The following is a 115,343-nucleotide window of genomic DNA, read 5'->3' as shown; positions in this document are numbered from 1 at the left end:
GGGATTATCCTGACCAACCTGCCGCACTGGTCGCTGTTTGTGATTATGATGGTCGCCATCGTCATTGCGTGGCTGATGATTTTGCGTGGGATGAACGTGAAGGCGTGGTGCGAGTCACCCAAGGTAGCGTAGCAACTTGTAGGCCGGGTAAGCCGTAGCCGCCACCCGGCAATAAAGCATCAGTGGTGCAACATTTCTTCTACCACCTGCTCTTTGTACATCTCATTCGGATAATAGGTCGGCCAGTTATCCATCTCTTTCAGCAGCGCCTCGTGGGAGGTGTTGCCCATAAAAATATGGAAGTGCGAGGATGCTTTCGGCCCGATGGTATGGTCGCTGAACTGCACAAACTTCGGCGCCGTACTGCTGGCATCCTGACACTCAAACAGATAGCGAACGCCTTTTTTGCCTGACGCATAGGTCAGAATTTTGTAGCCGCTGTAATTATAATGGCAACGGCTAACCGCTTTGCCCTTGTGGAACTCCATCACGTTATTTTCAATGCCAATGGCATCCACGTCCGTCGCATAGCCTTTACGATAATAGGCTTTCACCTCGTCGAAGGTTTTGCTTTTATCCTTCTGCGCTTTCTGTTTGAAGACCGGATCCAGCGATCCATCCAGCAGGAAAGGATAAACGGACTGCCAGGTACCGTCCCAGTCAGACAGCGCTCTGTCCTTCACGTCTTTATCCTCAAACACGCCGTTCGCCGCTTTCTGCTCCGCTTCGGTCATCTGATGACCGTGCGAGTGCGCTAACAGCTGGCCGCTGACCAGCAGCGCCCCCAGAGTCATGATCCATTTACCAGCATGTGCAGCCAAAATAACCCCCTCATTCCGTTTTATAAGAATGAGAATGTTATATTATAACATTTCAAATCGCAACCAGCCCGCGAACGCCCTCCTGCGCCATGTTTTCCCCCCGTCCACGCTGGATAATGGTGCCGCGTGACATCAGGAGATAGCTGTCGGCCAGCTCGGCGGCAAAGTCGTAAAACTGCTCGACCAGCAGGATCGCCATATCGCCTCTGTTCGCCAGCGTGCGGATCACCTGGCCAATCTCTTTTATCACCGAAGGCTGAATGCCTTCCGTCGGTTCATCCAGAATCAGCAGCTGCGGGCGGCTTGCCAGCGCACGGCCAATCGCCAGTTGCTGCTGTTGTCCGCCGGAGAGATCGCCTCCGCGGCGGTGCTTCATCTCTTTGAGCACCGGGAAAAGCTGCCAGATCTCCTCCGGTACCTGCTTCGCCTCGCGGGCGGAAAAGCGCGACAGCCCCAGCAGAAGATTTTCTTCCACGGTCAGGCGCGGAAAAATCTCGCGTCCCTGCGGGACATACGCCACGCCAGACTGTACCCGCTGGTGCGGTTTGCTGTGGGTGATCGTCTTACCCTGCCAGATGACCTCCCCGGTTTTCGCCGGGATCAGCCCCATCAGACACTTCAGCAACGTCGTTTTCCCGACGCCGTTGCGCCCCAGCAGGCAGGTGACTTCTCCGGTGGCGGCCTCAAAACTGACGCCGCGCAGGATATGGCTGCCACCGTAATACTGATTCAGTTCGTTAACCTGTAACATCTTCTCTCCTTAGCGCCCCAGATAGACCTCAATCACCTGCTCGTTGGCCTGCACCTCGCGAAGCGAGCCTTCGGCCAGCACGCGTCCCTGATGCAATACCGTCACGTGGTCGGCAATGGTTTCGACAAAGCCCATGTCGTGCTCCACCACCATCAGGGAGTGCTTACCCGCCAGGGTTTTGAACAACTCGGCGGTGTATTCCGTCTCTGCGTCGGTCATCCCGGCAGCGGGTTCGTCCAGCAGCAACAGATGCGGATCCTGGACCAGCAGCATACCTATCTCCAGAAACTGCTTTTGCCCGTGCGACAGCAGCCCGGCGCGGCGATCGCGTTCGTTGCCAAGACGCAGTAAAACCAGCATCTCATCAATGCGATCGCGTTGCTCACCGTTGAGTTTTGCCCGCAGGCTCGCCCAGACGGATTTATCGGTTTTCATGGCGATCTCAAGGTTTTCCCAAACCGTCAGCGCCTCAAAGACCGTGGGTTTCTGGAACTTTCGTCCAATCCCCTGACGGGCAATAGCCGCAGGCTCCAGAGCGGTCAGGTCGATCGATTGATCGTAAATAGCCCTCCCGCTTTTTGGTCGCGTTTTGCCGGTGATCACATCCATCAACGTGGTTTTACCGGCTCCGTTGGGGCCAATCACGCAGCGCAACTCGCCCACGCCGATATTCAGCGAGAGATCGGTCAGCGCCTGGAAACCGTCGAAATTGACGTTAATGGCCTCAAGCTGAAGCACCGGATCCGTCTGGTCACGGTAGCGGTCGCCGGGCAACTGGCGGGTAAATAATCCTTCCGTTGGCTGCATTATTTCTCTCCCTTACGAAACAGACCGTAGACACCGCGTGGTAAGAACAGCGTGACGGCGATAAAAATCAGCCCCAGGAACAGCTGCCAGTACTCCGGCATGGCGACGGTGAAAAAGCTCTTCGCCCCGTTCACCAGCGCCGCGCCAATCACCGGCCCCACCAGCGTGCCGCGCCCGCCCAGCGCCACCCAAATGGCGGCTTCTATCGAGTTCGTCGGTGACATTTCACCGGGGTTGATAATGCCCACCTGCGGGACATAGAGCGCCCCCGCCAGGCCACACAGCACCGCGGACAGCGTCCAGACCAGCAGTTTGAACCCGCGCGGGTCGTAACCACAGAACGTCAGACGGTTTTCTGCGTCACGAACGGCGGTCAGGATTCGGCCAAATTTGCTTTTTGCCAGCGCAAATCCCGTCCCCAACGCCAGGAGCAGCAACAGTACGGTCGCCAGAAACAGTGCAATACGCGTGGAGGTTTCCGTCACCGAAAATCCGAGCAGCGTGGTAAAGCCGGTGAAGCCGTTATTGCCGCCAAAACCGGTCTCGTTGCGAAAGAACAGCAACATCCCGGCATAGGTCAGCGCCTGGGTCATAATCGAGAAATAGACCCCTTTGATCTTCGAGCGGAAGGCAAACCAGCCAAACACCAGCGCCAGCAGCCCCGGCACCATGACAATCAGCACCAGCGCCCAGGCGAAGTGTTGGGTGCCCCACCAGAACCACGGCAGCTCACTCCAGGAGAGAAATGACATAAACGCGGGCAGACCGTCACCCGCCGCCTGGCGCATCAGATACATGCCCATCGCATAACCGCCGAGTGCGAAAAAGATACCGTGCCCAAGAGACAGCATACCGGCATAGCCCCACACCAGATCGAGCGCCACCGCAACGGTGGCATAGCAGAGGATCTTACCCGTCAGCGTCAGCATCCAGGTCGATAACGCCAGCGGATGCGTTGCAGGCAGTAAGGCGAAAAACGGTAATATCAGCAGACACGCCACCAGCAGGCTGCCTGCGATCTGCGTTGTGCGTGGCGCTTTGCGCGCCAGCGTTAAGGTAAGCGGCTGGCTCATCAGTCAATAACCCTCCCTTTCAGCGCAAATAACCCCTGAGGACGCTTCTGAATAAACAGCACGATCGCCACCAGAATCACGATCTTGCCCAGCACCGCGCCCATCTGTGGTTCAAGGATTTTATTGAAAATGCCCAGACCAAAGGCCGCGGCCACGCTCCCTGCCAGCTGGCCCACGCCACCGAGCACCACCACCAGGAACGAGTCGATGATGTATCCCTGGCCCAGCTCCGGTCCGACGTTACCCAACTGCGATAATGCCACGCCGCCTAACCCGGCAATGCCGGAGCCCAGCCCGAATGCGAGCATATCGACACGCCCTGTCGGCACCCCACAGCAGGCAGCCATGCTGCGGTTTTGCGTCACCGCGCGCACGTTTAGCCCCAGACGGGTTTTATTCAGAATCAGCCAGGTAAAGAACAGTACCAGCAGCACAAAACCCAGCACCACAATACGGTTCCACGGCAGCGTCAGGTTGGCGAAAACCTGTACCCCGCCGGAAAGCCATGCCGGGTTCGCCACCTCCAGGTTCTGGGCGCCAAACGTCATGCGCACCAGCTGGATAAGCATCAGGCTGATGCCCCACGTTGCCAGCAGCGTTTCCAGCGGACGACCGTACAGATGACGGATCACGGTGCGCTCCAGCACCATTCCGATTGCCGCCGTCAGGCAGAACGCGACCGGTAAGGCGATAACCGGATAGAGCGCCAGCCACTGTGGCGCGAGGCTGGTCATGGCCTGCTGCACCATCCAGGTGGCATACGCGCCCAGCATCAGCATTTCACCGTGCGCCATATTGATGACGCCCAGCAGGCCGTAGGTGATAGCCAGCCCCAGCGCAGCCAGCAGCAGCACCGAACCGAGGGAAAGCCCCATAAACGCCTGACCCAGCAGATCGCCCCACATCAGGCGGTGCGTTATCTGGTTAAGGCTCTCTTCGGCAGCGGCGCGAACGCCGGCGTCCGGCTCGGTCTGCGCCTGGGTATACGGGGTGAGTCGGGACACCACGTCCGGATCGTCGGACTGGCCTAACAGTTCAGCAGCGTGGCGACGCACCTCCGCCTGCGGGCTTGCCAGCTGGAGATTCGCCACCGCCAGCAGCAGCGTCTGACGCGCTACCGCATCCGTTTCACGGTTTACCCGATTTTCCAGAAAAGCGAGCATCGCAGGTTGCGCATCTCGCTGCAGTTGACGGGCCGCCGCCCGCCTTTCCGTGACACTGTCACTTACGAGCTGATGCGTAGCGATAGCCGTGGCAGCAAGTACGCGCAGTCGGTTCGTCAGCCGTACCGCTTTGGTCTGCCCTTCAGTCGCCTTTGCTTCACCGAGGGGAACCATTCCGCCATTACGCTGCGCAAAAGCGTGCTTTTGGCTGTCGGTATACAGGTTTTCCTTTTGCAACGCCTGAAGCAGCGGCAGCCTGGCGGCATCCGGCGCGGCGGCCCACTGCGTCAGTAATTCCGCCTGCTGGGTGCGGCTGGCAGCAACGAAACGATCGGCATCCGATGCCTGCGCCATCCCTGGCAGCAGTCCGGTAAGCCATATAAGAGCGACGATCGTGCGCATGACGTTCATGGCTTGTCTCCCTGAGGTGATGGCTTAGTTGCTGGCGGTTTTCATCGGCTGGTCGGGCTTTTTGTCATTCCCGGCGATGAACGGACTCCACGGTTGTGCGCGGACCGGCTGTTCCGTCTGCCACACCACGTTGAACTGGCCGTTGCCTTCAATTTCACCGATCATGACCGGCTTATGCAGATGATGGTTGGTGGCATCCATGCTGAGCGTAAAGCCGGAAGGCGCTTTAAACGATTGGCCGGCCATTGCGGCACGCACTTTATCTACGTCGGTCGTGCCCGCTTTTTCCACCGCCTGCGCCCACATATGGATCCCTACGTAAGTGGCTTCCATTGGGTCGTTGGTGACGACAGTGTCGGCATTCGGCAGTTTGTGTGCTTTCGCATAGGCTTTGTAATCCGCCACGAAGGCCTGGTTAGTGGGGTTGTCCACGGACTCAAAATAGTTCCACGCCGCCAGGTTACCCACCAGCGGTTTGGTGTCGATACCGCGCAGCTCTTCCTCACCGACGGAGAACGCCACTACCGGCACGTCGGTTGCTTTCAGCCCCTGGTTTGCCAGCTCTTTATAGAACGGCACGTTGGAATCGCCATTGATGGTCGAGACTACGGCAGTTTTGCCGCCTGCGGAGAATTTCTTGATGTTGGCGACAATCGTCTGGTAGTCGCTATGACCAAATGGGGTGTAAACCTCTTCGATGTCCTTATCCTCAACACCTTTCGAATGCAGGAACGCACGCAGGATCTTGTTGGTGGTGCGCGGGTAGACGTAGTCGGTGCCCAAGAGGAAGAAGCGTTTCGCCGCGCCGCCGTCTTCGCTCATCAGGTATTCCACCGCCGGGATGGCCTGCTGGTTCGGTGCGGCACCGGTATAAAAGACGTTGGGTGACATTTCTTCACCCTCATACTGCACCGGATAGAACAGCAGGCCGTTCAGCTCCTCAAAGACAGGCAGCACCGATTTACGCGAAACGGAGGTCCAGCAGCCAAACACCACCGCGACTTTATCCTGGCTCAGCAGCTGACGCGCTTTCTCGGCAAACAGCGGCCAGTTTGAAGCGGGATCCACCACCACCGGCTCCAGTTTTTTCCCCAGTACGCCCCCTTTGGCGTTGATCTCGTCAATGGTCATCAGCGCGACATCTTTCAGCGGGGTTTCGGAGATGGCCATCGTGCCGGACAAAGAATGCATGATCCCCACTTTGATGGTATCGGCCGCCTGCACACCAAAACTCATTCCCATCGCCACGACGGACGCGGATAACGCAAAGGCTTTTAATAAGGTACGACGCTGCATATTTTCACTCCTGAAAAAGAACGCTGTGCAAAAACGTCCGTTACGGCATGGACGCGGAAAAAAAATGTGTCAGCGAAGCAGGAGCAAAAAGGATGCCAGAATGAACATTGCGCTATGGCGGGGGATTGAACGCGGGATGTAAAGAGAACGACTCAGAATGGCACAGCGCTGCACTTTTATAATGCAGCGCTGGGGCGGTGTTTTTACCAGACTTCACTGGCGATCTGTGTCACCAGACGGACTTTGTCCCACTGCTGAGTTTCACTCAGGCTGTTGCCCTCTTCGGTCGAGGCAAAGCCGCACTGCGGGCTGAGGCAGATCTGCTCTTTGGCCACGTATTTTGCCGCCTCTTCCAGACGGGCTTTAACCCCTTCCGGGTTCTCCAGCTCTCCGTTTTTGGTGGTTATCAGACCCAGCACCACCTGCTGCTTGCCCGGGCGAATAAAGCGCAGTGGCGCAAAATCACCGCTGCGGTCGTTATCATATTCCAGGAAGAAGGCATCTACGTTCACCGTACCGAACAGCACTTCCGCCACCGGCTCGTATCCCCCTTCCGAAATCCAGGTTGAACGGAAGTTGCCGCGGCAGACATGCAGCCCGATGGTCAGATCGTCCGGTTTACCTTCCAGCGCCTTGTTCAGCACGCGGGCGTAGATCTGCGCCAGCTCATCGGCATCATCGCCGCGCTCGCGGATCTGACGACGCTGATCGTCCGAACAGAGGTAGGCCCAGACGGTGTCGTCAAGTTGCAGGTAACGGCAGCCTGCATCATAGAAGGCCCGGATAGCGTCGCGCCAGGTGGTCGCCAGATCGTCAAAATAGACGTTCAGGTCCGGGTAAACCGTCGCGTCGATATCTTTGCGGCCGCCGCGGAAATGAAGGACGCTTGGGCTGGGAATGGTCATCTTCGGCTGCGCATTACCGCTGATGCTTTTCAGATAGCGGAAATCGTCCAGCATCGGATGATCGCCAAAGCCCAGCTTGCCGGTGACGCGCACGCCGTGGGCTTTGGTCTGTACCCCGTTGAACTGAATACCCTGCTGCGAATCGTAACGCTCAACCCCCTGCAGGCCATCGAAGAAATCGAAGTGCCACCAGGCACGGCGAAATTCACCGTCGGTCACCACATGCAGACCGCACGCACACTGCTGCTCGACGACGTGGCGAATGGCATCGTCCTCCACCGCGCGAAGCTGTGCGGCATCTATCTCACCGCTGGCGAACTTCAGGCGGGCCTGTTTAATGGCATCTGGACGTAAAAAACTGCCTACTACATCGGCGCGGTATGGGGCGTGCTGTCGTTGCATGGAAATCTCCTCTGTCTGACGGTAATAATTGCCGGCAGTGATAATTCATTATTTGAATCTTTAGACTTCTGGATGTCTAAATGTCCAAAAAAGATGTCATACCTCACCGGCTCCGGCAAACGAGAAAATTTCACGGGTGTTGAAAAAAATTCATCTTCACAGGGCGGAAACGGATCCCTGACTGGCAAACGCGTAGCGTTCATCTTCCCAGCCAGTGATCCCGCCCAGCATGATTTTGACCGGCAACCCGAGTCGCGCCAGCTTCAGCGCAGCCCTGTCCGCGCCGTTACAGTGCGGCCCCGCGCAGTAAACGACAAACAGCGTGCCGTCCGGCCACCGGGCCATGCGTTCAGCAGTAATCTGGCTCCACGGCATGTGCAGTGCGCCGGGGACATGACGACGGGCGAATTGTTCCGCACTCCCTACCACATGCAGCAGCACGAAGTCCTGCTCATGACTGGCGATGGCATGATGCACATCGGCACAGTCGGTTTCGACACTCAGGCGACGCAGAAAATGGGTAACGGCTTCCTGCGGCTCGGCAGCCGGAAATTCAGTAACATAGCTCATGATCCTTCCTCATCTTTGGCGTTTGTGTTAACACTACTCTATCCACAAATTCAGCCCATGAATGCGCTTGCTTATGCCAGAAAACAGCAAAAAGATGACAAACTTAAGACAGGTTTCCCGCCCTCAGGTGGTGGTGCTGGCGTATGACGGCCTCTGTACCTTTGAGTTTGGCGTGGCGGTTGAGATTTTTGGCCTGCCACGTCCTGAGCTGGGCGACGCCTGGTATCGCTTTGCTGTGGCAGGTGTGGATAGCGGAGAATTGCGGGCGACGGGCGGGATCCGCATGGTGACTGATGGTGATTTGAGCCTGCTTGAGTCTGCGGATCTGATCGTGGTTCCCGGCTGGCGGGGGCTGGACGCGCCGGTTCCCAGGGCCCTGTGCGACGCATTGAGTGAGGCCAGCGCTCGTGGATGCCAGCTGCTGTCCATCTGCTCGGGTGTGTTTGTGCTGGCCGCAACGGGACTGTTGAACGGGCGCAAAGCCACAACCCACTGGCGCTACATTGAGGCGCTTAAAGCCCGCTACCCTGACATCGACGTGGTTGAAGACGTACTCTATCAGGACGAGGGGGATATTCTGACTTCTGCTGGTAGCGCGGCGGGCATCGATCTCTGTCTGCACGTCGTCCGCCGGGATTATGGCATGGAAACCGCCAACAGCGTGGCGCGTCGGCTGGTTATTCCTCCCCACCGGGATGGTTCGCAGCCGCAACAGCTGAGCCGCCCGGTGGCACAGCTACGGGAGAGCCAGCGTCTGGGACAGCTGTTTGATTTCCTGCACAACCATCTCGTTGAACCGCACAGCGTCGACTCGCTGGCGCGTCGGGTGGGCATGAGCCAGCGTACCTTCCTTCGTCGCTTCGAGGCGGCAACGGGAACGACACCGTCGCGCTGGCTGATCAATGAGCGTCTGTTGAGAGCAAAAGATTACTTGGAAAGCAGTCGGTTGAGCATCGACAGCATCGCTGAACAGACCGGTTTTGGACAGGCGGCGACGTTGCGCCACCACTTTCGTCAGCAATTTGCCCTTTCGCCGGCCCAGTACCGCAAGCAATTTTCGCGTCCAGGTCCTGCCCGCTGAGGGATCCCCACAACATAATACCGACACAGACGCCCCTCTCCCTGAGGGAGAGGGCTGGGATGAGGGGCACATACGCGAAATGGCAAAAAAAAACCGCCATTATCTGGCGGTAAATGCTTGCATGGATAGATTTGTATTTTGGTCTCTACGTCCCCGACGCTCCATGGTCGGGCTGCGGATCCCTTACAAACTAACACTGATTAACTTAACGAAAGCTAAACAGCTCTATTAACTCGCCTTCGTGTTGATTTGCAAATAACGCATCAGACCCTGTTCGGCGCTCTGTTTTGCTTCATCATTAATCGCTTCGAGATAAAACGAACGCGAAACACCATAGGGGGCTTTTTCAGAAGGATACACCGCAAACTGGAATACTTTTCCTCTTGCCTGATGCAGGCAATCTAATTCCCAGCGCTGATCGTCTACTTGTTTGCTATTGCAGGCTACACGCCCGTAATCGCTGGTTAAATATGAACCAACACGGGTTTCTGCGGACTGAATATATTCTGGTTCGTCATTCCCGATATAGCGAACCCCTGCCGTAGCACCCACAGCAGCCACGAGGAGCGCAAACGCGATTATTTTTTTCATTTATTAAGACTCATTCCTTAGCCAGAGAATCCCTATTATATAGGATTATCCCTAATTCAAACGCCTGTTTATGGTCCAGAAGTGGTAGTTGACAGTGCTTTAGGCGCATTTAGGATATTTCTTAAAAACAATTCTGAGCCAACACTATTTGACATTTTCTTTGCCGTACTTTGAATTATTGAATAATAACACTAAGAAATAATCGCCATGATTATCCCCGCAACGTCACTCAGCGGTGAAACCATGATTAAAAAAGGGTTATCTCTCGTCATGCTTATTTGTGCGCTGTTTTCAGGGCAGCTTATGGCCGGGCACAAAGGGCATGAATATGTATGGGTAAAGAATGTGGGGCATCAGCTGCGGCACGAGGCCGACAGCGATGAATTACGCAGCGCAGCGGAAGAGTCAGCGGAGGGTTTGCGCGAACACCACCTGTGGCAGAAATCGCGCAAACCGGAGACGCACGTAAGGTAGTTAGCTCCCCTTACGTTTTGGCAGGGTTTTCATCAGATCGTCAGGACTGACGGAAGCGACAATGCTGCCCGGCTGCGGCATTTTGAAAATATGGTTTTTCATCTTGCCAATAACATGCATTTCGCAGGGACGGCAGTCAAACTTCAGGGTAAGGACTTCATCACCGTTGACCAGCTGCATGGGCGTCGCTTTCCAGCTCTTAATATTGCCTTTTGCCTGTTTCGGGCACAGATTGAAGGCGAAGCGGAGACAGTGCTTGGTGATCATCACCGGCACGTCACCCTTCTCTTCATGCGCTTCATAGGCCGCGTCGATCAGCTGCACACCGTGGCGATGATAGAATTCACGCGCCTTATGGTTGTAGACGTTCGCCAGGAAAGATAAATGCGTGTCCGGGTATACCGGGGCCGGAACAACTTCCGCTTTACGGCTACCGCGTGGATACTGGGCCAGACGCGCTTCATCCAGCAGCTCTGCCGTTTCACGGCGGAACTGGTTAAGCAGGCTGTTCGGCACAAACAGCGCGTCCGGCAGGTTAACCTCGATAGCGCGCGCGTAGTAAATCGTCTGCCCCAGCTTCGCCACGCCATCCTTCAGGCTGTTAAGCGCTTTTTCCGCGTTGTTTGCCACCTCGAACAGGCCATCCAGCGTATGCGTCACGCTGATACCGTCTTCACAGGTCATGGTCAGAATCAGCTGTTCTTCCCAGCCGCCAAGCTCGATATCCACCGCGATACGACGCTCGCTGGAGGTTTTCAGCAGCGCCTGCTGCCAGTTATGATCGAGGTTACGGTTAAGTGGCGCGTTCGGACGCGCCTTGTAGAGATCGGCAGGCATTTCATTCGGCCATACGCGATAGCGATTTTCACCGGTTTTTTCGACCGTATTAGCCCTGAAACCCACCACTTCACGCTTAATCATCACGTTCAGGCCATCGCCATTCGCCAGCGGCTCCGTCACTTCAACATCAAGATGATCTTTCGCCACCTTCAGCACTTCACCGACCGGTAAACCGATGAACTTCGGTGAGTCGAACGCGCCGATATCGCCTTTACGGGCATTCACGAAATAGTCCGTGCTGCCGCGGTGGAAAGTTTTGTCCGTCGACGGAATAAAGAAATGCTCGGTACGACCTGCCGACGCGCGCGCCAGATCGCCGCGGTCTTCGATGATGGCGTCCAGCATCTGACGGTAGTGCGCGGTGATATTCTTCACGTAGCTCATGTCTTTATAACGCCCTTCAATCTTGAAGGAACGGACGCCCGCATCAATCAGCGCGCCCAGGTTGGCGGTCTGATCGTTATCCTTCATGGAGAGGAGGTGTTTTTCGAACGCCACTACGCGGCCCTGATCGTCTTTCAGGGTATACGGCAGACGGCAGGCCTGCGAACAGTCGCCACGGTTGGCGCTGCGGCCCGTCTGGGCGTGGGAAATGTTGCACTGACCGGAATAGGCCACGCACAGCGCGCCGTGGATAAAGAACTCGATCGTCGCGTCTGTCGCCTGGTGGATATCACGGATCTGATTCAGGTTCAGCTCACGGGCCAGAACGATCTGCGAAAAGCCGACGTCGGAGAGGAACTTCGCCTTCTCCACCGTGCGGATATCACACTGGGTACTGGCGTGCAGTTCAATCGGCGGAATATCCAGTTCCAGAACCCCCATGTCCTGAACAATCAGGGCATCGACGCCGGTCTGATAGAGATCGCCGATCAGTCGTTGCGCAGGCTCCAGCTCATCATCATGAAGAATGGTGTTCAGGGTCACGAACACTTTCGCCCCGAAACGGTGGGCGAACGGCACCAGGTCGGCAATATCGCGCAGGCTGTTGCTGGCGTTATGGCGGGCACCAAAGCCAGGGCCGCCAATGTAGACGGCGTCCGCGCCGTGAAGGATCGCTTCGCGGGCAATGGCGGCGTCACGGGCCGGGCTTAAAAGTTCAAGATGATGGGATTGCAGGCGCATACTTCGTCGTTATCCGTTATGGTCAAAATGGCGGCTATTGTAGTCAGAAGTCTACGACAGCGAAACAGTTTTGCGTAGCCTCAGCGGGGATAATGGATCAGAGAGTGAAAATGCACCGGCCGGTCGCTGCTGTTGCGGTAGGCATGCGGTTTATCACCGGCAAAACGGACGCCCGAGTCGGCATAAACCGTCTGCCATTCGCCGTCGATTTTCATCTCCAGTTCTCCGCTAATGACCACCACATGTTCAATCACGCCCGCCTCATGGGGCGTGGATTCGCTCAGGGCACCCGCCGCCAGCGTAATAGAGAAATGATCGAACCTCAGGGTCTCATCCCACGGAAAGAGCGGTTTGACGACCATCGCCTGCTGCTGGGGATCAAACACAGCCTGCCTGTCTGCCTCTGGCGTGATGAACGCGGAAAACGGAACGTTCAGCCCGGTGGCGATTTTCCACAGGGTCGATACCGTCGGGCTGGATTCATTGCGCTCAATTTGGCCGAGCATCGCTTTCGACACGCCGGCCTCGTCCGCCAGCTTTGACAGGCTCCAGCCGCGGGCCTGACGCAGTGTTTTCAGTGTTGCTGCAAGATGTTGTGTGATGTCCATGTTCCCTCCTGGTGCCGATGATCATACCACTTGTACGCTATAACGCACAGTGCTACCGTAATACGGACGTTATAACGCACAACGGAGTTGCCATGCGCCCTTCCTCTCATCTTATTCCAGTCACACTGGCTGGATTTGTCGCCGTCCTGGTGGGTTATGCCAGTTCGGCCGCCATTATCTGGCAAGCCGCCGCCGCGGCAGGTGCCAGCGCGCAGCAAATCGCGGGCTGGATGACCGCGCTGGGGATTGGGATGGGAGTCAGCACGCTGGCGCTCTCCTGGTGGTTTAAAGCGCCGGTACTGACGGCCTGGTCAACCCCCGGAGCCGCCCTGCTCGCCACCAGCCTGCAAGGGGTGACGCTGTCTGAAACCATCGGTGTGTTTATCTTCGCTAACGCGCTTATTTTACTCTGCGGTATAACGGGGCTTTTCGCTCGTCTGATGACGCTGATCCCCCATTCGCTCGCGGCCGCCATGCTGGCAGGCGTGCTTCTGCAGTTTGGCCTGCACGCGTTTGCACATCTTGACGGCCACTTTCTGCTGTGCGGTAGCATGATTGCCGCGTGGCTGCTGGCAAAAGCTCTGGCGCCGCGCTATGCCATCGTGGTTACGCTGCTGGCAGGTGGTCTCGTGGCATGGATAAGTGGTGACGTTGCCACCGATAAAGTCAGCCTCTCCGTTGTGATGCCTGAGTTTATTGCCCCCGACTTTACTTTTACCAGCCTGGTGAGTATCGGTTTGCCCTTCTTCCTGGTGACCATGGCCTCACAGAATGCGCCGGGCTTCGCCACGATGAAAGCCTCCGGCTACTCGCTGGCGGTCTCACCGCTCATCATCATTACCGGTGGCCTGGCGCTGCTGCTTTCCCCCTTTGGCGTCTTCTCCATCTGCATCGCGGCCATTACCGCCGCCATCTGTCAAAGCGCTGATGCCCATCCGGATACGACTAAACGCTGGCTGGCGGCCATTGCAGCCGGTGGGTTTTATCTGCTGGCTGGAGTTTTCGGCGGGTCTATTACCGGGATCATGGCTGCACTGCCGCTGAGCTGGATCCAGACCCTGGCGGGGCTGGCGTTGCTTGGAACCCTCAGCGGGAGTTTATTTCAGGCCCTGAATCATGAAGCCGAACGTGACGCAGCCATCGTCACGTTTCTGATGACCGCGAGCGGCGTCACCCTTCTGGGCATCGGTTCGGCATTCTGGGGGCTGGTGCTGGGCGGGATATGCTATGCCCTGTTTTCACGCGCTCGCCGCGCGCAGCTGGGACGGCGTAATACCCATCACGCTGCGGAAACGGTTACTGAAGTGGCTGGCGGAGTTAAATCCGCAGGCCAGCGCGATGTCCGTTAGTGGCATTGCGCTATGCTGCACCAGGTTTTTTGCTTTTTCCATGCGTCGCTGCATCACGTACTGATGCGGTGCCAGCCCCGTCGACTGGCGGAACATGCGGGCAAAATGGTATTCGCTGAGGGCTGCCTGCGCCGCCAGCTCGGCCAGGGTTAACGGCTGGCCAAGATGCTCTTCTATGAAGGCCAGCACGTTGCGCAGAACGAAAGGCGATAACCCGCCGGTGACGACCGGCAGCTTCCACTGAACGTTGGAGTAGTTTTGCAGCAGATGGGTCATCAGCAACGTGGATGCTGTACTCAGGGTGAGCTGATTGGCCTGCTGCTGCCAGTCGCAGCCAAGTAAAAACTGGCGATACAGCGCGGTGATCTTCGGGTCACTGCCAAAAATGCGTTCGTCCAGCGTCAGCGACAGCGGCCGCTTATCCCAGATTTTTTCGCCCACGTCGCGCAGGTGTTCATCGGTGCAGTAGAGATGGACAAACGACAGGTCATCACGGATATCCCACGTCGATTCACTCTCTTTCGGCATCAGGCAGAAACGGTCCGGTCCCCCGCCGTTCTTCCAGCCGCCCGGCGTTTTTTGATAGCTCTCATAACCGTCGGCCACGTACAGGCTCAGGGTGTGATGATTGCTTTTAACCGTTATCGTATCGTGCTTGTTGTACCACGCCGCCAGTTGAATACCCGAGTTCAGCGAGACCGTCTCCCGCAGGACGGCATTCTGCTGACTAAGCGTTTCAAAGGTATCGTAAGCGTGAGACATAACCGTTAGCGCGTGAGTGATCGAACTGTCAGTCTAAGAATTGTTGTTCCCCGTTGCCAGTCCCCCGGAGAGAAAAAAGCGCAAGATTTTGCAAGTCTGCCGCAAGCCGGTGAAAGCCCACGGCGCATTTCAGCGCCATACTGCGGGCTTTCGTGGTTTGAGAAGAGAAATGATATGAACGCATTATTATACGGACTGGTCGTGGTCATCTGGGGAACCACCTGGATTGCCATTTTCCTGCAGCAAGGTCCCGTGGCGGCCCCGGTGTCGATTTTCTGGCGTTTCGCCGTGGCCAGCGCCACGATGATGGTGGTGTTACTTGCCCTGCGTCGACTGCGTAAGCTGGCGCTACGGGATCACCTTTTTTGCATGCTTCAGGGATGCTGCGTTTTCTGCTTTAACTTCTGGTGCTTTTATACCGCGGCCGCGCACATCAATACCGGGCTGGAATCCGTCATCTTCTCCATGGCGGTGCTCTATAACGCCATTAATAGCTTTATTTTCTTTGGTCAGCGCCCGCCCGCGCGTTTCTGGACGGCGGCGGCATTGGGTCTGGTCGGGATTATTACCCTTTTCTGGGACGATCTGCTTGCCAGCGGCTGGAGCGTATCGCTTCTGACGGGCATTGGCCTTTCTGCGCTTGGAACCTATGGTTTCTCGCTGGGCAACATGATCAGCATGCGCCATCAGCGCAGAGGCCTGGAAACCATGACCACCAACGCCTGGGCGATGCTTTACGGTACGCTGGTGATGGGCTGCATTGCCCTCTTCAGAGGGGACAGCTTTACCCCGGAATGGACGGTGAGCTACATCGGCGCACTGCTCTATCTGGCTCTGTTTGGTTCGGTGATTGCTTTCGGCGCTTACTTCACGCTGGTCGGGCGTATTGGCCCCGGGAAAGCGGCGTACAGCACGCTACTCTTCCCGCTGGTGGCGCTCTCCATCTCAACGGTGTATGAGGGCTACGTCTGGCATCTCAACGGTATCGTCGGTTTACTGCTGATTCTGGGTGGGAATATGGTGATGTTCACTAAACCCGAAACCTGGTTCAGGCGCTTACGAACAGCATAAAAAAACGGCCTGCGCAGAGCAGGCCGTTTTACATTATTTCGTGGTTTTTTTCACATCAAACATGGTGGCATCCGTCGCCATATCATCCACAACCTGCTTCAGCGTCGCAAAGGTCATTGGCGTATTTTCATTGCTCAGCTCTTTACCTTCGCCCTTACGAACAACCTTCATCACCGGTTTGTTGGTGGCTGCATCAATCAGTTCACCTTCAAAGTAGAGATGGGTATCCATGGTGCGATGGCCGGTTGCCATCTGCGTCCCCGCCACCACCAGCGCGACAGGCACCACTTCGTAGAACTGCAGGCCTTCTTTCTGCGAACTCACCCCTGTAATGGCACCCCGGAAAATCAGGCTATGTTTACCTGGTGTCGCCACTATAGGCTTACGAGTACCAATAGCCGTTTTCATTTTGGTATTGGTGTAGTTCAGCAGCTCATCAAGGGTTTTCTGCCCAATCTGAGTGGTCGGTTTAGGCGTAGGGTAATAGGTAATCGGCGTCCAGATAATACTGTCGTAATTCGCTTCGTTATAATTAGGATCGACCCAGCGCAGCGTCGGTTTGCCCGTCGCAGATGTCGTCTGTTGCAAGCCGGAGTAATCTTTTAAAAAGCCTGAATATTGTTCGGGGGCGGCGACTTTTGAAGAACAGCCTGCCAGAGCCAATAAACCAGTAAGCACTGCAACTTTAAAAAAAGTTTGAGTACGCATGATAGTTTTCCATGTTATCTGCAAGTATGCATTTGAAGTTATAGCAAAAGTCAGGCGGGTTTGTTGTGACAAAAAATGATGTAAGTAGCACAAATTGCAAAAAGAAGGCCCGGCTTCATACCGGGCAGCGAAAAATTACGGATTGATATCCACCTGCCAGAAGATATGTTTGCCAAACGGATCGATTTCGTAGCCTTTCACCTCCTTGCGCACCGGCTCGAAAATCGTTGAGTGGGCAATCATGACCGCCGGCATCTGGTCATGCATCATCTGCTGGGCCTCTTGATACAGCGCCACACGTTTATCGCGATCGGTTATCGATTTTGCTTCGGCGATGAGGTTATCAAACGGTTTATAGCACCATTTCGCCGAATTGGAGCCGCCATTTGCCGACGTACAGGTAAACAGCGGACCAAAGAAGTTGTCAGGATCGCCCGTTGCGGTCGTCCAGCCCATCAGCGCAGCCTGATGCTCCCCGCCCTTCACCCGCTTGAGGTATTCTCCCCATTCGTAAGTGACAATGTGGGTTTGTACGCCGATTTTCGCCCAGTCAGCCTGAATCATCTCGGCCATACGTTTCGCATTCGGGTTATAGGGCCGCTGCACCGGCATCGCCCACAGGTCAATACTCACGCCGTTAGCAAGACCCGCCTCTTTCAGCAACGCTTTTGCTTTTTCAGGATCGTACGCGTAATCCTTTAGCTCGCTGTTGGCGCTCCAGACGCCGGGCGGCAACAGATTTTTCGCGACGGTTCCGGTGCCGTGGAACACCGCGTCGATAATGGCGGGCTTATTGATGGCCATCGCCAGCGCCCGGCGGACGTTCACATTATCCAGCGGCGGTTTTTGCGTATTAAACGCCAGGAAACCGGTATTCAACCCGGCTTTGCTCATCAGGTTAATATTTTTATTGGCTTTCATGCGCGGCAGGTCCGCCGGGTTCGGGAACGGCATTACCTGACACTCGTTCTTTTCAATTTTGGCAAAACGTACGGAGGCATCCGGCGTGATGGTAAACACCAGCCGGTCCAGCTTTGATTTGCCCTGCCAGTAGTCGGCAAACGCCGTGAACAGGATGCGGGAATCTTTTTGATACTGCGCCAGCTTAAACGGCCCGGTGCCGATCGGCTCCATATCCACCTTCTCCGGCGTGCCTGCTTTCAGCATCGCATCGGCATACTCGGCAGAGAGAATCGAGGCAAAATACCAGGCCAGATCGGCGACAAACGGCGCTTCCGGGTGTGCCAGGGTAAAGCGCACGGTGTGGTCATCGACTTTATCAATGGCGGTTATCAGGCTGCCAAACTCCAGGCTTTCAAAGTTGGAGTAGCTGCCGTTAGAGACGTTGTGATAAGGATGATTGACGTCTTTCTGGCGCATAAACGAGAAGATCACGTCATCGGCGTTAAAATCCCGGGTCGGCGTGAAGGATTTATTGCTCTGAAATTTCACGCCCTGGCGCAGATGGAAGGTGTAAACCTTACCGTCATCGCTCACCTCCCAGCGCTCTGCCAGGCTCGGCACCAGTTCTGTGGTGCCGGGTTTGAAATCGACCAGCCGGTTATAGACCGGTACGGCGCTGGCATCCACGCTGGTGCCTGAGGTATATAACTGAGGATTAAAATTTTCCGGTGACCCTTCGGAGCAATACACCAGCGTTTTCGCGGCAACGGAGGAACTGACCGTAAGCGCAGCAAGTGCCAGCATTAATGTTGTGCGTTTGCTTGTCATCATTTATTCCTGTCTTTTTAATTCGACGGCTAATTAATTCTTTTGCCATTTCATAAATAACATTAAAGTGATGTGGCAAACACCCGAAAAATAAATAAGGAAGAAAACACTATGGGCACGCCGCTTTCCAGACAATTAACACATCGTTTTTTCCGCTATCTCGCCATTACCAGTCAGAGCGATCCCAGCGTCAAAACCTTACCCTCAACACCGGGGCAGCACGAGATGGCACGAGAGCTGGCGCAGGAGCTGGCACAGCTGGGTTTAGACGACATTGTGATCGACGAATTCGCCACGGTAACGGCGGTTAAAAAAGGTAATGTACCCGGCGGACCGCGCATTGGATTTATTACTCACATTGATACCGTGGACGTGGGATTATCGCCGGATATTCATCCACAAATATTAACGTTTACCGGTGAAGATCTCTGTCTGAATAAAGAGAAAGGGATCTGGCTACGGGTAAGTGAGCATCCGGAAATTCTGTCTTACCCGAATGAAGAGATTATTTTCAGCGACGGTACCAGCGTATTAGGCGCAGATAATAAAGCAGCGGTGACCGTGGTCATGACCGTGCTGGAAAACCTGACCGCTGAGCATAAACATGGCGACATTGTGGTCGCGTTTGTCCCCGACGAAGAGACTGGCCTTAAGGGGGCAAAAGCGTTAGATCTGAAACGCTTCGATGTCGACTTTGCCTGGACCATCGACTGCTGCGAGCTGGGGGAGATTGTCTATGAGAATTTTAATGCGGCAGCCGCTGAGATCCGCTTTACCGGCGTAACGGCGCACCCGATGTCTGCTAAAGGGGTGCTGGTAAACCCGTTATTAATGGCGACCGACTTTATCAACCAGTTTGACCGCCAGCAAACGCCAGAGTGCACGGAGGGCCGTGAAGGCTACATCTGGTTTAACGGCATTCAGGCCGGGCAGAACGAGGCCGTTCTGAAGGCCAATATTCGGGACTTTGACAAGGACAACTTTGCTTCCCGCAAGCAGCAGATTGCTGATGTCGCCGCCCGGATCGCCGCCCGGTATCCGACGGCAAAAGTGGACTATCGCATTGAAGAGACTTACAGCAATATCAGCAATGCGATTGGCGAAGACAGGCGTGCCATCGATCTAATGTTTGCGGCGATGGAATCACTGGGTATCACCCCAAAACCGACGCCGATGCGCGGCGGTACAGACGGCGCAGCGCTCTCGGCAAAAGGGTTGCTCACCCCGAACTTCTTCACCGGCGCACATAACTTCCATTCGAAGTTTGAATTCTTGCCGCTGTCGTCGTTCGAGGCGTCTTACCACACTGCCCTGCAACTCTGCCTGCTGGCCGCGCGTTAAGCAGGCTTGCGCGCCAGCATCGTAGCAAAGCGCAGCTTGATGCGGTTGCCGTGTTCATCGGTGCGGTGCAGTTCGCCAACCTCTTCGTTGTATTTGAGCAACTCCCAGCCTTCATAGTAGTTGCTCAGTTCACCGCTTTTAAACGCAAACGGGAAGCCGACGGTGCACGGATAATCCGCCGCGTCCATCGCGGCAACGATCAGGTTATAACCGCCAGGTTTGGTGCAACGCTGCATATTGGCGATAAGACCCGGAATGGTTTTTGCCTCCAGGAACATCAGCACCACGGTAGACAGAATAAAGTCATACTCGCCGTCAATGCTCAGGTTGTTGAGATCCTTGATGGCCGAGTGAAGATTCTCAATGCCTTCTGCCGCTTTGATGCGCTCGATATTATCGATGCTCATCGGATTTTTATCCCAGGCAGTGACCTCGTACCCGTTGGCCGCCAGATAAAGGCTGTTACGGCCATTGCCACAGCCCAGATCCAGGGTTTTACCCGGTTTCACGATCCCCGCGCTGTACACCACCTCTGAGTGTGTACGGGTTAAACCATATTTCTCTGTGAAGTAATTTTCATCGACGGACATTATTTTTCCTCAGATTGCATAAGCAGTGCTTTTTCAGTGCGCAGCAGAAGTTTGCCCTGAAGCAGTAGAATAAAAGTACGGACCAACAGGATCCCAATGATGACGTTGGTGAAGATAAAAAGCGGTACGGCAATCACGTGGAAAAAGCCCGACGGGCTGCTGTGCCCCAGATGCAGCCCGGTGGTTGCCAGTGCGGATATACCAAAGGAGAAACTCCAGAAAGAAGCATTAAACGGCTGGGATATGTACCAGGGCAACAGACGCAGCATAAACAGCAGTTGCAACAGGCCATAACCGAACAACATTTTGGCAAAGGTGTCGGCTTCACCGCCGTTAACGCTAAACCAGGCGCTACAGGCCACCAGCGCGGGCGCAAGCTGAATCCCCAAAGAGGTGCGCTGCGCGGTTGGAAGTTCTCCGGCACTGCGAAGGCGCTGAAGTATAACCGGCTCCAGGCTGAGCCAGGAGAAGACACCCGCCCCCAGGAACACGAAACCGGCGTCGTTAAACCCCAGGGCGCCGCACGCCATGGCGCTAATAAAATTATTCGCCACGGTTGGCAAATATAAACCCGGCGTCGTGGCTTCTTGCGGATGGTTGCCGCGCCAGAGTCCCGCGCTTTGCCAGGCGGAATAAGACAGCTGTGTCACCACCCCCACGCCAAAAAGCACGACTGAAATCGGGCGGCACCAGGGCACAAAACCGATGGCGACCAGCATCGTCGTCGCCGGAAAAAGGCTGACAAAGCTACTCATCACCGGATGCCTCATCTCTGCCAGCACGCTGCGCGGGAAACGGATCGCGCGGATGATAAAGGCCACCGTCAGCAAAAACCAGCACGTAACGGCAAGGGCCACCAGCGCATCACCCGGCCACCGTGTCACCGGCCAGAGCGTGCTGGCGTATCGCCAGGCGAAACCCATGCCAATGATGCCAAGCACCATGCCAAAATACCCAGCGGGCAAGTTAAGCACTTTCTGTGGGGGATTGAGTTTATCCATTAATTTTAATTTTTAAAATGTATTTTAAATGCCATTTTAAGGGGTTTCCGCAACGGAAGCCAGCACAACGAAAAACCAAAAGTTTGCTACGTTTAGTGAAGACGCTTATCAGGGATCACACGATGAAAAAGTATCGGCTCAGCGATGAAACCCGCCTCTGGCAATGGAAAAGCGGCGAAACAACCCACACGACAACCTTACGGCAGATCATCGCCACGGCAGATTTTAACGATGTCACGGCCGGTACGAAAGGTGGCTGGATTGATGACGCGCGCGCCCTGTCACAGAATGGGGATTGCTGGATCTATGACGAGAACAGCGTGGTGTTCGCCGGTGCTACCGTGTCGGATCACGCGCGCCTGACCCTGCCCTGTACCGTCAGCCATGACGCCCGCATCAGCGGTCACTGCTGGCTGGACAGCGCCGAAGTCAGTCACGGCGCGCGGATAAGTGACAACGTCACCATTCAGCACTCCTGCGTGCGGGGTGAGTGCCACATCTTCGGCGACGCGCGCATCCTGCATAACAGCGTCATCATCGCCGCCAAAGGACTGACGCCGGACCACGACCAGATCCTGCAAATCTATGACAAAGCGACGGTAAGCCGGTCGCGCGTTGTGCATCAGGCACAGATCTACGGCGAAGCGATGGTGAACAATGCGTTTATTGAACACCGCGCTGAGGTATTCGACAGTGCGATCCTCGAAGGGAACGATCTCAATAACGTCTGGGTGTGCGACTGCGCAAAGGTATATGGTCACGCCCGTCTGATTGCCGGTTTCGACGACGACGCCATCCCCACCGTGCGCTACAGTTCGCAGGTGGCGGAAAATGCCGTCGTGGAAGGCAACTGCGTCATTAAGCACCACGTCCTGATCGGCGGTCAGGCATGGCTGCGCGGGGGGCCGATCATGCTTGACGATAAAGTGGTGATTCAGGGACGCGCCCGGATCAGCGGCGATGTGTTGATCGAGCATCGGGTTGAAATCACCGACGATGCGGTCATTGAAGCCTTTTCGGGTGAGAGCATTCACCTGCGTGGCGAAAAGGTGATTAACGGCGACCAGCGCATCACCCGCACACCGCTGCTGGGGGCGTTATAGGGTAAAAATTTTTCCGTAGATGTTCACATCGTCAAAGCGGCCATTCAGGTATTCCGCTTCCCGCAGGCACCCTTCCAGCGTAAAACCGTTGCGCCGGGCAACGTTGTTGCTGCTCTGATTCGCCACCCGGCACTTAATCACAAAACGGCGGATCTCGCCGCGCTCAGCGTAATAGCGCATAAACGCCTGCAATGACTGAGAGAGGATCCCCTTCCCCTGGTGCGCCTCGTCCAGCCAGTAACCGATATAACCCGCTTTGTTGGCAGGCTCTATCGAATTAAACGACAGCACGCCGACCAGCGCATCATCCCGCCAGATCAAAAACATTTTGGCGTAGCCGCGCTGGTGCAGCATCTGGTTACTTAGCACATTGCGGCGGGTATCCTCTTCCGCGCCCACGTGCTGCGCCCAGTCAAAGGCAGTTTGCAGCCAGGTTTTGTTTTTGACGACGAGGTGATGGAGATCGGCGGTATAGCGCTCTTCGACGGCGCGAAGCTCGATATTCTGGGTAACGGGGATAATTTCTGCAGACATGGTGCCCCTCAATTGCCGGGTGGCGCTAACGCTTACCCGGCCTACTCTGGACGCATTTGTAGGCCGGGTAAGCGTTAGCGCCACCCGGCACAATCCCACAAGGATTAACGCATTATCCGGTCATCAACGTAGTGACGTTTATCCGGCGCTGGCGGGAAATACTGATACAGCCAGGTTTCACTGATGGCATCCCCCTGACAGCGCAGGAACAGGCGCATATCTACCGGCTCGGTCGAATCCGAGGTTGGGTACCAGTCAAACAGAATGCGATAACCGTCAAACGGTTCTACGTACAGGATCTCAACCTGCTTCGCCTCACCGCTGGAGAGAGTAATCACCGGCTCGATGCCTTTTGGCGCAGCGGCCTTCAGGTCGCCACCGACAAAGTCGATAGCAAAGCGGCGCGCCCACACTTTCGGGTAATTTTCACCCGGCGCCCAGCCTTCCGGGAAACCGCCCATGCCGGTGCGGGTGGCGAAAACATTAGCCAGCGGGGAACGCACCGGCGGCATTGCGCTCCAGTACAGGCGATATTTAAAGTCCAGCTCGTCGCCCGCTTTCACCGTTTTCTCCGGCTGCCAGAAGCAGACCACGTTATCCAGCGTTTCACCGGTGGTCGGGATCTCCATCAGACCAACCGCGCCTTTACCCCAGTCGTTGCGCGGTTCTACCCACAGGCTTGGACGCTTGTTATACCAGCCCATCACGTCCTGATAGTGCGAGAAATCACGATCCAGCTGCAGCAGGCCGAACCCTTTCGGATTTTTGTCCATATAGGCGTTGAACTGCAGCTTCTGCGGGTTGTTCAGCGGACGGCAGATCCACTCTCCGTTGCCGCGCCACATCGCCAGACGGTCTGAGTCATGGATTTGTGGGTGAATGGTGTCGCACATGCGTCGTTCGTTATTGCCGCAGCTGAACATACTGGTCATCGGCGCGATGCCGAGCTGTTTAATGTCTTTACGCGCATAGAGGTGGTTTTCCACCTCCATGATCACCTGGCTCTTCTCGCAGTGGATCACGAACTTATAGGCACCGGTGATGCTCGGGCTGTCCAGCAGCGTATAGACGGTAAACGTGGTGTCACCTGGCTTAACGGTTTCAAACCAGAATGAGGTGAAGTCCGGGAACTCTTCCGGCGTGTCAGTAAAGGTGTCTACCGCCAGACCGCGCGCGGAAAGGCCGTACTGGTAGGTATCGTCAACCGCACGGAAATAGCTTGCGCCGAGGAAAGAGACGATATCGCGACGCGCCAGTTCCGGCGCCTTAAAGGCGCGGAAGCCTGCAAAGCCAAGATCGCTTTGCCCTTCCAGCTGTTTGGTATCCACACCGGTTTCACCGTAGCTGAACAACTCTGGTCGGAAGTGGATCTCACGCGCCATAGAGGTCGACTGGTCCAGCGAGAACATCCGCACGCGGCGGCGGAACCCCATTCCCATATGGAAGAACTGCACGTCCAGCTGACGTCCTTCAATGTTGTTCCACAGAGACTGCTTCTCATCGTAGCGGATGGCGTTGTACGCCTGCGGCGTCATGGTGGCCAGCGTGTCCGGCAGCGGACGTGGCGCACCACCCCACGGGGTTTTCGCCAGGTCATGCGCCATGGATTGCAGTACGGAGAAGTCAAAACGACGGCTCTGACCGTCAGCGATGTCAGAGTCAGCAGCGTATGCCGCTTTGGAAAACAGGGAAGCAAGGCCAGAGGTGCCGCTCAGGGCTGCCACTGCCAGCGAGCCTTTTAGAAAACGTCTGCGATTCATGCCTGGAAAAACGTCCTTATGGTCGTGTGAATGTGTTTCGCGCTCGGCGAAATGACGGCAAGAAAGAACGCACAGCCTAAACAAAAATGGTTAAGAATCCAATTGTTGGCCGATGATTATCTGAACAAAGTGAGAAATATTTTCTGTCGACCAGAACGGCCCGAAAGTGGTGTAAAGAAAGCCTGGAAAATGTGTAGAAAAATGCCCCGACGCGACATCGATCGCCGGGGCTAATGAGGCGGTTATTTTACGCTGACATCGATACCCGGAAAGTACTTATCAGCGAGTTTAGCGATCGTGCCGTCGGCACGCACTTTATCAATCGCGGCATCAAGCTGCTTTTTGGTGGCCTCGTCACCTTTACGCAACCCAAAACCGATCCCACTCCCGAGGATAGTGTCGTCAGACACCGGTTTGCCGATGAAGCCAAACCCTTTCCCCTGCGGCTTGCTGAGGAAACCCGCCTGCCCGGCCGCGGACATCACCAGCGAGGCGTCGATACGGCCATTAAGCAGGTCGCCCCAGGCCATATTCTGATCTTTATAAGACACCACGGTGACACCCTGCTTTTCCCAGTGCTCTTTCGCATAGGTTTCCTGAATTGAGCCCTGCAGCACGCCAATGGTTTTCCCCTTCAGCCCTTCTGGGGTCGCTTCTACCGCCGTACCGGCCTTGCCGACCAGCTGCGACGGAATGCGGTAAATCGGCTGGGTAAAATCAATGCTCTTGCGGCGCTGCTCGGTGATATTCATCGCCGAATTAATGGCGTCGAATTTCTTCGCCACCAGGCCCGGGATCAGCGCGTCAAACGAGGTTTCCACCCAGCTGCACTTCAGCGCTGCCGCTTTGCAAATGGCATTCCCCAGCTCAACGTCAAACCCTTCCAGTTCGCCTGAGGCATTACGGCTTTCAAACGGCGGATATTCCGCTTCCAGACCATAACGCAGCTCGGTCGCCGCGAAGGACGAAAAGGTACACAGCAATCCCATGCCGACGACTAACGCGCGTAATTTCATCTTATACTCCTCAGCGTGATTTAACCCGACACAGGGCCTGGGCACCTGCCCGTAACGTCGCCTCATCTTTCGCAAAAGAGAGACGAATCAATTTATTATCCGTACCGTCCGCATAAAACGCCGACAGCGGAATGGTGGCAACGCCGTACTCCACGATCAGCCGTTTCACCAGCTCGCTGTCGCGCTCATCGCTGAACGCGCTGTAATCCGCCAGCATGAAGAACGACCCGGCGCTCGGTAGCAGGGTAAACGGCGAATCGGCCAGCAGACCGTGCAGCAGATCGCGCTTACGCTGGTAAAACGCCGACAGCGACAGCCAGGTTTGCGGATCGACCATATGCTCCGCAAAGGCGTGCTGCATTGGCGTATCGGCAGAGAACATTAAAAATTGATGGACTTTACAAATCTCATCCATCAGTACCGCCGGGGCGACACAATACCCTACGCGCCAGCCGGTGACGTGATAGGTTTTTCCGAAAGATGAAATAATCACGCTGCGCTCCGCCAGCTGCGGGTGCGTGGCCATTCCATGATGCGGTTCACCGTCAAAAACCACGTGTTCGTACACTTCGTCAGACAAAATAATGATGTCGGTCTGGCGCGTCAGCGCCGCCAGCTGTTGCAGGTCATTGGCACAGAAGACCTGACCGCTCGGGTTGTGCGGCGTGTTAATGATGATCATGCGCGTGCGCGGGGTGATCGCGGCACGCACCTCATCCCAGTTGACGGCAAAATCCGGCACCGTGAGTTTGATAGCAATCGGGGTAGCCCCCTGCAGACGGACAATCGGCGCGTAGCTGTCAAAGGACGGTTCAAAGTAGATCACCTCATCACCGGGGTGCACGAGACCGCTTATCGCTGAATAGAGCCCTTCGCTGGCGCTGGCGGTCACCAGCACCTCGCTGGCAGGGTCATACTGCGTGCCGTAGAGCGTGGCAATTTTATCGGCAATGCGTTCTTTCAGCGGCTGCAGGCCGGTCATCGCCGCGTACTGGTTATGCCCTGACGCCATCGCTCGGGTGACGCCTGCAATCAGTTTCGGGTCACAGGAAAAATTCGGTGCGCCCTGAGAAAGGTTAATGGCGTTATGCTGTGCCGAAAGCTGGCCGATAACGGTAAAAATGGTGGTCCCCACATCTGGCAGTTTGGAGCGCGTTTGTACCGGCGTTCGTAAAGTCATCCTCTTTCCCTTCTCATGGACATTGCATAACTATTCAAACAACAAGTGCGTTGCCGGGACAATCGAATTGTTGTCATAATAGCCATGAGAAAAATGCATAGCTGAGGTGTTTCAATGTCTCGCCGTTCGCTCCCCCTTAACGCCATCGACGCATTTTTAGTCACCGCGCGTCATCTGAATCTTACCCATGCCGCCGCAGAGCTGTGTCTGACCCAGGGGGCCGTGAGCCGTAAGATCGCCTCCCTTGAGGCGTGGTTTGGCTTTCCGCTGTTTGAGCGCCACGCCCGCGGGCTGCGCCTCTCACCGCAGGGCAGCGCCCTGCTTCCGGAGCTGCAATCCACTTTCGAACAGCTGCTGACCGTGGCCGACCAGGCCCGTAGCCAGCATACCGTGATCCGGCTTAAGGCCCCCACCTGCGCCATGCGCTGGCTGGTACCGCGCCTGCTGGAGGTGGAGCACGCGCATCCGGATCTGCAGATCGCGCTGACGACCACCACCGATCATAACGTCAATTTCAAAACCGAATCTTACGACGCGGCCATTGTGTTTGGCACGCATATGAGCGCAGGCGATCTGCTGTTCGAAGAGGCGCTCACGCCGGTCATCAGCCCGTTGCGGGCAGGTACAGCGCTGGGTTCACTGACGTTCCTTCACCCGACGCGGGATAAGACCGACTGGTCACTGTGGCTGGCGAAGCAGGAAGGTCCCGGGTTTGTTATGCACAAAAATCAACACTTCGATACGATGGATCTCGCCATTACCGCCGCCATTCAGGGGCTGGGCGTCGCCATTGCCGACGAAACGCTGGTGGCAGAAGATGTGGGTGCCGGAAGGCTGATGCGGCCCTATGAGACAAGCGTAAAAACCGGCGCGAGCTACCGGCTGGTGCTGCGCGAAACGCCTGACGAAGAAAATGGTCTGGCGGCGTTTCGCGCCTGTTTACTTAATCGAGGCTGACGTGGTGCTTCATCACCCGTTTAAAGAGGCTCATGCGCGCGCGCATAAAGCGGTTTTCAAGCCGGAAACCTGCATGTTTATTCACACCGATACGTAGCAGCACGTCCCGTCCTTTGCGGCACGCGGGCCAGTGCGTCGGCCCCGACAGGCTATCATGCGTTCCGGCATCGCGCGCAAAGCTTACCCAGTAATCGGCTACCCTGGCAGCAAACTGTAAATCCCGTTCGTTGACATACTGACGTGAAGGCTCCACCTGGCCGAGGGTATCGAACACGTAGGGCACTTCATTGCCATGCCACGCGCCGTTGATATAAGTGGCATGCTCCGCTTCAGCGACATAGTCAAACCAGTAACGCCAGCAAAGCCCGCCGACACGCTGCTGCGCCTGCATCACGACATAGCCCATGGTGGTAAACGCCATATCGCGACACACCTGTCTGCCCAGCTCTTCGTCGCCTTTCACACCCGGATAAAGCAGCTTGATGAGCCCCAGCCCAAAACGGCGCTCCCGGCGAAGTTTCTGGATTTGCCCGGCGAGATCGATGCCAAACACCGCCATGACGCTGGCTTCATCGCTGTTAGAACCTATCATCACCGGCACAGGGTGCTGGCGGGCAGCGAAAAAAACATCCAGCATGGCCTCCGGCAGGACGCAATCCCCGACGATCGGCGCCGGGGCGATGTTGAGTGGCGCGGTCAGCGGCCAGAATGACTCAGGCGGGATCGCGCGCAGCTGCTCTGCCGTCGCGTTTTCCAGTCCAAAATGGGCGGCCAGTGCTTCCCCTTTTTGCAGTGCCAGCTGGCGCGGCGTGTCGGGCAAGGTATATCCACTCTGGACTATCGCCTTATGGAACAGCCCTTCCGCCAGCGGCGAGGCTAGCAACGACAGCACGCTGCGGGCGCCAGCGGACTCACCAAACAGGGTCACGTTATGCGGATCGCCCCCAAACGCGGTGATATTCTCCCGCACCCATTCAAGCGCGGCAATCTGATCAAGCAGAGCAAAATTATGCACTACCCGCTCTTCTTCCCCCTCCAGCGCGGGATGGGCGAAAAAGCCGAGATGGCCGAGACGGTAGTTAATCGTGACCACAACCACGCCGCGCGCGGCCAGCGATTTGCCGTGATACGGTGGCAAGCCACCGGCACCAATCGTAAACCCGCCCCCGTGCAGCCAGACCATCACCGGAAGCGATCCCGGGCGGTCGACGGGGGACCAGACATTCAGATAGAGACAGTCTTCAGAGAACTGGCCGGGATCGCCCCCGCCCAGCTCCTGACAATATTCGCTGCTTTGCCAGCTTGAGGCCGAAAATGCAGTGGCATCGCGAACGCCATCCCAGCGTTCTGGTGGACGCGGTGAGCGCCAGCGCCAGTCACCCACTGGCGGTGCAGCATAGGGAATACCGCACCAGCGGTGGACATTTTCATCGGTTAAACCAGTCAGTGCGCCCTGGCGCGTTTCAACCACAGGGGCGGAAGGATTTTGCATAACGACCTTATTTTTTCCATCACACCCCTGCAGAGTAACGGTTTCAGAGCAAACCGCAACGCTGTTTGCTGCGCGTTTCAGCCTCCTCATAGAGGGAGAATTCGTCATACACCGGGCAGCCGAGCGCGGCTTCAAACGCGTCGCGGCTGGCATTACCGTGACTGCGCGCCTGAGTTTCATTCCCGAGATTGGACTGGAAAATCCCGGCGGCGCTGACCGGAAGAAAATCTTCGTAGGTAATCGGCTGGGCAACGACCCACCCGCGCTCAATCAGCGGCTGCGGATCGTCGCCGGGACGGAACGCATGACGATGGGCTTCCCCGGCGGGCGTCAGACGGTAGCGGAAATAAGCCAGTTCCTGGCGGCGCATTAACAGCTCGCTGTCCGGGAAGGCGCTGAAAATCTCACGCAAATGAAGCTGGTGCGTCAGGTTATCTTTGCCGGTACCGGCCTTAGCCAGCAGGCTATCGTACAGTTCACGGCCTTTCGGCGTCAGCGCCACGCCGCGCTGTTCTATTTCACCGAAGCGGGCGGTGTGGGTGCCCTTATGTTCACCGGCAAACAGCACCGGCTCTTCGAGCGCCTTGAAGCTGGTTTGACGCAATAACACGGGCACGTCACGACGCGGCGGCCCTTCGATCAGAATTTTGGGCTCAATACCATACTTCGGCATCAGCTCCTGCACCCGGTCAATATCCAGCGTGCGCGGCGTGAGGTGGTTAATATGGCACCCCGGGAAGCAGACCACATCCGCAATCAGGCGATGTTCGTTATGCAGTGCCAGATAAGTTTCCTGATCGACCGTCGCATGGCGGTGCCAGCGGAAGGTTTCCAGCGCTTCCTGAACAAACTCACGCGCCTGGACGTCAGTAAACTGCCCTTCTGATTCCCAGAGATCGAGAAGTGCCAGACAGCGCGGGGTAAAAATGTTCCGCTGAGCAAGGATCTCCGCCGCGCGCTCGCGTAGCGGGACGTTTTCTATCAGCTCAAGGCGCAGCAGTGAGGTAAAGATACGAAACGGATTCCGGCACAGCGCCGCATCATCTACCGGACGAAACGCCGTTGAGTGAACCGGCACCCCCGCCTGAGAGAGATCGTAATAGCTGACCGGATACATGCCCATAATGGCAAACATACGACGCAGGGTGGAAAGCTCTTGCGCCGTGCCGACGCGGATCGCGCCGTGGCGCTCCACGTTCAGACGGGCAAGTTCATCGGCGTTCGCCAGTTGTTCATGTAATAGCGGGTTATTTTCCAGAACCGCCAGGTTTACGTCCGCGACCAGTTCGAGCAACGTGCCGTACTGCGGAACTTCCTGCTGGTACATCGCCGACATAGCCTGCGAAAAATGTTCCCGAATATCATCAGCCGTGATGGTGTTCGCCATGATGTCATGCCTCCAGTGAATATTACCTGGAGTGTAGAGAAACCCGTTCCTTCCGGGGGGAAGAATTTCTGATTTGTGATCTTAAGACGACAGTGGTCAAACCGTGTGCTACCGGAGCTTGAGCAGACCTTATCAGGACGGTTCTGCCGCCTCGTTATTTTTCTCTGGAATTTCCCTATAATTATTTTTGGTGCTGTTTTATAGCTATAAAGGAGTACGTTTTTCAGGTCTTACCGTCTGTAAAATAATCGGATTGAGCATACCGTGGTTTTTACCCTCAGCTTTCAAATTTTTAGTGCAAACTTAGGACTAATCCCACCCTTCGCTTACAAGTCCTTCCCACCTCTTCATATTTTCAAGGTAAGCGAAGCGTAAAGCCTTCATTATTTCAAAATAACGATACCGCAAATAGCAAAGCGCATTTGACGAATGGCGCTCAGCGACTAGAGTTATTACTCGAACGACGAGTGATACGAAATATATTCGTATCGTACTGACATAACCAATATATGAACATGAGGTTTAATATGGCAGAGCATCGTGGTGGTTCAGGTAATTTCGCGCAAGACCGTGAAAAAGCATCAGAAGCTGGTCGTAAAGGTGGCCAGCACAGCGGTGGTAATTTTAAAAACGATCCGCAACGCGCATCTGAAGCGGGTAAGAAAGGGGGACAGAACAGTCACGGCGGAGGCCGTAAATCTGATAACTCCTGATCTTATTTAGTACTCTTTTAATAAAACCAGAGAGCATGCTGCGGGCTGAAAAGCTCGCAGTACCCTTTCTTTATTTTACCGGAGCGTAATAATTATGAATATGAAAAGTGTAGAGGATGTATTTATTCATCTTCTGTCGGATACCTACAGCGCAGAAAAGCAACTTACCCGGGCATTAAGCAAGCTTGCGCGGGCCGCGTCCAGTGAGAAACTGAGCGCCGCCTTTACCGCACACCTCGAGGAGACGCAGGGTCAGATCGAACGCATCGATCAGATTATCGAGCAGGAAGATGGTATCAAGCTCAAGCGCATGAAATGCGTGGCAATGGAAGGCTTAATTGAAGAGGCGAACGAAGTCATCGAAAGCACGGAAAAAAATGAAGTGCGTGATGCCGCGTTAATTGCCGCAGCCCAAAAAGTGGAGCATTACGAAATTGCCAGCTACGGTACCCTTGCCACCCTGGCAGAGCAGCTTGGCTATAAAAAAGCCGTTAAGCTTCTTGCAGAAACACTGGAAGAAGAAAAAGAGACCGACCTTAAACTCACCGATCTGGCCGTAGGGAATATTAACCAAAAAGCGCAAAAATGACGCTATAACACAGGTTAAATAAAATGAGCATCAGTCCCAGGACAATTAAACGGTGCCATTTAACGGCAGCTATAATATGGTTCATTCTCGCTATCCCTTCCGTAATATGGTGGAAGAGCAGCGTACTATGGGTCATTATCATCAGCATCTACGCTAATATTGTCGGCCATTTGTCTGGCTACAGTGCCGCGCGTGCCGATCAGGCTGCTGAAAGTGAGACCAAATAAGCGAACCCTAATGAGGATACAATGATGAATCACGTAGAACACTACCATGACTGGCTACGCGATGCCCATGCGATGGAAAAGCAAGCCGAATCTATGCTGGAATCCATGGCCAGCCGTATTGATAATTATCCTGATGTTCGCGCCAGAATTGAGCAGCATATTAATGAGACAAAACGGCAAATAACCTTGCTGGAAGAAATCCTCGACCGGAATGATATTTCTCGTTCAGTTTTAAAAGACTCGATGAGCAAAATGGCGGCGCTGGGGCAGTCCATCGGCGGCATGTTCCCGTCTGATGAGATCGTTAAGGGGTCGATCAGCGGCTATGTTTTCGAACAGTTTGAAATCGCCTGCTATACCTCCCTGCTCGCGGCGGCGAAAAAAGCGGGCGATACCGCCTCGATACCCGCTATTGAAACGATCCTCGCCGAAGAGCGCGAAATGGCCGACTGGTTGATTCGTCATATTCCGCAGACCACGGAACAGTTCCTGCTGCGTTCAGACGCATCGGGCGTCGAAGCAAAAAAATAATCAGGGAGAATCGCCATGTTCCGACACGTTAAACAGCTGCAATACACGGTTCGCGTTGCTGAACCGAACCCAGGCCTCGCCAATCTTTTACTGGAACAGTTCGGTGGGCCGCAGGGCGAACTGGCTGCCGCCTGCCGGTACTTTACGCAAGGATTGAGCGATGACGATCCGGGCCGTAAAGATATGCTGATGGATATCGCGACCGAGGAGTTAAGCCACCTCGAAATCATCGGTACCCTGGTGGGCATGCTGAATAAAGGCGCGAAAGGCGCGCTGGCGGAAGGGGTGGAAAACGAGGCCGAGCTGTATCGCTCCATGACCGAAAACGGCAATGACAGCCATATTACCTCCCTGCTCTACGGTGGTGGCACCCCGCTCACTAACTCTGCGGGCGTGCCCTGGACGGCGGCCTACGTGGACACCATCGGCGAGCCAACGGCGGACCTGCGCTCAAACGTGGCAGCAGAGGCCAGAGCGAAAATCATCTATGAACGTCTGATCAACGTGACCGACGATCCCGGCGTAAAGGATGCCCTGGCGTTTCTGATGACGCGCGAGGCGGCGCATCAGCTCTCCTTTGAGAAGGCGCTGCAGTCTATCCGTAATAATTTCCCGCCGGGAAAATTGCCGCCAATCGAGGAATTCACCAACAAGTACTACAATATGTCTGAAGGTGGAGAGGTTCGCGGAAGCTGGAACAGCGATAAACATTTCGATTACGTTGAGTCCCCCCAGCCTGCGGTTGACGGCGGCGATGGCAGCGCAAGCGTCACGCTCACAACCGAACAGGCAACCCTGGTCAAGGCGATGTCTGCCCGTACGAAGTCCGATCCACATTCCGACCCGCTGACCGGTGCCGAGCTGGGTGCCGGTAAGACTAAACCGTAATCGGTTTTGCCGGGCAGCCATAAACTGCCCGGCAATTCTCGTGCCCCATCGTTTCAGAGGTACGGACCATGTTCGAACTCGACGCGTTCCATCTGGCCAGAATTCAGTTCGCTTTTACCGTCTCGTTTCATATCCTTTTTCCTGCGATCACCATCGGCCTCGCCAGCTATCTGGTTGTGCTGGAGGGCATGTGGCTGCGCACCAAAAACGACGTCTGGCGATCGCTGTATCACTTCTGGCTAAAGATATTTGCCGTTAACTTCGGTATGGGGGTCGTTTCCGGATTGGTCATGGCGTACCAGTTTGGCACCAACTGGAGCGGATTCTCACAGTTCGCGGGCAGTATCACCGGTCCACTCCTCACCTATGAAGTCTTAACCGCTTTCTTCCTGGAAGCCGGTTTCCTGGGGGTAATGATGTTCGGCTGGAATAAGGTTGGCCCGGGCCTGCACTTCTTTTCCACCTGCATGGTCGCGCTCGGCACCTTAATGTCGACCTTCTGGATCCTCGCCTCCAACAGCTGGATGCATACGCCGCAGGGGTTCACCATCGAGAACGGACAGGTCATTCCGCAAGACTGGCTGGCAATCGTCTTTAACCCCTCCTTCCCTTATCGCCTGATTCATATGGCTATTGCCGCGTTTCTGAGCAGCGCGCTGTTTGTCGGCGCGTCGGGTGCCTGGCACCTGCTGCGCGGTAACGATACGCCCGCCATCCGAACCATGTTCTCGATGGCCATGTGGATGGCGCTGCTGGTCGCCCCCATCCAGGCGGTGGTGGGCGATATGCACGGCCTGAACACGCTTGAGCATCAGCCCGCCAAAATCGCCGCCATTGAGGGACACTGGGAAAATCCGCCCGGCGAGGCCACCCCACTGCTGCTGTTTGGCCTGCCGGATATGGAGGAGGAACGCACCAAATACGGCCTCGAGATCCCCGCGCTCGGAAGCCTGATCCTGACGCATAGCCTGGATAAACAGGTTCCGGCCCTGAAAGATTTCCCGAAAGAAGATCGCCCAAACTCGACCATCGTTTTCTGGTCGTTCCGCATCATGGTCGGGATGGGGCTGCTGATGATTACCCTCGGTCTGCTCAGCCTCTGGCTACGCTACCGTCACCGGCTTTTCCACTCGCGCCCGTTCCACTGGTTTGCGCTCTGCATGGGGCCAGCGGGGCTGCTGGCGCTGCTCGCCGGCTGGGTAACCACCGAAGTGGGCCGTCAACCGTGGGTGGTCTATGGTTATCTACGCACGATTGATGCGGTCTCCCTGCACAGTACTCTGCAAATGAGCATCAGCTTGCTGGCCTTCTTCGTTGTCTACTCGTCGGTGTTCGGCGTGGGGTATGTTTACCTCATCAGGTTGATTAAGAAAGGTCCGCAGCCCGTCGATACGCTGACGTCAAACACGTCGGGCACTCCCGCCCGTCCGCTGTCTGCCGCGGAGTCCGTTTCAGAACAGGAGAGAATCTGATGGGCGTTGATATCGCTGTTATCTGGTTTGCCATCATCGTCTTTGCCACGCTGATGTACATCATTATGGATGGCTTTGATTTGGGCATCGGTCTGCTGTTCAACTTCGTGGGCGATGCCAGGGAACGCGATGTGATGGTTAATAGCGTGGCCCCGGTGTGGGACGGTAACGAAACCTGGCTGGTGCTCGGCGGCGCGGGATTGTTCGGCGCGTTTCCGCTGGCCTACGCGGTGATTATTGATGCGTTGACCATCCCCCTCACCGCCATGCTCATCGGCCTCATCTTTCGCGGCGTCGCCTTTGAGTTCCGTTTTAAAGCGACGCCCTCACACCGCAAATTCTGGGACTACTCCTTCGCAGGCGGGTCCTTGCTCGCCACCTTCAGCCAGGGGATCGTCGTAGGGGCAGTGATCAATGGCTTTGACGTGGAAGGCCGGCGCTTTGTCGGCTCTGCGCTTGACTGGCTGACGCCCTTCAATCTTTTCTGTGGCATCGGGCTGGTCGTTGCCTATACGCTGCTGGGGACCACCTGGCTCATAATGAAAAGTGAAGGCGCACTGCAAAACCGCATGCGCGAGCTGACGCGCCACGTGCTGCTGGCACTGGTGGTGGTTATTGCGGTGGTCAGCGTCTGGACGCCGCTTGGCTGGCAGTACGTGGCCGACCGCTGGTTTACCTTGCCCAACTTCTTCTGGTTCCTGCCGGTTCCCCTGTTGGTAGGGCTGTTTACGGTGCTGATCTGGCGGCTGACCCGCAACCCGGCCAGCCACTCGCGCCCCTTCCTGCTCACGCTGGGGCTGATCTTCCTCGGTTTTAGCGGCCTGGGTATCAGCCTGTGGCCAAACATTATTCCGCCCCATATCACCCTGTGGGAAGCCGCGGCACCGCCCGCCAGCCAGCTGTTTATGCTGGTCGGCACCCTGCTGATCATTCCGGTGATTCTGGTGTACACCGCCTGGAGCTACTACGTCTTCCGGGGCAAAGTGTCGGATACTGAAGGCTATCACTGAGGAACGCTATGACAGACTGGCATACACGGGCCATTATTTATCAAATTGATACCGCACTGTTTTATGATATGAACGGCGATGGTTGTGGAGACATCGCCGGAATTGCGGCCAAGCTGCGTTATATCCGCCGCATGGGCGCGACGGTTATCTGGATCACCCCATTTTACCTCACCCCCTTTCTGGACGAAGGCTACGACGTTAGCGACCATCTGCAGGTGGATCCGCGCTTCGGTAAACTGGCCGATATCATCGCCTTTATCGAACAGGCCCGGGAGCTGGGCATGCAGGTCATAATTGAGCTGCTGATCCAGCATACCTCAGACGCGCATCCGTGGTTCCAGCAGGCCCGCCGAAACCCGGCATCCCCCTATCGTGATTACTACCTCTGGTCGGACAACGACGATGACGACACGCCCCCAATGTTTCCCGGCGTGGAAAAGAGCGTCTGGAGCTGGGACGACGAGGCGGGACAGTACTACCGGCATATGTTTTATCGCCATGAGCCGGACCTGAACCTGACCTCGCCTGCGGTACTTAAAGAGATTGAGAACATCATTCTGTTCTGGCTTAAGCTGGGGGTGTCGGGCTTTCGCCTGGATGCCGCCACCCACCTCACCAGACAGGCAGGAAACGGTGACGAAAAAAAAGGGCTGTGGATCCTGGAGCATATGCGCCGTCTTATTGAGCAACGTAATCCAGACGCGATCCTGCTTGGTGAAGTCGACGTCGACGTCAAGACGTATAAAGACTACTTCGGCAATAACGATCGCCTGAATCTGGTGCTCAATTTCTGGCTCAATAAGTATTTCTACGTCAGCCTGGCGAGGAAAAGCGCCCGTCCGCTGCGTAATGCGGTGAAAAAGATGATCGTCCCGCCCGACTCATGCTGTTTTGCCAACTGGCTGCGCAATCATGACGAGCTGGATCTGGAGGGCATTAGTCAGAAAGATAAGCAGTTTGTCCTTGATACCTTCGCCCCTGACGAAGAGATGAACGTCTATCAGCGCGGGATCCGCCGCCGCCTGGCGCCGATGCTGAATGGCGATCACAAGCGGCTGGCGTTCTGTCACGCCGTGCTCTTTTCCCTGCCGGGTGTCCCGGTGATGCGCTACGGGGATGAGATCGGCATGGGCGACGACCTGGAACTGGAAGAGCGTTACGCCGTTCGTACGCCGATGCAGTGGGCCGGATCGGCGGGGGGCGGTTTTTCCGCGGCCAACCCGGAAAAATTTATTGCCCCCATCATCGATCGCGGCCCGTATCGCTATCAGAAAATCAACGTCGCTGATTCGCTGCTTCACCGCAACTCGCTTCTGCACCGCATCATGGATATTGCCAATACCCGCTCAGAGTTCCCCGAAATTGCCGTTGCGCCCTTTCGTCTCATTACCCTCGATCACGACGCGGTGCTGGGGCTGTATTACGAGACCGATGAACGCAGCATCCTGACCTTCGTCAACTTCAGCGACCAGCCGGTGAAGTTCGCCGCAAAAGGGATCCGCAATGCCACCTGGACCGCCTGTCTCGCGGACAAACGCTACGACGACGCGCTGGTGTGCGGCAAAACCGTCGAGCTCACTCTTGGCGGCTACGGTTACCGCTGGTTCTGGACCCACCGTAGCGCGCTGCGCTGATTATCTTCTCCCTCGAATTATCAGGCGGGTCAGCATAATCCCCGCCACCGCGAGGGCGCCCAGTGCCACCTTGCCAGGCATACCGGAGGTGACGCACGGGGCTCGGTTCTTCGCCTCGTCTGTAAAACGGCCATGGATTTTGTGCAGATCATTAACCGGCTGGTCAAGATAGTCCCGGCGATCCGGTGCGTTCAGATCGTCGGTCATCTGACCTTCCCAGGCTTTTTTAACCATCAGCCGGTCAAGTAAACCCGGGAAAAGAAATTGACCGACGATCGACTGAATCGTGCTGCCTCCCACCCACAGTTCCCGTACCGGTTTTTGTGCAACCTTAAAGATGGCGCGGGCGGCGACTTCGGGCTCAAAAACCGGTGGCACCGGGCGCATCGCCCAGGCGAACTTATTCCTCGCCCATTCGAACTGCGGCGTGTTAAGCCCCGGCATCTGAACCATCGAAAGCTGAACCCGGCTGTTTTCATGCATCAGTTCGGTACGCACCGCATCGGTGAAGCCGCGGATCGCCGCTTTGGCGCCACAGTAAGCGGACTGCAAAGGAATGGAACGGTAGGCCAGCGCGGATCCCACCTGGATAATCACGCCTCTGTCGCGGGGCACCATCAGCTCCAGCGCGGCGCGAGTGCCGTTGACAAAGCCGAGGTAGGTCACGTCAGTCACACGACGAAACTCATCCGGCGTAAGGGTGCGAAACGGTGCCAGCACGGCGCCCATGGCATTGTTAACCCACACGTCAATCGCCCCAAGGCGATACTCAATCTCGTTAGCGGCATCCACCACCGCCTGACTGTCGGCGACGTCCGCCTGCACCGCGTGGGCATTGACCCCAAAGCGCTTTAATTCCTCCTGAGTGGAGTGCAGGCTGGCTTCATCGCGGGCGATAAGTCCCACATCGTATCCCGCCTTTGCAAAGTGCAGTGCCGTGGCTTTTCCCACGCCCGCCGTCCCGCCAGTAATCACTATGACAGCCATACAACCTCCACGTGAATTTACCCGATATTGTCGTCCGACAAGGTTGTTACCAGTTCAGCCAGCGCAAAATGCACCGCTTTTTCCACCACGTCCTGACAGTCACCGGAGAAAAGAACGGTGCGGGTTTTCGTCTCGCCGCAAATATTCCAGCCAAAGCAGACCGTCCCTGCCGCCGTCCCATCGTCGCCCCCTTCAGGGCCTGCGTATCCGCTGATGGCAATGCTGATATCCGCCTGGGCCATATCGCGGATACTGGCGGCCATCTCGCCCACCGTCGGTTCGCTGACGGCGGTATAGCGCGCCAGCGTTTCAGAACGCACGCCGAGGATCCGCGCTTTTGCTTCATCGCTGAATACCACCAGCCCGACATCATAAAAATCGGCGGTGTTCTCTTCTGCGCACAACGCGACCGAGAGCTTTCCCCCCGTACAGGATTCCGCCGTGGTTAAGCGCAGCCCGGCATCGGTTAATTTACTCGCCAGCTTTTTCGTTAATTCACTTACGGTATAATGATCGTCGTGAAACAGATTGCTCATTTTGCCGCCTCTTATTTCTCAAAAGGAATGATTGAAATATGCCCATTACGTTCGAATATGGCATATTTGATTTCACTCATTTTTGTAATGCCATTATTCTGACGCGCTGACACCAGAATATCATCACAGGATACGTCGACTTTTTTAAGTTTATCCGCTAACGGCACGCCATTCTCTACCAGAATGACGGGATTACCATCCAGAATATTTTCCACCGGGGAAAAATATTTCTTCATCAACCCAAAGAGAATATCCACCACCACCAGCGTGGTAATCGTTATCATCGCCCCGGTGACAGAAAAGTCCTGCCCCAGAAGCGCCTGCTGCGTGGCTTCACTAATAATTAACAGTAGAATAAGATCAAAGCTGGTCATCTGTAGCAGCGCGCGTCGCCCCGCCACTTTAAATACCACCACGAGAAACAGATAAATCGCCAGCGCACGAAAGACCATATCCATATCAGCCTCCTACGGGTAAATAAATTGCCAGACGGTGATCTCCGGCTCGTTGTTTGCGCGGATGACAGTATTCCACTTACCGGCCCGGGTCGGGGTCGTGAAGTACAACACGGAGAACCTGTCTGACTTCTGGAGCGTGTCATAGACGAAATAGAGGGTTTTCCCACGGCTATACATTCTGTCCGGCTGCGGCCAGACGCTGCCGGGTTCGTAAACGTCGCTGCGCTCGCTGGTGATGCTGAGCGTGAAGTGACCCGCCGTTTTCACCGGAAACGTAAATTGCATCCTTGACTCGGTCTCCCGACGGCCAAAGCGTTCATAGTGAATGGTCAGAGATTTAGCAGAATTGGTCCTGGACGTGTCGCTCACCATGCCGCTGGAAAACAGACCGGCCATCGCTGCGATGATAATACATAAAAGCAGCGCAAAACCCACCTGGCGAAATGCATATTCAAACCTGAGCAAGCGATAACTCTCATCTATCCCGGGTAACTTTTCATTTTCACGCTTCATGGTTGTCGTCACCGTTTCGCTTATTTTATGAGTGTTTTGATTTCAAAAGAGATTGTTTTTAAGACTTATCACATTTGCCACATAAAGGAATAGCAACAATACTTAATAAGTCAAGACACCCAAAAATGAAGGATATCAGATGAAATTATCACTTATTTCCGCTTTTTTGATATTTTTGGTTCCATCAGCATGGGCAGATAATAACGGCGGGTTACAAAAAGGTGACGCGCCGCCCCCGCCTCACGCGCTGGATAGCGGATATCGTGGAACCGATGATGCGCGTATTATGACCATCGATCAGGCAAAACAAATGCATGACGGTGCGACAATTTCATTACGTGGTAATCTTATTGATGGTAGCGGCGATAAGTTTGTATTCCAGGATAAAACCGGAAAAATCGACGTTATTATTCCCCAGGCAGTCTTCGACGGCAGAACGGTAAAACCCGACCAGATGATCAGTATCAACGGTTCGCTTGATAAAAAATCATCTCCTGCCGTCGTCCGTGTTGATCGTTTGCAGAAATAATTCAGCGAAGCGTTAACGCTGCAACTATCCATCAAATCTCACCCCTTGGCTTAAGGAGTCAGCTATGAGTGATACTACACAACGTACGAACGCTTACCCGCAACCCCCGTTCCCGGAACAGCCGCAAACGCCGCCGGGACTGGCATCAGAGATGCAACCTGTACCCGATCATGGGGAAAAAAGCTACAAAGGGCATGGCCGCCTTACCGGCAAAAAAGCGCTGATCACCGGGGGTGACTCCGGGATAGGTCGCGCGGTGGCTATCGCCTATGCCCGTGAAGGGGCTGACGTTGCCATCAACTATTTGCCTGAAGAGGAAAAAGACGCCGCAGAGGTGATCGCGCTGATCAAAGCGGAAGGACGCAAAGCCATCGCGCTGCCGGGGGATATCCGGGATGAAACCTTCTGTCAGAATCTGGTCGAGGAAGCCGTCTCGAAGCTGGGTGGCCTGGATATTCTGATCAATAACGCGGGCCGTCAGCAGTACCGGGAGTCTCTGGAAGAGCTCACCACCGAAGACTTTGACGCGACATTTAAAACCAACGTTTATGCCCCCTTCTGGATCACCAAGGCGGCGCTGCGCCATCTGAAGGCGTCGTCCGTTATCATTAACACCTCCTCGGTTCAGGCAGTGAAGCCCAGCCCCGTGCTGCTGGACTACGCCCAGACGAAAGCCTGTCTGGCCGTATTTACTAAATCCTTAGCCAAACAGCTGGGCCCAAAAGGCATTCGCGTCAACGCGGTGGCGCCTGGACCGTACTGGACGGTACTGCAGTCAAGCGGCGGTCAGCCAATGGAAAAAGTGAAGGAGTTTGGCGGCGATACGCCACTGGGGCGTCCGGGTCAGCCGGTAGAAATTGCTCCGCTGTACGTCACGCTGGCCTCGGATGCGTGTTCCTATACGTCCGGTCAGGTGTGGTGTTCTGACGGCGGGGATGGCGTGATCTAATGGGTTACTGATGTAACCCCTCAGCAATGAGCAATAAATGAACAAGGACGTTCGCCTGCAGCCCCTCCTGAAAAACATGTTGTAACTCAAACAGATCAAATGTTAAAAATATTTTGCTATCAGGTTATCAAAATTAAACAACTTAACTTGTCACCCGCATCGCTCTGTTTTTAACATCGTCTATGGAAAAAAATGGTCTGTTCAGTCAGCGCATACGCTTGCGCCATTTGCATACATTTGTGGCCGTCGCTCAACAGGGAACGCTGGGGCGAGCGGCTGAAACCCTTAATCTGAGCCAGCCTGCGCTCTCAAAAACCCTTAACGAGCTGGAACAGCTCACCGGCGCCCGTCTTTTCGATCGCGGTCGGTTGGGCGCACAGCTTACCCTTGTGGGCGAACAATTCCTGACGCACGCCGTTAAGGTGCTGGATGCGCTCAACACCGCAGGCCAGTCCCTGCACAGAAAAGAAGAGCACACCAGTGACGTGGTACGTGTGGGTGCCTTGCCTACCGCGGCGCTGGGCATTTTGCCGCCCGTGATTGGTCAATTCCACAAGCAGCAACGGCATACCACGATTCAGGTTGCCACCATGAATAACACCATGCTGCTCGCGGGGCTCAAATCGGGGGAACTGGATCTGGGTATCGGTCGTATGTCTGACCCTGAACTGATGGGCGGTCTCAATTACGAACTGCTGTTTCTGGAATCCCTGAAGCTGGTGGTGCGTCCCGACCATCCTTTACTGCAGGATACCGTGACGTTAAGCCGCGTCATGGAATGGCCCGTGGTGGTCTGCCCGAAAGGCACCGTCCCGCGCCAGGCCGCCGAAAACCTGCTGCAAATGCAGGGATGTACACTACCCTCAGGGTGTATCGAAACGCTGTCGGCCTCGCTGTCACGCCAGCTCACCCTCGATTATGACTACGTCTGGTTCGTTCCCTCCGGTGCGGTAAAAGATGATTTGCGTCAGGGAACCCTGACCGCTCTGCCGGTGACCGCCCCGGGTGCCGGTGAACCTATCGGCATTTTAACCCGCGTAGACACGCCGCTCTCAACGGGTGCGCAGACGCTGCTGAGCGCCATCCGTAAATCCATGCCGGTTTGAATTCTTCCCTTCACCCTAACCCTCTCCCCAACGGGGCGAGGGATCTGTCCTGTGCGCTAATCAAATAATGCGGAATGATTCATTAACAATTGCGTAAAACAATTTAACAGTTTTATCATAGCCACGAATTCACCAAATGGTTCGTAAATCTTTTGATAAAGATGAATTCACCCGTGTTAATCATTATTCCCGCCGATTTTATTACCCAACTGGTACACCCGGCATAGCGGCGGGATCTAAGGAGACAGAAATGGCATTTGGCAGCGCGCCACGTGGGATACCGCGTATCCTGCAGTGGCTTCTTGCCGGACTGATGTTGCTCATCGGTCTGGCCGTCGGCGGGCTGGGGTTTAAGCTCGCCACCGTGGGCGGAAGTTGTTACTTCCTGATAATGGGCGTGGTAATGGTGATTGCCGCGATCCTGATTTTCCTCAATCGCACCAGCGGGATTGTCCTTTACAGCATCGCGTTTATTGCCTCGCTGGTCTGGGCGGTAAGCGATGCGGGCTGGGATTTCTGGCCGCTCTTCTCCCGCCTGTTTACCTTCGCCGTACTGGCTTTCCTTTGTGCCATCGTCTGGCCTTACCTGCGTGGAGCAAACCACAATTCCCCCAACAAGGCGCCTGCTTTTGGCGTTGCGGCGGTCCTGGCCGTGGCGATGCTGGTTAGCCTTGGCTGGATGTTTAAGCCCCAGACTCTCGTGGCGGCGAATGAACCCGTTCCGGTTAAACCCGTCGCACCCGGTGAGCAGCAAAAGAACTGGGCGCACTGGGGCAACACCACACACGGTGACCGCTTCGCCGCACTGGATCAAATTAACAAGCAAAACGTCAGCGAACTGAAAGTCGCCTGGGTTGCCCATACCGGCGATATTCCACAGAGCAACGGCTCTGGCGCGGAAGACCAGAACACGCCTTTACAGATTGGCGATACGCTGTACGTTTGTACCCCGTACAGTAAAGTGCTGGCGCTGGACGTGGACTCCGGGAAAGAAAAATGGCGCTACGATTCTAAAGCCACCGCGCCTAACTGGCAGCGATGCCGCGGTCTGGGCTATTTTGAAGACCACCAGAACGTGACAACGTCACAGGAAACCGCGCAGCCTGCCGCATGCCCTCGCCGTCTGTTCCTGCCGACCACCGATGCCCGCCTGATTGCCATCAATGCGGATAACGGCAAGGTCTGCGAAGATTTTGGCGACCACGGCACCGTGGATCTGAGCATCGGTATGGGTGAGATCAAGCCGGGATATTATCAGCAGACCTCCACGCCGCTGGTCGCCGGGAACGTGGTCGTCGTCGGCGGTCGCGTCGCGGATAACTTCTCCATCGGCGAACCCCCGGGCGTGGTACGTGCGTATGACGTTCACACCGGTAAGCTGGCCTGGGCGTGGGATCCGGGTAATCCGAACCTGACCGGCCTGCCGCCGGAAGGACAGACCTACACCCGCGGTACGCCAAATGTCTGGTCGGCCATGTCTTACGACGCCAAACTGAACCTGATTTATCTGCCAACCGGCAACGCCACCCCGGATTTCTGGGCGGGTGAGCGTACCGCGCTGGACGATAAATACAGCTCTTCTATCGTCGCCGTTGATGCCACCACCGGCCAGGTGCGCTGGCATTTCCAGACCACCCACCACGATCTGTGGGACTTCGACCTGCCTTCCCAGCCGCTGCTGTATGACCTGCCTGACGGCAAAGGCGGCACCACGCCTGTACTGGTGCAGACCAGCAAGCAGGGCATGATCTTTATGCTCAACCGCGAAACCGGTAAGCCGGTCGCGAAGGTAGAAGAGCGTCCGGTACCGGCTGGTAACGTTGAAGGTGAACGCTACTCACCCACCCAGCCGTATTCCGTCGGCATGCCGATGATTGGCAACCAGACGCTGACTGAATCCGACATGTGGGGCGCGACGCCTGTCGACCTGCTGCTGTGCCGTATTCAGTTTAAAGAGATGCGTCATCAGGGCGTCTTCACCCCGCCGGGTCTTGACCGTTCCCTGCAGTTCCCTGGCTCGCTGGGCGGAATGAACTGGGGCAGCGTCTCGGTTGACCCGAACAACAGCCTGATGTTCGTCAACGATATGCGCCTCGGACTGGCAAACTACATGGTGCCGCGCGCTAACGTGGCGAAAGACGCCAGCGGCATTGAGATGGGCATCGTCCCGATGGACGGCACGCCGTTCGGCGCAATGCGTGAACGTTTCCTGTCACCGCTTGGCATTCCGTGCCAGAAACCGCCGTTCGGCACCATGTCCGCGGTCGATCTGAAATCCGGCAAACTGGTGTGGCAGGTGCCTGTCGGTACGGTGGAAGACACCGGCCCTCTGGGCATTCGCATGCACATGCCTATCCCAATCGGGATGCCAACGCTGGGCGCGTCGCTCTCAACCCAGTCCGGCCTGCTGTTCTTCGCCGGTACTCAGGATTTCTACCTGCGTGCGTTTGATACCGCCACCGGGAAAGAGATCTGGAAAGACCGACTGCCGGTTGGCAGCCAGTCCGGGCCGATGACTTACGTCTCACCGAAAACCGGTAAACAGTACATCATCATTAACGCCGGGGGCGCTCGCCAGTCACCGGATCGCGGTGATTACGTTATCGCATACGCGTTACCTGATAAGAAATAAGCTGTGAAAAAGGGACCGAAGGGTCCCTTTTTTTGTAGGTCGATTTTGTAGGTCGGGTAAGCGAAGCGCCACCCGACACTGCTGGCGACTCAGAACGTCTCCCAGTTATCTCCGGAAACCGTCGCCGCCGGGCGCAACGGCGCGTTCTTCGCCACTGGCACAGACGTCACCGCGCGGCCAGGCTTCGCGCCGCTTAAACGAAACGCCCCCACAGCCTCGGTCAGACGTGCGCCCTGCTCTTCCAGGGATGCCGCGGCTGCGGATGCTTCTTCCACCAGCGAGGCGTTCTGCTGAGTCACTTTATCCATCTCCGAAATCGCCTGGCTGACCTGCACAATTCCGCGGCTCTGCTCATCCGATGCGGCGGCAATTTCCAGCATGATGTCGGTCACGCGCTTAACCGCGTCGACGATTTCATTCATGGTGTTACCCGCAGCCACCACCTCACCCGACCCCTGATCGATAAGGGAAACCGACTCATTGATCAGGCTTTCGATCTCTTTTGCCGCGTTGGCGCTACGGCTTGCCAGCGTACGCACTTCACTGGCTACCACCGCAAATCCACGCCCCTGTTCACCCGCGCGCGCCGCTTCTACCGCCGCGTTCAGTGCCAGAATATTGGTCTGGAAAGCAATGCTGTTAATCACGGCGGTAATCTCAGAGATCTTCTTCGAACTGCTGGAGATGTTGCCCATCGTTTTGACCACGCCGGAGACCATCTGGCCGCCACGGCTGGCTTTTCCGGAGGCATCTTCCGCCAGCTTGCTGGCATGATGCGCGTTATCAGCGTTCTGTTTCACCGTGGCGGTTAACTGTTCCATGCTCGCGGCGGTCTGCTCAATGGCCGCGGCCTGCTGCTCGGTGCGCGAAGAGAGGTCAGTATTACCGGCAGAAATCTCGCTGGTTCCGCGATAGATCTCCTCCGCGCCCTGACGCACGGTGCCAACCGTTGTTTCGAGGGAGTGCTGCATGGTTTGCAGATCGCGCGTCAGACGGCCAATTTCGCTGCGTCCGGCCACATCGTCCGGCATCGTCAGGTCACCTTTTGCAATATTCTCGATACGTTTCGCAGCACGCTGTAGCGGATGAATGACCGTGCGGCGCAGCACAACGAAGGTCATCGCGGTCAATACCAGCGCCAGCACAAACGCGCCCACCATAAACATCAGCCCCAGCTGCGTGCGGCTGTGCGCCTGCGCCGTTAGCGCATTGGCACGGTCGGTGCGGATCTTAATCGCCTTCAGCAGCACGGCATTGTAAGCGTCATCCAGCGGGCGCGCGGTTTCATTTTCGTGGTTGATGATCGCTTCGAACATGCCGTTTTTGGCAAATTTGACCATCGGCTGCATGCCCGCGATATAGGCGTCGTAGCGCGCTTTCAGGTCAGCATCCAGCGCTTCGTCTTCAGCGGTACGCACGGAGCGATTCATATACGCGTTAAAGCTATCCTGGGACTGCTTGATACGCGTTTCCGCCTCGCTGATGTTCTGCTTCATCGCATCCATCTCTGCGATACGGCTTGCCGCGCCGGCGTGGATCAGATTGATACGCGCGGTGCGCAGATGGTTTGAGCTGTTCGACAGCCCCATACGCACCTGAATCTCAGATGTGACATCCTGCAGATCCTTATCGGCCTGCAGCAGGAAATATCCCGCCAGACCCGAGCTCAAGGCAAACAGCAAAATAATGCCACCGAGAATGGAGGAAAACAGCGGAACCAGCCTGATGTGATGCAAGAAGCCCAGCTTACGCTGCGCCTGCATCGAAGTAGTGTTGTCCATGACCGTCGACTCTCTTATAGGTAAGATGCGTAAAAACACGCCTGTTAGATAGTCATCGGCACGGCAGAGATTTAGATTACGGCTAAAAACGCCGCACTGGTCACACTTTAGAGAAGATTATTAAAGAAATGCCAGCGGCTAAAAACCGCTGGCAGAAGAGTTACTTGTCGCCGAAATGAATAACGGTACGGATAGATTTTCCGTCGTGCATCAGATCAAACGCTTCGTTGATCTGCTCCAGCGGCAAACGGTGAGTAATGAACGGATCGAGCTGAATCTTACCGACCATCGCATCTTCAACCATCCCCGGAAGCTGGGTACGGCCCTTCACGCCGCCAAACGCGGAGCCGCGCCACACGCGTCCGGTGACCAGCTGGAATGGACGGGTTTTAATCTCCTGACCCGCGCCGGCCACACCAATAATGATGCTCTCGCCCCAGCCTTTGTGGCAGCATTCCAGCGCGGAACGCATGACGTTAACGTTGCCGATACACTCAAAGCTGAAGTCCACGCCGCCGTCGGTCATCTCAACAATGACATCCTGAATCGGTTTTTCGTGATCTTTCGGGTTAACGAAATCTGTCGCGCCCATTTCACCCGCCAGTTTGAATTTCTCCGGGTTAGTGTCGACCGCAATAATACGCCCGGCCTTCGCCTGCACCGCGCCCTGAATCACCGCCAGACCAATGCCGCCGAGACCGAACACCGCCACGGTATCCCCCTCTTTGACTTTTGCCGTGTTATGGACCGCGCCAATGCCGGTCGTCACGCCGCAGCCCAGCAGGCAGACTTTATCCAGCGGCGCCTGCGGGTTCACCTTCGCCAGAGAGATCTCCGCGCAAACGGTATACTCGCTGAAGGTGCTGGTGCCCATGTAGTGGTAAATCGGCTCGCCGTTATAAGAGAAACGGGTCGTCCCGTCAGGCATCAGCCCTTTGCCCTGCGTGGCGCGAACAGCCTGGCAGAGGTTGGTCTTGCCGGATTTACAGAACTTACACTCGCCGCATTCCGCCGTGTACAGCGGGATAACGTGATCGCCAGGCTTCAGGCTGGTCACGCCCTCGCCCACCTCCACCACGATCCCGCCGCCTTCGTGTCCCAGTACCGCCGGGAAAACACCTTCCGGATCGTCGCCGGACAGCGTGAACGCATCGGTATGGCAAACGCCGGTATGGGTAATTTTGATCAGCACTTCGCCTTTTTTCGGTGGTGCGACGTCGATTTCAACGATTTTCAGCGGCTGGCCGGGGCCAAATGCAACAGCAGCGCGAGATTTCATAGGTCTTCCCTTTTTGTCAGGTGTGTGGGTTTATTTTAGATAAGAGCGCAGCAAATGGCCGACTTCTGCCATGCGCACGGCTCGCTGATCCGGCGTTGTCTCTCCCGTCACCAGCTCATCTTTGAGATGAATTTCTACCATTTCGCCCATCAGGCCATTGGCAGCACCGCGCACGGCGGCAATTTGCTGCAGGATAGCCAGACAGGGATCGCCCGACTCCAGTGCGCGTTCAAGGGCATCGACCTGGCCCCGAATGCGACGGACGCGAGTAAGAATACGTTTTTTATCTTCGGGTGAATGCGGCATACGCCCTCCTGATACTATAGGGGGGTATGGTATCAATGAAATCAACTTTCTGTAAACATTAAGTTTTATAGGGTTATTGCACATTTACTCGAAATTTTTAAACCCCACGTTGACCCCCCTCATACGTGCGTACGTCTTATTCACATAACTTCACTCTTTCCCACTCTCTTTTTAGAATGCCCCCTACTACACCCATTAATTCTTCCGAACCGTTTAATAATTCAGTATAAACCTCTGTAACATTTGCTAATCCCCCCGAAACGTCATCAATAACTAATTTATTAATCGACCTCTTTAAAAAATTAATCAATCGTTTAATTTCTTGAGTTTCTTTTTCTTGTGGATTCATACTTAGCAATATGAGAAACTTCATTTTATCCATAGCATTATGAGTTGACTGAGATTTCTCCAGACAACGTGAAAATTCGTCACTTGCCTCCTGATAACGAACTCTAAAATCCTCAGAGCATTTAGTTCCTTTATATACATCAGTTATTACCCGTAACTTACGCTCAGTAATCAGATAACTTGAACGGGCATCGTAATGACTGAATATTAATAAACAAAATTCGGCGATATTATCACGAAAATCATTAATCCATTTTTGTCTATTGGTTGAGATTACTTGAGCATTAATTGTTTTTTGGGCAAGCGTTTTTTTGTATTTCACGTTCTTCTTTCAATGAGGCAAATTGCGAGGCACGCTCACCCATCATAAATAGCTGCTGCTTTGCCCTTTCAGACTTTAAGAAACGCTGTTGCTCGTCTCTTTCGTTTCTAACGTTTTTTGCGTTTACATGAAATGTTCTCCACGCAATCAAAGCTGGAATTATACCACCAAGGAACGTAGCACCAACCGTTAACCAGAGTTGATTGTAATCAGTAGGCGTATCGATAGTTATTTTAGGAAGAGACGAAACTTTTAAAAAAAATTGTTCAACATCGCCTACATTTAGAAGTTTGAACGGTACACCTTGCCAAGACATAGATAGTCCTTTAGTCCGTATGATGAAGAGGATTTAAGATAACATTTTAACGGCCATGGTGGAATTGTTAACCAAAGGAAATATTATATTTTTAATGTCTAATAGTTGTTCTGTCATTTGCTTTGTGTGACTAACATCTCAACGCAAGCAATATTCCCTCACACAACACATTCTCGCTTCTAATCAAGCGCTTTTGTGCCGTTTGTTATCATGGCCTTCGTTAAAGATAGCCATGACGAAACTTTTGCTTAATGGAAATTTTTCCCGTCACCGCTGAGAGTCATCATTTTGAACAGAGTATCTTTGATGAGAGGGCCATTGCTCCCGTGCAATGTTATGCTGCTGGAATCCCCCCATAATCGCATTGTCATGAAAAAACTTCGTCAATAATGAATCTGATAAGCAAGATCGGTCAGGATCCTGCCCGACCGCGCAGGCAAAGTAGATCATCAGGAGGATGTCATGAACGATGCAGCCAAATCGGCATACCGTGAGCGCTTATACAGGGTGTGCGACTATATTGCGCACCACCTGGATGAACCGCTCACGCTGGAAAAGCTCAGCGCGATAGCCTGCTGTTCACCTTATCATTTTCATCGTCAGTTTCTGGCGTTCAGTGGTCAGCCGCTGTATCGCTATATCCAGTGGCTACGCCTGCGCCGAGCCTCCTGGCGACTGGCCTTTAATCCGCAGGATAAGGTGATTGATATTGCGCTCGATGCCGGTTTCCAGAACCCCGAATCGTTCAGCCGCGCCTTCAAAACCGCGTTTGGAAAGAGCCCGCGTCAGTTCCGGCAGCAGCCGGACTGGCTAAGCTGGCACCAGCGCGTACCGAAAATGACCTTTCAGGAGCAAAAATCGATGGACGTTAAAATTGTTGATTTCCCCCAAACTCACGTGGCCATGCTGCAACACCGTGGCAGCCCGGATCGGGTTAATGACAGCGCGGCGACATTTATCGCCTGGCGTAAGGCCACGGGGCTATCGCCAGTACGCGAAAGCAGCACGTTTGGCATCGCCTGGGACGACCCGGCAACCACACCTGCCGATGCCTTTCGCTTCGATATCTGTGGCAGCGTTACGGAGGCAGTACCAGAAAATGCGTTCGGGGTTGCCAATGGTGAAATCAAAGGCGGACGATACGCTGTCGGGCGTCACACCGGCTCGCTGGATACGATCTCCAACACGGTATGGGCGATGTTCCGCGACTGGCTACCAGACAGCGGCGAAACGCTGCGCGATGCACCGGTATTTTTCCACTACCTCAATTTTGTCCACGAGGTGCCGGAACATGCGCTGCAAACGGATATCTATCTGCCGTTAAATTAAGACGGATGACTTCCCCCGCCATCAGCTGAACGTCTTACCGCCTGCGCCAGTTTATGCAGTTCCTCCTTAAGCCAGCGGGTCGCCCCCCGCTGGCCGCTGCGTTTATGCGAGTAAATTTTCACTTCAAACGCGCGGATTGAAAACGGTAAAGCAAATATCCTGAGATCCGCAGCCGCGACCAGCTTCTCAGCCGCAAACCGCGGGATCGCCATCAGCAGATCGCTTTGTGCAACGATAAACGGGGCGCTGAGCATCGACGGCGTTTTGATCGCTATGTGCCGGGTATAGCCCAACTGTTCAAGCCGCAGATCCAGAACCCCTTGTTTCTCATTCCAGGGCGTGACCACCAGATGTCGGGCCGCGAGATAATCCTCCAGCGTCAGCCGTGTCCGGCTGGCGTTACTGATGACCACATACTCATCTTCGAACCAGCCTATCTCCTCCAGTTCCGGATGACGAATATCCTCCGAGGTACTGAACCCGAGCGCCAGATCCACTTCCCCGGCTAATAGCTCCGTCAGCGCCGGGCTGTGGGGCAAATAACGCAATTCAAAACGCAAACCAGGGGCAGCATGCTGCAAGGTGTGCATCAGGGTCGGAAAAACGCAAAGCGCGGTAAAATCCGTAATCGCAATGTGTAAGCTCTCGGTACTGCTGGGGGCGTCAAACTCCGGCTGCGGGGTCAGCTCATGATTCAGGAATGACAGTGCGGAAGCGATGGAAGGTGCGAGCTGAGAAGCATACACGCTGGGGGACATACGATGCCCTTCCCGAAAAAAGAGCGGATCGTTCAGCGTCGCGCGCAGACGCGAAAGCGCATGGCTCAGTGCCGATGTGCTCATCGCCAGCTCATCGGCTGCCAGACGAACAGAACGATGGCGGTAAATCGCGTCGAAAACGGGCAACAGGTTTAAATCAAGACGTCGTAAAGCCGGATGCATAATATTCATCATTTGTTGATTTCATTGCACTTAATTCTTCGGACAATACTCCGTATGCTTAACGCCATCAATCGCGAAACAGACAAAAAGCAGGAATAACAATGAGCATTATCCTTCGTCAGGCTCGTCCCGAAGATGCCGCGACCATTTACGTCATGATCTACGAGCTGGCAGTCTATGAAAAAGCGCCGGAAGAAGTGGTTACCACGCCAGAGGAGATCCGTGAAACGCTCTTTGGCGCGGGAAGTAACACCGAAGCGTTGATCGCTGAGTATGAAGGCAACATCATCGGCTATGCCGTGTTCTTTACCAGCTATTCAACCTGGCTCGGACGCAACGGGATCTATATGGAAGACCTGTACGTTTCCCCGGAGTATCGCGGTAAAGGCGCGGGAAGAGCGTTACTGAAACATATCGCGCAACTCGCGGTAAAGCGGCAGTGTGGTCGCCTGGAATGGAGCGTTCTGGACTGGAACCAGCCCGCCATTGATTTTTACCTGAGCATTGGCGCGCTGCCGCAGTCTGAATGGGTGCGCTATCGCCTTGATGGCGACGCGCTGCTGAGTTTTGCCGAATAACAGCGTCTCTCTGTGCGAGTCCTTTCGCACAGAGATATATCCGAAAACAGCCCTGCCAGGTGCCGAAATTAACCTTTCGTCTCTCATATCTGCAAAGAGCGGCTATCCTTTAATTATCAACACAAGGAGGCAAAGATGTCTGATTTCGGTACTGATAAAAACACCCAGTTTGCTGAAGATAAAGCAAAAAATAAGCTCGATGAAATTGCAGGTTCTGCACAGCAGCAGTTTGGTGAATTCGTCGATTCACCAAAGCACCAGGTAAAAGGCGCGGCTAAAAAATATGCCGCGCAGGCCAGCGATGCGGTTTCTGATGTAACAGAAGCGGTCAGAAATAACCCGCTAACCGGCCTTATCGCCGCCGGTGCCGTCGGTATTGTTCTCGGCCTGCTACTGGGTCGTAAATAATCAAGGCCCTTCGGGGCTTTATTTTTAGCTAAACTGTCTTACCATGCGATCTAATTCCTCCTCCTTCACAGCCCGTGAGAGATAATATCCCTGAAAGTTTTTCACGCCCAGTTCGACTAATTTTTCAAATTTCTCTTCACTGTCCACCCCTTCAGCAATGCAGTCCGTTCCGGTCATGTCGCTGTATATCTGAATCGCTTTAATCAGATTATAATCGTTGTCGTTCGCCACAAAATGCTCGACGATGTCGCGGTCAAGTTTCAACCCGTCAAAATGCACCTGCCTGACAGGAAACATGGTGTGATGGTTAGAGAAGCAGTCATCCAGAAACAGTCTGCACCCGGTATTACGCAGATGCCGCATGGTTTCAGGGATCTTCTTGTCTTTGGTCACATCGATATCTTCTGCAAATTCAAAGACAAGCTTTTCCGCCCACTGGGGTTTGAGCAACATGCCGATGGCTTTCCGGGCCATCTCCGGCAACGCTTTTCCGGAAGCGAGACGAGGCGGAATATTGACTGAAAAATAGAATTTCCCATTATATTTATTAATCCCGGACACGGCAGCGTGGATCACCAGGGCCGTTATTTTTAACCATATCTCGTGATTTGAAATGTCATTAAGAAAACAGGCAGGCTTGACTATTTTGCCGTTTTTATTCCAGCGGATCAGTATCTCAAAGCCCACCCCTTTTTTGTCGCGATCGGTAATGATCTGGTAGGCCGGGAAGATTTCCCTTTTCACCAGAGCATTAAAAATATCTGCTTCTTTATCCGTGAATTCTGCTTTAAGACGATGGTTTTTGTGACTTCTTTCCGCTTTGAAGTTATGCGGATCGTTTAACCATCGTTTAATATAATGTAACTTCTGCACACCTTCCTTACGATGGGTATAAACCGTTTTATTAGAAAGTCCTAGCTTTTCGCACAGATCTTTTACGGACATTCCGCGGTAGAAATTCAATAAAACGTCAATTTCTCTTCTTGTTAGCCATTTCAGATTTTCCTGCGGAGAATACCCCAGACAGTGATCGCGTAATAATCGCGAGTGGTCTTTAAACCCCTTATTATGGGTATGGAAGCAGTTGATGACATCAGAAACGCTGGCGATCCGAATTAGTGATAATTGATGGCTGTTATGTAAAAGGCTACCCAGGGTGCGATATAACCAGCTGTCAGGTATATCACTATAAAGGGTCACGCATCGGATAACAGGCAATGCATTCAGTACGGATGCCAGCCGCGTCAGACTTTCCAGCAGAGTGACAATCCCTTTACCCGGAAACACAACAATATGAGCATGTTGATTATTAAGGATATTTTCCCTATCCCGTTGGCAGACATCATCTCCCTCAAAGTGGATATGCGAAGCGTCTATGCCGTACTTTTTCAGGAGCAAAGCATACCCCTGGAAGGTAAAACCGCAGGTTGAGATGACAAACCGCCGATCGTCGCGAGCAACATTTCTGTGAGAAATTTTGTGGGTCATAACCTGCTCCTGGGCACAAAATCGCCATTCTTATTATGAATACGGAATATGTAATACAGCTGGTGTATAGAATAATTTTACAGTACGCCATCAGGTTAAGATACTGTTATCAACGTTCCGCACCGGAACATCTTTGCGTTAATCACTCTCTCTTCTGTCGACAAATGTAAATATATCTTTCTTTTCAAATAACGACGGCAAAACACTGTTTCTCAGGTATAATGAAAATTCCGAAAAAGAAGACTGGATACTTCATCTATCGGTTCATCAAACACGAGAAAAATGCTATGGATAATCACATCTCATCCAGGGCCTTGCTACATCGACGGGATGTTATAAAGAGCAACCCACGATTTGGTGAGGCAATATTAGAGCACTACACAATTAATGACACCATCTATAAAAAACAACCTTTGTTCTACAAGACAATGCTTCAGGAAGCGCGGTTCAACATTATTCTCGCCATGTGTTGTTTTATATTTGGCAATCAGGCCGAGTCAGTATCTGAGATTAAAGAGCTATGCTCCCGCTATAAAATAGCCAGCCCTAATAGTGTGATTGCGATCATTACTCTTCTCAGAACCACGGGGCGCATCAGGACCTGGCGCTGTACGGATGACCGTCGAAAAACACGAATAGCCCCGACCGAAAAAGGATTGAGTGAACTTAAACGCTATATGTCCGGTGCATTTTTGCCCGTCAGCATTCTTTATCCGACGTTTAATATTGATGTAAACCTGCTGGATAATGACACATTGAGAAATAATTTTTTCCGCCGCGCAGCGGAATATCTCTTCCGGGGATTAACCTTCAGGAAAGTGTTACCCGAGGTAGGATTATTTATCGATAAAGATGGCGGACGCATGATTATGCTTTATCTTTATCTGCAGGCCATAAAAAACAAATCTGCTCATGGTGCAGTTATTGACTATTCAGCCAGCACGCTCGCGAAAGAATTCTTTGTTTCGCGGATCCACGTCAACCGGATTATCAAAACAGCGCAAGAGGCAGGATATCTGAAAGATCGCGGTGACGGTCGCCTGTCGGTGTATCCGGCTTTTCTCGAACTGGTCGAAAACTATGCCGGACTCTATTTCGCGTATGTCACCCATTACATTAACGTGGTACCGAAAGAACGACGCCACCCCAACAACGTCACATTAACGGTATAATAAAAATGGCGTTCGGTTCCCCGAACGCCCTGCCCTTATCTCTCCCGCAGCGCTTCTTTCGCTTTGTTGAGCGGCTTCAACAGATAATCAAGAATGGTTTTACTGCCGGTTTTGATATCCACCGTCGCAATCATCCCCGGAAAGACCGGAAATTCCTTACCTTGCTTATTGGTCAGATGGTTACTGTCGGTGCGGATATAAACGCGGTAGTAGTAGACATCCCTTTTCACCTCATCCTGCAAAGTATCCGGTGAAATCATGGTCACTTCCCCTTCCAGCCCACCGTAAATGGAATAGTCATAGGCCGTCACTTTTACCAGCGCTTTCTGGCCGGGATGGATAAATGCCACGTCGCGCGGGGAGATTTTTGCCTCAACTACCATCTGATCGTCCAGCGGCACCAGGCTCATCAGTTTGCCATTCGGCGGAATAACGCCTCCCACGGTCGTCACGTCAATATCCTTCACGATGCCACGTACCGGCGCATTGAAGGTCAGCCGGGTCAGGGAATCCTCACGTCCTTTCATCACCGAACGCTGAGCTTCAATTTCCGCGTTGGCTTTTGCCAGTTCTTCACGGGCGCGAACGTAATACTGGTTTTTCATCTCGGTGATTTTATTCTCAAGCTCATTTTTTTGACGCTCAAGACGTAACACCTCCACCTTGCTGGCCGCCCCCTGGGTCACCAGCGGACGGGTTAACGACAGTTCACGCTGCACCAGTTCAGCCCCCTGACGCAGGCCGGCCAGCCCTTTTTCCAGGCTTTCGCGACGGGACTGATAGAGCGCCGTCTCTTGTTTGACCAGCTCAACGTCGTCATCCAGTTCTTCGGGAAAAATCAGCGCCGTGTCGTTGACCTCGGCCTTCAGGCGCGCCGCCGTTGCCAGCGCGGCATTCAGACGGGACTCACTCTCCAGCACGCTGGACTCGGTTTTTGTCCGGTCTAACTGCGCAAGCTGCTGACCGCGTTCGACAATGTCGCCTTCGCGCACCATCAGGCTGTGAATAATCCCCCCTTCCAGGGACTGAATCACCTGCTCATGCGAAGACGGAATCACCTTGCCGCTGCCGGTTGTGACTTCATCAAGCTCGAACAGGCTCGCCCAGGCGATAAATACCGCCAGCAGGGCGAACAGCGCCCATGCCACCCGCGACGACCTCGGTAGGCGTGGCTCTTTCAGACGGCTATTAAAACGGGTTAAATCATTCATGCCACACCCTCCTCAGCAACCGCCGCCGCTTTCATGGTCACGGTGCGCTGCGCGGCTTTTGGCGTCGCCATACCGTGCTGATGCAGGATCGCGTCGCGCGGGCCGTCCATCACCACCTTGCCGTTTTCCAGCACAATGATGCGGTCAACCAGGTCCAGAATTGGCAGGCGGTGGGTAGCCACCACCAGCGTCCGGCGCTTGCCCAGCCACTGGTGAAGATGCTGAATAAACTGCTTCTCGCTCACTTCATCCAGCCAGGCGGTAGGCTCATCCAGCAGCAGAATCGTCGGAGAAGTGATCAGCGCGCGCGCCAGCAGCAGCGCCTGACGCTGCCCGCCGGACAGCCCCGTGCCGCCTTCATTGATAAGGGTGTTCAGCCCCATTTTCTGCTTGCGCACAAACTCCAGCGCGCCGCTGTTCACCAGCGCCTGATGAATTTCTTCGTCAGTCGCCAGTGGGTTACCCATCAGGATATTGTCCCGCACGGAGCCAAAGAACAGCCGCGCCTGCTGGCTGAGCAACTGCATGTCGCGACGCAGATCGGCCGGGTCCAGATGGTTAAGCGCGATATCGTCCAGCAGGATGCTGCCCTGCTGCGGCTCCTGCATGCCCGCCAGAAGTTGCAGCAGCGTGCTTTTGCCGGAGCCATTTCGGCCAAGCACCGCCACGCGCTCCCCGGCACGGATCTGTAGCTTGCTGATGTTAAGCACGCTGAGTTTCTCTTCTTCATCGTAGTAAAACCCGACGTCCTCCAGCACGTAATCGCCGCGCAGATGGGCTTTATGCACCTTCTTCCCGTGCTGCGGATCGTCAATCGGTCGCTGCATCAGGTCGTCCAGCCCCTTACGGGCCACTTTTGCCGACTGCCAGCGGGAGAGCACGCCTGAGATCTGCGACAGCGGCGCGATGGTGCGCGACGCCAGAATCGAGGTTCCTACCAGCGCACCGGTGGTCATATCCCCGCTGATCACCAGATAACAGCCCACCAGCAGGACTACCGCATAGACGATAGACTGCACTTCCTGGGTCCAGGTCAGCAGCAGGCCCGTCAGCCAGCGCTGCTTCATGCCGACGGTGGCGGCGACATCGTTGGTGTTATTCCACTGGTTCTGGAAACGCTGTTCGGCGCGCATCAGCTTGATGTCCTCAATGCCCTGCACCGCCTCCACCAGCGTGGCGTTACGGATAGCAGATTCGCGCATCCCCTCGCTGGAGAGTTTGCCCAGCGGACGCTGCACCAGCAGGCCCGGAATCAGCAACAGCGGCACGGCGAGCAGCACCACCAGCACCAGCGGGCCGCCGATCATCCACAGAATAAAGACGAACAGCAGGAAGAACGGCAGATCGGAGATCGCCGCAATGGTAGTGGAGGTGATGAGTTCACGCACCGACTCCAGCTCGCGGATCTGCGCAATAAACGAACCGGTTGATTTGGAGCGTGCGCCATTTTTAATCCGCAGCGCGTGGGCAAACACACGCTCTGAAATGCGCAGGTCGGCGCGTTTCCCCACCACGTCAGATATATGCACGCGCAGCATGCGCATGACGAATTCGAATACAATTGCAATCATGACGCCGCCAAACAGCACCCACAGCGTGGCTTCTGATTGCGACGGTACGACCCTGTCGTACACCTGCATGGAAAAAACCATGCCAGAGAGAGCCAGTACGTTAGCCACCAGCGCCACCAGCATAATGTCGCTGTAGCGTCGCCAGTCTTTCAGCGCCAGCTGCCAGAACCAGTTTTTCTCATACGGTTTAATGTAATCGTCCACGCGGGCATCCGGTGTGGACTCCAGCGGGCGCAGCACCAGCAGGGTCTTTAACCGTGTCCCGAGCGCTTCCAGCGTCAGCGTCGTCTCCAGGCCACCGTCTCCGCTAAACTGCAGGCTGACGTTGCCTTCGTTGTCCATGCGGGTAATCACTGCGATTTGTCCGCCGGTGAATTCCGCCAGCAGCGGTAAACGCCACGGATCGAGAGAGACCGCTTCCGCCGCCACTACACGCATCCCCAGCCCTAGCTGGCGCGCCATCTCCTCCAGCACCAGCTGGCGCGGAGACTGACTTTCATGGTTAATCGTGACCCGAACATGTTCCGCGGAAAAGTCCAGCCGATAGTGCTTCGCGATGATCAGCATGCCCTGCAGCCAGGGTTCGTACTGTGGATGTGTCTTCATAATCTCCGGGTTAACGCTATTCGTGTATAGAAATGCCAAAAGGCCGCGGGGATCGCTCCCCGCGGCAGGGTTTTACGCAATTAACAGTTGATGATTAGCCAGCAGCGTCGCCAGATCCGTCTGCACGCCGTTCAGCGTCACCAGAGTGGTTGGCGAGAACTGGCCGCCGGTACCGTCCAGGTCAACCTGGATCTCGGTATTGCTTCCGTTTCGCACCACGCGGATGTAATCGGTGATATTGCCCGCGCTACTGTCCAGCGTCGCCACGCCGTTCACATAGCTCGCTGAGCCCGTGCCGGTATAGCCGCTGTCTGAGAGCAGATCGCGCAGGTCAATACGGTCCGTGTCCGCCGTCCCTTCCCAGGTGCCGACGGTAAAGCCGTTCACCACATCGTGACCGTTACCGCCCGTGGCATCCGACGCGTTGATCAGCTTGTAGAGCAACGTATCGTGACCGCCGCTGCCGATGTTGAAGGTGTCATTCCCGCCGCGGCCTTCGAACCGGTTATCAGCGCTGTTGCCGGTGATAACATCGTCGAAGTCCGAACCGTTAATGCCTTCAATATTCAACAGCCGTGTGGTACCAAAGCCAGTGTCCTGTGCGGTTGAAAGGCGCAGGTCAACGGTCACGCCGGAGGTCGCATTGCGGTAATCCACCACGTCCATCCCACCGGTGTTGCTCCAGGTGTCGTAGTCGGAATGGGTATTCCAGCCGCCGGAGCCGTTGTAGGTATAGGTGCCATCTTCTGCAATGAAGGTGTCGTTATACCCGGTCCCGGTGATTGTCCCGCTGTGGCCGCCGGTCGCCGCTTCGGCCGTCAGGACGTAGCCCTCTTTGCCGTTGCCCGCATCCAGACCGCTCCAGGTGACGTTATCCGACACACCGTTGGTGATCTTCACAATCTCTGCCGAGTAGGTTTCATTCGGATCCAGACCGTAGAAGCTCACCAGCGCAGAGGTATCGTTCGACCCGATACCGGACTGGGCGTTGATGATCTGCGAGGCCACCAGCACGCCTGCGGCGTTATACAGGTTGACCGTGTTGCCGTAGTAAGCGTTGATACCCTCGCTATCGACAATGTGCAGATGCATCGCGGTGCCGTCCGCAATGGTTTTGCTGTTCTGAACCAGCACCACCTTGCCGTTCTGCTGAGAAACCAGCAGATCCTTCGCGCCGTCCCAGTTGTAGTCCACCGCGGCCACGCCGGTAGCGTAGGCGATACCGGATGCCAGCTGGCTGGAGGTCCAGGTGGAACCGTACCCGTTGTTGGTGAACAGGGTTGCCGTTTGTGACGCGCCGTAGGTGCTGAGCTTGATGATGTCCATCTGCCCGTCGCCGTTCCAGTCCACCGCCACCGACAGATACCCCGCCGACGCGTTAGAGGCTTCCACCGCGCTCTTGGTGGTAGAGAGCTTCCCGGTGCCGTCGTTGTAGTAGATCACCCCGCCGTTGTTGTTGTAGCTGCTGCCCAGGTACAGATCCATGTAGCCATCGCCGTTGAAGTCTGCCCACGTCATGGACGCCGCCGTGGTGGTGTTCGCGGCGTTGACCACAAACACGTTGGTCAGGTTCTGGCCGATAGAGAGCGTGCCGTTGCCGTTGTTGTTGATTACGGTTAACGAGTACGCGCCGCTGCGGTTGGTGTGCTGAACAATATCCACCGTACCGTCGTTGTTCAGGTCAACACCGGAGATTTCACGCATGGTGGTGAATTGTCCCCAGAAACCTGCGCCGCCGTTGGTGCCGTCCGGCGACAGTACCCCGTTGTTGTTGATCAGGTACGTAATGGAGTCTGCACCCGCATCGCCGTAGGCCAAATCCAGATAACCATCACCGGTTTTGTCGTACGCAATCACGCCGCCGTACCAGATGGTAGTGCCCATTCCCAGCTGGCTGGCGTTATAGGTGCTACCATCGTAGGTCCACATCACCTGCGTGGATCCCGCGTAGGTGTTCTCCGTGGCGAAAATGTCCTGCGTGCCGTTACGGTCAAAGTCAGCGGCGGTCTGGCTCACCACGTAGTAATTACGGGTGTTGGTCAGCGTATTTCCGGCATAGGTCGAGCTATCGCTGCTGGAGTAAGACTGGCCGTTCGCAATGATATTCCACAGACCGCTGCTGTTCATGCCAAGGGTCATGGTGGAGTTGTTGCTGTTCCCCGCCGTGGTTGCCCAGTCGGTATTCACCGTGGTGGTGTCAATCACCAGGCTGCCGGTGGTCGTCCCGGTGGTATTGCCGTTACCCGCGCTGCTCTTCACCTGCGCCGTCACGCTGTAGCTCGCGACGTTCAGCGCATCGCTGTCCGGGATCTGCAGATACCAGGTGTTGTGATCCGGATCGACCACCACCGCACCGCCCGTCTGGGAGGTGTAGGTTTTCCCGTTCACCGTCACCACCAGATACTCACCGTTCACCAGATCGGCAGAGACGGTCCCGCTGACGATCGGCGTGGTATCCGACGTGGTCTGCGCGGTAATCGCCGCCGTGGTGGTCGGTATGCTGGTATCCACGCTCAGCACAAAGCCGTCCGATTCCGTATAGTTACCGGCCTTGTCGGTGACACGCACAATGTAGGTGTGATTGCCATCGCTCAGGCCGTTATCCTGGAAGGACCAGCTTGCGCTGCCGTTCATGGTCACCTGGCCGAGCAAGACGCCATCGCGGTAAAGCTGGACGATCTCGCCGTCGTCCGGGGCGCGGTTGAGCGTCCCGTTGATCACCGGTGAGTTATCGTCAGTGGCGACCGAGCTGCCAAAGGTGCCCGTACGTTCCCCTTCAACGTCGGTATAGCTCACGACCGTTCCCACAGTGTCTGGCGGCGTGGTATCCACCGTCACCACCTGCGACGCGGTAGAGCCCACGTTGCCCGCCTGGTCGATGATCCGCACCTGGTAGGTGTAATCGCCGTCCGCCAGATCGCGGGTATCGGTGTAGCTCCAGCGCTGGTTGGTGACCGTGGCGTCAGACCAGGTATTCCCGCCGTCGAGGCTTATCTGCACGCGCTCGTCGTTTGCCAGCGCGTTGCCCAGCGAGCCGTTAATGGTCAGCGTGGTGTCCATAGTGATGAAATCACTCCCGGACTGACCGGTATCTTCGCTGATGCTGTCGATGGTGATGCCATACTGCGGCGCCTGAGTATCCACCGTCACCGCCTGCGAGGTGGTTGCCCCGACGTTACCCGCCTGGTCAATTACCCGCACCTGGTAGTTATGGCTACCGTCGGTCAGGGTACGCGTATCGCTGTAGCTCCACTGGGTCCCGCTCACGGTGGCATACACCCAGGTGGTGCCGCCATCCATGCTCACCTGAACGAACTCACCCGCCCCCAGCTCTGCGCCAAGCGTGCCGTGCAGCGTGTACGAGGTCGAACTGGTCAGGAAGTCATTGTTGTCAAACCCGGTGTCGACGGTAATGTTATCCACGGTCACCGTAATCGCCGCATCCGGGGCGACCGTATCAACGGTCACCTGCTGATGAGCGCTGGCCCCCACGTTGCCCGCCGCATCCACCACGCGAACGTAGTAGTCATAGGTCTGGTTCCCGAGCGTGCGGCTGTCGACGTAGTACCAGCTGTTGCCGGTCACAATCACGTTCTGCCAGGTGACGCCGCCGTCGATGCTGATCTGGGCGTACTCGCCGTCAGCCAGCGTCGCGCCGAGCGAGCCGTGCAGCGTCAGGGACGTATCGTTGGTGATAAAGTCGCTGCTGCTCAGGCCGGTATCGTCGCTGATGCGGTCGATGGCGATGGTTTTGCTGGCGTCCGGCGCGACGGTATCAATCGTCACTACCTGGCTGGTGGTGGCGCTGATATTCCCCGCGTCGTCAATCACGCGCAGCTGGTAGTTGTAATCTCCGTCGGCCAGCGTACGGCCATCGACATACGTCCAGCTCAGCCCGCTGACGCTGACGTCGGTCCAGGTCAGACCGCCGTCGAGGCTGATCTGCGCGTGGTCACCGCTGCCCAGCGCCGCGCCGAGCGTCCCTTTCAGGCTGATCTGGTTGTCGCTGGTGATGAAGTCACTGTCGGACAGGCCGGTATCCTGGGAAACGGAATCCACGGTAATGGTCGTTGCCGCCGGTTTCGTCAGATCAATGACCACGTCCTGGCTGTCCGTTGACCCCACGTTGCCCGCGTTATCAATCACCCGCACCTGATACTGATAGGTCCCGTCGGTCAGGGTGCGGCCGTCCGTATAACGCCATGTGGTGCCGGTCACGGTCAGGTCAATCCAGGTTGCCCCACCGTCGAGGCTGATCTGCGCCTTCTCGTTATTGCCGAGCTGCGCGGTCAGCGAGCCGTTGACCACGACCTGAGCGTCGTTGGTGATGAAATCACTCGCGCTCAGGCCAGTGTCGTTTTGCAGAGAATCAATGCTGATGCCCATCGACGGCGCGGTGAGATCCACGGTGACGCTGTGGTTATCGCTGCCGCTGTTGCCGATGGTGTTGCTGACCTGCGCGTTAATGACGTACGAACCGCCGTCCGCCAGCGCGGTCACGTCTGCGCTTCCGACCGTATAGCGCCAGGTACCGTCATTCTGAACGGTCGCCGTGTAGGTTTTACCGTTCAGCGTGATGGTCACCGTCTGGCCCGCAGGCGCGTCGGTGGTGCCGCTGATGACCAGCGGCGTGCCGTGTTCGGCGGCGCTGACAATGTCATCTTCCGCAAAGGTGTTGATAGTGATAGTTGGGACATCACCGTTCAGCGTTACGTCGTGCGTTGCGCTGCCAGGGTTACCTGCTTTATCACTCACCGTGGCGGTAATCGCGTACTGCCCGTCACTCAGGCCGAGGAAGTCACGGCCCGGCACGAAGACCGACCACGATCCGTCTGCCCCGACGGTGGCCTGATAGCTGTGCCCGTTGAAGGAGACGGTCACCGTCTGGCCCTGTTCCGCCGTGGTGGTACCGCTGATGGTCTGGCCCGCCAACTGCTCGGCATTGTTAACGATGTCGTCATCGGCCACGGTGCTGATGGTCACGGTCGGCGCGACGGTATCCACCGTTAAGGTGTGCGTCGTCTGACCGCTGTTCCCGGCTTTGTCGTTGACCGAGGCGGTCACCGTCAGCGCCCCCTGGCTCAGCGCGGCCAGATCCGCCGCGGGTACGTCCAGCGTCCAGGTGCCGTCGTTGGCCACGGTAGCGGTATAGGTTTTGCCGCCCAGCGTCACGGTAACGGTCTGGCCGGCCTCGGCGCTGGAGGCACCGTGAACCGTCAGCGGCTGCTGCGCTTCTGCCGCGTTCAGCACATCGTCACCCGACAACGTCGCAATGCTTACCACCGGCGCGGTGGTATCTACGCTGATGTCGTGCGTTGCCGAGGCGCTGTTACCCGCGCTGTCCTGCGCCGAAACAGACACCTGATAGCGCGCGCCATCGGCCAGTGCGCCTACGTCGGCGGCCGGGACGGTAGTCGTCCAGGTGCCGTCGCTCTGAATCGTGGCGGTGTAGGTCTTGCCGTTCAGGGTCACGGTCACCTGCGTACCGCTGGCAAACTGGGCGTTGGAGCCATTAATCACCAGCGCGTTACCCGCTTCTGCCGCGTTGATAACGTCATCGCCGCTGAGGGTATTTACCGTCAACGCCACGGAGGCGGTGTTGACCACCACGTCGTGCGTCTGGGTGCTGCTGTTGCCCGCGCTGTCGGTAATGGTTGCGCTCAGCGTCACTGTGCCGTCGCTCAGCGCGGAAATCACGCTGGCCGGCACGCCCACGCTCCAGTTGCCGCTGGCGTCAACGGTGGTGGTGTACTGGTTCGAACCCAGCGTAATGACCACTTTATCCCCGACGTTCGCGCCGGTTGCCGTGCCGCTGACGATCTGCGCCTGTCCGTGTTCCACGCTGTTGATCACGTCATCGCCCGCCACAACGTTAACGCTGACGGTCGGTGGCGTGGTATCAAGCGTAATCGCTTTACCCGCGCTGCCCGGGTTACCCGCCGCGTCGCTCACGCTGACCTGCACGGTATAGCCGTTATCCGCCAGTGCGGAGAGATCGGTGCCCGGCACGTTGACGCTCCAGATACCGCCCTGCTGCACCTGCGCGTTGTAGCTCTTACCGCCCAACGTCACGGTAACCGTCTGCCCGGCTTCCGCGGTGGTGGTACCGGAGATGGCCACGCCTGCGGACGCTTCGCTGGCGTTGATCACGTTATCGCCCGCGACCGTATCAATGGTGACGGCTGGCGCGGTGGCATCCACGCTGTACTCGCGGCCCGCAGAGGCGCTGTTGCCGTTCACGTTAGTCACGCTCACCTGCACGCTGGCATCGCCGTCTTTGAGGCCCGCCAGATCTGCGGAAGGCACGGTAGCCGTCCAGTTGCCGTCGGCATCCACTTTTGCGGTGTACGTCTTCCCGGCGAAGGTGATGGTAACGGTCTGGTTTTCCTCAACGTTCGACGTGCTGCCTGAAAGCACCAGATCCGCGCCTTTCTCCGCCGCGTTAATCACGTCATCGGTAGCAATCGCATCAATGCTGATGGCGACCGCGGCCAGATCCACGTTCACATCGTGGCTGATGGAGACCGGGTTACCCGCGGTGCTTTGGCCTGCCACGGTAATGGTGACCGTGCCTGCTGCCAGCGCACCCACGTCTGCCGCCGGGATTGCCGCGCTCCAGGTACCGTCTGCCAGCACGGAGGCGGCATACGTTTTGCCATTGACGGTCACGGTAAGCGTGGTTCCCACCGCCAGCCCGTCGCTGGAACCGGTGACGATCAGGTTCTGACCGTGTTCGATGCTGTTGATCACGTCGTCACCCGCGACGGTATCAACGCGCAGGCCCGGCAGGTTAGCGTCTATAACGATTTCGCGCTCGCCCGCCCCGGTATTGCCGTGGCCGTTGGTCACGGTCGCTGACACCGTCAAATCGCCGTTGCCCAGCGCCGTCAGAACAGACTCCGGCACGCTCACGGACCAGGTCAGATCGTTCTGCACCGTCGCGGTGTAGCTGTTGCCGCCAAGGGTCACGGTGACGATATTGCCCGCCTCCGCGTTCGTCACGCTGCCGCTGAGGGTCTGGCCTGAAGCCACTTCCGCCGCGTTAATGACGTTATCGCCCGCCACGGTGTTGATAGTGACGGTCGGCAGCGCGGTATCCACCAGCAGATTTGCGGTGTTGCTGACGCTGTTGCCCACGCCGTTGGTCGCCGTCGCGCTCAGGGTGTAATTGGCCTGACCGAGACCCGCCAGATCTGCCGCCGGAACGGTCAGGCTCCAGCTGCCGTCCGCCGCCGTGGTGGCGGTGTACTGCTTGCCGTTCAGGGTCACGGTGACCACGGTGCCTTCTGCCAGGTTGGCGCTGGTGCCGCTGACGCTCAGGTCCTGGCCTTTCTCCACCGCGTTCAGCACGTTGTCGCCGCTGAGGGTGTTGAAGCCGACCGACGGTAGGCCGGTATCGACGGTCACGTTATGGCTGCCGGTGCCGGTATTGCCTGCGGCATCGGTGACTGACGCCGTGACGGTTACGGTGCCGTCGCTGAGGCCGGAAATCACGCTCGCCGGTACGCCCACGCTCCAGTTGCCCGCCGCGTCCAGCACGGTGATGTACGTCTGGCCGCCGAGGGTAACGGTGACCTTATCGCCCGCTGCCGCCCCGGTGGCGGAACCGCTGATAATCTGCGCCTGAGCGTGCTCCGCGATGTTAATCACGTCGTCGCCCGCCACGGTGTTGATGGTGACCGCTGGCACGGTGATATCTACCGTCAGGTTATGGTCAACGGAAGCAGGGTTACCCGCTTTGTCGCTCACGGACGCGGTCACGGTCACGCTGCCGTCGCCGAGCGCCGCAACATCCGCCGCCGGAACGTTCAGCGTCCAGCTGCCGTCTGCGCTGACGGTTGCGGTGTAGTCTTTACCGTTCAGGCTTACGGTCACCGTCTGGCCCGCCTCGGCGGTGCTGGTGCCGGACACGGTCAGATCGCTCTTCGCTTCGGCCGCATTGAGAATGTCGTCACCCGCGATCGTGTTGATGGTCACGGACGGCGCGGTGGCGTCCACGCTGTACTCGCGGCCCGCCGAGGCGCTGTTGCCGTTCACGTTAGTGACGCTCACCTGCACGCTGGCGTCGCCGTCCTTAAGGTGTGCCAGATCCGCGGACGGTACGGTATACGTCCAGTTGCCGCTGTCATCAACGGTAGTGGTGTAGATCTTGCCGTTCAGGCTCAGGGTCACGGTCTGCCCGGCTTCCACGTTGGTGGTCGCACCGGACAGCACCAGATCTGCCCCTTTCTCCGCCGCATTGATCACGTCGTCGGTGGCGATGGCGTTGATGCTGATGGCAACGGTCGCCAGATCCACCGTCACGTCGTGGCTGATGCTAATCGTGTTACCCGCCGCGCTGTCGCCGGTGACGCTGATTTTCACGCTGCCTTCCGGCCACGCGCTCACGTCGGCAGACGGGATCGCCGCGCTCCAGGTGCCGTCCGCCAGCACCGTAGCCGCATAATCTTTGCCGTTAACGGTGACGGTCAGCGCCGTGCCCGCTGCCAGTCCGTCGCTGGATCCAGTGACGATCAGGTTTTGCGCATGTTCGATGCTGTTGACCACGTCGTCGCCCGCGACGGTATCGACGCGCAGGCCCGGCAGGTTAGCGTCTATAACGATTTCGCGTTCGCCGGAACCGGTGTTGCCGTGGCCGTTGGTCACGGTCGCCGTCACGCTCAGGCTGCCGTTGCCCAGCGCGGTCAGCACGTCAGACGGTACGTTTACGGACCAGCTCAGATCGTTCTGTACCGTCGCGGTGTAGGTATTGCCGCCAAGGGTGATGGTCACGGTGTTACCCGCTTCGGCATTCGCCACGGTACCGCTCAGGGTTTGCCCGGCTGCCACTTCCGCCGCGTTAATAACGTTATCGCCCGCCACGGTGTTGATGGTGACCGTTGGCAGCGCGGTATCCACCAGCAGGTTCGCGGTGTTGCTGACGCTGTTGCCCACGCCGTTGGTCGCCGTCGCGCTCAGGGTGTAGTTGGCCTGACCGAGACCCGCCAGATCTGCCGCCGGAACCGTCAGGCTCCAGCTGCCGTCCGCCGCCGTGGTGGCGGTGTAGTTTTTACCGTTGAGGGTCACGGTCACCACGGTGCCTTCCGCGAGGTTAGCGCTGGTGCCGCTGACGCTCAGATCCTGACCTTTCTCCACCGCGTTCAGCACGTTGTCGCCGCTGAGGGTGTTGAAGCCGACCGACGGCAGGCCGGTATCGACGGTCACGTTATGGCTGCCGGTGCCGGTATTGCCTGCGGCATCGGTGACTGACGCCGTGACGGTTACGGTGCCGTCGCTGAGGCCGGAAATCACGCTCGCCGGTACGCCCACGCTCCAGTTGCCCGCCGCGTCCAGCACGGTGGTGTACGTCTGGCCGCCGAGGGTGACGGTGACCTTATCGCCCGCTGCCGCCCCGGTGGCGGAACCGCTGATAATCTGCGCCTGAGAATGCTCCGCGATGTTAATCACGTCGTCGCCCGCCACGGTGTTGATGGTGACCGCTGGCACGGTGATATCTACCGTCAGGTTATGGTCAACGGAAGCAGGGTTACCCGCTTTGTCGCTCACGGACGCGGTCACGGTCACGCTGCCGTCGCCGAGCGCAGCAACATCCGCCGCCGGAACGTTCAGCGTCCAGCTCCCGTCCGCGCTGACGGTTGCGGTGTAGTCTTTACCGTTCAGCGACACGGTGACCGTCTGGCCCGCTTCGGCGGTGCTGGTGCCGGACACGGTCAGGTCACTCTTCGCTTCGGCCGCATTGAGAATGTCGTCACCCGCGATCGTGTTGATGGTCACGGACGGCGCAGTGGCGTCCACGCTGTACTCGCGGCCCGCCGACGCGCTGTTGCCGTTCACGTTAGTGACGCTCACCTGTACGCTGGCGTCGCCGTCTTTCAGACCTGCCAGATCGCCCGCTGGCACCGTGGCGGTCCATTTACCCTCAGCATCCACCGTGGCGGTATAATTCTTGCCGCCAAAGGTAATGGTGACGGTCTGGTTTGCTTCCACGTTCGAGGTGGTGCCGGAGAGCACCAGATCCGCGCCCTTCTCGGCCGCGTTAATCACATCGTCTGCAGCGATGGCGTCAATGCTGATGGCAACGGTCGCCAGATCCACCGTCACATCGTGATTAATGGAAACCGGGTTACCCGCACCGTTCTGGCCTGCCACGGTAACGGTCACCGTGCCTGCCGCCAGGGCACCCACGTCCGCCGCCGGGATCGCCGCACTCCAGGTGCCGTCAGCCAGGACGGTCGCCGGGTAGGTTTTATTGTTCACGGTGACGGTCAGCGCCGTGCCCGCCGTCAGCCCGTCGCTTGTACCCGTAATAATCAGGTTTTGATTATGTTCGATGCTGTTGATCACATCGTCGCCCGCGACGGTATCGACGCGCAGCCCAGGCAGGTTAGCGTCGATAGTGATATCGCGCTCAGCGGAGCCGCTGTTACCCACGCCGTTGGTTACGCTGGCAGATACGGTCAACTCGCCGTTGCCCAGCGCTGTCAGTTCGGCTTGCGTCACGTTAACGGACCAGGTGAGATCGCTCTGGACCGTCGCGGTATACGTTTTGCCTCCGAGAGTCACGGTAACCGTGTTGCCTGCTTCGGCATTGACTACCGAGCCGCTGATGCTCTGGCCTGCCGCCAGTTCAGCCGCGTTAATGACGTCATCGCCTGCCACGGTGTTGATAATGACACCCGGCAGAACGGACTCGACATTCACGGTATGAGAGGTACTGGTGCTGTTGCCAACGCCGTCCGTTGCTGACGCGGTAACGGTGTAAAGCGCTTCACCCAGTTGACCGACCTGATCCGCCGGAATCGTGGTCGTCCATTTACCGTTAGCGTCCACCGTTGCGCCGTAGGCTTTGCCGTTGAGCATCACGGTCACCGCCGCGCCTGCCGCCAGGCCGGAAGCCGTACCGGAGATCGTCAGATCCTGGGTTTTCTCTGAACTGTTGATCACATCGTCACCGGAAACGGTGTCAATGGTCAGCACCGGCGCGCTCAGGTTTACCTCCACGCTGTGTGTGGTGCTGTTACTGTTGCCCGCTTTATCGGTCAGCGCCGCGGTGATGGTGTAATCTCCCGCGGTCAACGCGGTCACATCCGCCGCCGGTACGCCCACGCTCCAGTTTCCGGAGGCATCCAGAGTGGCTGTGTACGATTTGTTGTTGATCGTCACGGTGACCACATCACCCGCCGCCGCGCCGGACACAGAACCGGTGACAATCAGCGCCTGCGCATGTTCGGCGCTGTTGATCACATCGTCGTCGGATACGGTGTGGATGGTCAGCTGTGGAACGGTGGTATCAACCAGCACGTCGCGATCGGCAGAGGCCGGGTTGCCCGCTTTATCCGCGACGGCGGCGCTGACGGTGTAGTTACCGTCAGCAATCGCGCCCAGATCCGCAGACGGCACGGTTACGCTCCAGCTGCCGTTTGCCGCTACAGTGGTGGTGTAGTCTTTACCGTTCAGCGTGACCGTCACCGTCTGGCCCGCTTCGGCGTTGGTCACGCCATTAATGACCAGATCCTGCTGCGCTTCGGCCGCATTGATGATGTTGTTGTCGCTGATGATGTCAATCGAGACCGTCGGCGCCGTCGCGTCCACGCTGTACTCACGGCCAGCTGACGCGCTGTTGCCGTTCACGTTGGTCACGCTCACCTGTACGCTGGCGTCGCCGTCTTTCAGGCTGCCCAAATCGGCAGACGGTACGGTGGTCGTCCAGTTGCCGCTGGCATCGACCGTCGCGGTGTACGACTTGCCGCCGAAGGTGATGGTGACGGTCTGGTTAGCTTCCACATTGGTGGTGGAGCCGGACAGGACCAGGTCCGCGCCTTTTTCCGTCGCGTTAATCACGTCGTCGGTGGCAATCGGATTAATGCTGATGGCGACTGCGGCCAAATCTACCTTCACGTCGTGGCTGATGGTGACCGGCGTGCCCGCCGTGCTCTGGCCGTTAACCGTTACGGTGACCGTGCCTGCGCCCAGCGCGCTAACGTCTGCCGCCGGGATCGCCGCCGCCCAGGTGCCGTCTGCCAGCACGGTTGCCGCGTAGGTTTTTCCGTTGACGGTTACCGTGAGTGCCGAACCGGCTGCCAGGCCATCGCTTGACCCGGTGATAATCAGGTTTTGCGCATGTTCGATGCTGTTAATCACATCGTCGCCCGCGACGGTATCGACGCGCAGACCGGGCAGGCTGGCATCGATGGTGATGTCGCGCTCGCCGGTGCCGGTATTGCCATGGCCGTTGGTAACGCTGGCGGACACCGTCAGATCGCCGTTACCGATGGCGGTTAAGACCGTGGACGGCACGTTGACCGACCAGCTCAGGTCGTCCTGTACCGTGGCGGTGTAGATATTGCCACCGATGGAAATAGTGACAGTGTCACCGATCGCTGCCCCGCTCACTTTCCCGCTCAGGGTCTGGCCTGCGGCGACCTCTGCCGCATTAATCACATCATCCGTGGCGACAGGGTTAATGGTCACCACCGGGAGCGCGCTGTCGACCACAACGCTGTGGCTGGTACTTGCGCTATTGCCTGCCGCGTCGGTCACGTTTGCCGTCACGGCGTAGCTCGCTTCGCCCAGCGCCGAGACGTTTGCCGCCGGTACGGTGACGCTCCAGTTGCCGCTGGCGTCCGTGATGGCGGTGTAACTGATGCCGTTCAGGGTCACCGTAATGGTGGTGCCGTCCGGCTGGTTACTGCTGCCGGAAACCAGCAGGTCCTGGCCTTTTTCGGCCGCGTTGATCACGTCGTCAACCGCCAGGGTATTGATGGCAATCACCGGCGCGGTCAGGGAGACCTCAACGTCATGCGTTGCGGTGTTGCTGTTACCCGCTTTATCGGTGAGTGTCGCCGCGATCGTCTGGTTGCCGTTCACCAGCGCGCCCACGTCCGTTGCCGGAACGCCCACGCTCCAGCTCCCGGACGCATCCAGCATTGCGGTGTAGTCTTTCCCGTTCAGGGTCACCGTGATGACATCGCCCGCCTGCGCGCCCGTCACCTTACCGGAGACGATCAGCGCCTGACCGTGCTCAGCAATGCTCACGATGTCATCGCCCGCGACGATGTTGAAGCTAATCTGTGGCACGGTGGTATCCACCAGAACGGAGGCATCCGCGCTTGTCGGGTTACCGGCTTTATCGGAAACCGATGCCGTGACCGTGGCGTTACCGTCGCTGATGCCTGCCAGATCCGCCGCCGGCACGTTGAGTGTCCAGCTGCCGTCCGCCTGCACCTGCGCGGTGTACTGCTTGCCGTTGAACGAGACCGTCACCGTCTGGCCGGCTTCGGCCGTGGTGGAGCCGCTCAGGGTCAAATCCTGCGCCGCCTCTGCCGCGTTGAGCATATTGTCATTGCTGATGGTGTTGATGCTGACCGTCGGCGCGGTGGTATCGACGCTGAATTCCTGCGCGGACGATGCCGCGTTGCCGTTCGCGTTGGTGACGTTAACCTGCACGCTGGCGTCGCCGTCTTTCAGGCCGCTCAGATCGGCTGCCGGTACGGTATACGTCCAGTCGCCGTTGGCATCCACGGTCGTGGTCCAGGTTTTACCCGCAAAGGTAATGGTCACGGTCTGACCCGCTTCCACATTGGAGGTGGTGCCGGAAAGCAGCAGATCCTGACCTTTTTCCGCCGCGTTGAGCACATTATCGTCGGTCACGCTGCTGATAGTGATGGCGACAGGCGCGAGATCGACATCCACAACGGTGCCAATATTCACCGGGTTGCCGGAGGTATCCTGTGCGCTTGCCTTGATATCGAGCGAACCGTCCGCCCACTGCGACACATCCGCGGCCGGGATCGCCGCCTTCCAGGTGCCGTCCGCCAGCACGGTGGCGAAATAGTTGCTGCCGTTAATGGTTACCGTGACGGTGCTGCCCGCCGCCAGATCGGTGCTGGAGCCGGACACAATCAGGTTTTGACCGTGTTCGATGATGTTAATCACGTCATCGCCCGCCACGGTGTCAATACGCAGCCCAGGAAGCTGGGCGTCGATGGTGAAGTCCAGAGAGGATGAGCCGGTATTACCGTGGGCGTTGGTGACGCTGGCTGACAGCGTCAAATCGCCATTGCCGAGCGCGGTTAACTGGCCCTCGCTTAACGGCAGGCTCCAGGTGAGATCGTCCTGCACGGTGGCCGTGTATGTCTGGCCGCCAAGGATAATAGTGACAGTGTCACCTGGCGCCGCGTGAGCCACTTTACCGGTCAGGGTTTGCCCTGCCGCAACCTCCGCGGCGTTAACGATATTATCGCCCGCCAGGGTATTGATCGTCACAACCGGCAGCGAACTGTCCACCAGCACATCGTGACTTGCAGAGGCGCTGTTGCCCACGCTGTCGGTCACGTTCGCCGTCACGGTGTAATGCGCTTCGCCCAGCGCACCTACCGCCGTCGCCGGTACGGTGACGCTCCAGTTACCGCTGGCATCGGCAATAGCCGTGTAGTCGATGCCGTTCAGGGTGACGGTGATACGGGTTCCTTCCGGCTGGTTGCTGGTACCCGAGAGTTGCAGATCCTGACCTTTCTCGGTCGCATTGATCACGTCATCTGCTGCCAGGGTATTAATACCGATGACCGGCGTCACGGTATTCACCACCACATCCAGCGAACTGCTTCCGGTATTACCGGACCTGTCGGTCACGGAGACGTCGATGGTCCAGGTACCGTCGGCCAGCCCCTGCACCACGGACGCTGGCAGACCGAGGCTCCAGTTGCCCGCCGCATCCACCACGGTGGTGTAATCCACATTGTTGATGGTGATGGTCACCCGGTCGCCCGCTGCCGCGCCGGTCACGGAGCCGCTCAGGATCTGCGCCTGAGAATGGGCAAGCTGGTTAATGGTGTTGGTGGCGGTGACAAAGTCGTTGATGGTCACCTGCGGCACGTTTGCGTCTACCAGACCGACGCGATCGGCGCTGCTGGTGTTACCCGCCACGTCGCTCACGCTGGCCGTCACGGTCACGATACCGTCGGCCAGAGCGCCAACGTCAGCCGCTGGAACGCTCAACTGCCAGGTGCCGTCCGTCTGGACCGTGGTCTGGTACGTTTTGCCGTTCAGCGTTACGGTGACCGTCTGGCCCGATTCTGCCGTGCTGCTGCCGCTTAAGACTAAATCCTGCTGCGCTTCGGCCGCATTAATGATGTTATCCGCGGTCAGGTTATCGAGGGTAATCGCTGGCGGCAGGGTATCCACCGTGACCACGCGCGACGCATCGGCAGTGTTACCGTTGATGTTGGTGACGCTGACGCTCACCTGTGCGCGACCGTCGATCAGCGTGTCCATCGCGCTGGCCGGTACGGTCAGGCTCCAGGAGCCATCCTGCTGCACCTGGGCGGTGAAGGTCTGGTCGGCAAATTTCACCACCACGGTCTGCCCCGCTTCCACGCCCTGCGTCTGGCCGGACAGGGTTAAATCGCTGCCTTTTTCTGTCGCGTTGAGCATGTCATCGCTGGAGACGGTATCAATGGTGACCGCCACGGCGTTGAGGTCGAGTTCAATCGGGTGTTCTGCCGAAACGGTGTTGTTCCAGGCATCTTTCGCGCTGACGTTGACCGTCACCTCGCCCGCCGTCCAGGCCTGAAGATCCGCCGCCGGAACGCCAATCTGCCAGTTGCCGCTGGCGTTAACCGCGGTGACGTACTCGACGTTATTGATGGTAACGACAATCTGTGTGCCCGCAGCCAGATGGGTGCTGGCACCGGTGACGGTCAGATCGTGCTGCTGTTCGATGGCGTTGATCACGTCATCGCCGGAAATGGTGTTCACGCGCAGACCCGGCAACTGAGCGTTGATGTTGATATCACGCTCGCCGGTGCCGGTATTACCGTGCCCGTTGGTTATCGATGCGGTGAAGGTTAAATCACCATCGCCGAACGCCTGAAGATCCGCCGACGGAATGGTGACGCTCCAGGTGAGATCGCTGCCTACCGTGGCGCTGTAGCTCTTACCGCCCACGGTAACAGACACCGTATCGCCCGCCGCCGCGCCGGTAACGCGACCGCTGAGGGTTTGATCCACGCCCGCTTCGGCGTTATTGACCAGGTTGTCGCCTGCAAAGGTGTTGATAATGACCTGCGGCAGCACGGTATCCACCAGCAGATTCGCTTCGGCAGAACCGCTGTTGCCCACGCTGTCGGTGCCGCTAACGGTAACGGTGTAAAGCGTGTTAGCCAGATTCAACACGTCGGAAACCGGCACCTGGATGGACCAGATACCGTTTTCGACGGTGGCCGGATAATTCACGTTATTCAGCGTGACGGTGATGGCGCTGCCGTCAGGCAGATTGCTGGTGCCGGACAGGCTCAGCGGCTGCATCGACTCCTGGGCATTCAGCACGTTATCCTGGCTGATGGCGTCAATCGTGAATTCCGGCGGGTTGCCGCTCAGCGTGATGCCGTGCGTGGCGCTGCTGGTGTTGCCTGCCGCATTGGTCACGGACACCGAAAGGGTGTGGTGGCCTTCTCCCAGCGCACCCACAACGGACGCCGGGACGCCTACGCTCCAGCTGCCGTCTGCCAGCACCACGCCAGTGAAGGTCTTACCGCCCACGGTCACGGTCACCACATCGCCTGCGGCGGCACCGCTCGCCTGGCCGGAGATAATCTGTGCCTGGCCCTGCTCGCTGGTATTGAGAATATCATCGCCCGCCACGGTGTGAATGGTAATGACCGGCGCCGCAGTATGAACCGAGAAATCTGCCGTCGCTGATGTACCGTTACCCGCTTTGTCACTGACGTTCACCGTCAGGGTGTGGTTGCCCTCACTGAGAGCCTGCACCTCGCTGGCGGCAAGCGTGACGGACCAGGTGCCATCGCTGCCCACCGTGGCGTTATAGTTTTTGCCGTTCAGCGTTACCGTCACAATTTGTCCGGCTTCCGCATTGGTTTTACCGGTCAGCGTCAGCGGCTGGTTGTGCTCGGCGGCATTGATGATATTGTCCTGCGCGAGCGTATCGACAGAGAGCGTTGGCGCAGCGGTATCCACGCCAATCGTCTGGCTTCCGCTCACGGTATTCCCCGCCGCGTCTTTGCCGCTGACGTTGACCGTCCAGGTGCCATCGCCCAGCGCCTGCGCGTCTGCCGCTGGCACTTTTACGCTCCACGCGCCGTTGGCCCCCACTTCCGCCGTGTAGGTTTTACCGTTCAGCGTCACGGAAACGTCGGTTCCCTTCGCCAGATGCTGGCTGCTGCCGGACAGCGTAAAACCGGCAGACTGCTCGCTGGCGTTTATCACGTTGTCACCCGCCGTTGTCGCCAGCGTAATCGAGGCCTCGGCCGTGGAGACGGTTACCGTGATGCTGCCTGCAGAGGTGGTTTTGCTGCCGTCGATCTGCACGACCGACCACGTATGCTCTCCGTCAGACTGGGTCGGGAGTTTTACCGTCCAGGTGCCGTCTTTACCCACCATCGCGCTGGCAATGGTGCTTCCGCTGCTGTCTTTGATCTGAATGGTCGCGCCCGGTTGGCCGCTACCGCTAAAGGTCGGGGTGTTATCGTCCGTGATCGCGTTCGCGCTCAGCACACCCTGCTTGTCACCCACCTTGTCCGACAGCAAAAAGGTCGGCGTGGCACTTTCCACTTCTTTGGTGTTATCAATGACTTTCGTTTTCGTTTCGCCGTCACCGCCGTTGGCCAGCAGCGCCCCGATGGCGCCACCGCCCAGGGCAGCACCCGCAATCCAGCCCCACGGCGCATCGCTCAAGACACTTTCCTGCTCAAGGAAAGGTTCAATGCTGCTAATGGGTGTGGCCTGGGCGGTTAACTCAGTGACAGCAGCGCCAGACGCTTCCCCGGCATCGGCAAAAGAAATATGCGTCAGTTCCTGATGATCGTTGAATACCAGCTCTGACTGATGATGGGTTTCAGGATCTTCGACAAAATAGTTATTACAGCGAATAACGCTGCCATCTTTCATATAAATGAGAAGGTCTTTACCCTGGCGGACATAACGCACCACATCCTGAGCTGAGCCCTGGATTTCAATCACACTCGGCGATGAAATGGATACCGAGAGATTTCCGTCTCCGGTTAATTTCGTTTTTTCTGCCGTTTTGCGAATGATGACATCAACAACCTTTACGTTACTCATATTCTTCTCCTTGCAGGTGTGCGGATTCCTGTGGATATGTCCACCAGATGGATGTAGCTATCCCTGGGAAAAAACACCCATTATTTTCAGTCTTATTTTGCGCAGCTATGCGCGTCTTTTTTTAACTCAAATCGGGTAATTTTGCGGCAGCGTTTTTCTCTATTCCAATAAGCGACATTAAATTATCAACCGCGGAAGCATAATTAATTGCCGAACTCCACCCATCATACTCAGCGATTATTTTTGCCGACGTGGCCTGCCAGACATCCTGCTCAACGCTAAGCAAATCATTAATGCTCCGCTTGCTCAGGGTGTATTCATTTTTATAAACATCACGGGCACGCAGTGCATTTTCCAGCTGCAGCTTACCGGCTTCCATTCTTCCCCGTGCACCGGTCCAGTCAGCCTGCGCAACGGAGGCTTTTTGCAGAACATCGAAGCGCGCCTGATCAACCATAGAAGAGGCCATAGCCCGTGCGCCTTCTGCCTGACGCACACGTGCGGAGACCGCGCCGCCCTGATAAAGCGGTGCATCAATATTGAGCTGGATCTGGTCGTCCCAGTAAGAACGGTTGTCCGACTCATAACGGGTACGCCCCCCCTTCAGGCTTAAGGTCGGCCAGTGCTGGGACTTCGCCGTTTCCACGCCGTACTGGGCCGAACGCTCCCGGTTCTGCGCCGCTAACACCGTGGGTATCAAGGAATAATCAATGCGGTTAAGCGAATCAGGCTCAACGGCGAGGTTCGCAGGCACGGGCGAATAAGCGTCAGCCTGCATCCCGGTTAAGACCGCAAGCCTTGCGCGGGCGCTGTTTAAGGCGGCGTTATACTGCGCGACCGTTGCCTGCATGCCAGCAATACGCGTGCGTGTCTGCAGTTCATCGGAAGTGGAGCTCACCCCTGCATCCGCACGCAGTTTTGCCAGTTGTTCAACATTTTTAAGCGCCTGAACGTTGTCCTGTGCCGCCTGGAGCAGATCGGAATAGCGTTTAACTTCCACGTAGCTGAGTGCCGTTTTCTCCGCCACATCAGAGAGCGTACTCATCAGCTGGTAGCGGTAACTATCGCGCTGGGCGGAAGACTGGCTGATGCTGTTATTGGTTTTCCCGAAATCGTACAGCAGCTGGGTCAGGCTAATCCCCCAGGCCGCAGAATTCTTCAGCGATCCGCTGGAATCGGTGGTCTGGCTATGACCCGTGCTCCCGTTCAACGCGATTTGTGGCATCCAGCCGCTACGCGCTTCATCTATTTGCGCCTGACCAATACCTAATTGCGCGGCCTGCTGACTAATTGAGGGATCGCGATCGATAGCAAAAAGAATACTTTCTTTTAAGGTCGTCTTTGCCACTGCGGCAATCCCTGCCTGGTGACTATTGGCATAAGCCGTATTTATGGCGAATGAAATTAATGCCAGTGCTGTTGTAAATCGGCGTAACATAGGCTTTCGCAATATCGTCATTTTTATCTCCCTGACTCTGAGCCAAACTCAGGCAATTACCCAAAAAGAGGTATAGATAATTAGACAAATATCTTCTTTAGCGTCCTCACTGAATTTCAGGTAAAACTCCCCCATACCCATTTCCATTGGAAGTGAGAAAGTCCGTCGTCTTATTTCAATTAAGAATTTACTTATTTCTTAAACTGATTTGCAGCATAACAAAATGTGGTATAGGCCACTACACCCACAATGTTAATGTGGTGTTACAAATAAGAAAAAAGATGGGGTTTCTGGACAAAACCATAAAAAGGGCATTTCAAATGAAACATATAAACCCTCTGTTATTTAAGGAAAATTCCTAATCTGCTCTCTGTACATTTTTGCGTTAATTTCGAAGAGCGTCAGACACAAAGATTTTCAAAGAAGTGTCAATTTAAGTTATTACCGACCTCGCACCAAAATAAAAATCCATTAAAAAACTAAAGTAAGAGATTAAGCGCCACTATAAATCTTATATACAGAATTTTATTCCATTCAATGGTAGTATAATGGTTACATAACCCAAATCATTAAATAAAACAAAACAATAACACTGTGGTTAACATTCAAAACGGCTTAATGATATCTGCTTAATACAAATGTAATAATCACCTACCGGAATGACTGCACCTCCCGACCGCTTACCCATTCCCCTGCTTCCCTCTGCGCAAAAATGCTGTATTATGCGAATTATTGCGACATTTTGCAGGAGTGCAGCCATGCACAAGACCGCACGTCAACGTTATGTCCTTGATATTTTGAGAGATCAAGGTCAGGCCAGCATTACTGAGCTGGCAGAAAAGCTGCAGGTTTCAGCAGATACCATCCGTCGGGATCTCACCGACCTGGAAAATCAGGGGCTGGCCCAGAAGAACCACGGTGGCGCTATCGCCCTTAATCTTTCCGCCATGAATCGTCAGGGCCGCAACACGCTGCTGCCTGAAACCAAGCAACGCCTGGGGAAACAGGTCGCGCAGGCGGTTCCAGCCGGTTCCACCCTCTTTCTGGATGCCGGCAGCACGGTGATGGCCGTCGCGACCTTTCTTCAGGGGCCTCACACCGTGATCACCACTTCGCTGGACATCGCCCAGCATTTTAGCGACCGGGAAGACATTGATCTGATCCTGCTCGGCGGGAAATGGGACCCGAAACAGCGCCTGTTTGCCGGAAGCGCCACGTTGTCGTTGCTCTCCCGCTATCGGGCAGATATCGCCATTCTTGGGGCGTGCGCCATTCATGCCGAACTCGGTCTGAGTGCCGGTAAAGAGGCCGATGCTGAGGTGAAACGTGCGATGCTCGCCGCAAGCCATGAACACTGGATCGTGGCCGACCATCTGAAAGTTAACCGCTGTGAACCGTATCTGGTTTCAGGGTTATCCGACATTCATCAACTCTTTTTAGATCGTCCCTGGCCTGAGCTTGGGGACCCTGGCGCATTACAGGTCACCGTATGCGCGCAATAACGTGGAGAAGGTCATGAGTAAAGTTCAAACAATCAACATTGCGCTAATCGGGTATGGATTTGTGGGTAAAACCTTCCATGCTCCGCTGATCCAGTCCGTGGACGGGCTTAGGCTGGCGGTGGTCTCTTCCCGTGATGAAGAGAAGGTAAAACGCGATCTTCCGGATGTGCTTGTGGTCGCGACACCGGAAGAGGCTATTCAGCATCCTGATATCGACGTGGTGGTGATTGCCTCGCCTAACGCCACTCACGCCCCGCTGGCTACGCTGGCCCTGAACGCCGGGAAACATGTCGTCGTGGATAAGCCTTTTACCCTCGACATGAAGGAAGCCCGCGACCTGATCGCGCTGGCGGATGAAAAACAGCTCCTGCTCTCTGTTTTTCATAACCGCCGCTGGGACAGCGATTTCCTCGGCATTAAACAGATTATTGCGCAAGGCACTCTCGGCAAGGTCAAGCACCTGGAGTCGCATATTGATCGCTTCCGTCCGGAAGTCCGCGTGCGCTGGCGCGAGCAGAACGTTCCCGGGAGCGGTCTGTGGTTTGACCTGGGGCCGCACCTGATCGACCAGACGCTACAGCTGTTTGGCCTGCCTGAGTCGGTTCAGGGGAATATCGCGACGCTGCGCGAGGGTGCGGAGATCGACGACTGGGCGCATGTGGTTTTAAATTACCCGGCGCACAAGGTTATTCTGCACGCCAGCATGCTGGTCGCTGGCGGGACGACGCGCTTTACCGTTCACGGGGATAAAGGCAGCGTGGTAAAGGCCAGAATCGATCAGCAGGAAGCACAACTGCTTGCAGGAGTGATCCCCGGCAGCGAAACCTGGGGAGAAGACAGCGACAGCATGGTGTTCTTCGGGGCAGACGGTGCAACGCAGACGGTTGTCACGCCGAAAGGCGACCAGCGCCAGTATTACATCCACGTGCGTGATGCGCTGCGCGGGGAAATCCCCCATCCTGTTCACCCTGTCGAGGCGTTAGCGGTCATGGCTGTGCTGGAAGCGGCGGTGAAATCATCAGAGACCGGGACAACGCAGACGCTGGCGTTAACGGCTGAAGAGCGTGCTCTGCTGCGTTAAAAAACAAGCCGGGTGGCGCTGCGCTTACCCGGCCTACGAGTTTGAGCCGTTTGTAGGCCCGTGCAAGCGAAGCGCCGCCGGGCGAAAAGACTACTGACGCTTTTTCGGCATCATGCGCAGCAGCGTATTGTCTTTCCAGAAATAGTGATGCATTAGCGCCGCCGCCGCGTGCAGACCAATCAAGAAATAGCCGAGATTGGCGAGCGTCTCGTGCCACTCCTTCAGCATATCCACCAGATCAAAATTCCCTTCCGCCGCATGCGGCATCAGCAGGCCAAAGGCAAACCAGTCGTTTCCGCGGTTATACATCATCACAATGCCAATCAGCGGCAGCGCAATAAACAGCAGATAAACGATGAGATGCCCAAGGTGCGACATACCGGTGATCATCGCTTTGGGTTTCGGCTGAATAGGCGGTGCGGGATATTTAAGGCGGATGAGCAATCTCGCCACCATCAGCACCAGCACCGAGATCCCGCAGGAGACGTGGATCATGTTTATCACCGGGCGATCGGTACGCGGGAAAAAGCCTCTAAACTCCATCGCGCAGTAGGCGACGACAACTAACAAAAACACCAGCCAGTGAATCGCAATCTGCAGGCTTGAATATTTAGTACGCATGGGATTTCCTGAAAAAAAAACAGTCACCGCGCCAACATAATCTCCTTTCCTTAAAAATTCATTAACTTTTCTGTATGACTTTTCAGTCACTTCCCTGCGGATGAAGTATCTTCAATTGCCGCCCTGTCCGTGATGGTCTAAGCCTGGATGAGTTCAAACTGTCGTATCGACATGTTCACAGGAGAACACAATGAGTAAAATTGGCATTAACGGCTTCGGACGCATTGGACGCCTTGTTCTGCGCCGCCTTCTTGAAACTCAGGACAGTAATACTGTCGTCGCCATCAACGACCTCACCTCCCCGAAAGTACTGGCTTACCTGCTAAGACATGATTCCAACTACGGGGGCTTCCCGTGGAGCGTAGATTTCACTGAAGATGCGCTGATCGTCGACGGTAAGACCATTGCGGTATACGCGGAGAAAGAGGCAAAGCATATTCCATGGAAAACGGCGGGGGTGGATATTGTCGTGGAGTGTACCGGCTTCTACACCTCTGAAGAGAAATCCCGGGCACATCTGGACGCAGGTGCGAAAAAAGTGCTGATTTCGGCACCTGCAGGTGACATGAAAACCATCGTCTATAGCGTGAATGACGACACGATTAACGCCAGTGACACCATTATTTCCGTCGCGTCCTGCACCACCAACTGCCTGGCCCCGCTGGCAAAAGCCCTGCACGATGCGTTTGAAATAAAAGTGGGCACCATGACCACCATCCATGCCTACACCGGCACCCAGGCGCTGGTCGATGGACCGCGCGGGAAAGATCTACGCGCCTCGCGGGCAGCAGCTGAGAACATTATTCCGCACACGACCGGTGCTGCAAAAGCCATCGGCCTGGTGATCCCTGCGCTCAGCGGCAAGCTGAAAGGCCACGCGCAGCGCGTGCCGGTAAAAACCGGCTCCGTCACCGAGCTGGTCGCCATTCTGGGCAAGAAAGTCACCGTTGAGGAGATCAACGCTGCGCTGAAAAAGGCGACACAGGGGAATAAATCGTTCGGGTATACCGATGATGAAATTGTGTCGTCAGACGTGATTGGTTCGCACTACGGTTCGGTATTCGACGCCACACAGACGGAGGTGTCGGAAGCGGGAGACCTGCAACTGGTAAAGGCCGTCGCGTGGTACGACAACGAGTATGGTTTCGTGACGCAGCTGGTGCGTACGCTGGATAAGTTCGCGGCGCTGTGATATTCCCCCCTCACCCTCTCCCCAAAGGGGCGAGGGGATTGCCCCGCGCTCAGATGATTTTACGCGCCACCTTCAGGACCGGATCCTGCTGAAGCTGTTTCCAGGCTTCGGTGACAGCCTCAGGGAATTCGACGTGCGCGATAAAATCCCGTCCGGCCGGGCCATAGCCGTTCTCATCGTCATGCAGACGCGGCAGTTCCCCCATCACCAGCGAAAGGTAACGCTCAACGGCCCACAGCCCTGCGTTACCCTCGCTAAATACCACGCCGTTTTTGCCGTTTTGCAGTATTGGCGTCATTCCCGGGTGGCTAATCCACTGCGGAGAAACGGGCTCATCGCGGCAAACGCGGGCGAATGTCGCCATCGTACGGCGCTGCATCGTCGGATCCTGCACCACCAGCATTCGTCCGCTTGTTCGCTGGTGCTGTTTCAGCATGTTCCAGCTAAATCGGGCGTTTTCTCCGCAGTTAGTGGAGCGATCTTCAACCCACAGGCGCGACTCGGGGATCTGCCAGAACTCCCGCGCAATGTCGGCAAGAATGCTTGCTTCCGCCCGCCCGGACACCGGCAGTGGGTGATAACGGGGGTGGTGACGGATCGCATCATACAAAAACGTTGTCGAGTGGCCGATACCGCCGCTAATCAGCAGCGGAACCTGCTTTTCTGCGGCAATTCGGCAGGCTGCTTCAATGGTCGTGATCACCGCGTTTCCTGCCAGAATCACCGCGTCAACATCCGGGGTTTGAGACGCGCCGCGGAGATCGTCCTGCGCCAGCCATTCACCGACAGTATTGATGGCCGTAAGCGTAGCGTCCGGCAGGACGGGGAAATGGGGCTGAACCATGGTGAACTCCTCACGTTGTTGAATCACCGAATTTATCATTTTTCTGAAATAACCAGAAACATCCAAAAATCATCGGGTTGCACCTGCCTATTATGCTTTTGATTTTCAGCCCTACAAAACATTGTATTGTACAGGCGTCATGAAAAAGCACCCAACGCTGCTTATTTCACCGTGATCTGACCAGTTTTATCCCCCCTGCGCTTGCTAAATACAACATCCAACCCTAAGTTGCTTAACAATTTGATAACCTTTTTCATCATCACAGGTTGCACCTGAAGCGCGCCAGGTGACACCTCTTACATCATCAACGTGGCGAGGTTTCAGGTCATGACAGAACATGAAAGTACGACGACGGTATTACGAAAAAATAAGAAGGTATTAATCGCCAGCCTAACCGGGAGCGCCATTGAATGGTTTGACTATTTTCTCTACGGTACGGCGGCCGCGCTGGTCTTTAATAAGATCTTCTTCCCGATGGTCGATCCGGTGATCGGACTCATTCTCTCTTATCTCTCCTTCTCCTTAACCTTTTTTATTCGCCCCATTGGCGGGGTGCTTTTCGCGCATATCGGTGACCGTATCGGACGTAAAAAGACCCTTGTCCTGACCCTCTCGTTGATGGGCGGTGCAACCGTCATGATTGGTCTGCTGCCGACGTATGAGATGATTGGCATGTGGGCTCCCGCGCTGCTGATCCTGATGCGTATCATTCAGGGGATGGGCATCGGCGGTGAATGGGGCGGCGCGCTGTTGCTGGCCTATGAATACGCGCCAGAAAAACGCAAAGGGTTCTTCGGCAGCATTCCGCAGGCGGGCGTGACCATCGGCATGCTGATGGCGACCTTTATTGTTTCGCTGATGACCCTGTTCAGTGAAGAGGATTTTCTCTCCTGGGGCTGGCGGATCCCGTTCCTGCTGAGTTCGGTACTGGTATTGCTCGGCCTGTGGATCCGAAAAGATATTGATGAAACGCCTGATTTTCAAAAAGTGAAAGCGTCTGGTCAGGTAGCGAAAGCCCCACTCCGCGATACGCTGAAGCATCACTGGCGCGAAGTGCTGATTGCCGCCGGGCTGAAGGTCGTGGAAACCGCCCCATTCTATATTTTCTCAACCTTCGTGGTGAGCTATGCCACCACCACGCTCACCTATCAGAAATCACAGGCGCTGGAAGCCGTGACGCTGGGAGCCCTGGTCGCCACGATCATGATCCCATTAATGGGGTTGCTCTCGGATAAAATTGGCCGGCAGCGCATGTATGCCACGACCGTCTTCATACTCGGTTTGTTTATCGTGCCATGGTTTATGCTGCTCAATACGGGCACGACGTGGGGCATTGTGCTCGCGACGGTCATCGCCTTTGGCGTGTTGTGGGCTCCGGTAACGGCGGTACTCGGCACACTCTGCTCTGAGATCTTCAGCGCAAACGTACGCTACACCGGTATTACGCTCGGTTATCAGTTAGGTGCCGCGCTGGCAGGCGGTACCGCCCCGCTGATTGCCACTGGACTGCTGGCAAAATACGACGGCGATTGGGTGCCCGTGGCCTGGTATCTGGTCGTGACGGTTGCTATCTCACTGATTGCCATTTTCTGCGCCAGCCGCGTGAAACGAACGCCCGCGGTCCAGGCACAACCTGACCAGATCTGAACGTTCGGCGGCCCTTCCCGGGCCGCTCTTTTTGTTCAAGCGCCCTCTCAACATTTGATTAACATGCGTAAATCATATTCACTTGAATTATCATTTGCGGCAGACGTAGAATCGCCAGTCGACACATTTTTCCATTATTTCTAAGGTAAACAACGTTATGCGCCTGCCCGAACGCGATCCTTATGCTCCTCGCGAGTGGCAGCCACATGAGAAACCCGCTCTGCTGGGGTCGCCTTCCACACCCGAACACAGCACGCCCAAACGGATTGCCTACGGCGTCGTGGGCCTGCTGGTGTGCCTGACGGGGGCGCTGGGTAATGCGGTGGTAACCGCCAATCTGCAAAACCTGCAGGGCACCTTCGGCGCCTGGTCAACGGAGATCGCCTGGCTGCCCGCGGTCTATGTGATGACCAACATCTCTATCAACCTGCTGCTGGTCAAATTCCGCCAGCAGTACGGTCTGCGCGCCTTCACCGAAGGGTTTCTGGTGCTGTATGTGCTGGTCACCTTTTTCCATCTGTTTGTTAACGATCTCAGCTCAGCGCTAATGGTGCGCGCCGCGCACGGGATGGTGGCCGCCGCGCTCAGCTCGCTGGGGATTTACTACCAGATCCAGGCCTGGCCGGCGAAACATCGCCTGAAGGCGCTGACCATCGGCATTACCGGCTCGTCACTCGCCATTCCGCTGGCGCGACTGTTTTCGACTGAACTGCTGCAGCTGGACGAGTGGCGCGGATTGTATTTCTTTGAACTGGGGCTGGCGCTCATCTCCCTGGCCTGCGTGATCGCGCTAAAGCTGCCGCCGGGCGACCGACGCAAGGTCTTTGAGAAGAAAGACTTTGTCACCTTCTTTCTGCTGGCGCCGGGCATGGCCTTGCTGTGCGCGGTGCTGTCGCTCGGACGTCTGGACTGGTGGTTTGAAGCGCCGTGGATCGGCTGGTCGCTGGCGTTATCGCTGGTGCTGATTGTGTCCGCCATTGTCTTTGAACATAACCGCACTAACCCACTGCTGAATACCCGCTGGCTGTCGAGCGGCAGCATCGTCCGTCTGGGACTGATTATGCTGCTGATCCGCATCGTGCTGGCGGAGCAAAATACCGGGGTGATTGGCTGGTTACAGTATGTGGGATTACAGAATGAGCAGATGACCCATCTGGCGTGGTCCATTTTCGCCGGGATCGTCTGCGGGATCGTCACCAGCTGTCTCACCATCAAGCCCACAAAACTGGCGTGGCCGATTATCACCTCCCTGGCGCTGATGATCATTGCCTCGCTGCTGGACAGCCAGTCCAATAACCTGACCCGCCCGGACCAGCTGATGGTCAGCCAGTTCCTGCTGGGCTTCGGCAGCGCCTTCTTCCTCGCCCCGGCCATGCTGGCCGCCATTGGCGGAGTGATCGCCGACCCGCGTAATCTGGTCAGCTTCTCGGTCATGTTTGGCATGAGCCAGAACCTCGGCGGTCTGCTCGGGTCGGCGATCCTCGGTACTTTCCAGACCTGGCGTGAGAAGTACCACTCCAGCCTGCTGGCAGACCAGCTCACCACGCTCAACCCGCTGGTCAACGAGCGCATTCAGCTTTATACCCAGATGTATAAAAGCCTGATCGGCGACAGTTCGCTGTTGGGGACTCAGGCAATTACCCAACTACAAAGCGTCACCGCCCTTGAGGCAAACATTCTGGCTTACAACGATACTTATCTTCTTACGGCAAGCATCGCTGCCGCCACGCTGGTCTGGATTTTATGGCGCTTGCTGCGTCTGCGCATCACTGCCCGTATGGCGCTGAAGAACGCCACCGGCAACAAATAATTGAAAGAGTTCTGGAGAATTTATGAGTCAGCAGGATGCCGCCAAAGAGCAGGCCAACACCCGCAAAAATGTGCGCATTGTTTCCGTTTTCACCGCCGCTGCCATCGGTCTTGTCGGCGTGCTGGTGATCCTTTACGCCTGGCAGTTACCGCCCTTTACCCGGCACGTGCAGTTTACCGACAACGCCTACGTGCGGGGGCAAACGACGTTTATCAGCCCGCAGGTGAATGGCTATATCACAGAGGTGAAGGTTCAGGACTTTGTGCAGGTCAAAAAAGGCGATCTGCTGCTGCAGATTGATGACCGCATCTACCGTCAGCGGGTGCATCAGGCCGAGGCGCAGCTGGCGATGAAAATTGCCGCCCTGAATAATAACCTGCAGCAGCGTAAAAGCGCCGAAGCGACGATTGCCAAAAATGAAGCCGCGCTGAAAAATGCCCGCGCCCAGAGCCTGAAAACCCAGGCGGATTTGAAGCGCGTGAAGGATCTGACGGCGGATGGGTCACTTTCCGTTCGCGAACGCGATGCCGCCCTGGCAAGCGCGGCTCAGGGCAGCGCCGATATCGACCAGGCGAAAGCAACGCTTGAGATGTCGCGTCAGGATCTGCAGACGGTGATTGTCAATCGCGGGGCGCTGGAGGCGGACGTTGAGAACGCCAAAGCGGCGCTGGAGCTGGCTCAGATCGATCTGCAAAACACCCGCATTGTGGCCCCGCGTGATGGCCAGCTGGGGCAGATTGCCGTGCGTCTCGGGGCGTATGTGACCGCCGGGACCCATCTCACCACCCTTGTGCCACCCCAGCACTGGGTTATTGCCAATATCAAAGAGACCCAGCTCGCGGAGTTGCGCGTCGGTCAGCCGGTGAAATTCACCGTCGATGCCCTGAACGACAAAGCGTATCAGGGCCGCGTGGAGAGCATCTCTCCCGCAACCGGCGTGGAATTCAGTGCGATCACGCCGGATAACGCCACCGGTAACTTTGTCAAAATTGCCCAGCGAATTCCGGTGCGCATTGAGGTACTCGGTAAGCCAGAGGAATCCGCCCTGCTGCGTCCGGGCATGTCGGTGCAGGTAACAATTGATACGCGGGAGGCGAAACCATGATCCTGCGTCCGATAGCCGGACTGGTCGTGGCGGTAATGCTGGCCGGATGCCAGTCCGTCGACGTCAAACCGGCGCAGCCCACGCTGCACATTCCTGCGCAATGGCGGGCCACCTCGGGGCCAGCCAGCCCGACGGAACAGCTCTGGTGGCGTAACTTTCATGACAACCACCTGAACCGCTATGTGGGCCAGGCACTTAAGAATAACAGTGACGTGCTGATCGCCCGCGAACGGATAAACGAGTATCAGGCGCGGGTCTTTGCGGCCGACGGCAGCCTGTTTCCCTCGCTTGACGCGGGCGTCACGGGGACGCGCGCCCGTTCGCAATCCGCTGCGACCGGGTTGCCCGTCTACGGTACGGTGTACAGAGGCAGCCTGACGGCGAGCTACGACGTTGATATCTGGGGCGTCAACCGCAGCACGGCGAATGCCGCTCAGGCGTCGCTGGAGGCGCAAAAAGCCGCCGCTGCCGCCGCGGATTTGACCGTCGCCTCGTCCGTGGCTTCCGGGTACGTCACCCTGCTCTCACTTGACGAACAGCTGCGCGTGACCGAAGCCACGCTGAAGTCCCGCGAAGAGGCGTTTAACCTCGCGAAACGTCAGTTTGAAACCGGCTACAGTTCGCGCCTGGAGCTGATGCAGTCTGACTCCGAATTACGTTCAACGCGGGCGCAGGTGCCCGTGTTACAGCATCAGATTGCGCAACAGGAAAATGCGCTTAGCCTGCTGCTGGGAAGCAATCCCGGCGCGGTAGCGCGCAGCGAAAGCTTTGCGGCGCTGACGCCGCTGAAGCTGCCGTCGCAGCTGCCTTCCACGCTTCTGAACCGTCGGCCGGATATCGTTCAGGCTGAACGCCAGCTGGTGGCGGCGGATGCCTCCCTTGCCGCGTCGCGCGCCAGCCTGCTGCCATCGATCAACCTGACCGCCACCGGATCGATTCAGGATCGCACCCTTTCTGGCCTGCTGGACAATCCGCTTCAGCTCTGGAGCGCCGGGGGCAGTATTCTTGCCCCGCTGCTGAACCGCCAGGCGCTGAATGCGCAGGTGGATATTTCCCAGTCTCAGCGTAACCAGGCGCTGTACGCCTATGAAAAAACCGTGCGTAACGCGTTTGCGGAAGTGAACAACAGCCTTGATGCCATTACGCGCTATCAGGAACAGCTGACGGAGCTACTCGCCCAGCAGGCTGTGGCGCAGGAGACGCTGCGCATTGCGCAGAATCGCTATCGCAACGGCTATTCTTCCTATCTGGACGTGCTGGACGCGCAGCGCACGCTGTTCTCGGTCCAGACCAGCGTCGTGCAGGTGAAAAATAACCTGCTGCTGGCGCAGATTGATTTATACAGGGCGCTGGGCGGCGGCTGGGGCAGTGCCTGAAATCCTGTCCGGTGGCGCTGCGCTTACCGGGCCTACATTTCGCACCCGTAGGCCGGGTAAGGCGTAGCCGCCACCCGGCAATCCTTCCCAAGGAGTCAATCTATGCAACAACAGTGGTCTGCAGTAGATAATTTCATGATTTCTTCGCTGATCCCTGACGATGACGTACTGAGTCAGGTACTGGAAAACAACAAGCGCGCCGGGCTGCCCGAGCACGACGTGGCGGCCAATCAGGGGCAGCTGCTGGCGCTGTTCGTGCGCATGACGCAGGCAAGACGCATTCTCGAGATCGGGACGCTGGGTGCCTATAGCTCAATCTAGATGGCGCGCGCCCTGCCGCCGGACGGAAAGCTGATCACGCTGGAGGCCGACCCGAGTCATGCCGACGTTGCGCGTAAGAATATTCACCTCGCGGGGCTGAACGATCGCATTGAACTGATTGAAGGCCCGGCGCTGAGCTCGCTCGAAAATTTTGGTGACGTTCCGCCGTTCGACCTGATCTTTATTGATGCCGATAAGCCGAACAATCCCGGCTATCTGGAGTGGGCGTTGCACTATTCCCGTCCCGGTACGGTAATTATCGGCGATAACGTGGTTCGCGAGGGTGAAGTCGTTAACGGGCAAAGCGACGACGCGCGCGTGCAGGGCGTGCGGCGTTTTATCGAGATGACTGGAGATAACCCGCGCTTAACCGCCACCGCGTTGCAAACGGTGGGAGTTAAGGGATGGGATGGGTTTACGCTGGCGATTGTGAACGGGTGAAAATTGTGCTGGCTGATGCCCTCACCCCGACCCTCTCCCACAGGGAGAGGGAGAAAATCGGGCAAGGCTTTTAGCCAGAGATCTGCTCCATCGCCTGCAGGATACGCTTATCCGAAATCGGATACGGCGTACCGAGCTGCTGGGCAAAGAAGCTGACGCGTAGCTCCTCGATCATCCAGCGGATCGCCTGCACGTCTTCATCGTCGCGGCGCGCCGGCGGCAGCTTGTTTAGCCACTGCTGCCACGCCTGCTGCACGCTTTCCACTTTCAACATCTGCGCGCGATCGCGGTGCGGGTCGATGGCCATTTTCTCCAGACGTTTTTCAATGGCCTGCAGATAGCGCAGCGTATCGCCGAGACGGTTGAAGCCGTTGCCGGTGACAAACCCACGATACACCAGCCCCGCCATCTGCGCCTTCACGTCCGACAGCCCCAGCGCCATGGTCATATCCACGCGCCCCTTCAGGCGCTTGTTGATGTTGAACACGGCGGTGAGGATCTGCTCGACCTGTTTGGCAATCTCCACCACGGTGTCGTTGAGCTCCGCGCGGACCTTTTCATGAAGCTGAGCAAAGCCCTCTTCCGTCCAGACCGGACCGCCCGCCTCGTGGATCAGTTTGTCCACGCCGCAGGAGATGCAGTCGTCAATCAGATCCAGCACTTTGCCGTACGGGTTAAAGTACAGACCCAGCTTGGCCTTGTTCGGCAACTTCTCGTGCAGATATTTAATCGGCGACGGAATGTTCAGCAGCAGCAGGCGACGCAGCCCGCGCCACATCATCTGCTGTTGTTCCTGCGGGTTATCAAACAGCTTGATCGCCACGCTGTCGCGCTCGTCCACCAGCGCTGGCCAGGCTTTCACCTTATAGTTACCGCGTTTTTGCTCGTAGCTTTCCGGAAGCTGACCAAAACTCCAGATATGCAGCCCGCTCTGCTCGATGCCGTCGTCCGCCACCGCAGAGAGCGTCTCCTGGACTTTCCCTTTCAGCGCCTCTTTTAGCTCGCTCAGGGAACGCCCTTCCAGCAGCTTTTTGTTTTTATCATCCACCACGCGGAAGCTGATTTTCAGGTGATCGGGTACCTGTTCCCAGTTCCAGTCTTCGCGGTCAATGGTGGTGCCTGTCATGCGGCGGAATTCTCGCTCCAGCGCGTCCAGCAGCGGCAGCTCCAGCGGCGTGACGCGGCCCAAAAACGCTTCCGCGTAGTTCGGCGCAGGCACAAAATTACGCCGCACCGGTTTCGGCAGCGATTTAATCAGCGCAATGACCAGCTCGCGGCGCAGGCCGGGGATCTGCCATTCAAATCCGCTCTCGTCGACCTGGTTTAACAGCGGCAGCGGAATGTGGACGGTCACGCCGTCCGCATCGGCCCCCGGTTCAAACTGATAGGTCAGACGCAGCTTGAGATTGCCCTGATGCCAGAAGTTCGGGTAGTCGAGCTTGCTGACCGACTCCGCCCCCTCTTTAATCAACATGCTCTTTTCAAAATTGAGCAGGTCCGGCGTCTCTTTACTGGCCTTCTTCCACCAGCTGTCAAAGTGGCGGGCGGAAATCACATCGTGACTGATGCGCTGATCGTAAAACTCGAACAGCGCCTCGTCGTCTACCAGGATGTCGCGACGGCGGGATTTATGCTCAAGCTCTTCCACCTCGGCGCGCAGCTTCAGGTTTTCGCGGAAGAACGCATGGCGCGTCTGCCAGTCGCCCTCCACCAGCGCGTGGCGGATAAACAGCTCGCGGCTGAGCGCCGGGTCAATCTGGCTGTAGTTGACCTTACGCGCGGCCACCACCGGCAGGCCATAAACGGTCACCTTCTCGGTCGCCATCACTGCCCCCTGCGCACGCTCCCAGTGTGGTTCACTGTATGAGCGTTTCAGCAGATGCTGCGCGACTGGCTCAACCCATTCCGGGTCGATCCGCGCGGCAATGCGTCCCCACAGGCGGCTGGTTTCCACCAGCTCGGCCACCATGGTCCACTTCGGCGGCTTCTTGAATAAGCCGGAACCGGGGAAGATGGAGAAACGGGCATTGCGCGCGCCGGTATACTCCTGCTTCTCAGCGTCCTTCATCCCAATGTGGGACAGCAGGCCGGTCAGCAGCGCGATATGAATTTCACGGTACTCCGCCGGCTCGCTGTTCACCGGAATGCCCAGCTCTTTCACCACCTGGCGCAGCTGAGTGTAGATATCCTGCCACTCGCGCACGCGCAGGTAGTTGAGGAAATCCACGCGGCACTGGCGGCGGAACTGGTTCGAGGAGAGCGCTTTCTGCTGCTCGCCGAGATAGTTCCACAGGTTCACGAAGGCGAGGAAATCGGACTCTTTGTCGTGGAAGCGACGGTGTTTTTCATCTGACGCCTGCTGTTTATCCATCGGACGCTCGCGCGGATCCTGAATGGAGAGCGCAGAGGTGATAATCATCGCCTCGCGCACGCAGCCGTGCTTCTGGGCTTCCAGCACCATGCGCGCCAGACGCGGGTCGACCGGCAACTGGCTAAGCTGACGACCCAACGGCGTCAGTTTATAGACCGTCGCCTGCTCGTCGGTGGTAATGGCCCCCAACTCTTCCAGCAGACGGACACCGTCCTGAATGTTGCGTTTGTCCGGCGCCTCCACGAACGGGAACGCCGCGATGTCGCCCAGCCCCAGGGCGGTCATCTGCAGGATAACGGACGCCAGGTTGGTGCGCAGAATTTCCGGGTCGGTAAACTCCGGGCGCGACAGGAAATCGTCTTCGGAATAGAGACGAATACAGATCCCTTCCGACACACGACCGCAGCGGCCTTTACGCTGGTTGGCCGACGCCTGAGAAACCGGCTCTATTGGCAGGCGTTGCACTTTGGTGCGGTAGCTGTAGCGGCTGATACGCGCCGTGCCCGGGTCGATCACGTATTTGATCCCCGGTACGGTCAGCGAGGTTTCCGCCACGTTGGTCGCCAGCACAATGCGGCGTCCGCCGTGCGGCTGGAACACGCGGTTCTGCTCGCTGTTCGACAGGCGCGCGTACAGGGGCAGGATCTCCGTATGACGCAGATCGCGCTTGCTGAGCGCATCGGCGGTATCGCGAATTTCGCGCTCGCCGCTCATAAAGATCAGAATGTCGCCCGCACTTTCGTTGCCCAGTTCGTCGACAGCGTCGAAGATGGCCTGGAGCTGGTCGCGCTCGGTATCATCCGCCTCTTCGACAATCGGGCGATAGCGCACTTCCACCGGGTACGTGCGTCCTGACACTTCAATTATCGGCGCATTGTTGAAATGCTTCGAGAAGCGCTCCGGGTCGATGGTCGCGGAGGTGATGATGATTTTCAGATCCGGACGACGCGGCAGCAGTTCTTTCAGGTAACCGAGCAGGAAGTCAATGTTCAGGCTGCGCTCGTGTGCTTCGTCGATGATGATGGTGTCGTACTGCATCAGCAGGCGATCCTGCTGGATTTCCGCCAGCAGGATACCGTCAGTCATCAGCTTGACCATGGTGTTATCGCTGACGTGGTCGCTGAATCGCACCTTGTAACCGATGCAGCCGCCCGGCTCGGTTTGCAGCTCTTCGGCAATACGGTTCGCCACGGTACGCGCCGCCAGACGACGCGGCTGGGTGTGGCCAATCAGACCTTTCACCCCGCGTCCCAGCTCCATGCAGATTTTCGGCAGCTGGGTGGTTTTCCCCGAACCGGTTTCCCCTGCGACAATTACCACCTGGTGGTCGCGCACGGCTTCCAGGATGTCCTGTTTTTTCTGACTGACAGGCAGGTTTTCCGGGTAGGTAATTGCCGGGCGTGCAGCTTCGCGCAGCACAACTTTCCCTGCTGCCTGTTCAATCTCTTTCGCCATTTCCTGATAAATGGCCTGTTGTGCATCAGGATTTTTAACCTTCTTCACGCCATGCAGACGACGCGCAAACCGCTGTTTATCGCGCAGCATCAGGGCATCAAGCCTTTGCAGGAGCATCGGGAAGGTGATTTTTTGGTGTTCTGTCATAGCGTTAATGGGCAGTGCTCTGCCGGGTAAAATCTCTTTTTAATGATTGCTATAGAGTACCACATTGACGCTTTCTGCGCCTTATTCAAAAAATTCGAACATAGACTTCGATATATTGCGCTATCTCTGTGGCAGGATTGTGAATAGAGTGTCAACAAGCAACGGGGCAACCCCCTTCAATCAAATGCAAAAACAGGAATCACCCATGAGCAAAGTATTAGTGTTGAAATCCAGTATTCTGGCAGGGTACTCTCAGTCTGGTCAGCTGTCTGATTATTTCGTTGAACAGTGGCGTGAACAGCATTCCGCTGACGAAATCACCGTGCGCGACCTGGCGGCAAACCCTATTCCTGTGCTGGACGGTGAACTGGTTGGCGCGCTGCGTCCGAGCGATGCTCCGCTGAGCCCGCGTCAGCAGGAAGCCCTGGCCCTGTCCGACGAACTGATTGCTGAGCTGCAGGCGCACGACGTTATCGTGATTAACGCCCCAATGTACAACTTCAACATCCCTACTCAGCTGAAGAACTACTTCGACCTGGTGGCGCGTGCTGGCGTAACCTTCCGTTACACTGAAAACGGCCCTGAAGGTCTGGTGAAAGGCAAGCGTGCGATCGTACTGACCAGCCGCGGCGGTATCCATAAAGACACCCCAACCGACCTGGTTGCGCCATACCTGAGCCTGTTCCTGGGCTTCATCGGCATCACTGACGTAAACTTCGTGTTCGCGGAAGGCATCGCTTACGGTCCTGAAGTGGCAACGAAAGCGCAGACCGACGCGAAAGCCGCGATTGACAGCCTGGTTGCCGCCTAAGATTTCCCCCTCTCACCGCCCGGTGGGAGGGTTTTTCTTTTCTCCACATTTCGTTATCATCCGCTCCCACTCTCCAGCCGGGCGGCCTGATGTCTGCGATTATTGATTCTTTTATTGCCCCACCGTGTCATGACGACATCGAGATCCTCTGGCAGGATGAACATCTGCTGCTGATCAATAAGCCTTCCGGTCTGCTCAGCCTCTCGGGGAAAAATCCGCAAAACCTTGATTCTGTCCATTATCGTCTGGTTCAGACGTTCCCGGGCTGCACGCTGGTACATCGTCTCGATTTCGGCACGTCCGGGCTGATGGTGATTGCGCGTAATAAAGCGATCAATGCGGCGCTCTGCCAGCAGTTCAGCCAGCGCAGCGTGGAGAAAGTTTACAGCGCCCTGCTTTGCGGACATCTGGAAAACGATGAGGGCGTGATAGATGCCCCGATTGCCAAAGATCCGGCGCTGTTCCCGCTGATGTCAATCTGCGCCATTAACGGTAAACCCGCCCGCTCCCGCTATCGGGTGGTGGAACGTTTTTATCAGGGAACGGGAGTGCCGTTAACGCGGGTGACGCTTACCCCGGAAACCGGGCGAACCCATCAGCTGCGTATTCATTGCCAGCAGCTGGGGCACCCGATTCTGGGCTGCGATCTGTATGGCGGTCTTGACGCGCCGGGGGCGGAAATCACGCCCCGGCTGATGCTGCATGCCTGCGAGCTGAATTTTATTCATCCGGTAAGCGGCGAGCCGGTTACTGCCCGTCACACCGCCCCGTTCTGACGGCGGTTTACCACATCAAATCGTCAGGGATTTTGAAGTCCGCGTAGGGATCGTCTTCATCCTGCTCTTCCTGACTGAGCGCGCTGTTTAACACAATGCAGTCGGCATCACGCTGGGCAATTTTATCGGCCACGACTGCCGGGATAATCGCGTATTCACAGTCGCCGCTGGCGTTAATCACCAGACGGGCAATCGCCAGACGGCCGTTGATCAGCTGAGTCTGGGTTTGCTTGTCGACGTCGAGTTTTTTGATCAGATTACCGTCAGTGAAGTTAAAGGTGATATTGCCTTTCGCCACGGTGATGCGGTTCATCTCAATCAGCTGCTTCACCTGTGCTTTAAACTCTTTTGCCAGCACGGCCTGCTTCTGCTGTTCGCTGAGCTGCTTGTCACGCTCGATCTGCGCTTTTTTATTCTCTTCTACTGCTTCGCGCGCCTCACGAGCCTGAACGCGTGATTTCTTTGCCGTACGCTGCACTTTCGCCGCTTTCTTGCTGCTAACGAGGCCCGCTTTCAGCATCTGCTCTTGTAAGGTGAGTTTTGTCATGATCGTTTCTAAACCGGTTGGAAATTTTGGGGATTATAGCGGGAATTGAACAGAAATAAAAAAATGCCAATTCTCTACAGCGGGTTAACGGCAACGGCAAAGCACATATACGACGCTGAACCGTAGGCCGGGTAAGCGCAGCGCCACCCGGCAAGAAGGCAGCGACACGCGAGTATCACGCTTCATGAACTTCGCTCATGTTGCAGTGAAATTAAGTCACTTCCCCTGCGCCGCGGGGTCAGGCATAAATTATGCATCGGTAACTTCTTAGCAACATGAACTTAGGATGCATAACGACAATGAGCAAAGCTTTCACCTATACCCTTAAGCGCAGTTGCTTCGATGAGAATTACAACCCGTCAGAAAATACGCGTACCACCACCAACTTTGCCAACCTGGCGCGCGGAGAAAAGCGTCAGGAAAACCTGCGCAATACCCTGGTGATGATCAATAACCGCTTCAACGCACTGGCGCGCTGGGATAACCCCAACGCCGATCGCTACGCGGTTGAGCTTGAAATTATCTCCGTCGATCTGAACATTGGTGCGGATAAGCCGTTCCCGGCCATTGAGATATTGCAAACCACCATCGTCGACAAGAAAAACAACCTGCGTATCCCGGGGATTGTCGGCAATAACTTTTCGTCTTACGTGCGGGATTATGATTTCAGCGTTCTGCTGCTGGAACATAACAAGAACCAACAGCACTTCAGCGTTCCGGAAAAGTTTGGTGAATTGCACGGCAACATATTCCGCCATTTTGTGAGTTCGCCGGAATACAAAGAGAACTTCAGAAAAGGACCGGTGATCTGCCTCAGCGTTTCCAGCAAAGACACCTACCGCCGCACCGGCAACCAGCATCCTGTACTGGGCATTGAGTATCAGCCGGATGGCGAGTCATTAACGGAACTGTACTTTGCCAAAATGGGCCTGAAGGTGCGCTATTTCATGCCAGAAAACAGCGTGGCACCCTTTGCGTTCTTTTATACCGGTGATTTGCTGAACGATTACAGCAATCTTGAACTGATCGCCACCATCAGCACGATGGAAACGTTTCAGAAAATCTATCGCCCGGAAATTTATAACGCCAACTCGTCGGCGGGACTGTGCTTCCGACCGGATCTGAACCAGCAGGATCACTCATTCACCAAAATTGTTTATGACCGTGAAGAACGAAGCCGTCTGGCGATTGAACAGGGTCGATTCACCGAAGAATACTTTATTAAGCCTTATAAACACATTCTTGAGCAGTGGTCTGATAACTACACGCTTTAATTCATCAAAATAGGTCTTTTATTATGAAAACATTGCTCCCGACGTCTACGGCTGGCAGCCTGCCTAAGCCGACCTGGCTTGCACAACCTGAAACGCTGTGGTCTCCGTGGAAATTAGAGGATCAGGAATTACTGGCAGGAAAACAGGATGCGCTGCGTTTGTCACTGGATGAGCAGATCCGTGCGGGAATCGACATTGTCAGCGACGGCGAACAGACCCGCCAGCACTTCGTCACCACCTTTATCGAACACCTGAGCGGCGTGGATTTTGAAAACCGCCAGACGGTACGCATTCGTAACCGTTATGACGCCAGCGTGCCGACCGTGGTTTCTGCTGTGGCACGTCAGAAACCGGTATTCGTCGACGATGCAAAGTACCTGCGCCAGCTCACGGATAAGCCGATCAAATGGGCCCTCCCCGGACCGATGACCATGATCGACACCCTTTACGACGCGCACTATAAAAGCCGCGAAAAGCTGGCCTGGGAATTCGCCAAAATCCTCAATCAGGAAGCGCGGGAGCTAGAGGCTGCAGGCGTGGATATTATCCAGTTCGACGAACCGGCATTTAACGTCTTTTTTGACGAGGTCAACGACTGGGGCATCGCCGCGCTGGAACGCGCCATTGAAGGGCTGAAGTGCGAAACTGCGGTCCATATCTGCTATGGCTACGGCATCAAAGCCAATACCGACTGGAAAAAAACGCTCGGCTCTGAGTGGCGCCAGTACGAAGAGGCTTTCCCTAAGCTGCAGACCTCGAACATCGACATTATCTCTCTGGAGTGCCACAACTCCCGCGTGCCGATGGATCTGCTGGCGCTGATCCGCGGTAAAAAAGTGATGGTTGGCGCGATTGATGTGGCAACGAACACCGTTGAAACGCCGGAGGAAGTCGCCGATACCCTGCGTAAAGCGCTGCAGTTTGTCGATGCCGACAAGCTTTACCCTTCGACCAACTGCGGTATGGCCCCCCTTTCCCGTCACGTCGCAAACGGTAAGCTGAGAGCCCTCAGCGCAGGCGCAGAGATTATCCGCAAAGAGCTCGGCGCGTAATCCTTTACGTTTGCCAGTACGGCGGCGTACCAAAGCGTTCGACGTAATAATCAATCACCGCCCTGACGTTCAGGGGCGGATGACGTGCATGTGGATAGATCGCCGCAATGTTCAGCGGCTCCGTGTTGATCGCACACGCCATTTCCGGCAGAAGTGCGACAAGCTCTCCCCGCTGGAGCCTGTCGCCAATCAGCCAGTCCGGAAACAGGACGATCCCCATCCCGCCCATCGCGGCAGTGAGCAACGACTCCGCATTATTGGATGTCATCCGCGCCACCACCGGATAGTGTATCCAGTTCTCCCCCTCGCGACGCACCAGCCAGCGGTTAGGCCCGGACGAACCGCGATAGACCAGACATTGATGATCGCTCAGCGTGGCCGGATCGTCCGGCACACCGTGTTTGCGCAGATACGCGGGCGACGCGGCAAGATGGTAACGCTGCTGACCAAAAATGCGGGCGTGGAACGTCGAGTCCGTCAACATGCCAATGCGAAAGATAAGATCGGCCGCATCCCGGTGCGGGTCGATAAAGTCATCGGTCAGCGTGAGCTCAATGTTTAACCGCGGATAACGCTCGGTCAGCTCCGCCAGGCCTGGCGCAACATGCCTCTGCCCAAAAAATACCGGCCCATTAATGCGGATTGTGCCGGATGGTTCCGACGAACGTTCATCCAGCTCACGCCGCGCCTCTTCGACGTTTTCGACCATCGCCCGGGCATAGCGGATAAACAGATGACCACTTTCTGTGGGGATCACCGCGCGCGTATTGCGGTAGAACAGCTGCTGACCGAGGGCATCCTCAAGCTGGTGAATAACGCGCGATATCTGTGAGGCTGATATCCCCTGCCGCCGCGCGACGACGGAGAAATTCTGCGCTTCATAGACCTCAATAAAGATCAGCAGCGCGCGGACGTTGATATTACTGGCATCGAACATTAATGCATTTCCTGCAAAGGTGTTTCCTGCATTATGGCATTTTTCTCACTGGACGACCGACGTAATCTTCTTCGCCTTAAAACGGAGGAAGCGTTATGCAGTTTGTGTTGATTTCACTGGTGATAGCCGGAGGGATGGGTCTCTCCATTGAGGCGGGATTACTGGGGCCACTGGGGGGCGAAGTGGGCGACTTATGGGCCACGTTCAGCATTTTTGGGGTCGGTGCCGCACTGACGTTTTTACTGATGCTGTTTTTTAGCCCGCGTAACAGCCCCTCGTTTTTTGCCCAGCCCGGCTGGCAGTTGCTCGGCGGCGTGCTCGGCCCGGTGTACGTGGTCATCCTGACCGTTGCGACACCCGCCATCGGCATCGCAATGACCATGATTGGGATTTTGGCCGGTCAGGTCTTTAAAAGCCTGATCATTGACCACTACGGTCTGCTGGGCTCGCCGCACAGAAAGATAAATGCGAAGCGCATTATTGCACTGGGGTTCATCATTGCAGCACTGGTTCTGGTCGCACAGGGGTAACGTATGACACTGATTATGATTCTTCTCGCCGTTTGCGGCGGCGCTACGCTGAGCATTCAGGCCGCGATTAACGGACAGCTCGGCAGCAGCGTGGGGGTATTCAAAAGCGCGTTTCTGACCTTTTCCGTCGGCGCACTGGTGACCGCCCTGCTCATATTTTTCTTTGAGCCTAAGCATGCGGTCACGCTGCTGGACGTACCCAAATGGCAGCTCCTCGGCGCGATGTTTGGCGTGCCCTATATCGTGATTATGGTGCTTGCCGTACAGCGCATCGGCACCGCCGTCGCCACGGTGGCGGTGATATTCGGCCAGCTCACCATGAGCATGTTGATAGATAACTTTGGCTGGTTGGGTAATCCCGCTATTCCCTTTTCGCCGAGCCGTCTGGGCGCGGTTATCTGCCTGGGGATTGCGCTGTATTTCATCTACTCGAGCAGCAAAATCTACAGCGCCCGCGACTAGACTCACGTCTTCCGGGTAAAGAACAGCGTCACCGTGGCGACGGTGACGCCAAATTTCTTCATCTCGGTTTTATTAAACAGATGGGTCTCATCCTGCAGGTACATCCAGTCGTCAAACTTCAATAGCCAGCTACTGCCGTTGGCTTTGACTTTCATGCTGTAATGCCAGTTAAAGGCGTTACCTGCCGCCTGCCCCGTAGCGACCCCTTCGATATCCCCCGCCGTTCCCTCGTAGCGATCGTTCCCCAGCCTGCGGATGTGCCATACCCGCTGTTGCTTCTCGCCATCGTCATACACGAAGTGCTCATTGAGCGTCAGCGTATCGCCGATAACATCCCCGGCAATCTCCACGTGAAAGCGGCGGATCTGTTTACCGCTGCGATCCTGCACCATGCCCCACGCTTCGGTTTTCCCCTGGAAGTAGTCGAAGATATCAAGCCGTGGCTGCTGCTGGCGATACTCGGCCACCTCTGTGCTACAGCCTGCCAGCAGCATGGTCAATGCCAGCACCATCATCAGGAAACGTTTCATTTTTGTCCTCCAAGTAACTGCTGACGCAGTTCAGGATATTGCGTGCGGGGATCGAGCCAGATGGCCAGAAAGCGCGTGCTGAATGCTTCTGACTGGCGCGGGCCAAGTGGAATAAAGCTTTTCTGCGTTGCTGACGCGCGGTACCAGAACTGTCCCTGCTTATCATCGAGGACAAACGCCAGCTGTGAGCCCGGCCGGACATCCGGCCACAGCGAACGAAGCATCTGTAACCAGCCTTCGCTTTGCGGCTCCCGCTGCAAAATCCCCTGCGCCTGCCACTGATCGCGCGTGGCCTCCACCAGTTCATCACGTTCAATGTCGCGCGCGTAGGTGATAATCAACGCCTGATCCTGATCCGCCGCGCGGTAGCGACCGTCCGGCGTGCGCAGCTGGGAGGTATAAACCGTAAACGGGCCCCAGGTGAGCGTGGCGTCACCCACCTTACGCCAGGCCAGCCAGTCGGCGGCGTGGGCCGCAGGGATCACCATCGTCAGCCAAAGGAGGAAAACCGCTGCTCTCATTTTTGTCTCCCCATCAGCAGGTGGAAAAACAACATTAATACCAGCCAGCCCGGCACCATCCAGCTGACGACGATAAAGGTCGGCTCCTGAAAGGTGATAGCACCCAGCCGCTCGCCAATCAGGTACGCCACCGGCCCTCCCACGGCGGCCAGCAGCGTCAGCAGCCAGCCGGGTAACGTGGTCGTGCGAGCAAGCTGTGTCCAGACGGTGGCGAACATCAGCCACAATGCCACCATCCATAGCGGCATCAGGGACTCGCCGGTGAAGGCAATCAGCCCCGTCAACGCCCAGAGCGCATCCAGTACGCTGCCCGCTGCCGCCAGACCGATGGCGTAAAGGCGGTATACCGGCGGCAAAAACAGGCAGGCGAGCACCGCCAGCGCAAGCCAGATAATCAGGCCCTGCTCACGAAAGATCACCACCAGCGCCCAGTAAAGATCGAACCCGACGGCCAGCAGAAAGACCTGAAGATAACGTCTCATACGCGTTCGGCGGTCAGTTGCACCACGCTGATGGTGCGGGCGTTAAACCCGGCTTCGCAGTAGCCAAAGTAGTACAGCCACATACGGCGGAACCGTTCGTCGAAGCCGAGCTTTTCAATCTCCTGCCAGGCATGAACAAAGCGCTGCCGCCAGTGGGCCAGCGTGCGGGCATAGTCTGGCCCCATGTCAAAGAGGTTACGGACCACAAAATCGGTATGGCGCGTCATCAGCTCATTCATCGCTGTGATGCTCGGCAGGAAGCCGCCGGGGAAAATGTAGCGCTGGATAAAATCGACGCTTTTGCTGTAGTCGCGGTAGCGCTGGTCCTGAATGGTAATGGCCTGAATCGCCATCCGGCCACCCGGGCGCAGCCGCGCCTGACAGGTACGGAAGAACACGGGCAGATAGCGTTGCCCGACGGCTTCAATCATCTCTATCGAGACCAGCTTGTCGTACTGCCCGGTGAGGTCGCGATAATCACAGAGCAGAACCTCAACGCGGTCCTGCAACCCCGCGCGGGCGATCCGCTCGGTTGCCCAGATATACTGCTCCTGCGACAGCGTGGTGGTGGTCACCCGACAGCCGTAGTGACGTGCCGCGTATTCCGCCATCGCCCCCCAGCCGGTACCGATCTCCAGCAGGTGATCGGACTCACACAGCGCCAGCTGTTCGCACAGACGCGCCATTTTGGCCTGCTGCGCCGCCGTGAGATCCTGCTCATCCGCAGTAAACAGCGCGCTGGAGTAAAGCAGCTCCTTATCCAGAAAATGTGAATAAAAGGTGTTGCCCAGGTCGTAATGCGCGGCAATATTTTCACGCGCCTGGGCCCGGGAATTGCGCCGCGTCCAGTGGCGCAGCCGCTCCAGCGGTCTACCGAGCAGCCGGAACCCTTTCTCCAGACGGCCAAGCACCTCGCCATTAAGGGCCAGGATTTCCAGAAGCGGTGTGAGTTGCGTGGTTTCCCATTCGCCATCCATCCAGGCTTCTGCGGCGGCAAGGCTCCCGCCCGTTAAGACGCGCCAGTAGACGCCGGGCGCGAGGATCTGAATGTCGGCGTGCAGCGCGGAGGATGTCTCGCCAAAATGGAATGTCTGTGCCCCTTCACGCAGCGTGAGCGAGCCGCCACGAATACCGCTTAACAGACGGAAAAGCAGCCAACGCGCAATGCGGACGTTGCGCGGGATATCGGGTTCTAGCGCAAAGACGGGATCGGTCATGAGCGTTCACTCCTGCTGACGGGATGGTTATGCAGCGGCACGCGCTTGAGCCACAGCCTCAGCGCCTGCCAGTAAATAGCGAAAACGGTTTTCAGGGTCATCAGTGGAATGCGCAGCAGTAACGCACGCAGTGCCGGACGCGTCAGAGGCTCCCGGCGTAGCGCCAGCGTGGCGTCAAACACCTTCGCGTCCTGATGATTTTCAATGTGCATATGCAACGTGTTATCCGGGTTGTTGAAGCGCCAGTGGTAGATCATGTCCATTGGGTTGAAGGGGGAAACGTGAAACGCTTTTTCCGTCGGCTGCGCGTCCTGTCCGTTGACGGCATAGTAATGCCGCTCGTTCCACGGCGTGTTGCGGACCTCCGCCAGCACCCAGCCCAACGTCCCCTTCTCGTCATAGCAGTAGTAAAAGTTGACTGGATTGAAATGAAACCCAAAATAGCGCAGCTGCGTCAGGAGCATGACTCGTCCGCCGGGACGTTCTCCGGTGAGCCCCTCCAGCGTGTTCAGGACGTTCTCTTTGAGCGGCGTACCCAGCGGATAGTCCCTGTCATAAAACGCGGCGGCGGCGAAGCGATTGCGCCGTACGCCGACGTCAGCCAGCAGCGGCAGTTCATCCAGATCCAGCCAGGCCATAAAGACGCTGTAGCGAAATTCGTGGGTTTTCGGCTGGAGGCGGCGGTGGCGTAATACGCCGTGATAGAGGCAGCTGTTCATCTTAGTTCCCCTCTCCGGCCGCGATCGCGTTGACCACGTCCAGCGCGCTGCGGACGCCATCCTCGTGAAAACCGTTGTACCAGTAAGCCCCGCAGAACCAGCTTCGCTGGTGACCGTTGATCTCACCGCGACGCGCCTGCGCCCGCCAGCTTTGCGGGTTAAACAGCGGATGTTCATAAACAAAGCGCTGTAACACGAAGCGTTCATCCACCGGCGTTTCCGGGTTCAGGGTGACGCAGAACAGCGGGCTCCCCTCTGGCAGCCCTTGCAGAATGTTCATGTTGTAGGTGACGCAGGCGCTGGCCTGCTCATGCTCGCTCAGGCGGTAGTTCCAGCTGGCCCACGCGCGCTTGCGTACCGGCAGCCAGCGCGGATCGCTGTGCAAAATTACCTCGTTGCGCTGCCAGCCGATATCCCCCAGCACCTCGCGCTCTGCTGGCGTCGGCGCCTCAAGCATGGCCAGCGCCTCGGCGGAGTGGCAGGCAAAAATCACCTGATCGAAGGTATGGCTGGCGTTTTCGAACTGAAGCGTGACCCCGTCTTTGTGGCGGCTGACACGCTGCACCGGCGCGTTCAGGCGTAACGTCAGGCGGTCGCCCAGCTTTTCCAGCATTGCGCGGATGTACTCCCGCGAGCCGCCCGGTACCACGTACCACTGCGGACGATGGGTAATATCCAGCAGACCATGATGATTAAAAAAGCGCAGGAAGAGCGGCAGCGGGAAACGCTTCATCTCCTGCAACGACGACGACCAGATGGCGGCGCCCATCGGCAGAATGTAGTGGCGCGCAAAAAACGGCGTGAAGCCATGCTGTTGCAGAAACGTCTCCAGCGTGGCGTGCGGATCCACGTCCCCTTCCAGCGCCTGTTTTGCCAGCCGATTAAAGCGGACGATCTCTCCGAGCAGACGCCAGAATGCCGGATTCACCAGATTTCGGCGCTGGGCAAACAGCGACGTCAGGGTGTGTCCGTTGTACTCCAGCCCCGTCTGGGGGTTGTGCACCGAAAAGCTCATCTGCGTTTTTTGCCCGCTGATGCCGAGCTCGCTGAGCAGGCCCATAAAGCGCGGATAGGTCCGGTCGTTGTAGACGATAAAGCCGGTATCAATCGCCCAGTTGCCCTGTGGCGTCGAGACATCTACCGTTGCGGTATGGCCGCCAGGCGTGGCGCCCGCTTCAAACAGGGTCACCTGATGGTGACCGGCCAGCCGCCAGGCGCAGGTCAGGCCGGCAATTCCGCTGCCGATAATCGCAATCTTCATGAACGTACCATCCTGCGCAGCAGTGTGCGCTGCAAAAACGCGGGTAGCCTGGAGAGCAGCCGCAAAATGAAGCCGAATCGGGTGGGAAACGCGATGTGCATTTTCCCTTTCGCCAGTCCGGAACGGATCGCCTTGACCGCCTCGTCAACGCTCACCCTGCCCGGCATGGCGAAATCGTTTTTGCGCGTCAGGGGGGTATCGACAAAGCCTGGGGAGATCACCGTGACGGCAATCCCTTTGGGCTCCCAGTCCAGGCGCAGACTGTCCGCAAACCAGCTCAGCGCGGCTTTAGACGCGCCGTAGGCTTCTGCCCGCGGGAACGGAAGCCAATGGGCCATCGAACTCACCAGCACCACGCGGTTGCCGGCAGCCAGCTGCGGCTGCAACGCGGCAAGACAGTTCACCGGGCCGAGGAAATTGGTGTTCATAACCCGCTCCACCAGCGCCGCGTCCACTACGCCCCGATCGAGGTACTCGCAGGTACCGGCGCAGAGAATAACCAGATCGGCGTAAACGCCGCTCAGCGCCTGGCGACAGGCGTCCCTGTCTGTCATATCGAACAGGCGAACCGTGAGATTGGGGCAGGTCTGATGCAAGGCTTCAAGGCGCGCAGGATCCCGCCCACAGGCAATCACGTGGTACCCCTCCGCAGCGAAGGAGGTCGCCAGCCCGGCGCCAATACCCGAGCTTGCGCCGGTGATCAGTACCGTTTTCATGATTTCACCCTCCGCTTCACGCCGCGTACCGCCCAGCCCAGCAGCGGAAGATGTTCGTAGATCATCTCTCCCGCATCGTAGTAGTCGCGCTGACGCGTGATAAGACCCTTTTCCGTGTCCACCACCGAACAGCCCGGCAGTTCGAGCGGGTCCCCTCCGGCGATGCGCGGGTGCGACCAGTGCATCACCCAGGTCACAACAAAGCGGTTTTCACTGCACAGCGGTGGATCAATGGTAAAACGGCAGTTTTCGACATTCGCCAGCAGATGGGTGAAATAGCGCTGAAGCGCAAAGATACCGTCGTGCTCGCCGAACGGATCGATTAGCGTGGCATCCGAATGATAAAGCCCGACCAGTGCGGAGGGCGGCTGGCTATCCAGTGCGCTGTAGTACTCAACAAACCGACTCACGACAGAGGGCAAAGTGCTCATGGGTCACATCCTGGCTGTAAACAACGTGGCGTAATCGCATAATTAAAACTTACACAATTAACGTTATTTGTCCAAGTTTGTGCATATCTATTTTTAATATTTCAAATATATCAATAAGTTAATGTCAGACCAAAAACTGTCTTTTGTAGGCCGGGTAAGGCGTAGCCGCCACCCGGCTTTGTTTTTTCAGTTTAAACTTAAGGCAAATCTCCCAATCTTCTTCCAGGCTTATTCTTTTAAATTCATAAGGATGCCTGACGTGAGACGTTTCTTTTTCTCATTTTTCTCAAGCCCTGAATCCTTGCTGCAGGTGATGAGTCAGCAGGAGATCATCGAAGCCGTGGAGGATGGTGACCGCATCATCATCGACCAGGACGGGAATGCATCGGTGAACTACAAAAGCAATGAGGTACGGCAGGATTTTCTGCGGCACGTCAACGCGCTGAAGAGGGCCTGATATGGGAACGGCGATATTTATGGTGCTGATGGTGTGCGGGTACTGGTACACCAGTCGCGATCTGTCGACGCGCTTTAAAATCAAGCGCTCTTTCGGCTGGGACGTCTATTTCCTTGTTGCGCTTTATGGCTGTATTTTCGTGCTCCAGGGCGTGGTTGCCACGGGACTGCTTTGGCTCCTGCTTCTCGCCCTTTCTGCCGCCAATAACGCCTTTCACTTTGCCTCACCGAAATATACCGACTGGCAAATCGACTTTATGAACTGGAGTTTTTTAGGCATTCAGGCGCCTGTGGTCGTGATGCTGGCGTTTGCCATCCTGTTTTGCCTCTATCGCTCCAACTGGGCAGGCAGCGCCAGGCTGGACGGTGAAAGCCGGAAAAAGCTCTACAAACGGCTTGCCCAGTCGAGCGGTATTGAACAACTGCTCTATCAGTGTATGGAGCAAGGCGAGCTGGCGCAGGTGACGCTTCGGTCGCGGCGGATATATATCGGCATGATCCACACCGCGACGCTGGAATACGAAAACACGGCCAATATTGTGCTGATACCGATGTTAAGCGGGTACAGAGACGAGAAGACAATGAATTTGCGCATCGAGAATAATTACAGCAAGTGGTATGCGGAGCATGACATCACGCTCGACTCCGAACCCCGCAGCGCTATGTCATTCCGAAAGGTGATTTTACTCAATCAGATAGAGAGCCTCTCACTGTTCGATCCCGCCAGCGCCAGCGCGCTTTCTCTGGCGCAGCGGGAGTGACCAATATTCTGGTGCGATTCAGCCCTGGGCCTTTTGAAAGAGGTCCCAGCGGTTGCCGTAGAGATCTTCAAACACCACCACCGTACCGTACTCTTCCTCACGAGGTGCTTCACAGAAATGAACGCCTTTTTCTTTCATGGCATGGTAATCGCGCCAAAAATCATCCGTCTGAAGGAACAGGAAAACCCGGCCACCGCATTGATTGCCGATAAAGGCTTCCTGCCTCTCATTAGAAGCCCGTGCCAGCAGAATATTGCAGTCGCTTTCCGGATTTGGCGTGACGACAACCCAGCGTTTATCCTGCTGCGGCGTGTCCTCGACAAGGGTAAACCCCAGCTTGTCGGTGTAGTATTCAATTGCGCGATCGTAGTCATCAACCACAATAGCCACGCACCCCAGACATCGCTTCTGTGTTCTCATTTTCCGTTTCCTTTACCCTGAATGGTTATGCCCAGCGCATTCCCACAGAATACGCGCGCATAAAAATATTTTATAGATCGGTTAGCGTCGCAAAAATCCGTGCCGCTAAGGCGGCGGGGATCCTGATGAAGGCAGCGAAGGATGCCGACGCACCCGTCCTGCTGATGGGACACGGAATTATCAACCGGTATATTGCGAAAGAACTGCTCGCATCTGGCTGGAAAGAACAGACCCGCCCCCGTACCGGTTACTGGGGTGCGGGTGTTTACAGCCGTTACCCCCCCGGAAAAGCTTATTTTTCCATTAACTGTTCCAGACCGCGTGATAACGAGTGGAGGACAGCATCCGTCTCCACGCCCATTTGCGCATGAATAATGGCGCCGTCAATAAGCAACATGATTTCGTTGATCACGCGCTCATCAGCGATCTTCGTCAGCGACGTAATCATTTTCTTTGTTTCGAGTTTATGGTCACGGCATATCGCCTTTATTTCACTTTCAATATCTTCAGACTTCGCCTCTGCACTGGCGTTAATAAACGCGCAGCCGTGAAACTCGGGTGAAACAAACCATTCGTAAAGCGTGGCAGATAATGCCTCTGACGATGCCTGACCGGCGTTGAGATTACGCCGCAATGAGGTCTCAAACCAGTTCATCCATATTTCATGCCGATAGTGCAAATAGGCGAGAATCAATAAACTTTTACTCGGAAAGTGGCGATAGAAAGTTACCTTGGTCACTTTCGCCTCTTTAATCAACATATCCACGCCCGTTGCCTTGAAGCCCGTGGAATAAAAGAGATCGTGAGCGGTATGTAATATTTTATCCCTGACGCTGATTTTTGTCTCGTTGCTTGCGGGTTCTGTTTTCATTTTTCGGCAGCCTCAAAAAGGGATGTTGACAACGTTATTTTTCAGGCATAGATTAACACAAGTAGACAGATCTGTCTACATGATATCACACTGAGGTAATCGCCATGAATACACGCCCTCCTTTACCGCCCTTCACCCGTGAAAGCGCCATCGAAAAAGTCAGACTCGCCGAAGACGGCTGGAACAGTCGCGACCCGGCAAAAGTCGCGCTGGCCTATTCGCTGGATACCCAATGGCGCAACCGCGCAGAATTCGCCACCAACCGTGAAGAAGCGCAGGCGTTTCTGGAACGGAAGTGGAAAAAAGAGCTGGGTTACCGCCTGATTAAGGAGCTCTGGGCATTTACGGATAACCGGATCGCGGTGCGCTATGCTTATGAATGGCATGATGATTCCGGCAACTGGTACCGTTCCTACGGCAATGAAAACTGGGAGTTTGAAGCGGACGGGTTGATGAAGCGTCGTTTTGCCTGCGTGAACGATATGCCAATAAAAGAATCTGAGCGACTGTTCCACTGGCCGCAGGGCAGACGCCCGGACGATCACCCCTCGCTGAGCGATCTGGGGTTATAGGATTTTCGCATCACTCCGGGGCGCCCCCGGAGTGATGAATTTACAGTGCGCCCAGCTGTTTCATCAGCGTCAGGTTGTCCTCAATATGCCAGTTAGCCACAATTTTACCGTCATTAATTTCATAGATATCCGTGGCGATAAAATCTATTTTCTGCCCCTTTCCTTTTAGCTCGCCAAATGTTCCGGTAAACGTGCCGTGAAAATGTAAATGGGAGACCACACGATTACCGGAAATAACCATCTGCTCAACGTCACAGCGCAAATCAGGTACGGCAGTACGAAATGCCCGGGAGGCTAAAATAGCGCCCTCGGGTCCCTGTTTACGCCCTTCCGGCGGCGTTTTATCAATAAAGTTAACTGCAAGCGCTTCACGCGCCAGAGACGGCGTCCCCGTATTCCAGAACGTTGCATATTTTCTGGCTGCAGCCTCATTCGCGGCTAATTGCGCCTGCGGCAGGCTTTTATCGACAATCAGCTGCTGTGGTTTCACCCACTCCTCCTGCGCCGAATAAGCAGCGCCCGACAGACCGATAAAAATAAGCGGCAATAAGGCAGAACGAAAACAGGTCGAATAGTTCATTATTTTCTCTCGATAATTTATCAGGATAACGGCAAGGTGGGATAATCGGTATATCCCGTCGCACTGCCACCAAACAGCGTGGCGGGATCGCGCACCTGGGCCAGCGGCAACTTGTGCGCCAGCCGGTGAGGTAAATCCGGGTTGGCAATAAATGGCCTTCCGAAGGCAATCAAATCGGCATAGCCAGCCGTAAGTATTTGTTCGGCTTTGTTAAGGTCATAGTTGCCCGCGACGATAAGGGTTCCGCTAAACGTCTCGCGCAGGGATTGACGGAAAATGTCGGGTACCTGCGGCGCGTCGTCCCAGTCGGCTTCCGCCAGGTGGATGAATGCTATCCCGTGTTGTTCGCACCAGGCCGCCAGAGCGAGGATGGCGTCGATCACCTGCGGGTCATTCATCCCCCGCTGGGTAATAAACGGCGAAAGGCGGATGCCCGTACGCTCGGGCCCAATGGCCTCCGCAATCGCGTACAAGACCTCCTGGGCAAAGCGGATCCGGTTAGCAAGCGTGCCGCCATACTCGTCCGTGCGTTTATTGGAGGTTTGACGCAGGAACTGGTCAATCAAATAGCCGTTTCCGCCGTGAACTTCCACGCCATCAAAGCCGGCCTGGACGGCATTCAGTGCCGCCTGGCGATAGTCCGCGATGATGCCGTGAATGTCTTTGCGCGTCAGCGTTCTTGGCTGCGGGCAGTCAACCATTTGGCCTTCGCCCTTTTCGTTCACCACCCACACTTTCGCGTCCGGTGCCAGCGCTGACGGGGCCACGGGCAGACCATCCTGATGAAAACTGGCGTGCGACATTCGCCCGACGTGCCAGAGCTGAGAAAAAATCACCCCGCCCGCCTGATGCACGGCCCCCGTCGTGAGTTGCCATCCTGAAACCTGCTCCGGCGAATGGATGCCGGGAGTCCAGGAGTATCCCTGGCCCTGCGGGGAGATCTGGGTGGCTTCGGTGATGATTAAACCCGCGCTGGCCCGCTGCCGGTAGTATTCCGCCATCAGCGACGAGGGAATATTGCCTGGCTGAAGGGAACGCGCGCGGGTCATTGGCGCCATAACGATACGGTTTTTCAGGTCCTGCTGACCCAACCGGTAACGGTCAAAAAGTGAGGAACGGTTCATGTTTTCATCCCTTATGGTTTGGATGAAATCACTTTACAGGCGGTATTTCATTTTGATAATTACACTGAAAACTGATGCACTTTTCGGAAAATATGAATAATGGGCAAGCTTGAAGATATGGCATTGCTGGTTGAAGTGGCCGAGGCCGGGGGGCTTTCCGCCGCCGGACGACGGCTGTCGCTCTCTCCTGCGACCATGACGGCCAGACTGAAGGCGATTGAAGAACGTTACCAGACTCGCCTGTTTCACCGTTCAACGCGATCCATCACGCTGACCCGTGCCGGAGAAGAGTTTTATCATGCCGCGCTGCGCGTGCTGGAAGAGATGCGCCATGCCGAGTCGCTCCTGACGCAAAAAGAGGGCGTCCTCAGCGGCAATATTCGCCTTTCTGCCCCCTCGGATTTTGGCAGACAGTATCTTAGCCCCGCCGTGGTGGAGTTTTCCCGACGCCATCCTGACGTGAAATTTTTCATCGCGTTAAGAGAACATGTTGAAGATCTGGTCGCTAACCGGCTGGATATGAGCGTGCGTTTCGGTAACCTGCCGGACAGCAGCCTGGTCGTCAGAAACATCCGCCCAAATCATCGGGTGCTGGTGGCCTCTGCGGCGTATCTTAGCAACCGCGGCGTCCCCGCCACATTTGCGGAGTTAGCCCATCACCGGTGCCTGGCACTTGAGTCTCAGGGCGTGGTGATGAACGAATGGCGCTTTGAAAAAGATGGCGAGGAAAGTGTCGTTCGCGTAGAGCCAGCCATGGTGTGCGACGACGGGGCATTGCTTCGTCAGTGGGCGCTCAGCGGCGCTGGCATTGCGGGGAAATCCTGGTGGGATGTGAAGGACGATGTTGAGGCCGGAAGACTCACCGTCCTGTTTGCTGACAGTTTTACCGGTTTTAGCCGATACGACCGCAAAGATGTCGGGCTACAGTTTGTTTACCCGCAGCGTAAACTGCAGCCGCTTCAGGTCACGGCCTTTAGCCAGTTTTTTCTCGACTGGCTAAAAAAACGGTAGCGTGAATGTTGGTTTAACCCGCTTAAAATTCATCGACACAAGACTGCCTTAATGCGCGAAAAACAGTGATACACTTACCCCATCGGGTGGGTCTTCCCGTTTGAACTCATGAGGAAACAACAGTAACCAAATTACGATATAGTCACTCGTTGTCAATCCTGGCCTGTCACGCTAAGCTTAAATAATGACTAAAAATATGAACGCCCCATCAATACGTGGTCCACTTGACCATTCTGTCAGAGAGCAAATCGTCGAAGCGGCTTTTGAGCACTTCGGGCATTACGGCTATGAAAAAACCACCGTCGCCGAACTCGCGAAATCCATCGGTTTCTCTAAGTCCTACATTTATAAGTTTTTCGATTCCAAACAGGCTATTGGCGAGGTGATCTGCGCTAACCGCCTGGAGCTGATCATGGCGGCGGTGCTTTCTGCCATCGAGGATGCGCCGTCAGCCAGCGAAAAATTACGCCGTCTGTTCAAAGCGCTTGCCGAGGCCGGAAGCGAGCTGTTTTTCCACGATCGGAAGCTTTACGACATTGCCGCCGTCGCCGCACGGGACAAATGGCCGTCTACTGAAAGGTATACAGACGGCCTGATGAAGCTGATTGAGAGCATCATTATTGAAGGCAGGCAGGCGGGTGAATTCGAAAGAAAAACGCCGCTGGATGAGGTCACGCAGGCTATCCACATGGTGATGTGCCCTTATATCAATCCCATACAGCTGCAATACAACCTCGAAACGGCCCCCACTGCGGCGGTGCTTCTCTCTTCGCTGGTATTAAGAAGCCTGGCCCCCTGACTAGTGACCATTGACTTTATTGGTCACTAGTCTGAGAATGCGGAAACTGTCCTGTTACTTCTATAAGGGTTTCCCATGCTCAGGCTCAATACAGCCCGCCTTGCCGTTAGCCTTCTGCCGTTTGTCCTCGTGGCGTGCGGCGATAATTCCGCGAGTGACGATCCGCGCACTAAGCCACCGCTTGTCAGATCCGCCGCCATCGAGCTTGCGAACAATACTGCTCACGCCTTTACCGGCGTGGTGGTGGCGAGAACGCAAAGTGATTTGGGTTTCAGGGTTCAGGGGAAAATCCTTGAGCGACTCGTCGATACCGGGCAAACCGTCAGACAGGGTCAGCCGTTACTGCGCCTCGATCCGGTTGACCTGAAATTACAGGCTCAGGCACAGCAGCGCACGGTGGATGCTGCCCAGGCGCGTGCGAGAAAAGCGTCCAGCGATGAGGCGCGTTATCGCGGTCTTGTGGCGTCCGGCGCCGTGTCCGCCTCGGAGTATGATCAGATCAAAGCCGCCGCCGATTCCGCCAGAGCGGAACTCAGCGCAGCCCGGGCGCAGGCCAACGTGGCGCAAAACGCAACGGGCTATGCCGTACTGCTGGCGGATTCAGACGGGGTAGTGATGGAAACCCTCGCCGAGCCGGGTCAGGTGGTGAGTGCCGGGCAAGTGGTGATCCGACTCGCCAGGGCGGGACAACGTGAAGCGCTCGTGCAGTTCCCCGAGACCCTGCGCCCTGCCGTTGGCAGCCCTGCACTGGCCACACTTTATGGCAATGAAAAACACCCGGTCAGCGCAACGCTGCGCCTGCTGTCTGATTCAGCCGATGCCACAACCCGCACCTATGAAGCCCGCTACGTGCTGAATGGTGACCTGGCAAACGCGCCGCTGGGGGCAACCGTCACGCTGAACGTTCAGGACCCAAAAGCGGAACGTCAGGTCATGCAGGTTCCGCTCGCCTCACTCTACGATGCTGGCAAAGGCCCCGGTGTCTGGCGCATTTCCGCCAGGCCGGCAAAGGTTACCTGGACGCCGGTGAAGGTGCTAAGCGTGGGTGAAGATGCCGCGCAGGTCACGGGCAGCGTGAAGCCAGGCGAGAAGATTGTGGCGCTGGGCGCACACCTTTTGCACGAGGGTGAAATCGTCAGGCTTGCAGAACAACGCAATGCCGCGCTGGCGGAGAACACGCCATGAGCGGAAGTCGCTTCAACCTGTCAGCGCTTGCCGTGCGCGAGCGCTCCATCACCCTGTTTCTGATCGTCCTTGTGACGATTGCCGGTATCTACGCCTTTTTTGGGCTTGGCCGCGCGGAAGATCCCCCTTTTACGGTGAAGCAAATGACGGTGATATCCGTCTGGCCCGGCGCAACCGCGCAGGAGATGCAGGATCAGGTCGCCGAACCGCTGGAAAAACGCCTGCAGGAGCTCAAATGGTATGACCGGACGGAAACCTATACCCGCCCCGGCATGGCGTTTATCACCTTATCGTTGCAAGACAAAACGCCCCCCGCAGAGGTGCAGGAGGCGTTCTATCAGGCGCGGAAAAAGCTGGGAGACGAATCACTGAATCTCCCTGCTGGGACGATCGGCCCGATGATCAATGACGAATTCGCCGATGTCACCTTTGCCCTTTTTGCCCTGAAAGCGAAAGGTGAACCCCAGCGGCAGCTGGTACGTGATGCCGAAGCCATGCGCCAGCAACTTTTGCACGTACCCGGCGTGAAGAAAGTGAAC

At 56.4% G+C, this 115,343-nt stretch carries 97 protein-coding genes and 3 pseudogenes (2 of these 100 cut by a window edge); 45 read left to right on the top strand and 55 right to left on the bottom strand.

Going from position 1 to position 115,343, the window contains the following annotated elements:
• A protein-coding gene (ydeE, locus tag ACOTY9_RS02215) for an efflux MFS transporter YdeE (RefSeq protein ID WP_050863049.1) crosses the window boundary here: on the top strand, positions 1–132 show its 3' portion. It extends 1,062 nt beyond the left edge of the window; only the last 132 of its 1,194 coding nucleotides appear in the window; its start codon lies beyond the left edge, outside the window; its stop codon occupies positions 130–132.
• A 47-nt stretch (positions 133–179) separates the two neighbouring features.
• Here ydeE and zinT read toward each other — a convergent pair whose 3' ends face one another.
• The 8 genes from zinT to ACOTY9_RS02175 form a co-directional block, all read right to left on the bottom strand.
• Positions 180–821: a metal-binding protein ZinT gene (gene zinT, locus ACOTY9_RS02210; RefSeq protein WP_014883821.1), complete on the bottom strand. Its 642-nt coding sequence runs from the start codon at positions 819–821 to the stop codon at positions 180–182.
• 52 nt (positions 822–873) lie between these two features.
• Complete coding sequence (gene urtE, locus ACOTY9_RS02205; RefSeq protein ID WP_014883820.1) at positions 874–1,572, bottom strand: urea ABC transporter ATP-binding subunit UrtE; 699 nt, start codon at positions 1,570–1,572, stop codon at positions 874–876.
• A gap of 9 nt (positions 1,573–1,581) precedes the next feature.
• Entirely contained in the window at positions 1,582–2,379 is a 798-nt protein-coding gene (gene urtD, locus ACOTY9_RS02200) for an urea ABC transporter ATP-binding protein UrtD (RefSeq protein WP_023330407.1), read from the bottom strand.
• Positions 2,379–3,452: an urea ABC transporter permease subunit UrtC gene (urtC, locus tag ACOTY9_RS02195; protein ID WP_023337281.1), complete on the bottom strand. Its 1,074-nt coding sequence runs from the start codon at positions 3,450–3,452 to the stop codon at positions 2,379–2,381. Before urtC ends, urtD begins: the two co-directional genes overlap by 1 nt.
• Positions 3,452–5,026 carry an urea ABC transporter permease subunit UrtB gene (gene urtB, locus ACOTY9_RS02190; RefSeq protein WP_047344234.1) on the bottom strand — a complete coding sequence of 525 codons (1,575 nt, stop codon included), beginning with the start codon at positions 5,024–5,026 and terminating at the stop codon, positions 3,452–3,454. The genes urtC and urtB overlap by 1 nt, the downstream gene beginning before the upstream one ends.
• A 24-nt stretch (positions 5,027–5,050) precedes the next feature.
• Positions 5,051–6,322 (bottom strand): urea ABC transporter substrate-binding protein, encoded by a 1,272-nt coding sequence (gene urtA / locus ACOTY9_RS02185; RefSeq protein ID WP_177336797.1) that lies wholly within the window; start codon positions 6,320–6,322, stop codon positions 5,051–5,053.
• Positions 6,323–6,525: 203 nt separating this feature from the next.
• A complete protein-coding gene (locus ACOTY9_RS02180) occupies positions 6,526–7,629 on the bottom strand; it encodes a cobalamin-independent methionine synthase II family protein (protein WP_023330403.1) in 1,104 nt (367 codons plus the stop codon).
• Positions 7,630–7,785: 156 nt separating this feature from the next.
• Positions 7,786–8,199 (bottom strand): rhodanese-like domain-containing protein, encoded by a 414-nt coding sequence (locus ACOTY9_RS02175; RefSeq protein ID WP_014883814.1) that lies wholly within the window; start codon positions 8,197–8,199, stop codon positions 7,786–7,788.
• Between the two features lie 73 nt (positions 8,200–8,272).
• On the opposite strand from ACOTY9_RS02175, the gene ftrA reads away from it, so the two are divergent.
• On the top strand, positions 8,273–9,280 hold the full coding sequence (gene ftrA / locus ACOTY9_RS02170) for a transcriptional regulator FtrA (protein WP_063666559.1): 1,008 nt from the start codon (positions 8,273–8,275) through the stop codon (positions 9,278–9,280).
• Positions 9,281–9,508: 228 nt separating this feature from the next.
• Here the strand turns inward: ftrA and ACOTY9_RS02165 are convergent, their stop codons facing one another.
• Positions 9,509–9,871, bottom strand: a complete 363-nt coding sequence (locus tag ACOTY9_RS02165; RefSeq protein ID WP_023330401.1) for a hypothetical protein — start codon at positions 9,869–9,871, stop codon at positions 9,509–9,511.
• 243 nt (positions 9,872–10,114) lie between these two features.
• Here ACOTY9_RS02165 and ACOTY9_RS02160 point away from each other — a divergent pair, with 243 nt between their 5' ends.
• Positions 10,115–10,345, top strand: coding sequence for a DUF2554 family protein (locus tag ACOTY9_RS02160; protein ID WP_014883811.1), 231 nt, complete (start codon positions 10,115–10,117; stop codon positions 10,343–10,345).
• Here the strand turns inward: ACOTY9_RS02160 and ACOTY9_RS02155 are convergent, their stop codons facing one another.
• Positions 10,346–12,310, bottom strand: coding sequence for a peptidase U32 family protein (locus tag ACOTY9_RS02155; RefSeq protein WP_180261756.1), 1,965 nt, complete (start codon positions 12,308–12,310; stop codon positions 10,346–10,348).
• An 80-nt stretch (positions 12,311–12,390) separates the two neighbouring features.
• Positions 12,391–12,918: a helix-turn-helix domain-containing protein gene (locus ACOTY9_RS02150; protein ID WP_014883809.1), complete on the bottom strand. Its 528-nt coding sequence runs from the start codon at positions 12,916–12,918 to the stop codon at positions 12,391–12,393.
• Between the two features lie 92 nt (positions 12,919–13,010).
• Here ACOTY9_RS02150 and ACOTY9_RS02145 point away from each other — a divergent pair, with 92 nt between their 5' ends.
• On the top strand, positions 13,011–14,267 hold the full coding sequence (locus ACOTY9_RS02145; RefSeq protein WP_059372943.1) for a benzoate/H(+) symporter BenE family transporter: 1,257 nt from the start codon (positions 13,011–13,013) through the stop codon (positions 14,265–14,267).
• Here ACOTY9_RS02145 and ACOTY9_RS02140 read toward each other — a convergent pair.
• The gene (locus tag ACOTY9_RS02140) at positions 14,157–15,029 is read right to left on the bottom strand and encodes a helix-turn-helix transcriptional regulator (RefSeq protein ID WP_059372945.1); all 873 of its coding nucleotides are present in this window, start codon (positions 15,027–15,029) and stop codon (positions 14,157–14,159) included. The genes ACOTY9_RS02145 and ACOTY9_RS02140 overlap by 111 nt on opposite strands.
• A gap of 174 nt (positions 15,030–15,203) precedes the next feature.
• Between ACOTY9_RS02140 and ACOTY9_RS02135 the strand changes: the two genes are divergently transcribed.
• The gene (locus tag ACOTY9_RS02135) at positions 15,204–16,100 is read left to right on the top strand and encodes a DMT family transporter (RefSeq protein ID WP_023330396.1); all 897 of its coding nucleotides are present in this window, start codon (positions 15,204–15,206) and stop codon (positions 16,098–16,100) included.
• A gap of 33 nt (positions 16,101–16,133) precedes the next feature.
• On the opposite strand, the gene ACOTY9_RS02130 is transcribed toward ACOTY9_RS02135, so the two are convergent.
• Both ACOTY9_RS02130 and ACOTY9_RS02125 read right to left on the bottom strand, forming a co-directional pair.
• The gene (locus ACOTY9_RS02130) at positions 16,134–16,808 is read right to left on the bottom strand and encodes a DUF3313 domain-containing protein (protein ID WP_318586867.1); all 675 of its coding nucleotides are present in this window, start codon (positions 16,806–16,808) and stop codon (positions 16,134–16,136) included.
• A 135-nt stretch (positions 16,809–16,943) separates the two neighbouring features.
• A complete protein-coding gene (locus ACOTY9_RS02125) occupies positions 16,944–18,539 on the bottom strand; it encodes an ABC transporter substrate-binding protein (protein ID WP_333109890.1) in 1,596 nt (531 codons plus the stop codon).
• 111 nt (positions 18,540–18,650) lie between these two features.
• On the opposite strand from ACOTY9_RS02125, the gene pepT reads away from it, so the two are divergent.
• Positions 18,651–19,880, top strand: coding sequence for a peptidase T (pepT, locus tag ACOTY9_RS02120; RefSeq protein ID WP_047344225.1), 1,230 nt, complete (start codon positions 18,651–18,653; stop codon positions 19,878–19,880).
• On the opposite strand, the gene tehB is transcribed toward pepT, so the two are convergent.
• Complete coding sequence (gene tehB, locus ACOTY9_RS02115; RefSeq protein ID WP_270840802.1) at positions 19,877–20,470, bottom strand: tellurite resistance methyltransferase TehB; 594 nt, start codon at positions 20,468–20,470, stop codon at positions 19,877–19,879. The two genes, pepT and tehB, sit on opposite strands and share 4 nt — an antisense overlap.
• Positions 20,470–21,471, bottom strand: coding sequence for a dicarboxylate transporter/tellurite-resistance protein TehA (gene tehA / locus ACOTY9_RS02110; RefSeq protein WP_050863042.1), 1,002 nt, complete (start codon positions 21,469–21,471; stop codon positions 20,470–20,472). The genes tehB and tehA overlap by 1 nt, the downstream gene beginning before the upstream one ends.
• 122 nt (positions 21,472–21,593) lie before the next feature.
• Between tehA and ydcK the strand changes: the two genes are divergently transcribed.
• Positions 21,594–22,574, top strand: a complete 981-nt coding sequence (ydcK, locus tag ACOTY9_RS02105) for a YdcK family protein (RefSeq protein WP_023330392.1) — start codon at positions 21,594–21,596, stop codon at positions 22,572–22,574.
• Here ydcK and rimL read toward each other — a convergent pair.
• From rimL to ACOTY9_RS02085, 4 genes are all read right to left on the bottom strand, one after another.
• Positions 22,569–23,108 (bottom strand): 50S ribosomal protein L7/L12-serine acetyltransferase, encoded by a 540-nt coding sequence (rimL, locus tag ACOTY9_RS02100; RefSeq protein WP_032636568.1) that lies wholly within the window; start codon positions 23,106–23,108, stop codon positions 22,569–22,571. The genes ydcK and rimL overlap by 6 nt on opposite strands.
• 104 nt (positions 23,109–23,212) lie before the next feature.
• Positions 23,213–24,868 carry a glucan biosynthesis protein D gene (locus ACOTY9_RS02095; RefSeq protein WP_014883798.1) on the bottom strand — a complete coding sequence of 552 codons (1,656 nt, stop codon included), beginning with the start codon at positions 24,866–24,868 and terminating at the stop codon, positions 23,213–23,215.
• Positions 24,869–25,110: 242 nt separating this feature from the next.
• Positions 25,111–25,884, bottom strand: a complete 774-nt coding sequence (locus ACOTY9_RS02090) for a transporter substrate-binding domain-containing protein (RefSeq protein ID WP_023330389.1) — start codon at positions 25,882–25,884, stop codon at positions 25,111–25,113.
• Between the two features lie 10 nt (positions 25,885–25,894).
• The gene (locus ACOTY9_RS02085; protein ID WP_014883796.1) at positions 25,895–27,064 is read right to left on the bottom strand and encodes a pyridoxal phosphate-dependent aminotransferase; all 1,170 of its coding nucleotides are present in this window, start codon (positions 27,062–27,064) and stop codon (positions 25,895–25,897) included.
• 114 nt (positions 27,065–27,178) lie between these two features.
• On the opposite strand from ACOTY9_RS02085, the gene ACOTY9_RS02080 reads away from it, so the two are divergent.
• Positions 27,179–28,021, top strand: a complete 843-nt coding sequence (locus ACOTY9_RS02080; protein WP_176261080.1) for a LysR family transcriptional regulator — start codon at positions 27,179–27,181, stop codon at positions 28,019–28,021.
• Here ACOTY9_RS02080 and ACOTY9_RS02075 read toward each other — a convergent pair.
• Positions 28,008–29,513 (bottom strand): carboxylesterase/lipase family protein, encoded by a 1,506-nt coding sequence (locus ACOTY9_RS02075; protein WP_014883794.1) that lies wholly within the window; start codon positions 29,511–29,513, stop codon positions 28,008–28,010. The genes ACOTY9_RS02080 and ACOTY9_RS02075 overlap by 14 nt on opposite strands.
• Positions 29,514–29,556: 43 nt before the next feature.
• Complete coding sequence (hglS, locus tag ACOTY9_RS02070; protein WP_014883793.1) at positions 29,557–30,900, bottom strand: 2-oxoadipate dioxygenase/decarboxylase HglS; 1,344 nt, start codon at positions 30,898–30,900, stop codon at positions 29,557–29,559.
• Between the two features lie 527 nt (positions 30,901–31,427).
• Here hglS and ACOTY9_RS02065 point away from each other — a divergent pair.
• From ACOTY9_RS02065 to ACOTY9_RS02030, 8 genes are all read left to right on the top strand, one after another.
• Positions 31,428–31,613, top strand: coding sequence for a general stress protein (locus tag ACOTY9_RS02065; RefSeq protein ID WP_014883792.1), 186 nt, complete (start codon positions 31,428–31,430; stop codon positions 31,611–31,613).
• Between the two features lie 94 nt (positions 31,614–31,707).
• The gene (locus ACOTY9_RS02060) at positions 31,708–32,202 is read left to right on the top strand and encodes a ferritin-like domain-containing protein (RefSeq protein WP_023337266.1); all 495 of its coding nucleotides are present in this window, start codon (positions 31,708–31,710) and stop codon (positions 32,200–32,202) included.
• 23 nt (positions 32,203–32,225) lie between these two features.
• Positions 32,226–32,429 carry a hypothetical protein gene (locus ACOTY9_RS02055; protein ID WP_023335667.1) on the top strand — a complete coding sequence of 68 codons (204 nt, stop codon included), beginning with the start codon at positions 32,226–32,228 and terminating at the stop codon, positions 32,427–32,429.
• A 24-nt stretch (positions 32,430–32,453) separates the two neighbouring features.
• Positions 32,454–32,960, top strand: a complete 507-nt coding sequence (locus tag ACOTY9_RS02050; protein WP_014883791.1) for a ferritin-like domain-containing protein — start codon at positions 32,454–32,456, stop codon at positions 32,958–32,960.
• A gap of 15 nt (positions 32,961–32,975) precedes the next feature.
• Positions 32,976–33,848, top strand: coding sequence for a manganese catalase family protein (locus tag ACOTY9_RS02045; protein ID WP_008502274.1), 873 nt, complete (start codon positions 32,976–32,978; stop codon positions 33,846–33,848).
• Between the two features lie 68 nt (positions 33,849–33,916).
• Positions 33,917–35,320, top strand: a complete 1,404-nt coding sequence (locus tag ACOTY9_RS02040) for a cytochrome ubiquinol oxidase subunit I (protein WP_014883789.1) — start codon at positions 33,917–33,919, stop codon at positions 35,318–35,320.
• Positions 35,320–36,330 (top strand): cytochrome d ubiquinol oxidase subunit II, encoded by a 1,011-nt coding sequence (gene cydB, locus ACOTY9_RS02035; RefSeq protein ID WP_014883788.1) that lies wholly within the window; start codon positions 35,320–35,322, stop codon positions 36,328–36,330. The genes ACOTY9_RS02040 and cydB overlap by 1 nt, the downstream gene beginning before the upstream one ends.
• A gap of 8 nt (positions 36,331–36,338) precedes the next feature.
• Positions 36,339–37,964, top strand: coding sequence for an alpha-amylase family protein (locus tag ACOTY9_RS02030; RefSeq protein WP_045134053.1), 1,626 nt, complete (start codon positions 36,339–36,341; stop codon positions 37,962–37,964).
• On the opposite strand, the gene ACOTY9_RS02025 is transcribed toward ACOTY9_RS02030, so the two are convergent.
• The 4 genes from ACOTY9_RS02025 to ACOTY9_RS02010 are packed head-to-tail and all read right to left on the bottom strand — an operon-like array spanning position 37,965 to position 40,458.
• Positions 37,965–38,951: an SDR family oxidoreductase gene (locus ACOTY9_RS02025; protein ID WP_348565505.1), complete on the bottom strand. Its 987-nt coding sequence runs from the start codon at positions 38,949–38,951 to the stop codon at positions 37,965–37,967.
• Between the two features lie 17 nt (positions 38,952–38,968).
• The gene (locus tag ACOTY9_RS02020; protein ID WP_014883786.1) at positions 38,969–39,487 is read right to left on the bottom strand and encodes a 2-oxo-tetronate isomerase; all 519 of its coding nucleotides are present in this window, start codon (positions 39,485–39,487) and stop codon (positions 38,969–38,971) included.
• 11 nt (positions 39,488–39,498) lie between these two features.
• The gene (locus ACOTY9_RS02015) at positions 39,499–39,945 is read right to left on the bottom strand and encodes a DUF421 domain-containing protein (protein ID WP_014883785.1); all 447 of its coding nucleotides are present in this window, start codon (positions 39,943–39,945) and stop codon (positions 39,499–39,501) included.
• Between the two features lie 9 nt (positions 39,946–39,954).
• On the bottom strand, positions 39,955–40,458 hold the full coding sequence (locus tag ACOTY9_RS02010) for a hypothetical protein (RefSeq protein ID WP_048997011.1): 504 nt from the start codon (positions 40,456–40,458) through the stop codon (positions 39,955–39,957).
• 139 nt (positions 40,459–40,597) lie between these two features.
• On the opposite strand from ACOTY9_RS02010, the gene ACOTY9_RS02005 reads away from it, so the two are divergent.
• The 4 genes from ACOTY9_RS02005 (at position 40,598) to ACOTY9_RS01990 (ending at position 45,674) form a co-directional block, all read left to right on the top strand.
• Positions 40,598–40,987, top strand: a complete 390-nt coding sequence (locus ACOTY9_RS02005) for a YdeI family stress tolerance OB fold protein (protein ID WP_014883783.1) — start codon at positions 40,598–40,600, stop codon at positions 40,985–40,987.
• A gap of 64 nt (positions 40,988–41,051) precedes the next feature.
• Positions 41,052–41,936, top strand: coding sequence for an SDR family oxidoreductase (locus ACOTY9_RS02000; protein WP_014883782.1), 885 nt, complete (start codon positions 41,052–41,054; stop codon positions 41,934–41,936).
• Between the two features lie 182 nt (positions 41,937–42,118).
• Positions 42,119–43,042, top strand: coding sequence for a LysR substrate-binding domain-containing protein (locus ACOTY9_RS01995; RefSeq protein ID WP_014883781.1), 924 nt, complete (start codon positions 42,119–42,121; stop codon positions 43,040–43,042).
• Positions 43,043–43,292: 250 nt separating this feature from the next.
• The gene (locus ACOTY9_RS01990) at positions 43,293–45,674 is read left to right on the top strand and encodes a glucose/quinate/shikimate family membrane-bound PQQ-dependent dehydrogenase (protein ID WP_348565507.1); all 2,382 of its coding nucleotides are present in this window, start codon (positions 43,293–43,295) and stop codon (positions 45,672–45,674) included.
• Positions 45,675–45,763: 89 nt separating this feature from the next.
• Here ACOTY9_RS01990 and ACOTY9_RS01985 read toward each other — a convergent pair whose 3' ends face one another.
• From ACOTY9_RS01985 to ACOTY9_RS01965, 5 genes are all read right to left on the bottom strand, one after another.
• On the bottom strand, positions 45,764–47,455 hold the full coding sequence (locus tag ACOTY9_RS01985) for a methyl-accepting chemotaxis protein (protein WP_045282085.1): 1,692 nt from the start codon (positions 47,453–47,455) through the stop codon (positions 45,764–45,766).
• A gap of 160 nt (positions 47,456–47,615) precedes the next feature.
• Entirely contained in the window at positions 47,616–48,734 is a 1,119-nt protein-coding gene (locus tag ACOTY9_RS01980) for an S-(hydroxymethyl)glutathione dehydrogenase/class III alcohol dehydrogenase (protein WP_014883778.1), read from the bottom strand.
• A gap of 30 nt (positions 48,735–48,764) precedes the next feature.
• Positions 48,765–49,040 (bottom strand): metal/formaldehyde-sensitive transcriptional repressor, encoded by a 276-nt coding sequence (locus ACOTY9_RS01975; RefSeq protein ID WP_003857256.1) that lies wholly within the window; start codon positions 49,038–49,040, stop codon positions 48,765–48,767.
• A 136-nt stretch (positions 49,041–49,176) separates the two neighbouring features.
• On the bottom strand, positions 49,177–49,710 hold the full coding sequence (locus ACOTY9_RS01970) for a hypothetical protein (protein ID WP_348565508.1): 534 nt from the start codon (positions 49,708–49,710) through the stop codon (positions 49,177–49,179).
• Positions 49,673–50,026, bottom strand: coding sequence for a hypothetical protein (locus ACOTY9_RS01965; protein WP_348565509.1), 354 nt, complete (start codon positions 50,024–50,026; stop codon positions 49,673–49,675). The genes ACOTY9_RS01970 and ACOTY9_RS01965 overlap by 38 nt, the downstream gene beginning before the upstream one ends.
• A 462-nt stretch (positions 50,027–50,488) precedes the next feature.
• Between ACOTY9_RS01965 and ACOTY9_RS01960 the strand changes: the two genes are divergently transcribed.
• Entirely contained in the window at positions 50,489–51,355 is an 867-nt protein-coding gene (locus ACOTY9_RS01960) for an AraC family transcriptional regulator (protein WP_047344211.1), read from the top strand.
• Here the strand turns inward: ACOTY9_RS01960 and ACOTY9_RS01955 are convergent.
• A complete protein-coding gene (locus tag ACOTY9_RS01955) occupies positions 51,352–52,308 on the bottom strand; it encodes a LysR family transcriptional regulator (protein WP_032636605.1) in 957 nt (318 codons plus the stop codon). The two genes, ACOTY9_RS01960 and ACOTY9_RS01955, sit on opposite strands and share 4 nt — an antisense overlap.
• 89 nt (positions 52,309–52,397) lie before the next feature.
• Here ACOTY9_RS01955 and ACOTY9_RS01950 point away from each other — a divergent pair, with 89 nt between their 5' ends.
• Together ACOTY9_RS01950 and ACOTY9_RS01945 are read left to right on the top strand one after the other, a co-directional pair.
• Positions 52,398–52,874 (top strand): GNAT family N-acetyltransferase, encoded by a 477-nt coding sequence (locus ACOTY9_RS01950; RefSeq protein ID WP_421637297.1) that lies wholly within the window; start codon positions 52,398–52,400, stop codon positions 52,872–52,874.
• A 135-nt stretch (positions 52,875–53,009) separates the two neighbouring features.
• Positions 53,010–53,282: a DUF883 family protein gene (locus ACOTY9_RS01945; RefSeq protein WP_014883773.1), complete on the top strand. Its 273-nt coding sequence runs from the start codon at positions 53,010–53,012 to the stop codon at positions 53,280–53,282.
• Positions 53,283–53,306: 24 nt separating this feature from the next.
• Here the strand turns inward: ACOTY9_RS01945 and ACOTY9_RS01940 are convergent, their stop codons facing one another.
• The gene (locus tag ACOTY9_RS01940; protein ID WP_045268119.1) at positions 53,307–54,770 is read right to left on the bottom strand and encodes an EAL domain-containing protein; all 1,464 of its coding nucleotides are present in this window, start codon (positions 54,768–54,770) and stop codon (positions 53,307–53,309) included.
• Between the two features lie 287 nt (positions 54,771–55,057).
• Here ACOTY9_RS01940 and ACOTY9_RS01935 point away from each other — a divergent pair, with 287 nt between their 5' ends.
• On the top strand, positions 55,058–55,942 hold the full coding sequence (locus ACOTY9_RS01935) for a hypothetical protein (RefSeq protein WP_032629235.1): 885 nt from the start codon (positions 55,058–55,060) through the stop codon (positions 55,940–55,942).
• Positions 55,943–55,977: 35 nt separating this feature from the next.
• On the opposite strand, the gene ACOTY9_RS01930 is transcribed toward ACOTY9_RS01935, so the two are convergent.
• From ACOTY9_RS01930 to ACOTY9_RS01910, 5 genes and pseudogenes are all read right to left on the bottom strand, one after another.
• On the bottom strand, positions 55,978–57,153 hold the full coding sequence (locus tag ACOTY9_RS01930; protein ID WP_071922253.1) for an HlyD family type I secretion periplasmic adaptor subunit: 1,176 nt from the start codon (positions 57,151–57,153) through the stop codon (positions 55,978–55,980).
• Positions 57,150–59,330, bottom strand: coding sequence for a type I secretion system permease/ATPase (locus ACOTY9_RS01925; RefSeq protein WP_348565510.1), 2,181 nt, complete (start codon positions 59,328–59,330; stop codon positions 57,150–57,152). Before ACOTY9_RS01925 ends, ACOTY9_RS01930 begins: the two co-directional genes overlap by 4 nt.
• A gap of 72 nt (positions 59,331–59,402) precedes the next feature.
• A pseudogene (locus ACOTY9_RS01920) lies at positions 59,403–76,985 on the bottom strand (Ig-like domain-containing protein); the annotation flags it as partial.
• Between the two features lie 78 nt (positions 76,986–77,063).
• Positions 77,064–77,408, bottom strand: a pseudogene (locus tag ACOTY9_RS01915) (BapA/Bap/LapF family prefix-like domain-containing protein); the annotation flags it as partial.
• Between the two features lie 121 nt (positions 77,409–77,529).
• On the bottom strand, positions 77,530–78,867 hold the full coding sequence (locus ACOTY9_RS01910) for a TolC family outer membrane protein (protein WP_045134063.1): 1,338 nt from the start codon (positions 78,865–78,867) through the stop codon (positions 77,530–77,532).
• Between the two features lie 737 nt (positions 78,868–79,604).
• Between ACOTY9_RS01910 and ACOTY9_RS01905 the strand changes: the two genes are divergently transcribed.
• Complete coding sequence (locus ACOTY9_RS01905) at positions 79,605–80,348, top strand: DeoR/GlpR family DNA-binding transcription regulator (protein ID WP_348565512.1); 744 nt, start codon at positions 79,605–79,607, stop codon at positions 80,346–80,348.
• A gap of 13 nt (positions 80,349–80,361) precedes the next feature.
• A complete protein-coding gene (locus ACOTY9_RS01900) occupies positions 80,362–81,429 on the top strand; it encodes an oxidoreductase (RefSeq protein WP_047027370.1) in 1,068 nt (355 codons plus the stop codon).
• 90 nt (positions 81,430–81,519) lie between these two features.
• Here the strand turns inward: ACOTY9_RS01900 and cybB are convergent, their stop codons facing one another.
• Positions 81,520–82,050: a cytochrome b561 gene (cybB, locus tag ACOTY9_RS01895; RefSeq protein ID WP_014883764.1), complete on the bottom strand. Its 531-nt coding sequence runs from the start codon at positions 82,048–82,050 to the stop codon at positions 81,520–81,522.
• A gap of 190 nt (positions 82,051–82,240) precedes the next feature.
• Here cybB and gap point away from each other — a divergent pair, with 190 nt between their 5' ends.
• A complete protein-coding gene (gene gap, locus ACOTY9_RS01890; protein ID WP_023330368.1) occupies positions 82,241–83,242 on the top strand; it encodes a type I glyceraldehyde-3-phosphate dehydrogenase in 1,002 nt (333 codons plus the stop codon).
• A 49-nt stretch (positions 83,243–83,291) separates the two neighbouring features.
• Here the strand turns inward: gap and ACOTY9_RS01885 are convergent, their stop codons facing one another.
• Complete coding sequence (locus ACOTY9_RS01885) at positions 83,292–84,086, bottom strand: YdcF family protein (RefSeq protein ID WP_348565513.1); 795 nt, start codon at positions 84,084–84,086, stop codon at positions 83,292–83,294.
• Between the two features lie 327 nt (positions 84,087–84,413).
• On the opposite strand from ACOTY9_RS01885, the gene ACOTY9_RS01880 reads away from it, so the two are divergent.
• From ACOTY9_RS01880 to ACOTY9_RS01860, 5 genes and pseudogenes are all read left to right on the top strand, one after another.
• Positions 84,414–85,733, top strand: coding sequence for an MFS transporter (locus ACOTY9_RS01880; RefSeq protein WP_421637296.1), 1,320 nt, complete (start codon positions 84,414–84,416; stop codon positions 85,731–85,733).
• A gap of 157 nt (positions 85,734–85,890) precedes the next feature.
• Positions 85,891–87,543, top strand: coding sequence for an MFS transporter (locus ACOTY9_RS01875; protein ID WP_023337255.1), 1,653 nt, complete (start codon positions 85,891–85,893; stop codon positions 87,541–87,543).
• 22 nt (positions 87,544–87,565) lie between these two features.
• On the top strand, positions 87,566–88,648 hold the full coding sequence (locus ACOTY9_RS01870; RefSeq protein WP_023330366.1) for an HlyD family secretion protein: 1,083 nt from the start codon (positions 87,566–87,568) through the stop codon (positions 88,646–88,648).
• Positions 88,645–90,024: an efflux transporter outer membrane subunit gene (locus ACOTY9_RS01865; protein WP_347941579.1), complete on the top strand. Its 1,380-nt coding sequence runs from the start codon at positions 88,645–88,647 to the stop codon at positions 90,022–90,024. Before ACOTY9_RS01870 ends, ACOTY9_RS01865 begins: the two co-directional genes overlap by 4 nt.
• A 102-nt stretch (positions 90,025–90,126) precedes the next feature.
• Positions 90,127–90,786, top strand: a pseudogene (locus ACOTY9_RS01860) (O-methyltransferase).
• Positions 90,787–90,856: 70 nt separating this feature from the next.
• On the opposite strand, the gene hrpA reads toward ACOTY9_RS01860, so the two are convergent.
• Positions 90,857–94,759, bottom strand: a complete 3,903-nt coding sequence (gene hrpA, locus ACOTY9_RS01855) for an ATP-dependent RNA helicase HrpA (protein ID WP_023330363.1) — start codon at positions 94,757–94,759, stop codon at positions 90,857–90,859.
• 205 nt (positions 94,760–94,964) lie between these two features.
• Between hrpA and azoR the strand changes: the two genes are divergently transcribed.
• Both azoR and ACOTY9_RS01845 read left to right on the top strand, forming a co-directional pair.
• Complete coding sequence (azoR, locus tag ACOTY9_RS01850) at positions 94,965–95,570, top strand: FMN-dependent NADH-azoreductase (protein WP_008502313.1); 606 nt, start codon at positions 94,965–94,967, stop codon at positions 95,568–95,570.
• Between the two features lie 89 nt (positions 95,571–95,659).
• On the top strand, positions 95,660–96,346 hold the full coding sequence (locus ACOTY9_RS01845) for an RluA family pseudouridine synthase (protein ID WP_023330362.1): 687 nt from the start codon (positions 95,660–95,662) through the stop codon (positions 96,344–96,346).
• A 7-nt stretch (positions 96,347–96,353) separates the two neighbouring features.
• Here the strand turns inward: ACOTY9_RS01845 and ACOTY9_RS01840 are convergent, their stop codons facing one another.
• On the bottom strand, positions 96,354–96,893 hold the full coding sequence (locus ACOTY9_RS01840) for a DUF2058 domain-containing protein (RefSeq protein WP_032636630.1): 540 nt from the start codon (positions 96,891–96,893) through the stop codon (positions 96,354–96,356).
• 299 nt (positions 96,894–97,192) lie between these two features.
• Between ACOTY9_RS01840 and ACOTY9_RS01835 the strand changes: the two genes are divergently transcribed.
• A complete protein-coding gene (locus tag ACOTY9_RS01835) occupies positions 97,193–98,167 on the top strand; it encodes a DUF1852 domain-containing protein (RefSeq protein WP_014883755.1) in 975 nt (324 codons plus the stop codon).
• 23 nt (positions 98,168–98,190) lie between these two features.
• Positions 98,191–99,219: a methionine synthase gene (locus tag ACOTY9_RS01830; RefSeq protein WP_014883754.1), complete on the top strand. Its 1,029-nt coding sequence runs from the start codon at positions 98,191–98,193 to the stop codon at positions 99,217–99,219.
• A gap of 4 nt (positions 99,220–99,223) precedes the next feature.
• Here ACOTY9_RS01830 and ACOTY9_RS01825 read toward each other — a convergent pair whose 3' ends face one another.
• A complete protein-coding gene (locus ACOTY9_RS01825) occupies positions 99,224–100,156 on the bottom strand; it encodes a LysR family transcriptional regulator (RefSeq protein ID WP_348565515.1) in 933 nt (310 codons plus the stop codon).
• 95 nt (positions 100,157–100,251) lie between these two features.
• Here ACOTY9_RS01825 and ACOTY9_RS01820 point away from each other — a divergent pair, with 95 nt between their 5' ends.
• Positions 100,252–100,686 (top strand): DMT family transporter, encoded by a 435-nt coding sequence (locus ACOTY9_RS01820; RefSeq protein ID WP_348565516.1) that lies wholly within the window; start codon positions 100,252–100,254, stop codon positions 100,684–100,686.
• Positions 100,687–100,689: 3 nt separating this feature from the next.
• Positions 100,690–101,148, top strand: a complete 459-nt coding sequence (locus ACOTY9_RS01815) for a DMT family transporter (protein ID WP_023330358.1) — start codon at positions 100,690–100,692, stop codon at positions 101,146–101,148.
• Positions 101,149–101,150: 2 nt separating this feature from the next.
• Here ACOTY9_RS01815 and ACOTY9_RS01810 read toward each other — a convergent pair whose 3' ends face one another.
• Genes ACOTY9_RS01810 through ACOTY9_RS01775 form a run of 8 tightly spaced genes read right to left on the bottom strand, consistent with a single transcriptional unit; the run spans position 101,151 to position 107,025 of the window.
• Positions 101,151–101,678 (bottom strand): DUF3833 domain-containing protein, encoded by a 528-nt coding sequence (locus ACOTY9_RS01810; RefSeq protein ID WP_014883750.1) that lies wholly within the window; start codon positions 101,676–101,678, stop codon positions 101,151–101,153.
• Positions 101,675–102,199: a hypothetical protein gene (locus ACOTY9_RS01805; RefSeq protein WP_014883749.1), complete on the bottom strand. Its 525-nt coding sequence runs from the start codon at positions 102,197–102,199 to the stop codon at positions 101,675–101,677. Before ACOTY9_RS01805 ends, ACOTY9_RS01810 begins: the two co-directional genes overlap by 4 nt.
• Positions 102,196–102,681, bottom strand: a complete 486-nt coding sequence (locus ACOTY9_RS01800) for a DUF2878 domain-containing protein (RefSeq protein ID WP_014883748.1) — start codon at positions 102,679–102,681, stop codon at positions 102,196–102,198. The genes ACOTY9_RS01805 and ACOTY9_RS01800 overlap by 4 nt, the downstream gene beginning before the upstream one ends.
• Positions 102,678–103,898, bottom strand: a complete 1,221-nt coding sequence (locus tag ACOTY9_RS01795) for an SAM-dependent methyltransferase (RefSeq protein ID WP_014883747.1) — start codon at positions 103,896–103,898, stop codon at positions 102,678–102,680. Before ACOTY9_RS01795 ends, ACOTY9_RS01800 begins: the two co-directional genes overlap by 4 nt.
• Positions 103,895–104,617 carry a DUF1365 domain-containing protein gene (locus ACOTY9_RS01790; protein ID WP_180261778.1) on the bottom strand — a complete coding sequence of 241 codons (723 nt, stop codon included), beginning with the start codon at positions 104,615–104,617 and terminating at the stop codon, positions 103,895–103,897. The genes ACOTY9_RS01795 and ACOTY9_RS01790 overlap by 4 nt, the downstream gene beginning before the upstream one ends.
• A gap of 1 nt (position 104,618) precedes the next feature.
• Positions 104,619–105,878 carry an NAD(P)/FAD-dependent oxidoreductase gene (locus ACOTY9_RS01785; protein ID WP_348565517.1) on the bottom strand — a complete coding sequence of 420 codons (1,260 nt, stop codon included), beginning with the start codon at positions 105,876–105,878 and terminating at the stop codon, positions 104,619–104,621.
• Positions 105,875–106,594, bottom strand: coding sequence for an SDR family NAD(P)-dependent oxidoreductase (locus ACOTY9_RS01780; RefSeq protein WP_045135153.1), 720 nt, complete (start codon positions 106,592–106,594; stop codon positions 105,875–105,877). The genes ACOTY9_RS01785 and ACOTY9_RS01780 overlap by 4 nt, the downstream gene beginning before the upstream one ends.
• On the bottom strand, positions 106,591–107,025 hold the full coding sequence (locus ACOTY9_RS01775; protein WP_014883743.1) for a nuclear transport factor 2 family protein: 435 nt from the start codon (positions 107,023–107,025) through the stop codon (positions 106,591–106,593). Before ACOTY9_RS01775 ends, ACOTY9_RS01780 begins: the two co-directional genes overlap by 4 nt.
• 259 nt (positions 107,026–107,284) lie before the next feature.
• Here ACOTY9_RS01775 and ACOTY9_RS01770 point away from each other — a divergent pair, with 259 nt between their 5' ends.
• On the top strand, positions 107,285–107,482 hold the full coding sequence (locus ACOTY9_RS01770; protein ID WP_045135163.1) for a hypothetical protein: 198 nt from the start codon (positions 107,285–107,287) through the stop codon (positions 107,480–107,482).
• A 1-nt stretch (position 107,483) separates the two neighbouring features.
• Positions 107,484–108,242, top strand: coding sequence for a hypothetical protein (locus ACOTY9_RS01765; RefSeq protein ID WP_023330351.1), 759 nt, complete (start codon positions 107,484–107,486; stop codon positions 108,240–108,242).
• Positions 108,243–108,260: 18 nt separating this feature from the next.
• Here ACOTY9_RS01765 and ACOTY9_RS01760 read toward each other — a convergent pair whose 3' ends face one another.
• Both ACOTY9_RS01760 and ACOTY9_RS01755 read right to left on the bottom strand, forming a co-directional pair.
• Positions 108,261–108,662 (bottom strand): VOC family protein, encoded by a 402-nt coding sequence (locus tag ACOTY9_RS01760; protein WP_023330350.1) that lies wholly within the window; start codon positions 108,660–108,662, stop codon positions 108,261–108,263.
• A gap of 292 nt (positions 108,663–108,954) precedes the next feature.
• A complete protein-coding gene (locus ACOTY9_RS01755; RefSeq protein WP_348565518.1) occupies positions 108,955–109,533 on the bottom strand; it encodes a TetR/AcrR family transcriptional regulator in 579 nt (192 codons plus the stop codon).
• A 104-nt stretch (positions 109,534–109,637) separates the two neighbouring features.
• Between ACOTY9_RS01755 and ACOTY9_RS01750 the strand changes: the two genes are divergently transcribed.
• Positions 109,638–110,105 (top strand): DUF1348 family protein, encoded by a 468-nt coding sequence (locus tag ACOTY9_RS01750; RefSeq protein WP_014883739.1) that lies wholly within the window; start codon positions 109,638–109,640, stop codon positions 110,103–110,105.
• 40 nt (positions 110,106–110,145) lie between these two features.
• On the opposite strand, the gene ACOTY9_RS01745 is transcribed toward ACOTY9_RS01750, so the two are convergent.
• Both ACOTY9_RS01745 and ACOTY9_RS01740 read right to left on the bottom strand, forming a co-directional pair.
• The gene (locus ACOTY9_RS01745) at positions 110,146–110,685 is read right to left on the bottom strand and encodes an ester cyclase (protein ID WP_241820334.1); all 540 of its coding nucleotides are present in this window, start codon (positions 110,683–110,685) and stop codon (positions 110,146–110,148) included.
• Between the two features lie 20 nt (positions 110,686–110,705).
• Entirely contained in the window at positions 110,706–111,809 is a 1,104-nt protein-coding gene (locus ACOTY9_RS01740; RefSeq protein WP_348565519.1) for an alkene reductase, read from the bottom strand.
• A 99-nt stretch (positions 111,810–111,908) separates the two neighbouring features.
• Between ACOTY9_RS01740 and ACOTY9_RS01735 the strand changes: the two genes are divergently transcribed.
• The 4 genes from ACOTY9_RS01735 to ACOTY9_RS01720 form a co-directional block, all read left to right on the top strand.
• Positions 111,909–112,820 (top strand): LysR family transcriptional regulator, encoded by a 912-nt coding sequence (locus ACOTY9_RS01735; RefSeq protein WP_045282069.1) that lies wholly within the window; start codon positions 111,909–111,911, stop codon positions 112,818–112,820.
• A 184-nt stretch (positions 112,821–113,004) separates the two neighbouring features.
• Positions 113,005–113,619, top strand: coding sequence for a TetR/AcrR family transcriptional regulator (locus ACOTY9_RS01730; RefSeq protein ID WP_045268106.1), 615 nt, complete (start codon positions 113,005–113,007; stop codon positions 113,617–113,619).
• 75 nt (positions 113,620–113,694) lie between these two features.
• Positions 113,695–114,804, top strand: a complete 1,110-nt coding sequence (locus ACOTY9_RS01725) for an efflux RND transporter periplasmic adaptor subunit (protein ID WP_014883732.1) — start codon at positions 113,695–113,697, stop codon at positions 114,802–114,804.
• Positions 114,801–115,343 carry the beginning of an efflux RND transporter permease subunit gene (locus ACOTY9_RS01720; RefSeq protein WP_421637295.1) on the top strand. The gene runs 2,547 nt beyond the window's last position, so only the first 543 of its 3,090 coding nucleotides appear in the window; it begins with the start codon at positions 114,801–114,803; its stop codon lies off the right edge, out of view. Before ACOTY9_RS01725 ends, ACOTY9_RS01720 begins: the two co-directional genes overlap by 4 nt.

The organism is Enterobacter cloacae complex sp. SHL012 (assembly GCF_049237505.1).
GTDB classification, from domain to species: domain Bacteria; phylum Pseudomonadota; class Gammaproteobacteria; order Enterobacterales; family Enterobacteriaceae; genus Enterobacter; species Enterobacter kobei.
This window is presented reverse-complemented; position numbering and strand designations above follow the sequence as displayed.

What these genes read in the sequence shown, in the direction of transcription:
- ACOTY9_RS01825 (WP_348565515.1), bottom strand. Translation starts at nt 100,156, where the DNA reads ATGTTCGATGCCAGTAATATCAACGTCCGCGCGCTGCTGATCTTTATT.
- ACOTY9_RS02175 (WP_014883814.1), bottom strand. Translation starts at nt 8,199, where the DNA reads ATGAGCTATGTTACTGAATTTCCGGCTGCCGAGCCGCAGGAAGCCGTT.
- ACOTY9_RS02075 (WP_014883794.1), bottom strand. Translation starts at nt 29,513, where the DNA reads ATGCAAAATCCTTCCGCCCCTGTGGTTGAAACGCGCCAGGGCGCACTG.
- ACOTY9_RS01980 (WP_014883778.1), bottom strand. Translation starts at nt 48,734, where the DNA reads ATGAAATCTCGCGCTGCTGTTGCATTTGGCCCCGGCCAGCCGCTGAAA.
- ACOTY9_RS01930 (WP_071922253.1), bottom strand. Translation starts at nt 57,153, where the DNA reads ATGAATGATTTAACCCGTTTTAATAGCCGTCTGAAAGAGCCACGCCTA.
- azoR (WP_008502313.1), top strand. Translation starts at nt 94,965, where the DNA reads ATGAGCAAAGTATTAGTGTTGAAATCCAGTATTCTGGCAGGGTACTCT.
- ACOTY9_RS01840 (WP_032636630.1), bottom strand. Translation starts at nt 96,893, where the DNA reads ATGACAAAACTCACCTTACAAGAGCAGATGCTGAAAGCGGGCCTCGTT.
- ACOTY9_RS02030 (WP_045134053.1), top strand. Translation starts at nt 36,339, where the DNA reads ATGACAGACTGGCATACACGGGCCATTATTTATCAAATTGATACCGCA.
- ACOTY9_RS01815 (WP_023330358.1), top strand. Translation starts at nt 100,690, where the DNA reads ATGACACTGATTATGATTCTTCTCGCCGTTTGCGGCGGCGCTACGCTG.
- ACOTY9_RS02055 (WP_023335667.1), top strand. Translation starts at nt 32,226, where the DNA reads ATGAGCATCAGTCCCAGGACAATTAAACGGTGCCATTTAACGGCAGCT.
- ACOTY9_RS01950 (WP_421637297.1), top strand. Translation starts at nt 52,398, where the DNA reads ATGAGCATTATCCTTCGTCAGGCTCGTCCCGAAGATGCCGCGACCATT.
- ACOTY9_RS02060 (WP_023337266.1), top strand. Translation starts at nt 31,708, where the DNA reads ATGAATATGAAAAGTGTAGAGGATGTATTTATTCATCTTCTGTCGGAT.
- urtE (WP_014883820.1), bottom strand. Translation starts at nt 1,572, where the DNA reads ATGTTACAGGTTAACGAACTGAATCAGTATTACGGTGGCAGCCATATC.
- ACOTY9_RS01900 (WP_047027370.1), top strand. Translation starts at nt 80,362, where the DNA reads ATGAGTAAAGTTCAAACAATCAACATTGCGCTAATCGGGTATGGATTT.
- ACOTY9_RS01835 (WP_014883755.1), top strand. Translation starts at nt 97,193, where the DNA reads ATGAGCAAAGCTTTCACCTATACCCTTAAGCGCAGTTGCTTCGATGAG.
- hglS (WP_014883793.1), bottom strand. Translation starts at nt 30,900, where the DNA reads ATGGCGAACACCATCACGGCTGATGATATTCGGGAACATTTTTCGCAG.
- ACOTY9_RS01995 (WP_014883781.1), top strand. Translation starts at nt 42,119, where the DNA reads ATGGAAAAAAATGGTCTGTTCAGTCAGCGCATACGCTTGCGCCATTTG.
- ACOTY9_RS02000 (WP_014883782.1), top strand. Translation starts at nt 41,052, where the DNA reads ATGAGTGATACTACACAACGTACGAACGCTTACCCGCAACCCCCGTTC.
- ACOTY9_RS02150 (WP_014883809.1), bottom strand. Translation starts at nt 12,918, where the DNA reads ATGGACATCACACAACATCTTGCAGCAACACTGAAAACACTGCGTCAG.
- tehA (WP_050863042.1), bottom strand. Translation starts at nt 21,471, where the DNA reads ATGGATAAACTCAATCCCCCACAGAAAGTGCTTAACTTGCCCGCTGGG.
- pepT (WP_047344225.1), top strand. Translation starts at nt 18,651, where the DNA reads ATGGGCACGCCGCTTTCCAGACAATTAACACATCGTTTTTTCCGCTAT.
- urtA (WP_177336797.1), bottom strand. Translation starts at nt 6,322, where the DNA reads ATGCAGCGTCGTACCTTATTAAAAGCCTTTGCGTTATCCGCGTCCGTC.
- ACOTY9_RS01990 (WP_348565507.1), top strand. Translation starts at nt 43,293, where the DNA reads ATGGCATTTGGCAGCGCGCCACGTGGGATACCGCGTATCCTGCAGTGG.
- ACOTY9_RS01910 (WP_045134063.1), bottom strand. Translation starts at nt 78,867, where the DNA reads ATGACGATATTGCGAAAGCCTATGTTACGCCGATTTACAACAGCACTG.
- ACOTY9_RS01780 (WP_045135153.1), bottom strand. Translation starts at nt 106,594, where the DNA reads ATGAAAACGGTACTGATCACCGGCGCAAGCTCGGGTATTGGCGCCGGG.
- hrpA (WP_023330363.1), bottom strand. Translation starts at nt 94,759, where the DNA reads ATGACAGAACACCAAAAAATCACCTTCCCGATGCTCCTGCAAAGGCTT.
- ACOTY9_RS01845 (WP_023330362.1), top strand. Translation starts at nt 95,660, where the DNA reads ATGTCTGCGATTATTGATTCTTTTATTGCCCCACCGTGTCATGACGAC.
- ACOTY9_RS01830 (WP_014883754.1), top strand. Translation starts at nt 98,191, where the DNA reads ATGAAAACATTGCTCCCGACGTCTACGGCTGGCAGCCTGCCTAAGCCG.
- ACOTY9_RS01945 (WP_014883773.1), top strand. Translation starts at nt 53,010, where the DNA reads ATGTCTGATTTCGGTACTGATAAAAACACCCAGTTTGCTGAAGATAAA.
- ACOTY9_RS01965 (WP_348565509.1), bottom strand. Translation starts at nt 50,026, where the DNA reads ATGTCTTGGCAAGGTGTACCGTTCAAACTTCTAAATGTAGGCGATGTT.
- ACOTY9_RS02080 (WP_176261080.1), top strand. Translation starts at nt 27,179, where the DNA reads ATGTCTCGCCGTTCGCTCCCCCTTAACGCCATCGACGCATTTTTAGTC.
- gap (WP_023330368.1), top strand. Translation starts at nt 82,241, where the DNA reads ATGAGTAAAATTGGCATTAACGGCTTCGGACGCATTGGACGCCTTGTT.
- cydB (WP_014883788.1), top strand. Translation starts at nt 35,320, where the DNA reads ATGGGCGTTGATATCGCTGTTATCTGGTTTGCCATCATCGTCTTTGCC.
- ACOTY9_RS01925 (WP_348565510.1), bottom strand. Translation starts at nt 59,330, where the DNA reads ATGAAGACACATCCACAGTACGAACCCTGGCTGCAGGGCATGCTGATC.
- ACOTY9_RS02045 (WP_008502274.1), top strand. Translation starts at nt 32,976, where the DNA reads ATGTTCCGACACGTTAAACAGCTGCAATACACGGTTCGCGTTGCTGAA.
- ACOTY9_RS01810 (WP_014883750.1), bottom strand. Translation starts at nt 101,678, where the DNA reads ATGAAACGTTTCCTGATGATGGTGCTGGCATTGACCATGCTGCTGGCA.
- ACOTY9_RS01760 (WP_023330350.1), bottom strand. Translation starts at nt 108,662, where the DNA reads ATGAGAACACAGAAGCGATGTCTGGGGTGCGTGGCTATTGTGGTTGAT.
- ACOTY9_RS02140 (WP_059372945.1), bottom strand. Translation starts at nt 15,029, where the DNA reads ATGTCTCACGCTTACGATACCTTTGAAACGCTTAGTCAGCAGAATGCC.
- ACOTY9_RS02130 (WP_318586867.1), bottom strand. Translation starts at nt 16,808, where the DNA reads ATGCGTACTCAAACTTTTTTTAAAGTTGCAGTGCTTACTGGTTTATTG.
- ACOTY9_RS01800 (WP_014883748.1), bottom strand. Translation starts at nt 102,681, where the DNA reads ATGAGACGTTATCTTCAGGTCTTTCTGCTGGCCGTCGGGTTCGATCTT.
- ydcK (WP_023330392.1), top strand. Translation starts at nt 21,594, where the DNA reads ATGAAAAAGTATCGGCTCAGCGATGAAACCCGCCTCTGGCAATGGAAA.
- ACOTY9_RS01750 (WP_014883739.1), top strand. Translation starts at nt 109,638, where the DNA reads ATGAATACACGCCCTCCTTTACCGCCCTTCACCCGTGAAAGCGCCATC.
- ACOTY9_RS01960 (WP_047344211.1), top strand. Translation starts at nt 50,489, where the DNA reads ATGAACGATGCAGCCAAATCGGCATACCGTGAGCGCTTATACAGGGTG.
- ACOTY9_RS01875 (WP_023337255.1), top strand. Translation starts at nt 85,891, where the DNA reads ATGCGCCTGCCCGAACGCGATCCTTATGCTCCTCGCGAGTGGCAGCCA.
- ACOTY9_RS01730 (WP_045268106.1), top strand. Translation starts at nt 113,005, where the DNA reads ATGACTAAAAATATGAACGCCCCATCAATACGTGGTCCACTTGACCAT.
- ACOTY9_RS02095 (WP_014883798.1), bottom strand. Translation starts at nt 24,868, where the DNA reads ATGAATCGCAGACGTTTTCTAAAAGGCTCGCTGGCAGTGGCAGCCCTG.
- ACOTY9_RS02125 (WP_333109890.1), bottom strand. Translation starts at nt 18,539, where the DNA reads ATGACAAGCAAACGCACAACATTAATGCTGGCACTTGCTGCGCTTACG.
- ACOTY9_RS02165 (WP_023330401.1), bottom strand. Translation starts at nt 9,871, where the DNA reads ATGAAAAAAATAATCGCGTTTGCGCTCCTCGTGGCTGCTGTGGGTGCT.
- ACOTY9_RS02085 (WP_014883796.1), bottom strand. Translation starts at nt 27,064, where the DNA reads ATGACTTTACGAACGCCGGTACAAACGCGCTCCAAACTGCCAGATGTG.
- ACOTY9_RS01765 (WP_023330351.1), top strand. Translation starts at nt 107,484, where the DNA reads ATGGGAACGGCGATATTTATGGTGCTGATGGTGTGCGGGTACTGGTAC.
- ACOTY9_RS01880 (WP_421637296.1), top strand. Translation starts at nt 84,414, where the DNA reads ATGACAGAACATGAAAGTACGACGACGGTATTACGAAAAAATAAGAAG.
- ACOTY9_RS02155 (WP_180261756.1), bottom strand. Translation starts at nt 12,310, where the DNA reads ATGCGCCTGCAATCCCATCATCTTGAACTTTTAAGCCCGGCCCGTGAC.
- ACOTY9_RS01745 (WP_241820334.1), bottom strand. Translation starts at nt 110,685, where the DNA reads ATGAACTATTCGACCTGTTTTCGTTCTGCCTTATTGCCGCTTATTTTT.
- ACOTY9_RS01940 (WP_045268119.1), bottom strand. Translation starts at nt 54,770, where the DNA reads ATGACCCACAAAATTTCTCACAGAAATGTTGCTCGCGACGATCGGCGG.
- ACOTY9_RS02050 (WP_014883791.1), top strand. Translation starts at nt 32,454, where the DNA reads ATGAATCACGTAGAACACTACCATGACTGGCTACGCGATGCCCATGCG.
- ACOTY9_RS02015 (WP_014883785.1), bottom strand. Translation starts at nt 39,945, where the DNA reads ATGGATATGGTCTTTCGTGCGCTGGCGATTTATCTGTTTCTCGTGGTG.
- ACOTY9_RS02090 (WP_023330389.1), bottom strand. Translation starts at nt 25,884, where the DNA reads ATGAAATTACGCGCGTTAGTCGTCGGCATGGGATTGCTGTGTACCTTT.
- ACOTY9_RS01935 (WP_032629235.1), top strand. Translation starts at nt 55,058, where the DNA reads ATGGATAATCACATCTCATCCAGGGCCTTGCTACATCGACGGGATGTT.
- ACOTY9_RS01820 (WP_348565516.1), top strand. Translation starts at nt 100,252, where the DNA reads ATGCAGTTTGTGTTGATTTCACTGGTGATAGCCGGAGGGATGGGTCTC.
- ACOTY9_RS01790 (WP_180261778.1), bottom strand. Translation starts at nt 104,617, where the DNA reads ATGAACAGCTGCCTCTATCACGGCGTATTACGCCACCGCCGCCTCCAG.
- rimL (WP_032636568.1), bottom strand. Translation starts at nt 23,108, where the DNA reads ATGTCTGCAGAAATTATCCCCGTTACCCAGAATATCGAGCTTCGCGCC.
- urtB (WP_047344234.1), bottom strand. Translation starts at nt 5,026, where the DNA reads ATGAACGTCATGCGCACGATCGTCGCTCTTATATGGCTTACCGGACTG.
- ACOTY9_RS02180 (WP_023330403.1), bottom strand. Translation starts at nt 7,629, where the DNA reads ATGCAACGACAGCACGCCCCATACCGCGCCGATGTAGTAGGCAGTTTT.
- ACOTY9_RS02005 (WP_014883783.1), top strand. Translation starts at nt 40,598, where the DNA reads ATGAAATTATCACTTATTTCCGCTTTTTTGATATTTTTGGTTCCATCA.
- ftrA (WP_063666559.1), top strand. Translation starts at nt 8,273, where the DNA reads ATGCCAGAAAACAGCAAAAAGATGACAAACTTAAGACAGGTTTCCCGC.
- ACOTY9_RS01725 (WP_014883732.1), top strand. Translation starts at nt 113,695, where the DNA reads ATGCTCAGGCTCAATACAGCCCGCCTTGCCGTTAGCCTTCTGCCGTTT.
- urtC (WP_023337281.1), bottom strand. Translation starts at nt 3,452, where the DNA reads ATGAGCCAGCCGCTTACCTTAACGCTGGCGCGCAAAGCGCCACGCACA.
- ACOTY9_RS02145 (WP_059372943.1), top strand. Translation starts at nt 13,011, where the DNA reads ATGCGCCCTTCCTCTCATCTTATTCCAGTCACACTGGCTGGATTTGTC.
- ACOTY9_RS01785 (WP_348565517.1), bottom strand. Translation starts at nt 105,878, where the DNA reads ATGAAGATTGCGATTATCGGCAGCGGAATTGCCGGCCTGACCTGCGCC.
- ACOTY9_RS02065 (WP_014883792.1), top strand. Translation starts at nt 31,428, where the DNA reads ATGGCAGAGCATCGTGGTGGTTCAGGTAATTTCGCGCAAGACCGTGAA.
- ACOTY9_RS02040 (WP_014883789.1), top strand. Translation starts at nt 33,917, where the DNA reads ATGTTCGAACTCGACGCGTTCCATCTGGCCAGAATTCAGTTCGCTTTT.
- ACOTY9_RS02025 (WP_348565505.1), bottom strand. Translation starts at nt 38,951, where the DNA reads ATGGCTGTCATAGTGATTACTGGCGGGACGGCGGGCGTGGGAAAAGCC.
- ACOTY9_RS01735 (WP_045282069.1), top strand. Translation starts at nt 111,909, where the DNA reads ATGGGCAAGCTTGAAGATATGGCATTGCTGGTTGAAGTGGCCGAGGCC.
- ACOTY9_RS01775 (WP_014883743.1), bottom strand. Translation starts at nt 107,025, where the DNA reads ATGAGCACTTTGCCCTCTGTCGTGAGTCGGTTTGTTGAGTACTACAGC.
- ACOTY9_RS01905 (WP_348565512.1), top strand. Translation starts at nt 79,605, where the DNA reads ATGCACAAGACCGCACGTCAACGTTATGTCCTTGATATTTTGAGAGAT.
- cybB (WP_014883764.1), bottom strand. Translation starts at nt 82,050, where the DNA reads ATGCGTACTAAATATTCAAGCCTGCAGATTGCGATTCACTGGCTGGTG.
- ACOTY9_RS01795 (WP_014883747.1), bottom strand. Translation starts at nt 103,898, where the DNA reads ATGACCGATCCCGTCTTTGCGCTAGAACCCGATATCCCGCGCAACGTC.
- ACOTY9_RS01985 (WP_045282085.1), bottom strand. Translation starts at nt 47,455, where the DNA reads ATGGACAACACTACTTCGATGCAGGCGCAGCGTAAGCTGGGCTTCTTG.
- ACOTY9_RS01805 (WP_014883749.1), bottom strand. Translation starts at nt 102,199, where the DNA reads ATGAGAGCAGCGGTTTTCCTCCTTTGGCTGACGATGGTGATCCCTGCG.
- ACOTY9_RS01975 (WP_003857256.1), bottom strand. Translation starts at nt 49,040, where the DNA reads ATGCCGCATTCACCCGAAGATAAAAAACGTATTCTTACTCGCGTCCGT.
- ACOTY9_RS01885 (WP_348565513.1), bottom strand. Translation starts at nt 84,086, where the DNA reads ATGGTTCAGCCCCATTTCCCCGTCCTGCCGGACGCTACGCTTACGGCC.
- ACOTY9_RS02020 (WP_014883786.1), bottom strand. Translation starts at nt 39,487, where the DNA reads ATGAGCAATCTGTTTCACGACGATCATTATACCGTAAGTGAATTAACG.
- tehB (WP_270840802.1), bottom strand. Translation starts at nt 20,470, where the DNA reads ATGTCCGTCGATGAAAATTACTTCACAGAGAAATATGGTTTAACCCGT.
- ACOTY9_RS02135 (WP_023330396.1), top strand. Translation starts at nt 15,204, where the DNA reads ATGAACGCATTATTATACGGACTGGTCGTGGTCATCTGGGGAACCACC.
- urtD (WP_023330407.1), bottom strand. Translation starts at nt 2,379, where the DNA reads ATGCAGCCAACGGAAGGATTATTTACCCGCCAGTTGCCCGGCGACCGC.
- ACOTY9_RS01955 (WP_032636605.1), bottom strand. Translation starts at nt 52,308, where the DNA reads ATGATGAATATTATGCATCCGGCTTTACGACGTCTTGATTTAAACCTG.
- ACOTY9_RS01740 (WP_348565519.1), bottom strand. Translation starts at nt 111,809, where the DNA reads ATGAACCGTTCCTCACTTTTTGACCGTTACCGGTTGGGTCAGCAGGAC.
- ACOTY9_RS01870 (WP_023330366.1), top strand. Translation starts at nt 87,566, where the DNA reads ATGAGTCAGCAGGATGCCGCCAAAGAGCAGGCCAACACCCGCAAAAAT.
- ACOTY9_RS02010 (WP_048997011.1), bottom strand. Translation starts at nt 40,458, where the DNA reads ATGAAGCGTGAAAATGAAAAGTTACCCGGGATAGATGAGAGTTATCGC.
- ACOTY9_RS01865 (WP_347941579.1), top strand. Translation starts at nt 88,645, where the DNA reads ATGATCCTGCGTCCGATAGCCGGACTGGTCGTGGCGGTAATGCTGGCC.
- ACOTY9_RS01755 (WP_348565518.1), bottom strand. Translation starts at nt 109,533, where the DNA reads ATGAAAACAGAACCCGCAAGCAACGAGACAAAAATCAGCGTCAGGGAT.
- ACOTY9_RS02160 (WP_014883811.1), top strand. Translation starts at nt 10,115, where the DNA reads ATGATTAAAAAAGGGTTATCTCTCGTCATGCTTATTTGTGCGCTGTTT.